This window comes from Rothia sp. P7208, assembly GCF_048512915.1.
GTDB lineage: Bacteria > Actinomycetota > Actinomycetes > Actinomycetales > Micrococcaceae > Rothia.
Genome location: NZ_JBLXXW010000001.1, coordinates 173,015 through 288,357, shown reverse-complemented (window position 1 = coordinate 288,357; position 115,343 = coordinate 173,015). Strand labels below are relative to the sequence as shown.

Here is a 115,343-nt window from a genome sequence, read left to right as displayed (position 1 = left end):
GCAGATTCTCAGGATGCTGATGAATCAGGTACTGTCGCTGGTAATGATGAGTGGGCTGTTCGCTCTGCTAGAAGTGGCGGGGTATCAGATCCTATGATGCCGGCCGACCCAACAGAACCAGTCGACCCGACACAACCAGCTGACCCGACACAACCAGCTGACCCGACACAACCGGCCGACCCGACACAACCGGCCGACCCGACACAACCAGCTGACCCGACACAACCAGCTGACCCGACACAACCGGCCGACCCGACACAACCGGCCGACCCGACACAACCGGCCGACCCGACACAACCGGCCGACCCAACAGAACCGGCCGACCCAACAGAACCGGCCGACCCAACAGAACCGGCCGACCCAACAGAACCGGCCGACCCAACAGAACCGGCCGACCCAACAGAACCGGCCGACCCGACACAACCGGCCGACCCAACAGAACCGGCCGACCCAACACAACCAGTCGACCCAACAGAACCTGGCACACCAGATGAAGGTGATAACGGAACAGACGGTGAAGCTGAGGGCTACTGGCGCCCCGAAGCAGGCGACAGTTTCTGGGATGACAACGAAGATAATGACACCCCGACACAACCAGATGACACCGTACCGCCTCCGTATTATGGTCTTATTCCCGAACCTATCAGTGAAGATACCGGAACACCTGAAGAAAACCCTCAGCCTGAAATAGGCGAAGATGAAGGTGAAGAAACCTTTGTTCCAGGATGGTACAACACTGAAGAATACAGGCAATGGAGTCGTAGCATTCCGTGGGATGACTTTGGAAGAACTGACGTTCCAACAAACGTTCAATGCGTTCTAAACTACACAGTATTCGGCGACCCAGAAGAAAACATTTATACAGATATCGTATGGATGCCTTCTGCCGTCCTAAATTCCGAATACACCTATTACGTCCTTGCTGCGTTCTATAACGTCCGTGAGATTGAATCAATCTCTTGTATCGATAACGGAACGAGCGTCGGCTCAAGAATTTAACGTCTTAATCAGATGGCGGTGTTCTCTTGCGCTTGCAGGGAACACCGCCATCTTTTGAGAAAAATCAATAAAATATTCAGGATTTCCATATATTCTTTGAAGAAAAGAAGACTACAAGGAATTGAAGAACATGCATAGTCATCACAATGGACTCAAAACCTCTGTCCTTATGGGGTCAATGGTAGGGTTCCTACTCTTTGTCGGTTATCTTCTCTCATCGATGATGAATAATAGTGCGTTTATCTGGATATTTGCACTGATGAGCGTCGGTAGTGTGATGTACACCTATTGGAACTCTGCCTCTGTCGCTATCCGCTCAATGAATGCCTACCCCGTAACCCGTGAACAAGTTCCAGGGCTTTACAAAATTGTTGAAGAGCTCTCTACACGAGCAGGTCAGCCTATGCCCGCTCTATACGTTGCCCCGACGATGACTCCTAACGCTTTTGCGACAGGACGCAACCCCCAGAACGCGGCGGTTTGCTGCACTGAAGGTATTTTGCAGCTTCTGGACGAGCGAGAAATGCGTGGTGTCCTCGGACACGAGCTAATGCACGTGTATAACCGTGACATTCTGACAAGCTCTGTCGCTGCTGCTATTGCCTCTGTTATTACGTCTATTGCTCAATATCTTGGCTTTGCCGGAATGTTTGGGGGAGGAGATCGCGAAGGTCGCGGGCAAAATATGCTCGTCGCATTATTGTTATCGTTCTTAGCTCCTATCGCTACTGGTGTGATTCAGATGTCCATTAGCCGTACCCGCGAATACGATGCCGACGAAGACGGCGCTCGACTTACTGGAGACCCTCTTGCGTTAGCTTCTGCTTTGCATAAATTAGAACATGGGGTAAGCCGATACCCTATGTCTGCCGAAAACCCTAAAGTGGTCAACACCGCGTCAATGATGATTGCTCAGCCGTTCCGAGGAGCTGATTTACAGCGACTTATGGCAACACATCCTCCGATGAAAGATCGTATTGCTCGCCTTGAAGCGCAGGCTCGTAGTATGGGGCAGCTATAAAATATTTGGTATAAAACCTCATAAAAATAGTGGTGGCACAGCAATTTTGCTGTGCCACCACTATTTTGGTGTATCAAACAAAACCATATTAAATGGTTCGAACCTTTAATCTGTTATCGGTAGTTAACGAATTGAAGGTCAACCTCCAAATCTGCACCTTTGAGCAACGCAATAACATCTTGAAGATCATCGCGTGATTTAGACGAAACTCGTAGTTCATCGCCTTGGATGGTTGCCTTAACTCCCTTAGCGCCTTCTTCGCGAATGAGCTTAGAAATCTTTTTAGCTTGGTCTTGGGCAATGCCCTCTTTAATAGAACACTCAATACGGAACTCTTTGCCAGAAGCGTATGGGGCACCGGCGTCAAGAGACTTCAAAGAAATGCCGCGTTTGACAAGTTTTGACTGGAAAACGTCGAGTACAGCTAGGGCACGTTCTTCGGAGTTTGCTTTGATGAGGATTTTTTCTCCAGAGAAGTTAATATCGGCGCCTACTCCTCGGAAATCATAACGCTGTGAGACTTCTTTTTGAGCTTGATTCAATGCGTTAGATACTTCTTGCTTGTCGACTTTAGAAACAACGTCAAACGATGATTCGCTTGCCATAAGAAATACTCCTTTAGATGTATGAAGATGCGATTCTCCTGCTCTAGATAAAAGCAACGAGAAATATTGCATCGGCTGTTATAGATAACGGTACATGTTTTGCTCTGTTTCTGCTGGTGGTATACCAAAAAAATTGTTATGAATATGTGACCTAACTGTCAGCTAGTGTTCACCTTAAACAGCGATGATAGAGCTATGACAAAAAATCGTCGTGGTGACACTCCTGCTCAATGTGATGTTTTGAATACTCACAAGGACGTGAGCTCAGATATCTCAGAGCACCATGGTGTCGACCCATCATCTGATGAATCAGTTAAGAGCCTTTCGGCTGTAGAACCTTGTTTCTATGAGTCTCTTGAGACCTTAGGAGAAACTCTCGAAAGCGAGTATCTTGTGGAACGTTTTGAGGGTGTGAAACAGAACCTTATTCGGGAGATTCGTGGGCAAATGTGCACTGAGGAACAAGCCTATGCGTATCTAGAAAACTTTGAGATGAGGTTGTTGCAAGAACAAGAGCTGATGGCTCAGACTGTCTAGCTCCACACTGGAATGTAGTAACTTTTGTCACAAAATGCTGTTTCGGTTTTTGTTTTCACCAAATATCCGGTAGTGTAGTCATGTTCGCTCATGCGAATACCAGTCATTAGAAATAATGATTCTGGCAGATTACCCGAGCGGCCAAAGGGGGCTGACTGTAAATCAGCTGGCACTGCCTACGGGGGTTCGAATCCCTCATCTGCCACAAGCTAAAACCCACCTCCTAGGAGGTGGGTTTTCTTGTATCTATAAGCCGATATCTCATCTCTTGAGATAATAAAGAGCTGTTTATGCCTCTATTTTCTGCACTACGCTCACTCAGATATTCTTTGAGAGTGAAACCGTATTGTGCTAGATAAACATCTGCAGGTAGGGTGACAACTATGGCTACTATAGAAATAAATCAAGAAAACCTCACCGAAAAAGTACAGTCAAGCGACATCATGCTTCTGGACTTTTGGGCAGAATGGTGCGGTCCTTGCCAACAATTTTCTCCCGTGTTTGAGGAAGCCTCCGAAAAACACCCCGATATTACCTTCGGAAAAATCAACACCGAAGAACAACAAGAACTAGCAGCAGCAGCGAGTATCTCGTCCATCCCCACACTCATGGCATTCCGTGAAGGTGTACTCGTCTTCTCTCAGCCTGGCGCACTTAACGCAAAACAACTTGAACAAGTTATTCAAGCCGTACGCGAACTAGATATGGAAGAAGTTCACCAACAAGTTGCCCAGCAACAAGAAGCAGAAGAAAACTCCTAAACGGAGGTACACCACCATACTCGGTGTCTAACCTAAGACACTATAGGGGTGGGTTAATCCACTGCTCTTCTAGCGGATTAACCCACCCCTAATTTTTATATCTACTACCCTCTAAAGCGCACGAAAACTTCGGCGAAAAAGTTATCCTACATTCTGTACATGTTTGCTCAAGATTCTTTACCGCATAAGAGCACGCAACACCTTGGAGAGAACAACACCCCATGACAGCCACGGCAAAGACCTCAGACTCACAATCTGCTCAAGAACAGCCTCATCAATCTTTGCTGTCATTCATATCTACGTCTCGACTCACTGCATGGACTCTTGCGTTCGCCCTTTTCGCGTTCTATAGCCTGTACTCCTATTTTCAATATGTGCACTACCACACCCCCTCATGGGACTTAGGAATCTTCTCTCAACTAGCGCAAGAATATTCGCAACTACATTTTCCACCTATCGTAGACATCAAAGGATCAGGGTTTAACCTCTGGGGAGACCACTTTCACCCCATCTTGATAATTCTTGGACCCCTCTACGCGCTCTTTCCATCTCCAGCAACACTCCTTTACGTGCAGAACGCTTTAGTAGCGTATTCTGCTTATCTCCTCTGCCGTTACGCCCAACAGGTGATTCCTCCTATCGGAGCCATCACGCTAACTATCGCCTACGGGCTAAGCTTCGGCGTGCAAAATGCGGTATCAGTACAATTCCACGAAGTGGCTTTTGCCCTGCCTTTTCTCTGTGCCTCTTTAGGGAACATCGTCCTAAGCCAAAAGACCTCAGAATCAGTAAAAAACCTCAAACGAGCCTGCTACTGGGCGATGCCGATAGCTTTCGTCAAAGAAGACCTCGGTATCACAGTTGCTACGATTGCCCTCGTTATTGCTATTCGTGCTGGAACCATAACTTCCATCCACCAAAGACTATTTCCCTCTGCATCCTCGGCACTACCGGTACCACAACGTATGCTTCATGCAACACGTACCATTAATCGTCACGATGGTTCGTTGCATGCTGTACTGCTACTGTTCTGGGGAATTATGTGGTCGCTACTTTCTGTCCTCGTCATCCTGCCCGCCTACAACAGTGGAGGAGTATTCGACTACTCAGATAAACTCAACCTCTCTGAAATACTCTCGGATCCTTTACAATCTTTCGGACTGCTGTTCTACCCCTGGCAAAAAACTCTGACTCTGGTGTTGTTACTCTTCTCTGGAGTTTTTCTATGGGTCCTTTCCCCCTTGGCGCTTATCGCGTTACCGACAATACTCTGGCGTTTTCTATCACCGCATGAATCGTATTGGGCGCCAACCTGGCATTATTCTTTGGTCCTTATGCCCATTGTGTTTATGGCCCTGCTGGACGCACTTTTGTCGATGCACCGTTTTGCACCGTTACGTTATCTCAGCGCTAAAGCTCAACACCTTTTTGCTCTATCGACTCAACGTGCTCAAGAGCTAACTCGTACAAGCTTTTTATGGTTGGCGTTTCTTATCGTTATTGTTTCTTTCCCTTACCAACCATTATGGAAAATCACCCACACCGGCTTCCTATCATCTTCGTTGAGCGTTGAAGAGTATGAAAAACAACAAGCATTAGAATCTATTCCGGCCCATAGTTCCGTAGCTTCTGATTTATCTCTTTTGACATATCTCGTGCCCGAACACCAAGTTTTCTGGATTGGAGATAAGACACATAACGCCCATCCTCAATACGTTGTCATTGACCGTGCTGGGGGAGGATGGGGAAAATCTGCCCCCAAAGATCCTGCACATTATGCACGAAAATATTTTGGTGGAAACTATCGCGAATATCAGCGGTTTGGCACAATTTATGTACTCGAGAGAGTCGGGGCATAAACTGCTTTTAGTGTCGGTTCTGTCACCCGATTCCCTAAAACTTCGTTTTATACGGTAAGGTAAACAATGTACATTACCGGTTTCCCATAAACACAGATGCGCGCGCCGACCGACTGAAAACAGGCGCTTAATCAGAAACTGGCTAACAACTATCATGTTGTCAGCCTGAGAGAAACAGCTCGCTTTTATACGCGCAAACCTTTTAAAACACTCCGTCCGTTATCTCATTATGAGTTTTCATGGAGTTCACGTTTCCGCTGGAATTATTTTCACCGCGGAGGATATAAGGTAGCGCCGAATAGTAGATGGCGCACCCAACTACGCGAGCAGGGAGTCCCGGTTACCTGCACCCTAAAAATTGGGTGCAACCGACCCCACTTTGAAGTAGGAAAAATTGACAGAAAATAACTCTGCTGTTAAAGCAGAACTAGAGTTCATCGAGCCCACACACACCACCGAAAACCTCGTTGAAGAAACTACCGAGAAAAACACCGCAGAAGACGAAGGCATCAAATTTACTGACCTCGGTCTTGACGCACGTGTCTTGGCAGCTCTAGAAAAAGTTGGCTACGAAAAGCCTTCCCCCATCCAAGAACAAACCATTCCTTTGCTCCTTGAAGGACGCGACGTTGTTGGTCTAGCACAGACCGGTACCGGTAAAACTGCGGCTTTCGCTGTCCCAGCGTTGTCCCGCCTTGCAGAACTTTCTGACATCAACGGTGTTTCTAAAGCAACCCAGGTGCTTGTTCTTGCCCCCACCCGTGAACTCGCCCTACAGGTTGCTGAATCCTTCACCTCCTACGCCACCCACATGGACGATTTCACCGTCCTCCCCATCTACGGCGGTTCTCCTTACGGCCCTCAGCTTAACGGTCTACGCCGTGGCGCACAGGTCGTTGTTGGCACACCCGGTCGCGTTATCGACCACTTGAAAAAAGGCTCACTAGATCTCTCTGACCTTCAATACCTCGTATTGGATGAAGCCGATGAAATGCTCCGCATGGGATTCGCTGAAGACGTCGAAGAAATCCTTGCCCAGACTCCTAGCTCCAAGCAAGTTGCACTATTTTCTGCAACCATGCCGAAGACCATTCGCAAAATTGCTGATCAATACCTCAACGATCCTGCCGAAATTCGCGTAAAGTCTAAAACTTCTACCGCTTCTAATATTCGCCAGCGTTTCATTCAGGTCATGCACTCGCACAAGCTTGAAGCAATGACCCGAGTTCTTGAAGTGGGCAACTATGACGGCGTCATCGTGTTCGTTCGTACCAAAAAAGAGACCGAAGAACTCGCCGAAAAACTTAAGGCTCGCGGATACCAAGCTGCTGCTATCAACGGCGACATCCCTCAACAACTCCGTGAACGCACCGTTGATTCTTTGCGTGACGGGCGTGTAGATATTCTTGTGGCAACCGACGTTGCTGCTCGTGGTCTTGACGTAGAACGTATCTCCTTGGTCGTCAACTTCGACATCCCTCACGATACTGAATCATACGTACACCGTATTGGACGTACTGGCCGTGCCGGTCGTGACGGTGAAGCAATCTTGTTCATGACTCCTCGTGAAAAATACATGTTGCGTCAGATTGAAAAGGCAACTCGTCAAAAAGTTGAGCAGATGCACATGCCATCAGTTGATGACGTGAACGAGAATCGTAAGACTCGTTTCGCTCAACAAATTACTGACACCATCGAAACTGAAGACCTCTCACTATTCCGTGAAATCATCACGAAATACGAGAATGAAAACGACGTTGACGCTCTAGAAATTGCAGCTGCTTTAGCTGTTATTGCGCAAGAAGGTCGCCCCTTCTTTGTGGAAGAAATCCCAGAGATGAAGAACCGTCGTCGTGACCGTTTCGACGACGATCGTTCTGAGCGTTCTGAGCGCCGTGAACGTCGACCCCGCGGACCAGAAGCTGGAATGGTTGACTATAAGCTTCAGGTTGGCCATAACAACCGTGTGAACCCCGGTATGATTGTTGGCGCTTTGACCAACGAAGGCGGCATCAAAGGCTCACAGATCGGTTCTATCGACATCCGTAAGAACTTCACTGTTGTAGGGTTGCCCGAAGACCTTCCTCGCGATTTCTTCGACCGTCTCAAAGACACCCAAATTAACGGTGAATACGTTAATATCTCTAAAGACCGCGGACCACGTAGTGGCGGTGGACGCTTTGGCGGAGGAAACCGTGAAGGTGGCGGATACAACCGCCGTGACCGCGGTGGCGACCGCGGCGGTTATGGTGACCGTAACCGTTCAGACCGTGGCGGATACAACCGCCGTGACCGTGATTCTGGTTCTAAGCGCTTTGGCGATGACCGTGGTTTTAGAAAAAACCGTGGTCAAGGTAAAAAATATTAAGAGTAGTGGCGCAGAACACCTCAATATAGTGTGAAAATATTTGCGCCTTTCTTGGTGAGTACGGTAATGTATTCCCTGTTGCCCCGATAGCTCAGTGGTAGAGCGCCATCTTGGTAAGATGGAGGTCCCGGGATCGATTCCCGGTCGGGGCTCTGTATGAGTCTTGACATGAGGCACATACTTGGCGGTGTAGCTCAGCTGGTTAGAGCGCACGACTCATAATCGTGAGGTCGACGGATCGAGCCCGTCCACCGCTACTTCGCCCCGATAGCTCAGTGGTAGAGCGCCATCTTGGTAAGATGGAGGTCCCGGGATCGATTCCCGGTCGGGGCTCAGCAAAAAGCTCATTCAGATAATATCTGGATGAGCTTTTTTAGTAGCTCCTACGGTGTAGCACACAATGCTCTCGTCGTAGGAGCTTTCTTTGCTATCGTTCCATACAACATTTCATTATGATGGGTTATAACCGTGCATACCTCTCACCCCGTACGAAACTTATCAACAATCTTTATCGCTGCACTGATGCTCTTTTCTATGTTCTTCGGTGCAGGAAACCTCATCTTCCCGCCAGCCCTTGGCGCCGAAGCCGGAGAAAACTTTATTCCCGCACTCATTGGTTTTCTTCTGACAGGAGTCGCTCTACCTGTACTAGGTATCCTCGCTATCGCTATCTCTGGACGCGATATACACGACCTCGCCAACCGCGGTGGCGTAATTTTCGGTGTTCTTTTCCCCGTACTGGTATATCTTTCTATCGGTGCATTCTACGCATTACCACGTACTGCAGTCGTCAGCTTTTCCACTGCCGTCGTACCAATCTTTGGTATTGACTCTTTACCTGCTGCAGCACTTTTTAGCGCACTTTTCTTTGGGATAACTTTTGCTTTGTGCTTACACACTGGAACTATCGTTGATGCTCTTGGTAAAGTGCTAACCCCGCTACTTCTACTATTGCTTGCTGTACTCGTAATCTTAGGTATTTCAACCTTTAGTGGCGACGCACCAGCTCCTACCGAAAAATACGGTGAACACCCCTTGAGCATTGGCTTTATTTCTGGGTATCTCACCATGGACTCTCTGGCGGCCTTAGCATTTGGCATTATCGTGGTATCGTCCTTGCAACATAAAGGCATCCCTCAAGGGCGGGCGCTCACCCGTGGTGTGAGTATCGCTGGCATCATTGCTGGTGTTCTTCTCGCAATCGTTTATGCTGGTCTAGCGATTATTGGTGCGCATATTCCTCAAGGGCGTTCTTTTGAAGACGGTGCACAACTTCTCTCGTATGCTGCAGAGCAGACCATGGGAAGCTGGGGTGCTAGCATATTTGGGCTCATCGTCCTTTTGGCATGTTTGACTACTGCTGTTGGTCTTTTAGGTGCAACAAGCGAATTCTTCGCTAAATTAGTACCCGCTATTTCTTACCGTGTATGGCTAGTAATTTTCTCTCTGATTGCTTTTGCCCTATCAACCTTGGGACTGAGCGCAGTACTGATGGTTGCTGCTCCGATTATTGGGGTTCTGTATCCTGCCGCTATCACTTTGATTTTCTTGACTCTTATCGAACCCTTCACCGGTAAGAATCTTTATTGGACGTTCCGTGGTGCGTTGGGCGTAGCAGTAGCTTTTGCCAGCTTATCGGCGTTGAACACCTTAGGGTGGGGTTCTGCAATAATTGCGCCGCTCATTAGCTGGTCTCCTGGTTTCTCTCAAGAGCTAGGTTGGGCTGTGCCGACTCTCATTGCCGCAGTCATTGGCTTTGTTCTTGATGCTCGTTCGCCTCGTGCCCTGAAGAAAGCTACGGTATATAACGCGTAAAACAGTAACGGTTTCACCATTTTAGCTACGTAAATATTAAGAGGTGCTTGTGATACAGCTAGTATCACAAGCACCTCTTAACATGTATGGGGGGATGGGATAGAAGTTTTACCCTTCAGAGAGGGTTTGTACCGGTTCAACACGAGATGCCTTAAACGCGGGGTATAACCCTGCTAAAACACCAACAAGCAAACCGCTGAGCAACCCGATACCTATAGTTTCTGCACCGATAATAGGTGTCCACTGGTTGATGAGGCACACAACGGCAATGATATTGACGGCTAAAACAATGCCCGCAATTGTTCCAATGACACTGACCATGATGCTTTCGGCGGCTATCTGAAGAAGAATACCGCGAGGGTCTGTACCAATAGCAAGCCGTAACCCGATTTCTTTACGGCGTTCAATGACAGCTACAAGAAAAGTATTCATAATGCCAATAGCACCAATGCTAAGCGTCACTAACGACATCGCGATAAGGAGGTTCTTCTGCTGCGTATCTACCGCATTTCGAAGGGTTTTCGGCTCAGGTGGTAAGACCGCGGTAAATTTTCCTGGGCGGTCTGGAGAAATCGTATATACGGCTTCTTGCCCTACCTGATTTGTTGCACCCGGGTCTGTCGCGAGAATAATCTTCAGTGGTTCTGTACTGATACTGCCAGCATCTTTTAACGTGAGCTTTGAACCTAATGGAACATAGATGGAAGCATAGGTTTCAGATAGTGAAGGATTCTCTGAAACGACGCCAATAATGCTGATAGGAACACCCTTAACGTAAAGATATAAACCTTCTGACCACGTGATGTTGAGCCTTTGTAATAAACCTTCCCCGACAACAGCAACCTGATCGGCTCTTTGGCTATGGCCTTGGTCGAAAAGTCGACCTGCAATAAGGTTTTGTCCTTGTGCAACAAAGACGCTGCTTGTTGCACGATATACAGAGGCGTCGACAGGCGTTGTTCCCTGAAAATAGTTCGCCTGTCCCAACACAGGGGCAGACGTCACGATAGCCCCCGATACTACTTGCTTCATTAACGCAACGTTTTTAACTCCGTGAAGATTTTTGAGGTTCTTATAGGGTGCAGATTGCTCTAACTCAAGAATTTGCTCTTGAGTCATCGGAGTTTTTGAAGTCTCCTCTAACGTGACGCGCTGAGCAAGAAACACATCGAATGCGTCCGAAAGCTGCCCCGAGATAGTTGCTGTAAGCCCCACCGTCAAAACTAATGAAGCAATACCTAAAGCTACTGCAAACATCGTAAAAAGGTTACGTCTCATGCGATGTATCGACGCGTCAAAAGCTTCTTTGATACTTGCAACAAACCACCGTGGACGGTTCATTTCTATTGCGTGCACCGGTACAACAGAAGAATCTTTGACTCGTTGAGCAGTATTGGCAGAAGGACGATAACGAGTATCCTCGACCAGCCTGCCTGATTCAACACGTAAACAGCGGTCACATTCTCGCGCAACATCGCTATCGTGTGTGACCACAATGGTCGTTTGCTCTTCGCCTGTGACCTCTCGTAGTAATGCGATAACTTCTTGGGTTCGTTCTGCGTCTAAAGAGCCTGTGGGCTCATCACATAAAAGAACCTTTGGTTCTGTCACCAGTGCTCTAGCAATGGCAACACGTTGTTTTTCGCCGCCAGAGAGGGTATTAATTTTTGCGTAAAGACGGTGCGATAACCCAAGCCGTTCAATAATGGCTTTCACTCGTTCTGCACGTTCTTGCGGTGGTACACCTTGGTATATCAGTGGTAGTTCAACATTTTTAAAGACATTTTTATGGTCAATGAGGTGAAATGCCTGAAAGACAAACGCAATTTTATGCAGTCTAAGGAGCGCTCGCTCTTTGGCGTTAAGGGCTGAGGTATCTTCTTCGTCTAGAACATAGGTTCCTTCATCGGGAGTTGATAGTAACCCGAGGATGTTCAATAGGGTGCTTTTACCAGAGCCAGAAGGCCCAAGGATGGCGATTACCTCACCATAATTGAGGGTGAGATTGAGCTGTTCAAGGACGGTGATGTGCTCTTCGCCTTGAACGAATCCTTTGGAGAGATTCTCAGCGATGACGCTATGTTCTTGAGTCGTCATAGAATCTATGCACCTACCGGTATTTTGACGTGTTCTCCGGGGGCGAGCTCGTGTCCTTGGGCAGTAATTGCGCTTTTACCTTCTGCCGAGAAAATCACCTGAATAGGGATTTCCTCTTCAGAATCCCCTTTGACGAGAGTGATTTTATCGGTTCCATTTCGGTTGAAGATTGCTGAGGTTGGTACAACGAGCTGGTCTTCTGGCGCTTCTTGTAGGACGAGCACTCCTCGAACGGTTCCTTCGTTGGTGGAGAGTTCTTCGGGGATATTGAGAACAAGCTTTTTCTTCTCTTGAGGTGCGTTGATGACTGGTGGCGCACCTTCATTGTGTGGGCGTGCTTGTTCTGGTGCGTTATCGGTATTTTGCTGTTGGGTGGGGGTGGTGAGTCGGGCTGTGTATTCGGTGTTAGAGAATGCGGGGAAAAGAATTTTCTGCCCGTCTTGTGCTTCGGGGGTGAGTTCTCCTGATGGGCCGGTGCACAGGAGTTCTTTGGTGCCAGCAGCAATACGTGCTAGTGGCTCAGTTTGAGCGTCTCCGGTGCTTCGTGGTGCGCTAATGACGGTGGATGGTTCGCTCAGGACAATAAAACCTGAGACAGGGATAGTGTCTTCGTTCTTTAGCGGTGGGTACCCAAAACCCGCGTAGAGGGCGTTGAGAGCACGGTACGTTTCGGCGGTGATAGTGGCACCTTGATTTCCCATCAAGCCGAGCTCTTGAAGGTTGTTGTTGAGTAGTTCGGCATCGGGACCAGAGTCTTCAAGATGTAGGTCTCGGTAGAGGGAGAATCCTCCAATGAGTGCAATTACAGGGGAGCCGTTGATATCTGCTAGGTGTGATCCTTGACGGAGTACCTCACCTTGGACGATATCAATATTGGTGTATTGTCCGTTGGGAGCGATATTGCGGGGCTGTAGATTTGTTGTGCCACTGTACCCAGGTGTGCAGATGACGTCAGTAACGGTGCGTAGGCGTTCTTTAGTGACTTCTGCTGTAACGGTTGATGGGGGTGGGGCAGCTGCTTCTGCTGCTTTTTGGGCGGTTGTTTTAAAGCTCATAGCAAGAATGAGCGAACCGATGGTGATAGCGCAGAGAATCACTACGAGGAGAATGACCCAAAGCTTGGATTTTTTGGTAGCCGTCATGAGATGTCTTTCTGCTCAGGGGCGCAACGTGTAGGGAAGGGACACAACACGATATGAGTTGGGGTTTCACTTGTCGTAGTGAAACCCCAACCTGAATATCTATTGTTTATGGTGTTTGCTGAATGATTTTGGGTGCGTTTTCTTCAGCAGTTTTCTTTGCTTGGGCGATATTTTCAATCAAAGCTGGTTTATCGTTGAGCAAAGTCGTGTAATAAGCGTTAGATAGTGTTGCCATTTTTTGATCGTAGCCAGTTTTTTCACGGCATTGTGCATCTTGTACGGCTGATTCAACGGATGAATCATGTTTTCTGGCTTCAAACGTATTAGGGACGTCTTGATGAAAATCTTCTTTCATGCACTGTGACCACTCTTGTTCAATTGTTTTTACTTGAGGGTCTTTCCAGATTGCTTGGCGGTACGGCTCTACGATGGCGTGCGGACCTCCCACAAAAATAACACCGGCTTCAGGTGTGCCAAAAACTTCTTGATAGCTTTGGGCAAGACAACCGTCCTTAGCGATAGCGCCACCTATGCCTTCTACGCTAACACTACCGTTCATGGGGTTTCCCATGATAAATTCTTGGGCATTAGGACTGTCTTGTTGGCTGATAGATTCTTCAATATCCCTGTCTTCAGATGTGTAGCCGTGCTGACGCGCATGTTCGAGAGAAAGCGGCGAAAAAGTTTCTTTTTGAACGTTATAGGTGGAGAGCGGAACCTCTACGATATGTGCCCCATGCTGAGCAACACACTGAATCAACGCCTTTTGCTGCGCCTTATGCATTGTTTCGGTCACAGAGAATAACTGATTAATTTTCTCCATCGCCTGCGGGTCAGGATTTTGCGCTGGTTTGATATCTGCCGGTGCGACTTGCGATGCTGAATTCTTGGCATCGTCATCGTGTGTAGAAGATGAACATGCAGAAAGAGCAATCAACGGGGCTAAGCATAAGACGGTTAGGGAGCTACTGATTTTGTTTCGATTCATGATGAAGTAAACCTTAAAAAGTGCACCTCTGTAGTGTATCTATAGAGTATGGTGTAGATACACTACAGAGGTACTATCTGCAATTCTAATTGGGTAGTAAATTCTTAGCGTCTTACGTAGTCAGCTCGGTCGTTGAAACCGGAGTTAGAAAGATTGTGTTCGTACCAGCCCGCAGGAAGATAACGGGTTTCTTCCTGTCCCCACCAACTTCTATCACCAAGGTATTCTGTAGCGTATCTATTGGCGTTAATCCAAGACGTAACTCGGTCATGCAGCCCACCAACAAGGTCGGTGTAAGTAGCGTAACCGCTAATAGTCTGCGATGCGCCGTGGAACCACTCGTGTTCATAAACACATACGTTTGATGTTGGGCAAGCATAGACTGACGCATTGGCAGCAGGAAGAGATACAAGGGACCCTGTTCCTAACGCAACGGCAACTCCAGAGGCAGCCAAGGTTTTCTTTGCTAGTGAGCTGTACGACATGGCTCATTCCTTACTGAAAATAGATAGTGATATTTGATGAACAAAATAAATGCATTTACATGACTAGAGTGTTTTGCGTTACTATTTGTTCATGACTCAAACCATACCCCTATATTTTTAAGTAAGTCAAGGAAATTCTAAGAAAAAATATTTTTAAGAAATAAAATTATCTAGATTTAAGTTGCTTGCCAGGGCGGTATTTAGTTTCTTTGTAAAGATTTTCTATTGCTGAATTACACTATAAATTAAGTGACAACTTGCTCATTGAAAATAGCCTAGAAAACACAAAATGTCTGGCAAAAATAGGTCATCTTCACCTCAAAGCTATAGACTAAGACCATGCCCAACACCCAAAAAATTAACCCCGAAATCCTCGGAAAAACATACACTAACAACACCCCCTACACCGTTGGAAAAGAACACATCCGAGAATTTGCGCACGCAACACAAGCACAATCACCCCTACACCACGACACCAAAACCGCACAAAAAGCCGGCTATCGTGACATCATTGCACCACCAACCTACGCCATCATCTTGGCACAACAAGCAGATAGCCTACTCATTCAAGACCCAGAATCAGGCATTGACTTCAGCAGAGTCGTCCACGCCGACCAACGATTCACCCACCACCAACCCATCACCGCCGGAGATAACATCATCACCTCCGTGCACGTAGAAAACCTCCGCATGATCGGCACTAGCGCAATGCTCACCACACGTGAAGAACTACACACCACCGATGGCGAACTACTGAGCACCTGCACCACCTCACTACTCATTCGAGGAGAATAACCATGAAACCAACCTTCAACACCCTCGAAAAAGGCGAGAACATCGGCAACACAAGCTTTTCTATCAGCCGAGCCGACCTCATCAAATACGCAGGAGCATCAGGAGACTACAACCCCATCCACTGGAACGAACGGTTCGCACAATCCGTAGGACTACCAGGAGTCATCGCCCACGGAATGTACACCATGGGGCTAGCCATCAACCTCGTCAGCGAATGGGCAACCGACCCCGGCGCCATCATCGACTACCAATGCCGTTTCAGCAAACCCGTCATCGTTCCCGACGCACCAGCACAACAAAACCCCCAAGAACCCACCGCAACCGTGCACGTTTCAGGAAAAATTGCGGAACTCTACCCCGACACACAACAAACACGAGTAGACCTCACCGTCACCACCACAGACGAAAACGGCAAAGAACAAAAAGTTCTCCTCAAAGCACAAGCCATCGTACAACTCTAAAAACAAACAACTTCACACTACTGGTCGAAAGGGCATCCGGTTGGTTTCAACCCCTCTGAGCAGAAAAGACATCAACACCTGGTACCGAGCTATTCTGGCAATATTCTTTGCCAGCGGACTAGCATTATCGGGGCTGCTAGCACGCCTACCCGATATCGCTCACGGGCTAGAACTCTCTGCCGGACCCATGGGACTACTCCTACTCGCCCAAACACTCGGCTCATTCCTCGCCGTCACCGTCTCAGGAGTACTCGTCTCACGCTTTGGCGCTAGACGTTGCTTAAAATTCTGTTACTCAATTTCCACCTGCGGTCTAGCAGGAGTCGGCATTGCAGTACACCACAGCAACATCCCCCTCGCCGTCATCTGCCTCAGCACCATAGGCCTAGGTAGTGCCGTCTCAAACGTCTCAGCTAATGTCCAAGGCGTCGCTGTCGAAAGAGCCTTAGGACGCTTCGTCACCTCCACCATGCACGGCTTCTTCTCTATTGGAACCGTCATTGGGGCACTGCTGAGCGCCCTCGACACTCAACTTGGGATACCATTCCTCTGGCACAGCATCTACTTCGCTTGCCTTATTGCCATCATCGTTGCATACTCCATCTCACAATGCCACAGCGAACACTACGGGGCAGAAGATACCCACACCATGCAACAAGTATCCTCCTACAAAGTACGCGACGCATGGCGCGACAAACACACCATCTTCATCGGATTATTCGTCCTCGGAATGGCGCTCGCCGAAGGTTCCGCCAACGACTGGGCAGCACTAGCACTCACTCAAGAATATGGAGCAGACGCTACCACCGGTTCCATTGGCTACGCCGTATTCGTTGGAGCAATGACCTTTGGACGGCTGAGTGGAACATGGTTCCTTAACCGTTACGGTAGAGTGCCCGTCATACGTGCCACTTGCACCTTAGCCCTATGCGGGCTGAGCATCTTCATCTTCGCCCCAAACGTCCTCATCGGATTCTTCGGGCTACTCATCTGGGGTATCGGTGTTTCGCTTGGATTCCCCACCGGCATGTCAGCCGCCTCAGACGATCCTCACAAATCAGCGGTGCGCGTCTCAGTCGTATCAACCATTGGATACGCAGCCTTCCTCGGCGGACCACCACTACTTGGACTACTCGGAGAACACTTCGGTATCCGCCAAGGACTCTCTATCGTTCTCGGCTTCATCCTCCTCTCCATGTTCCTCACCAAACACCTCAGACCACCAGAAAAAACCACACAACACCGCCCCATATACACCGAATCTTTGCCCATAATAACTTCGATACAGGTTCATTCAGAACAGAATGAACAACCGCCACGCACGCTAGACTAGAGAACGTGAATGAAATGTTGTTGAAAGAAATAACCACCGCAGAAGTTGGCGGACCCGCAAAAACCTATATTCGCGCATCCTCCGAAGCAGACATCATTAACGCGCTCAAAGATATACAGCAACGCTCAGATGCTCTTCTAATTATCGGTGGAGGCTCAAATATCCTCGTCTCAGACGAAGGCTTCAACGGAACAGTACTCCATATTGTCTCCGAAGGCATAGAAATCCTTGACGCTGATAGCAACGAAATAGCCGTCACCGTCCGTGTACAAGCTGGACACTCCTGGGACGGATTCGTAGAACACGCAGTGAACGAAGGCTGGTCTGGGGTAGAAGCGCTCTCTGGTATCCCCGGAACCGTTGGCGCAACCCCCGTACAAAACGTTGGCGCCTACGGCTCTGAAGTAGCGCACACTATCACACAGGTACGCGTATGGGATAGAAACACCAACGAAATCATCACTTTCAGCAACGAAGAACTCCACTTCTCCTACCGAGACTCACTCCTGAAACAACACATGTCTAACGGGCTCTCCCGCTATGTTGTGCTCAGCGTCGTCTTCACCCTCGAAAAACGAGCAGAATCTGCCCCCATCCGATACGCAGAACTAGCCCGACAACTCGGAGTTAATGCAGGAGACCGAGCAGAACTACAAGACGTACGAGAAAAAGTGCTGATGCTACGCGCATCAAAAGGAATGGTGCTAAACCCACAAGACCGAGATACCTATTCCACCGGCTCCTTCTTCACCAACCCCATTATCGACAACACCCAGCTCAAAAATCTTCCACAAAACGCGCCACAATACCCCGTCTACGATGTACAAGGAAACCTCATCGACGGCAAAACTAAACTCAGCGCGGCATGGTTGATAGAGCACGCCGGATTCTCCAAAGGTTTCGGGCTAGACCGCGAGCACAACGACATCTGCGGTGCTAGAGCATCACTGTCAACAAAACACACTCTGGCCATCACCAACCGCGGAAACGCGCAATGCCAAGACATCCTAGCCATTGCTCGTACCGTACGTGAGGGCGTAACCCAAAAATTTGGTGTCCATTTAGTACCAGAACCCGTCATGGTCGGCGTAACGCTAGACTAACTCACCAGCATTTATCGGAAACTCACCAGCTTTTTAGGATATAAATAGTTTTTACACTCCTAACGATGAGCGCTTGATAAAAGTGGGAAGGCCTAAAAACAATGTCTTTAGACCAAGAAATTAATGAGAGCCAAGATAGCAAAATCCACCAAAAACTAGCGAAGCTACGAAACTTTATGAGCAAACACCCGCTACTTTTGGTCATACACCGTTTCATCGTTATTACGCTAGGACTCCTCTGCATTCTCGCCGGAATCGTTATGCTCGTAACACCCGGTCCAGGATGGCTCTTCATCTTCCTCGGCATGGGGTTATGGGGCACCGAATTTGCGTGGGCACACCGCCTCAACCTCTGGGCTAAAGCAAAAGTTATTGGTATCTGGCGCCGTTTTAAAGCACGATCTGAAGAACGTCGCCAACGAAAAAACCAAATATAAAACCTACACACCATAAAAATACGCGGTATGTGACGAACTCTCTCAGAACAGTCAAATACCGCGTATTTTTATCAAGAAGCTACACCCGCCACAACAACATGAGCAAGGCGAACAAAAACCCTCTTATAGCTTTCCCGTCACAATATTGAGCATACGGCGTACCGGCTCAGCAGCACCCCACAATAATTGGTCACCTACCGTAAAAGCACTCAAATACTCTGGCCCCATCGACATCTTCCGCAAACGCCCAACCGGAATTTCCAAAGAACCAGAAGCAGCAACCGGAGTCAAATCACGCATAGAATCCTCACGAGTATTCGGAACAACCTTAGCCCACGGATTATCCTCATCAATCAAACGCTCAATCTCAGCCAACGGGATATCCTCCGTAAGTTTGAGCGTCAAAGCCTGAGAATGAGAGCGCATCGTCGCAATACGCACACACAAACCATCCATCAAAATCCGCTCATCATCGGAAAGCCCCAGAATCTTCTGCGTCTCAACTTCAGCTTTCCATTCTTCACGAGACTGCCCCTGACCCAAATCGCTATCAATCCACGGAATCAACGAACCTGCCAATGGCACACCAAATTGTTCAGTATCTAGCTGACCAGAACGCTGCTTTGCAAGAACCTGACGGTCAATATCCAAAATGGCTGCGGCAGGGTCGTCAAGATCCGCACTGACCTCAGCCGACACATCACGGAATTGCTTGAGAACCTCACGCATATGGCGGGCACCGCCACCAGAAGCTGCCTGATAAGTCATCGAACTAGCCCACTGAACAAGACCGTTCTTGAATAAACCACCAAGACCCATCAGCAAACAGGAAACAGTGCAGTTACCGCCCACAAAATCTTTAACACCCGATTCAAGGGCACGGTCAATCACATGACGGTTCACCGGATCAAGAACAATCACTGAATCATCGTTCATACGTAAAGTGGACGCTGCATCAATCCAGATACCGTCCCACCCGCGTTCGCGCAACTGGGGATGTACTCGTGAAGTATAGTCGCCACCTTGAGTGGTGAGAATGACACGATGACGCGCTAAATCCTCAATATCATACGCATCATGAAGAACACCGTTGGATTCTGCCCCTTTAAACGAAGGAGCTGGTTGACCTGCCTGAGAGGTGGAATAGAAGACGGGAGTAATACCTGAAAAATCGTCTTCTTCTTCCATACGTTTCATCAGCACAGACCCAACCATGCCACGATATCCAACAAAAGCTACTGAGTCACCGGTCGTAAAATTCATAGGGACAGTCTACCGCGCCTGAAGGAACAGAACCGAACCTACGGTTCATATATTGGTCAGAACACCCCGCATTATGAACGAATAAGACGCTCAATGACACAACGAACAGGGCTGTTCTTCTCACCGGCGCGAGGGCTAATCCACCCCTGCTCACTGACGAAAGACCGGATTGTCTCAACAGCAGCAAAAGATTGTTCATCAATGATGGGAGCGAACACGTCAGCGTCTTCTACCGCAACATCAAAGGTGGTGCGAAGAATCTGCTCAACAGCACCGGAACGTACTACCGGTAAATCGGTACGGTGAAGTGCCTGCTCAAATAATTGTGCACCGCCGATAAGCCAAATATTCTGCGCTGTATCATCGTCTTCTGAAATAGCCTGACAGGGGGCACCGACGTCAAACTTTTCTGGAGTAGCAGCACCTTCAAGAGCCTGCTCTAAAGAACCTACCCACAACGCACCATCACGCTCAACCGGCGCACTAATAGAACGAGAAATAACAATATTAAAACGGTTCGGCAGCGGACGGAACGCCTCGGGGAAAGACTCCCACGTCTTACGACCCATCACCACAGCTGACCCTGTTGTACATTGCCGGAAGAAACGCAAATCTTCGGACACATGCCACGGCATAGTGCCCTCACGTCCCATCGCTCGGTTTGCTGCCTGAGCCCAAATAGCGTGAAGAACAAAACTACTCATAACGGGTATTCCTTAGCCAGAATAACCTGACGCCTAAACGGCGATAGGCGCTTTAATGGTTGGATGCGGGTCATAACCTACAAGCTCAAAATCTTCGTACTCGTAGGTTTCTAACGTAGCATCACGAATCTCTAAAGTGGGGTAGGGACGAGCCTCTCGCGAAAGTTGCTCTCTCACCTGTTCAAAGTGGTTGGAATAAATATGGCAATCTCCACCACTCCAAATAAACTCACCAGGAACCATTCCCACTTCTTTAGCAATAATATGTGTCAAAAGTGCATAGGAGGCAATATTGAACGGTACACCAAGGAACATATCAGCAGAACGCTGATACAACTGGCAGCTTAACTCATCAACACCATCTGGATGGTGAGTAACATAAAACTGAAAGAGAGCGTGACAAGGAGGCAACGCCATCTGGTCTACTTCTGCAGGGTTCCACGCCGAAACAATATGACGGCGAGAATCCGGAAAATTCTTTAATGACTCAATAACTTGCGCAATCTGATCTACACTATGCCCGTCAGGAGTTGGCCAGCTACGCCATTGCACACCATATACGGGGCCTAAATCACCGTTTTCATCTGCCCATTCATCCCAGATGGTGACACCGCGCTCTTGTAACCAACGGACGTTAGAGTCTCCGCGCAAAAACCATAGAAGCTCTAAAACGACTGACTTAAAATGAACACGTTTTGTGGTGATGAGGGGAAAAGACTCCCTCAAATCAAAACGCATCTGCCGACCAAAAACTGAGCGGGTGCCTGTACCGGTACGGTCTGCTTTATCTTGTCCCTGCTCCATAATCTCGGCTAATAAATCTTCATAAGGGGTGGGAACAGGCTGTGCAGATGACATATCTTCACAGGATGTAGGAATGGATGAGTTAGACGCTGGAGCAGAAGAGAACATAGGAAAATCTGGTAGACAACAATAAAATTAGATACCAGTTATCTTATCCTACGTAAAATAAGAATAACCTCTCTCCTAGAAAAAGAGAGAGGTTAACAACACACCTAATATGGTGAGCTGATTAGTCGTCAAAAGAACGAATACGCTCCCACGAGACAATACGCGTAGGACGTAACTTACTGATATGAAGCACCAACAACTCACCCAACTCTAAACGTGGGTCACGAGAAGGAAAATTTTTGGCTACAGACTGAGGAACACTCTTTGCAAAAACCTCAACAACCGTCGGCAAAACAGGACGATGAGTACACAAAGCCACCGGATATTCCTTATCGAAAAGTGATTCCACAAAACGTACAACACGTTTAGGATGACGATGATGAGAATCTTCTGTCAAAGTAGATTTCTCTTTGATAGTGATACCCGTATTTTTAGTGTATGCAGCCACTGTTTGCATACAGCGTTTCCACGGTGAAGAATAAATTTTTTGAGGAGCCCAAGCCTGTAAAAGTCGGCATACCGATAATGCTTGACGTTTTCCCGTTGCCGCTAACGGGCGTTCCCCCTCGGCAGCTGTCCACGTTGAACGTGGTTTAGCTTTTGCATGACGAATCACCACAAGAGAACGAGTTGCAAGATCTTTTTGTTCCCAAAGACGAACTAACGCTTCAAGAGGTTCTTGATCTGTTTCGTTGGTTAGCATGGTAAACGCCTGTTCTGGCGTGACCCAGCGCAATTCATCTACCTCACCCATATCGGCGTGAGGCTTTGTGGCAGCAGATACTTCCGCCGCCCAATAGTAAACATGTTTTGTTTTACGTTTAACAGGGTATTCTGTGCGGGCCAGAGGCACCCCAAGAGTAACGTCTAACCCCACCTCTTCACGGACTTCACGGATAGCAGTTTCAGCAATTGTTTCGCCACTATCTTGTTTGCCTTTAGGCCACGACCAATCATCATAGCGAGGGCGGTGGATGATGAGAGTCTCTAAACGCTCATGCTTATAACGCCAGACGATACATCCTGCTGCCGTAACAGGTACTTCGTTATCGCTAACACGTGTCACCGAATAATCGTCATCACAACGATGAGCAGAATACACCGACTCTTTTGCCATAGCGGAGGGGCCTTACCTGTGTGTGAACAAAGAATGTCTTGTGGAAGAAAACCTTCCACAAGACATTCTAAAGAACCAAAGCGTACAAATGATAATCCGCTTACGACTCAAACTCTAAAAAGTTATTATTTTCCTTGTCGACGCTCTCGAGATTCCAAATAATAGGATTGAACATCTGTTAGCGGATTGCCATCCTGATCCAGATAATGACGTTTCCACGTACCTTGACTATCAAGGTGCCAGCTTGAGGTGCTATCTGAAACATAGAGGTCAAACATATCCAACAGATATTGTTGGTGGGCCTCATTCTTGATAGGGACTAACGCTTCTACACGACGATCAAGGTTGCGGTGCATCATATCTGCAGAACCGATAAAAATTTTCGGTTCTGAACCATTAGCAAAGGTAAACACACGAGAATGTTCTAAGAAACGCCCCAAAATGGAACGCACCTGAATGTTCTCTGATAAGCCCAGAACTCCAGGACGTAAAGAACAAATGCCACGGACAACAACATTGACCTTAACACCGGCTTGAGAGGCGCGATAGAGAGAGTCAATAATTGCTTCATCCACCATGGAATTACATTTAATCTGAATCTTTGCTTCTCGACCAGCAAGCTGATGTTCAATCTCACGGTTAATATGCTCAATCAGCCCAGAACGAATAGAATGTGGCGCCACAAGCAACGACGTATAACTTGTTTTGGGAGCATATCCTGAGAGCTGATTGAACAGACGTGAGACATCTTCTGTAATTTGTTCATCACAGGTGAGCAGACCCAAATCCTCATAGAACCGTGCAGTAGAGGGATGATAATTACCCGTACCGATATGGCAGTAACGACGGAGCTTGTCGCCTTCTTTACGAACAACCAGCGAAAGTTTACAGTGCGTTTTAAGCCCCACAATGCCATAAACCACATGGACACCAGCACGTTCTAGCTTACGCGCCCATTTAATATTGGCTTCTTCATCAAAACGTGCCTTGATTTCGACAAGAGCAAGTACCTGTTTACCGGCTTCAGCAGCTTCAATCAGCGCATCCACAATCGGAGAATCTCCAGAAGTGCGGTACAACGTCTGCTTAATGGCCATAACATTCGGGTCTGCAGCTGCCTGTTCCAAAAATGCTTGAACACTCGTTGCAAAAGAATCATAAGGATGGTGGAGCAGCACATCATGTGAACGTGTTGCCGCAAAAACTTTTGCAGCTTTTGAGGTTTCGTTCTCATTGAGCCATCGTGAAGTGTGAGCAACATGCTTAGGATAATGCAAGGCTGGACGATTAGCTTTAACAATGGGGCTCATACCACGCAAATCTAAAGGCGCTGGTAGCTTATACACTTCAGATTCTTCGATGCGTAGCTCAGAGATGAGCAAAGATAGCGTATAGGGGGTGATAGTGTCTTCAACCTCTAGACGTACCGGAGGGCCGAAACGACGACGGAGCAACTCTTTTTCGAGAGCTTTGAGCAGGTTTTCTGCATCATCTTCTTCAACCTCTAAATCTTCGTTACGGGTTACACGGAACGCATGCTGTTCAACAATTTCCATGCCGGGGAAGAGATAATGCAAGTTATGAGAGATAACTTCTTCAAGGGAGATAAAACGTGCTTCACGTGAAGGAGAGTTCAGCGCACGAGACCCATCTAAAGAGATCATACGATCAATTTGATCGGGAACTTTCAGACGCGCAAAGAGGGATTTGCCGCTTTGCGGACTACGTATGACGACCGCAAGATTCAACGATAGCCCCGAAATATAGGGGAAGGGGTGTGCTGGGTCTACAGCCAACGGAGTAAGAATAGGAAATACCTCAGATAAGAAGTATTGGGTGAGGCGTTTTTGCTCTTCTTTGGTGATGTCTGACCAGCGGACAAGATAAATATTCTCTTGTGCCAGTGCAGGGAGAATTTCTTGATGGAAACAACGGTGCTGACGTTCCATCAGCTGATGGGCAGAGTCTGCAATCTGTTCCATTTGCGCGTCTGCCGATAGGCCAGCGGGGGTGGGAACAGCAATACCTGTTGCAATACGTCGACGTAAGCCTGCTACGCGCACCATAAAGAATTCATCGAGGTTTGACCCAACGATGGATAAGAAGTTGAGACGCTCAAGCAAATATAAATCGGGGTCTTCTGCTAACTCTAAAACACGAGTATTAAAATCTAGCCAGCTTGTTTCTCGATCTAAGAAACGTTCTGGGCCGAAGTCTCCTTGAATATCTGGAAGCACAAGTTTCTCTACCGCCTCAATGCGGTCTCCTTGAGTTTTTGCACGTTCGATTTTGCTAATATCTGTGACGATATGCTGAGAATTCTCCTCAGCAGCTATCGGACGCTGACGCTGAACTTTTTCGGCCATGATGTTCCTTTCAACGGTAGAACAACGGGTATATGTAAGTTTTATAAAAATGAGCTCAGGTGTTTAGTGTGCTGTTATGGCATACATAATGTCGGTAGAAAGAGACTCAAAACCTATCTGACGGTAAAGATTCCACGCGGCATGGTTTTCTTCATCGACATATAAAATAATTCGGTTCAAAGACGAGCCGTCTTTGAGTCGTGCTTGTGCCAGATAGTTCATCCCCTCAAATAAGAGTGCCTTACCAAGATTTTTTCCTTGATGTTCAGGGGATATCGCAAGAACATAGACTTCGCCTTCTCGAAGCTTTTGATGTTCTTGTCCTGCCGGTATTTTGGTCCAATGAAAACCTGCAAGTTGTGGTGTCTGTTTTTGGCCATCTTCTAGGGGCTGTATGGTTTCAAGAAGTAAGAAACCCTCAGCGTTAAACCAATCGGCGTGGAGCCTTTGAGCTAAGTCTTCTGCGGTAAGTGATCCTTGCTCTGGGTGTTGTGCGAAGGCCTGAGCGTTAAGCTCTAGCCACTGCTGGTTATCAGTACCTGGAATAAACGGACGCACCGTGTACTCTGCTGAAATAGGGTTGTGTTGAACTAATTTTGATAGTTGCTGACGAGAGCTTGGTGTGAGCTCAAATTCAAGCTGGTGTAGACGTCGTACCGGCTCGAGGCCATGACGTTGCGCTAAATGCGTAGAACGTTCAATGAGCTGTTGTCCCTGTTCTGCACGAACCTGATGCGCCCACGCTACGCGAGTATAGTGCGGGTAATCTGTGTCGATACGCTCAAAGAGCTTTTGTGTGAGCACCGAACCAAGACCTTGCCCTCGATATTGTGGGTGCACACCCCCCTCTATAAGAAGTTGTGTCCCTTCAACGTTTAATGCAAGAAACACCCCTATGAGGGTCGTGCCCTCATACATGCTGACCCCCACCATGGGCGATGGCTCTTGCCCTGAGCTATGGCAGATTCTATCGACCAGAAGAAGAGACTGCTCTGAGAACGGGCACGTCCCTTCTAAGCTGAGTAAAGATTGGGCAAAATCGTGTATTGACCGTGAGAGAGCAACAGTGCAGGTGTTAAACTCTTGCACTTCGCGATAAGACATGACAACGTCACCGGATTCTTTACGTATAGATATAGAGGACAAATAACTATCCTCTTAACTCTACCGTGAGTGATGGTTTATGAAGCGAACAAGACGCCACAATGAGATGAGAAGATCCCCTAAAATCTCGTTAAACAACCAGTGAACAGGGCATAACCTACGATTCTCAACGGTTTAGGAACGTGGAGCGTTAAAACTATATCCAACATTGCGCACAGTCGAAATGAGGTGCTCATGCTCAATCCCTAATTTTGAGCGTAAACGACGGATATGCACATCTACTGTACGAGTGCCACCAAAATAATCGTATCCCCACACTTCTGATAGCAACTGACTACGAGTAAAAACTCTTCCCGTATGTTGTGCCAAGAACTTGAGCAGCTCAAACTCTTTATAGGTAAGGTTCAAAGGAGTCCCGTGCAAACGGGCAGTATACGATGCCTCATCGATAGTGACAGAACCGCTTCGTATTACGGTTGAGTCTTCGACTTCTTGCTCTATATGAGCGGTAACAAGACGCAAACGTGCTTCTAACTCTGCAGGCCCTGCAGAATCAAGAATGATATCATCGACCATCCACGTGTTAGACACTGCCGCCATACCGCCTTCGGTCAGCACCATGACAACAGGAACACTTAAACCGGCAGCCTTGAGAAGCTGAGCCGTATTGCGAGCTGTTACAAGCGCCTCTCTGGCATCAATAAACACCACATCAGTATTTTCGGTATCAATCTGCGCTACAGAGAGATTTAACGGTGCCTGTTCACATCGATGACTCAACAAATCTAAAGCTGGTAACACCTGAACAGGAGAAGGAGAGAGATCCGAAAGTAAAAGAATATGAAGCATCTTTCGTTATCTCTCCTTGATACATCGGACGGTGTTGAGTTCGTACTCTACAAAAACAATATGTAGACCATCATATAAAACTTATATTGAACTGAACACGACGTGAACCGAATATGGATACGCCTCTTAAGAAAAACACTAGGTAGAGTAGTTCCTAAGAAGACATTGCAGAAAGTTCTTGAGAAGATATCGACGCTCAGCGAGAAAATAGGCATATATGGCTAAAACACCCCACCGGGCAAACAATTACATCTACCGAAACTTCATCCCACAACTTAGAAAACACCGTAATCAGGTGATGTATTCAGGGCGCATCGGCGCTATCGGAAGAACAACATCTTCACGGTATCGTCTTGTAGCTCTCTGCGCATTTTTCTCTCTTCTATGCTTTATCGTCACTTCTTTTTTTAGCCCCACCTTGACTGCTGGATTCGGTTTTTTGGTGGTGGCTCTTATTGCGGGAGGATGGCCTGCGGCAACCGGCGTGGCTGAACTACGTCGAGTCAGAAGAATCTACTCTCACTCCGTAATTATTCTGCTCAGCGGGTTGTGTACGGTCGCTATGACTCTCACCATCCACACGCAACAACAGCGACTCTACCTCCTACCTGCTATTGCAGCGTTAGGCGTCGTTGCAAGCTTCCTGATTGAGCTTTCTCGAGGAGAAGGCGCCCGCGGCAGATTAGAGTCGGTGATAGCGTGCTCTACCGGCGTTCTAGCTTCTGTTTCCGTTGCTGGATGGGTAGGGCTGGCTAATGTGTATCAGAGCACTCATTCTCCGTTTCCGATGATGGTGGCGGGGACTGTCGTCTGCGTATTAACAGCGTTAGTTGGTGCACGTCTTGTCTCTGCTGGGCCTCAAGAAGGGCCTCGACGAGGGGCCGTAACATTGGGTGTTACGCCGGTAGCCTTTGTGGGAGTCATCAGCTATGTTATCGCGATTATGCTCACATCTATGATATGGTGAAGCCCATGAACGTTGCACTAGAAATTTTCTTTCTTTGCCTACTAGCTTTCTCGGGGGCATGCATCTTCGGAAGCATGTTTGCTGTTGTTCGAGGGCTTTTTAAAGGGCAAAAATAATATTTTCCAATCCGTCGACTCTATGAGAGGTGTTGACGCTCACTGTAGAGCGTTAACACCTCTTTTTTATCGAGTTCTTCTGTGCACCAGAAAATATAAGTTTTTTGTTGGTGTAGCTGTAGTATCGCGCAAAATTATGATGGCTTATAGACTAGAACCATGCCTATTGAAATTCCCAGTAACTTAACCCCCGAACTTGTTCCACTCTCATGGCTTCTTGGCACGTGGGAAGGTACCGGAACCCTATGGTACGACGAAGAAAACGGAACACCATTTGGTCAAATCATGACATTTACACAAGATGGTTTACCATTTGTCGAATACCGTGCAGAGTCCTTCCTCCTTGACGATGACGGAAACAAACTGCGCCCGCTCACAGTAGAGACTGGTTTCTGGCAGGTTGACAGAACCCAATGCGATGCAGATGTTGGGCCAGGACTCAAACCTGCTGACATCGTACCTGCGTACCCTGACGCCGAATCAGTTGAAAAACTACGTAACGGTGATGACGGGTTCAACATTCTTGCTGCTATTACTCACCCCGGCGGTATTAGTGAAAACTATGTAGGGCTCATTAAAGGCCCTGTTATTCGTATGCAAACCGGAAACCTCATGCGCGATGAAATCTCTAAAGAATACGCTGGTTCAGTGCGTCTTTGGGGTTTGGTCAATGGGAACCTCATGTGGGATTGGGAAATTGCTGATCAAGAGGGAAAACTCCATAAACATGCTTCAGCAGAACTACGCAAAACAGGTTCCATGAGCGGTCTGGACCTTGGCGGACATGTCTTTAACACCGAAGCTGAAACTTCCGAAGACTCTTCGAAAGATACCGAGAACTAGAAGATGTCAGAGTACCTTAGCCCTCTTCATCAGGCATACGGCGTATTTGCTGGTTCTGGCGTAGACGCACCTGTAGCGGCACATTATGGTGACCCCATCAGAGAGCAACGACGTATCAGCTTAGGTGCTGAACGCCATGTCATTGCTGATTATTCTCATCTTGGGGTAGTTACCGTTGGTGGGTCGGATCGGCATCGTTGGCTTAGTTCTCTCTCTTCACAAGAACTTTCGGGGCTGTCTGCTCACCATAGTACTGAGTTGCTATTACTTAGCCCACAAGGGCGTATTGAGTATGCCCCGTATGTTCTTGAAGACGGGGAGAAACTCTGGCTAATATGCGAACCAAAACAGAATCAGCCATTGACCGAGTACCTCAACTCCATGAAATTTATGCTCGATGTGACGGTTTCTGATGTCAGCGAAGACTATGCGGTGCTGTGTTCTTGGGATGACCCTCGTACGAATACTCAGGCGCCGGAGGCCCTCTCGAAAGCTCCGTGTTGGGAAGACCCCTGGCATAGCGTTTGTGTTGGGGGAGTCAGCTACACCGAAATAGACGCACAAGAACATCCTGCCTGTGACTACCAACGTTTCATGTCTATTATCCCTCGCGAAGAACTCCTAGATATTGCTAGTGCTTGCGAGCTTGTAGGCATGTGGGCTGCTGAAGCGTTGCGTATTGAAGCGTGGAGACCTCGATATGCAACGGAAGTCGATCATAAGAGCATTCCCCATGAGCTAGATTATCTGCGAAGTGCAGTGCATCTTTCTAAAGGCTGCTACAAAGGGCAAGAAACTGTTGCTCGGGTGCATAATTTGGGGCATCCTCCTCGTCGTCTAGTGTTTCTTGACTTAGATGGTTCTGAACATACTTTGCCAACTGTTGGCGCTGGCGTGTATTTCAATACTCGGAAAGTAGGGGTTATCACTTCTGTCGCTCAGCACTGGGAAGCGGGGCCTATTGCGCTAGCTGTTATTAAACGCTCTGTGGATCCTCAAGCTCCGTTGCGTGTTGTCGATGAGTTGGAGGGTGCTGGCGAAGTTCATTATGCAGCGGCTCAGACCGTTATCGTCTCTGCTGATGCAGGGCAAGCTGTTGGGCGCCAAGAACGTCGCCAATTCTTACGTCGTGAAGAATAATCCTTGGTGATACGACTGAGGGCTTTGGGTGTACTACTTGTGGTAGTACACCCAAAGCCCTCAGCTGTTATGAGGTGGCTTTATTCTTTAGCGCCCAAAAAGAACTTTAGCTTCATCCCAGCGTTCTTGAGGGACGCTCTTGAGCCCGTCAAGTGCTACTGAGAGGTCTACACGGTTAATGTCGGTGCCTTGAAGAGCTACCATCTTGCCCCAGTCTTTATCATGAACCATGTCGATAACTGCCATACCAAGACGGGTAGCTAGAACACGGTCAAATCCGGTAGGTGCTCCACCTCTTTGGATGTGACCAAGAATGGTGTTGCGCGTTTCAATTCCGGTAATTCGTTCGAGTTCTTGGGTGACGTATTCTCCGATACCTCCGAGACGGGGACGGCCGTCTTTTTCGAGGCCTTTATTGTGGAGGACTTCGTCGAATCCTTCGGGGATGAATCCTTCTGCAACAACAACCAAGGGGGAGCGTCCACGTTCGTAGACTTCGCTGACCCATTTTGCCACTTGTTCCATCGAAACTTTTTGTTCGGGAATGAGTACGGCGTGAGCGCCTGCAGACATGCCAGAATGTAGTGCAATCCAGCCGACGTGGCGTCCCATCACTTCTGCAACCATGCAACGGTGGTGAGATTCACCGGTGGTGCGTAGACGGTCCATTGCGTCGGTTGCGATGGATACTGCGGTGTCAAATCCGAAGGTGTAATCGGTTGCTTGGAGGTCATTATCAATTGTTTTGGGAACACCAACAACAGGTAGTCCTGCATCTGCTAGGCGTTTAGCGCCGGCTAGGGTTCCTTCGCCACCAATTGCGACGATAGCGTCGATGTGGTTGCGTTCCATCATGATTTCGATGTTTTCGGGGCCACCGTGTGGTCCGTCAAATGGGTTGGTGCGGGAGGTTCCGAGAATTGTTCCGCCTTGACGTGCTAGACCGCGTACCTTGGTACGGGGGAGATCCATATAATCTCCTTCGACAACGCCACGCCAGCCGTCACGGAATCCGACGAACTCATGTCCGTAGGTTTTGATTCCGTTAAGTACAGCGCCGCGAATGACGGCGTTGAGTCCTGGGCAGTCGCCACCGGAGGTGAGTAGACCAATTTTCATAACGTGCGTCTCCTAAAGTCCCACAACGTAAAGTTGGGTTTTTATGTTTTTTGCTTCTGCGTCACCTTGAATTTGTGTGTGTTTTACCTGAAGTAAAACCTGAAAAATCAAGAGTTTCTACGGAAACCTATCCTTCAATCTATTGTAATGAATTTGGTGTTGTGTGGGTAGTTGTGGGAGTTGTTGGTGTGTCTGAATCAGGTGACATAACTCATAAATCAACAGGGATAAGCCACTACCACCACGGAACACCTACACTGCAGTCGCTAAAAGTTTCTGAATGCGCCCTAAACCTTCGGCTAAATCGGCATCTCCTAACGCATACGATAAACGCAGATAACCGGAAGGACCAAAAGCCTCACCGGGCACAACCGCTACCTCTGCCTGATCCAAAATCACTTCTGCAAGAGTTGCTGAACTGTCAATAGTGACACCTCCGATGCTCTTGCCGAAGAGCCCGCGAACATCTGCATAAGCATAAAAAGCACCTTGAGGAGTTGGGCAGAAAACACCATCAATGGAATTGAGTCCTTCTACCATAGTTTTTCGTCTGCGATCGAAGGCTTCGTGCATAGAATGCACTGCATCAAGAGGGCCCGAGACAGCGCAAAGTGCAGCCTGTTGCGCAATATTGTTGACGTTAGAGCTCAAATGGGATTGCAAGTTTGTTGCCGCTTTAACAACGTCTGCTGGGCCATAAAGCCAACCAACACGCCAGCCAGTCATTGCATAGGTCTTTGCAACACCGTTGAGAATAATGGCATAGTCGGCTAATTCTGGAACAGCTTTGAGGATAGAAGTTGCTTGAACGCCGTCATAGGTGAGGTGCTCATAAATCTCATCTGAAATGACAAAAATATTTTTCGACAATGCCCATTCCCCAATAGCTTTTGTTTCTTCGGGGGTATATACCGAGCCGGTGGGGTTTGACGGAGAAACAAAAATGAGGGCTTTCGTGGCAGGAGTATAAGCTGCTTCGAGCATCTCTACATTTACTTTGTAGTCTTGATGCGAGTCTGCAAAAACTTCGATGGGATTTCCTCCAGCAAGACGAATAGCTTCTGGATACGTCGTCCAATAGGGGGCTGGTAAGAGGACGTCATCCCCGTCTCCGATAACGGTTGCAAAAGCCTCGTAAACTGCTTGCTTGCCGCCGTTGGTGACAACAACTTGAGAGGCCTCAATATCAACGCCTGAATCACGTCGTGTTTTTTTGACGATTGCTTCCTTGAGAGCTGGCAAGCCGGGCGTTGGGCTATACCGAAAATTCTGTGGATTTTTTAGCGCTTGAGCTGCTGCCTCAACGATGTAATCGGGGGTGGGAAAGTCTGGCTCTCCTGCAGCAAATCCAATGACTGGTCTACCCTGTGCGATAAGAGCTTTTGCTTTGGAATCAACAGCCAAAGTTGCAGAAGGTGCAATAGCTCCAATGCGAGGGGAAATACGTTGGGTAGTCATTCTCGAGACCCGCTTTCTGTACCGTAAGTCTTAGCGATACTTTGCTCAAAAAATATGCTCGTATCACCATGCTAAACAATCTCAAGGCATCATGACGAGACTCTGCCGAGATAAACTTCCGAGAAAAATAGATGTTTCACGGTGAAATAACAGTTTTCTTACTCAAAGAAGTGCTTGTTTGAACGTGAAATACGCAATAAAAAGTGTTGCTGGAATTGCCAAAGGCAAAATAATCCCTTACAGTAGTCTTTGTTGTTCGCAACCGAACAATACTGTGCTGTCTGCAAGTTATCGCTTATACGACAACACATGAACGAAAGTTCAAAGGGTGGTGGCTCAATTGGTAGAGCAGCGGTCTCCAAAACCGCAGGTTGCAGGTTCGAGTCCTGTCCGCCCTGCAATAGCTCCGTAAAGAATTCAATAAAAAGACGTTAATCTAGACGTTTTTTGAGATGGACCTAAGCAGAAAGGGGCGGGCCTGCCATGGCTGAAACTGCCACTAACGGAACCGCCGCCACTCAAGAGGACGGCGTAACAAAACGTCGCGGAATCTTCGCGCGTATCTTCCAATTTATTCGTGAAGTAATCAGTGAACTCAAAAAGGTTACGACCCCCACTCGCAAAGAGCTCGTCAATTACGTCATTATTGTTTTGGGCTTCGTTACTTTCATGATTCTTCTCATCTTCGGTCTTGATTATCTATTTGGTCAGGCTGCGTTCTGGATTTTCGGAAACGGAACAATTAAGTAAACTTTTAAGAATCTGCAACTAATAGAGCCAGATAAGTTCAAGAGAAAGTAGGAGAACCGTGTCCGAGCAGGAACTTGCACACGAAGCGCAGGAAGCTGTTGAGGTTTCTGAGCAGGCTACCGCTGATGACGCGCAGGTCGAGGTAGAAGACGCTCTAGACGTTAACACCTCAGAAGAGACCCTCGAAACATCAGAAGAAAACTCTTCTGAGGAGGAATCTGCTGTTGACTCTGAGCCAGCTGTTGACCCTCTAGAGGCTTTTAAATCTCAATTGCGCCGCCAAGAGGGCGACTGGTTCGTCGTTCATACTTATGCTGGTTTCGAGAACAAGGTTAAAGGCAACCTCGAATCTCGTGCGCAGACTTTGAACATGGAAGAGTACATCTTTGAAGTACAAGTTCCTATGGAAGAAGTCAAAGAATACAAAAACACTGTCGAAAAAATTGTTCGCCGTGTTCGTATCCCCGGTTATGTTCTTGTGCGCATGGAACTAACCGATGAATCATGGGGTCTTGTTCGCCACACCCCCGGTGTTACCGGATTCGTTGGTTCTGACGCCTACAACCCTGTTCCTCTACGCCTTAACGAAGTCATCGATATGTTGGCTCCCGTATTTGTTGAAGAACAGGCGAAGGCTGGCAATATTGAGCCTCCTCAGCCTCAAATCGAGGTCGATTACGAAGTTGGAGAAACCGTCAACGTTAAAGACGGCCCGTTCGTGGGATACCCAGCAACCATCTCTGAGATTAAGCCAGAATCTTCTTCCTTGGTTCTTCTCATTTCTGTCTTCGAGCGCGAGACTCCTGTAACGGTATCTTTCTCGCAGGTTGAGAAAGTCTAAAACCATATTGAGTTTTTGATAAAGCTCTCACGATGGGGTGTTCTGTACATGTGTATGGAACACCCCCCATCTTTTTAACAAGAGCTTTGGGCGCAAGGAATAGGCCTTATTCTTTGTGTTGAATGAGACACTATATTTTGAGGCTTTTTCTTGGTAAATATCTCATAACCCGTTAGAATTGTGGTTTGTATGCGCGCGTTTACGCTTGCGTCTACGCATATCGACGGTCGCGCCACGACTGTCACCCGCCAGCGTCACGCTCCTGTGCGTTGGTTCAACAGCTAAGAAAAGGACCTAACATTGGCTCCCAAGAAGAAGGTCGCAGGCCTCATTAAGCTGCAAATTCAGGCTGGTGCCGCTAACCCGGCTCCTCCCGTTGGCCCTGCATTGGGTCAGCACGGCGTTAACATCATGGAATTCTGCAAGGCATACAACGCTGCAACTGAATCCATGCGTGGAAACATCGTTCCTGTAGAAATTACCGTATACGAAGATCGTTCATTCACCTTCGTAACGAAGACCCCTCCAGCTTCTGGCTTGATCAAGAAAGCTGCTGGCGTTGCTAAAGGCTCCGGCGTTCCTCACACCAACAAAGTTGGTTCTATCACCGAAGCTCAGGTTCGCGAAATTGCGGAAACCAAAATGGTTGACCTCAACGCAAACGATATCGATGCAGCAGCAAAGATTATCGCGGGCACTGCACGCTCCATGGGTATTGAAGTTAAATAACTTCACCACCTAAATAACCCAAAATAATTTTTGGTTTTTGAAAGTATTTATCACCCGTAAGGGTATGTGGCAGAGTCGAGCGCGACTCAAAAAGACCACAACTGCATAAGGAGAAAAGCAGATGGCAAAGCGCAGCAAAGCGTATCAGGCAGCTGTAGCCAAAATTGAAGAGGGCAAGCTTTACACCGCCGCTGAGGCGATTGAGCTTGTTAAAGACATCTCTTCTGAAAAAGCACATTCAACCGTTGAGGTTGCAATGCGTCTTTCCGTAGATCCTCGTAAGGCAGACCAGATGGTACGCGGTACCGTCAACTTGCCAAACGGCACCGGTAAGACCGCTCGCGTTGTTGTTATCGCCGCTGGCGATAAAGCAGCAGCTGCAGAAGCAGCAGGAGCAGACTTCGTTGGTTCTGACGAACTCATCGCAAAGATTGCTGGCGGATGGACTGACTTCGACGCAGCAGTTGCTACCCCCGACATGATGGGCAAAGTTGGTCGCTTGGGTAAGATTCTTGGCCCTCGCAATCTCATGCCTAACCCTAAGACCGGCACCGTAACCATGGACGTTGCAAAGGCTGTTAACGACATCAAGGGCGGAAAGATTGATTTCCGTGTTGACCGTAACGCAAACTTGCACTTCATTATCGGTAAAGCTTCTTTCACTGCTGAACAGCTCACCCAGAACTTTGAAGCAGCTCTTGAAGAAATTCACCGTTTGAAGCCTTCCTCTGCAAAGGGTCGTTACATCTCCAAGGTAACCGTTGCTCCTACATGGGGCCCTGGTGTACAGATCGACCCTTCCGTGGTCGCTATCTAAGGACTTCATAAATATTTTCTATAACAAAGAAAGTATTCTTCGTTGGCTCGTACCGATATCGGTACGAGCCAACGTCGTTAAAACCCCACATTAAGTGATACCTATCCCATCGAGGTGTTAAAGGTTGCAAAGTATGGGGTGTATGTGGTTTGATAGAAGAACCAAAGACCGCCGGTCTGATTTTTGACGTGCTTAAAGCTCGTCGAAATGATAAGAGTTCTCTAAGAACCGCCAGCGTAGGTGAACGAATACTTTCTATAGTTTTCATGTGCTCACTGAAAGTGAGTATGTCAAAACTTTAGAGATATACCTCGTCGCTTACGCGTCGAGGTTATTTTTTTTGCCTCAAGGCATCTTAGACGCTTTACCGGTGACCAAGAATCGGAAGGAATACCATGGCGACACAGGAAAAGGTTTCTGCTGTTTCCGAGCTGAAGGCACGCTTCGAACGCTCAAACGCAGTCATCCTCACTGAGTACCGCGGTCTCACCGTTGCACAGCTCAAGCAGCTTCGTCGTGCACTCGGTGCTGAGACTGAATATGCTGTGGTGAAGAATACCCTTGCTGCTATTGCAGCTAAGGAAGCTGGAATCGACGCATTCGAAGGCCAGCTTGCAGGTCCTAGCGCAATTGCTTTCATCGACGGTGAAATCATTGACGCTGCAAAGGCACTGCGTGACTTCGCCAAAGAAAACCCCCAGCTTGTGGTCAAGAGCGGCTACTACGAAGGTGAAGCTCTCGACGCTGCTGGCGTTGACAAATTCGCAAGCCTTGAATCTCGCGAGGTTCTCCTTGCAAAGGTTGCAGGTGGCGCAAAGGGTGCTCTCGCAAAGATTGCACGCACTGTAGACGCACTACGCATCAAGCTAGAAGAGCAAGAAGGAGCAGAAGCATAATCTTCAACGATTATGTTTTAGCATCCGTTCAACTAGTTCGCTCATCTAGCGATGAGCAACCCCACAGATTTCATATGTAGACAAAAGCTCTACACCTGATCATAAGAAGGAGCCAAAATCATGGCTAAGCTTTCCATTGAAGAACTCATTGAAGCTTTCAAGGAACTCTCCCTCGTAGAGGTTTCCGAATTCGTTAAGGCATTCGAGGAAGAATTCGACGTTACCGCAGCAGCTCCTGTTGCAGTAGCTGGTGTAGCTGGCGGCGAAGCTGCAGCTGACGAAAAAGACGAATTCGACGTAGTTCTCGAATCCGCTGGCGACAAGAAGATCGCAGTTATTAAGGAAGTTCGTGCCCTTACCTCCCTCGGTTTGAAGGAAGCTAAGGACCTCGTTGATTCCGCTCCTAAGGCTGTTCTCGAAGGCGCTTCCAAGGAAGACGCTGAAAAGGCTAAGGAACAGCTCGAAGGCGCAGGCGCAACCGTTACCCTTAAGTAATCGGTTCTTGACAAGAGTCTTTGTAACACTGGGCAGTATCGCTTTGGCGGTGCTGCCCAGTGGCGTTTTAAGATACCTATCACAACACGAACTAAAGACGGCTACACTACAAGCAACTCACCCCCTTTGGTATATAGAATGTCGGTAAAGATACCTGAGGGGAAAATCGGATATGTCAGAAAAAAATCGTCATTTTACCGTCCGTGAAGCAACAGAAGCCGACTACGCAGGCGCTATCGAAGCACTGACAAACGCTTTTGAACACGACCCCGTCATGAGCCACGCCATGGGCGGAACTCATCAAGCAGATAAAATACGTGAGCTCTTCGAGTTCCAAATTCGTAACACCTACGCTTCTAAAGGCAAAATAGACATCGCCGTCGACGAAAATGACACAATCCTTGGGGCCGCACTCTGGCTCAGCCCTGAAGGGCAAAAAGGTAACCTACTGGCAGACCTGCGTGCCCTACCTCAATATGCGAAACTCTTAGGGCGTTCACTCTTTAGCGCCGTCGTAACAGAAATAAAGCTTTTACGTGCTCGACCAGCTTTCGAACACTGGTACCTATACACCATCGGCGTTCACGAATCTGCCCGCTCTTGCGGGGCAGGTAGTGCACTGCTTGACTATCGCTTAGCACGTACCGGTCAATACGGCTCTTATCTAGAAGCGTCGACTTACCGTAGCGCTTCTCTCTATCGACGTCACGGGTTTACAGAACTCGGTGCTTTCAAAGGCGGAAAACCTGCTCTCGGTATGTGGCATCCGGCTCCCGTGAGTCTCATCGACGAGAATCTTCCTTCCGTAGCACCATCTACACACTAATTTTGGTGAGAGGATAACGAGTTCTACTCCCGCTAATAGCGACATAAGGTGTCGAATACAAAAACACGACCAAAAAAGCATATATTTTTTAGGTGTGATGTGGCAGACTTTTAATAAAAGTATTGCTGTTATGCGCAGCGGGAGAGACCACCAACAACACCAAATGAGGTGGCGCCGAAGGAGCAAATCCTCCCCGGGAAACTCTCAGGCACAAAGTACCGCTGAGCCAGGCAACTCTGAAGAGGAGAAAACACTATTCTCCACCGAAGGGGCAAAACTGTGTTAATGCACCGGACACATCAACACAGACGAAAACTCTCAGGTCAGAAACAGAGCGGGGAGGTCTTAGCGCACTCTCACATTTGAGGTGCAATCAGACCAGGAGAATATCCCATGCCATTTATCGACCGTCACCTCGGGCCACGATCTGAAGACCTGCACACCATGCTGAATACCATCGGCTACGATTCGCTCTCAGCACTTATCGCAGACGTCGTACCAGCAAATATTCGTATGGAACAGGATCTCAACCTCCCTGAACCTCTCAGCGAAGAACAAGCCCACAAAAAACTCCGAGAATACGCATCCCATAACATTCTCAAAACCCAGATGATTGGTGCCGGTTACTACGACAGTGTCACCCCTGCGGTACTACGTCGAAATATCCTCGAAAACCCCGGCTGGTACACCAGCTACACCCCTTATCAGCCTGAAATATCGCAAGGGCGTCTAGAAGCATTACTAAACTTCCAAAACACGGTCATGGAACTGACCGGACTAGACATTGCCAACGCATCACTCTTGGACGAAGCAACTGCTACAGCAGAAGCAGTTGTGATGATGCACCGAGCTAACCGTAAAGTCAAAAACGGTTTCTTCGCTATCGACTCCCGCTGCCTACCCCAAACTCTTTCTGTCGTTCGAGGACGCGTAGAAGCCCTCAACATCCCCATGGTCGTAACCGACTTCTCTCAAGGACTTCCAGAAGGCGACCTTTACGGTATCGTTCTCGCATACCCCAGCCATGATGGACAAATCCGAAACGTTAAAGAACTCATCGACCAAGCCCATCAACGACAAGCGCTCGTCACTATCACCGCAGACCTACTTGCCTTGACACTGCTACAATCACCCGGCGAACTGGGTGCAGATATTTGTGTCGGTAACACGCAACGCTTCGGCCTACCATTCTTTTTTGGTGGACCTCACGCAGCCTTCATGGCAACACGTAAAGGCATGGAACGAACTTTACCGGGGCGTCTGGTCGGAGTATCACAAGACACCGCCGGAAAACCCGCCTATCGTCTTGCGCTACAAACTCGTGAACAGCACATCCGCCGTGAAAAAGCAACCAGCAACATTTGTACTGCACAGGCTCTACTCGCCATTGTCGCTGGAGCCTACGCTCTCTATCACGGGCCAGAGGGACTCCGCGAGATTGCTCGTCGTCTGCACCGCAACGCATCACGTATCGCTGACTCTCTACGCTCCACTGGACTCACACTTGTTCACGAAGATTTCTTTGATACCGTCGCCTTTGACGCACCATCACGTGCTGACGAACTCGTTGCTGCTGCGCTTGAAGCCGGCATCAACATTCGTAAAATCAACAGTGACCGTATCAGCATCTCCGTCGGTGAATCTCATGATGAAGACACTCTACGGAGCCTTGTGGAAGCACTCGGCGGAACTCTCGTAGAAGAGAGCGCAGAAGAACAATACCCCATGCCTGCTGAACTGCTACGCGATGAAGACTACATGCAGCATCCGGTGTTCCATAGTTACCGTTCAGAAACTGCCATGATGCGTTACCTGCGCAAGCTCTCCGATAAAGACCTTGCTCTCGACCGTACCATGATTCCTCTTGGCTCTTGCACGATGAAACTCAACTCTGCCGCCGAGATGGAGCCTATCTCTTGGCCAGAATTTGCTGGTATCCACCCGCTCGTGCCCATCGAACAAGCTCAAGGCTGGTTAGAGCTCATCGAGGAGCTCTCTGCATGGCTCGTCGAAATTACCGGATACGATGCTCTGTCCATGCAACCAAACTCTGGTGCATCTGGAGAATATGCAGGGCTACGCGCTATTCGTTCTTACCACCAAACGCGTGGAGAAGAACAACGCAACGTCGTCCTGATCCCGTTATCTGCTCATGGCACTAATGCTGCTTCTGCCGCTCTGGCTGGACTTTCTGTTGCTGGTGTAGCTACGGCAGAAGATGGCTCTATCGATGTGGCGGACCTCCGCGCCAAAATTGAAAAATACGGTGACACTATCGCCGCAATGATGATTACCTACCCGTCAACTCATGGTGTATTTGAAGAACAAGTTGTTGAAGTCTGCCAGCTTGTTCACGAAGCCGGCGGACAAGTATACGTGGACGGTGCAAACCTTAACGCGCAGATGGGCCTATCCCAACCCGGCCGATTCGGGGGAGATGTATCACATCTGAACCTTCACAAAACTTTCGCTATTCCTCACGGCGGAGGAGGCCCTGGCGTCGGCCCTATCGGTGTGAGAGAACACCTCGCACCCTACTTGCCGACTAACGCCTACCACAACGATAAAGAGTCTTCGCCCTTACCGATTTCTCAAGCGATGTACGGTTCTGCGGGGGTACTGCCCATCTCGTGGATGTATATTGCTATGAGTGGTGCTCAAGGGCTTCGTTCTAGCTCCGAAACTGCCATTGTTAATGCGAACTACATTGCTAAAAAGCTGGGCGACAAATATCCGGTACTCTATACCGGCGATCATGGCCTAGTGGCACATGAATGCATTCTCGACGTGCGTGAGCTAACCGCGGCTAGTGGCGTCACTGCCGAAGACATCTGTAAACGTCTCATGGATTACGGATTCCATGCACCGACTTTGGCGTTCCCTGTTCCTGGAACTTTGATGGTTGAGCCAACAGAATCTGAGGATCTTCAAGAGCTCGACCGTTTCATTGAAGCAATGAGCTGTATTTATGATGAGATTCAGCATGTCATCAGCGGAAAAGTGAGTGTTGAAGAATCACTTTTGCGCAATGCTCCACATACCGTTGAGGTTGTCACGGCAGATATCTGGGATAGGGCCTACTCTCGTTCGGAGGCTGCGTATCCTGTGCCTTCTTTGCACCATCAAAAATACTTCCCTTCGGTAGGACGTATCGATGGTGCCGGTGGCGACCGTAACCTTATTTGCCAGTGCCCGCCGATGGAAGCCTTTGAGATGGAATCATCTGCTTCTGAATGACACTAGCGGGGCGAATCGGCTCAAAAATATCGATGAGGTGGGGCAGATAACGGTGTTTGCCCCACCCCTGAACCATATCTGTTAAGAAAGATGTATCAAACATGACCAAGAAAACACCACTACACGAAGAACACCTCGCATTAGGCGCTACCTTTACCGATTTTGGTGGCTGGGATATGCCCGTAAAATACACTAATGATGTCCAAGAACATCACGCTGTACGCCAGTATGCAGGCCTATTCGATCTTTCACATATGGGTGAATTCCGTGTGAGCGGGCCAGACGCTGCAACATTTTTAGATTATGCTCTGGTCTCGAACATGAGCATTCTCAAAGTTGGTAAAGCCAAATATTCGATTCTGGTCAACGAAGACGGCGGCATTATCGATGACCTCATCACTTACCGGCTAGCTGAGGATGAGTTTCTTGTTGTTCCTAATGCCTCGAATGTAGAGGTAGATTATCAGACGTTACTCGAACGTACTGCAGGGTTTGAGGTGGAACTAGTCAACGAATCTGAAGATACCGCTTTGGTTGCGGTGCAAGGGCCACAAGCTGAAGAGATTATTCTGGCCATGGAGCCAAGCGACCCTCAATCGGTACGTGAACTGAAATATTATGCTGCAACACCGTTGAGCTTATCCGGAATTTCTGTGCTGTTAGCTCGCACCGGATATACCGGAGAAGACGGCTTTGAAATTTATGTGCCAGCAGACCAAGCTAGCGCATTATGGTCGGCTGCTATGAGCGCCGGCAAATCTTTCGAGATGATTCCTGCTGGTTTAGCAGCGCGCGACTCGTTGCGTCTAGAAGCTGGTATGCCTTTATACGGTCATGAACTAGGCCTAGACATCACTCCTTATGAGTCTGGTCTAGGACGTTTAGTCGATATCGCATTAGAGAAAAAGAGCAGCGACTTTGTAGGCCGTCAGGCGTTGAGTATGCTATCTCAAACACCGCCTCAACGTTCTCTCGTGGGGCTTAAAGCGCAGCAAAAACGTCCTGCACGCGCTGACTCTCAACTGATGGATGGCGAGAAGAACATCGGATATGTTACCTCAGGTATTCCCTCACCAACATTGGGGTATCCGATTGCGATGGCATTAGTGGAGAGCTCCTACGCACATGAAGGAACCACTGTAGAGGTTGATATTCGCGGTAAACGAGCACCATTTGATGTGGTTGCTGTTCCATTTTATCGCCGATAATATGTGGGTTCACCTTCATAACCGGATAAAAGTTTCTTGGTAGAGACTCTTATCTTGTAGAACTGTAGAAGCTTGATCTGCGTATTCCCACTCCATCCTGCGTGATGGAACGTTCATCAAGCTTTTACAGTTTCCTCTTATTATCCCCCGTAAGAGGTTGATGTTTTAGCGCGTTGAACGCTGCTAAAAGTGCGTAGAAAAAGGAAATCTCACAGGATGAACATTAGCGATGAACAGATACAAGCTGAATCATTAAACTACGATATTTCTGTTTTTGAATTATTTTCTATTGGTATCGGGCCTTCCTCTTCCCACACGGTAGGGCCGATGAGAGCAGCAAACCGTTTTATCTCAGAGCTCATTGATACGGGAAAATTTCAGAGCGTTTCGCGTATACACGTGGATCTTTATGGTTCGTTAGCCGCAACTGGTGCCGGTCACGGTACGATGAGTGCCGTTCTCAAAGGTTGTGCAGGTTTTGTTCCAGAGACTATTAACATTGCTCAAGCCGAACGGATGATGGCAGATAACCAACGTGATGGTATTTTGCCGTTAGCAGGTTTTCCCTCTCGTTCTTATCACGATGGTGCTCCTCAGCCCCACGAGCCGTTATGTTATGGTCCGGTTGTGAAATATCGTGAATCTGATATGACGCTACGTCCGTTGACTGTTTTAGCGAGACATACAAACGGCGTTAAAATTGCAGCTTATGATACTTCCGGTCTTCTCCTTGAACGTACCTATTTTTCTATTGGTGGAGGGTTCATCGTTGAAGAAAACGAAACCCTCGATGATTCTTCTGGGCTCGAGAATGCGCCTTATCCTTTCGGTTCTGGTGAAGAGCTGGTGCGTTTGGCAAATAAGGCAGGGCTATCTATCGCTCAGCTGAAGATGTGTAATGAGCTTTCGGCTCGTTCTGAAGATGAGATTCGTCAGGGCATTTTAGCCATTCATCGAGTGATGAAAGAATGTATTGGTTCTTCACTGTCTCGTATGGGGTATTTGCCAGGAGAGTTAAAGGTTCGTTGCCGTGCCGCAGCTTGGCATCGTGATTTATTGGCGGAAGACCCTCAAAAGAGCCCTGAGTTTGCTATTGACTGGGTGAACTTGATGGCTTTGGCTGTTAACGAAGAGAATGCTTTTGGTGGCAGGGTGGTGACAGCTCCAACGAATGGAGCTTCGGGTATTATTCCTGCTGTTTTGCACTATGCGTTGAACTATCTTCCGGGTGTTCGTACATGCGGTGTCGCTAAACGCGAACAACTCATTGTTGACTTCTTCTTATGTGCTTCTGCTATCGGCGCTTTATATAAGAAACGAGCTTCAATTTCTGGTGCTGAGGTGGGGTGCCAGGGAGAAGTCGGTACGGCATCTTCAATGGCTGCTGCGGGGTTGGCTCAGGTGATGGGCGGTAGCAATGAACAGATTGAGAACGCTGCAGAGATTGCCATGGAACATAATCTCGGTCTGACGTGTGACCCTGTAGGTGGTTTGGTGCAGATACCGTGTATTGAGCGTAATGCGATGGCTGCTGCTAAAGCGATTAATGCTGCTCGTATGGCGCTTCGTGGCGATGGTGAGCATCGAGTGTCTTTGGATCAAGTCATTGAAACAATGCGTCAAACTGGTGAGGATATGAGTCATCGGTATAAAGAGACATCTATGGGTGGCCTAGCCGTGAACGTTGTGGAATGTTAGGTACACCATCAAAAAGAAAAGTTGCATATTTTCCGTGATGGTTGTATGGACTTTAGTTTTTTCTTGCTGTATTGTGAATACTTACGCTATCCATAACCTTTCTGCCTTCATATAGCGGTGGGCATGGGTGAAACAGAGCAAAAACAAGTATTTCGTTCCTAAAAGTTCCCAACACCCGAAGTCTCATGCGCCTCGTGCGTTGCGGTTCTTTTCCACGGTTTTACTATGTTTTCTGGGACAGCGAATATGAAACAGACAGGTCTGTGGAAGGATCCAACTTGGTCGCCTCGAGCACCTCTAATAACGAAGCCGCTAACGGCGCAGTGAACCGTTTAGGTACACCAAGCCGAATTTCATTTGCAAAGATTTCTGAGCCGCTGCAGGTTCCTGATTTGCTTGCCCTGCAAACCAACAGCTTTGACGCCCTCATCGGTAACGAACGCTGGGCGCAACGCGTAGCAGAAGCAGCAGAAACAGGAGACACCTCAGTACAACCCGTTTCGGGGCTTGCTGAAATCTTTGACGAAATTTCTCCGATTGAAGATTTCCAAGGAACGATGTCCCTATCGTTCTCCGAACCTGAATTTGCTGAACCAAAGTACACCATGGAGCAGTGCAAAGATCGCGATGCGACCTACTCTGCGCCGTTGTACGTTAAAGCAGAATTCATGAACAACAACACCGGCGAGATTAAACAGCAGACCGTGTTCATGGGTGATTTCCCGCTCATGACCGACTCTGGTACGTTCGTCATCAACGGCACCGAACGTGTCGTTGTATCTCAGCTGGTTCGCTCTCCTGGCGCATACTTTGAGAAGTCCGTAGACCGTACTTCTGATAAAGATATCTACACAGCAAAAATCATTCCCTCCCGCGGTGCATGGTTTGAGCTAGAAATTGATAAGCGTGACCAGGTTGGCGTACGTCTTGACCGCAAACGTAAACAGTCCGTTACGGTGCTCCTTAAAGCTCTAGGCTGGAGCGAAGCAAAAATTCTTGAAGAATTTGGTGAATTTGACGCCATTCGCGCAACCCTAGAAAAAGACACCGTGCAGACTCGCGACGAAGCTCTACTCGATATCTACCGTAAACTTCGTCCCGGCGAACCTCCAACGGTTGACGCTGCCCAGAACCTTCTGGACAACATGTACTTCACACCTAAACGTTATGACCTTGCAAAGGTTGGTCGTTACAAGGTAAATCGCAAACTTGGTGTTGAAACTCCTCTTACTGACCCATCAGCTATGGTGCTCAGCCAAGACGACATTGCAGCGATGATTCGCTACCTCGTCACTTTGCATGCTGGCGGTAAGACCATCTCTGGCGTACGTGACGGAAAGCCCGTAGAAATCCGTGTTGATACCGACGACATCGACCACTTTGGTAACCGTCGTATCCGCGCTGTTGGAGAATTGATTGAAAACCAGATTCGTACTGGTCTTTCTCGTATGGAACGAGTTGTTCGTGAACGCATGACAACTCAGGACGTTGAAGCAATCACTCCTCAGACACTTATCAACATCCGTCCCGTGGTGGCTTCCATTAAAGAGTTCTTCGGTACTTCTCAGCTGTCACAGTTCATGGACCAGAACAACCCTCTAGCCGGTTTGACCCATAAACGTCGTCTTTCTGCGCTAGGCCCTGGCGGTCTTTCACGTGACCGTGCAGGTATGGAAGTTCGAGACGTTCACCCCTCACACTACGGACGTATGTGCCCCATCGAAACCCCTGAAGGCCCCAACATTGGTCTGATTGGTTCTTTGGCAACATATGGACGTATCAACCCCTTCGGGTTCATCGAAACCCCTTACCGTCGAGTCGTCAACGGTCAGGTCACCAATGAGGTTGAATACCTTACTGCAGATGACGAAAAAGGCACTACTATTGCTCAGGCAAATGCGCCTTTGACCGAAGACCTACACTTTGCTGAAGCTACCGTCCTGTGCCGTGCTGGCGATGGCTCCGGTGAAGCTGTGCTGGTAGACGCAACAGACGTTGAATACATGGACGTTTCACCACGCCAGATGGTTTCTGTTGCAACCGCATTGATTCCTTACCTCGAACACGACGACGCAAACCGTGCGTTGATGGGTGCAAACATGCAGCGTCAGGCTGTTCCGTTGCTCGTCTCCGAAGCGCCCGTCGTTGGTACCGGTATGGAACGCTATGCAGCAATCGACTCTGGAGATTCTGTTCTAGCGCGTAAAGCCGGTGTCGTATCTGAGGTCTCTGCAGACCTCGTCATCGTTCGCAACGACGATGGTACAACCTCCTCATATCCCATTTCTAAGTTCAAGCGTTCAAACCCCGGTAACTGTTATAACCACCGTGTTATTGTTCGTGCCGGAGACCGCGTTGAAGCTCAGGGACTTATCGCTGACGGTCCTTCAACCGACAACGGCGAATTGGCATTGGGTAAGAACCTCCTCGTGGCATACATGTCTTGGGAAGGCTTCAACTTTGAGGACGGTATCATCCTGTCCCAGCGCATGATTTCTGATGACGTGCTGACATCAATTCACATCGAAGAACACGAAATTGACGCACGCGACACCAAGCTCGGTGCAGAAGAAATTACTCGAGACATCCCCAACGTCTCTGAAGAAGTTCTCTCTGCTCTCGACGAGCGCGGTATCATCCATATCGGTGCTGAAGTTGAATCCGGCGATATTCTCGTTGGTAAAGTGACCCCTAAGGGCGAAACTGAACTAACCCCCGAAGAGCGACTTCTTCGTGCAATCTTCGGCGAGAAATCTCGTGAAGTTCGTGACACCTCTTTGAAGGTTCCTCACGGCGAGTCAGGTACCGTTATCGCTGTTCGTACCTTTGACCGAGACAGCAACACCGATGACGACGACGCACTACCTTCAGGTGTTAACCAGCTGGTACGCGTTTACGTGGCTCAAAAGCGCAAGATTACTGTTGGCGATAAGCTTGCAGGTCGTCACGGTAACAAGGGTGTTATTACAAAGATTCTTCCCGTTGAAGATATGCCCTTCATGGAAGACGGTACCCCTATCGACGTCATCTTGAACCCCTTGGGCGTTCCTGGTCGTATGAACATCGGTCAGGTTCTTGAGGTTCACACCGGTTGGTTGGCGAAACAAGGTTGGAAGATCGAAGGCAACCCATCATGGTTGAAGAACCTTCCGAACTTCCCGAAGGAAAGTGGCCCCACTAAGGTCTCCACCCCCGTATTCGATGGTGCAGACGAAGTTGAGCTCTTTGACTTGTTGGATCACTCCAACCCGAACCGTGACGGTGAACGTCTGATCAACCGTAGCGGTAAAGCAAACCTCTATGATGGTCGTTCTGGTGAACGCTTCCCCGAACCCGTTTCGGTGGGTTACCAGTACATCTTGAAACTTCACCACCTAGTGGATGACAAGATTCACGCACGTTCGACTGGTCCGTACTCCATGATTACTCAGCAGCCGCTCGGTGGTAAAGCACAGTTCGGTGGTCAGCGTTTTGGTGAGATGGAAGTGTGGGCGCTTGAAGCATACGGCGCCGCATACACCCTTCAGGAAATCTTGACCATCAAGTCTGACGATGTTCACGGTCGTGTGAAGGTCTATGAGGCAATCGTCAAGGGCGAGAACATTCCAGAACCTGGTGTTCCTGAATCCTTCAAGGTGCTCATCAAAGAAATGCAGTCCCTCTGCCTGAACGTTGAAGTCCTTTCAACTGACGGTAAGACCATTGAAATGCGCGATGCTGAAGACGAAGGCTTCCGTGCAGCAGATGATCTAGGTATCGACCTATCTCACGCAGAGCCTAACTCTGTGGAAGAGGTCTAGCCCTTTCACGAGGTAGATATACCTGTTCATCATTTCTACGAAAATTAGTCTTCACAACTACTGAAAAGAGATAAGGACCAAATGTCCAACGAATCTTCACTCGGTTTGATGCGTATTGGCCTGGCCACCGCTGATGATATCCGCAGCTGGTCTTATGGTGAGGTCAAGAAGCCCGAAACCATTAACTACCGAACCCTAAAGCCCGAAAAAGAGGGTCTTTTCGACGAGCGTATTTTCGGTCCTACCAGGGACTGGGAATGCTACTGTGGCAAATACAAGCGCGTACGCTTTAAGGGAATTATCTGTGAACGCTGTGGCGTTGAGGTAACCCGCGCTAAAGTTCGCCGTGAACGTATGGGGCACATTCAGCTTGCTGCTCCTGTGACTCACATCTGGTACTTCAAGGGTGTTCCTTCACGCCTTGGTTACCTGCTTGATCTTGCTCCTAAAGATCTTGAAAAGATTATCTATTTTGCCGCGTACATGATTACCTCTGTGGATGAGGAAGGACGTCACGACGACCTTCCAAACCTTGAGGCAGCTTTCGAACGTGACAAGAAAGCTTTGGAAGCTCAACGTGATGCAGATATTAATCTCATTGCTCGTGAGACGGAAGAAGAACTTGCACGCATTGAAGCTGAAGGCGGAAAAGCAGCAGAGAAGCGTAAACTCCGTGACCAAGCAGAACGTCAGATGGCATCTGTTCGTAAAAATGCTGATCGCGAAATCGAGTTTGAGCAAAAAGTTTGGGATCGTTTCAAGTCTTTGAAGGTTGCTGACCTTGAAGGCGATGAAGCTCTCTACCGTGCCATGGTTGATAAGTACGGCATGTACTTTGAAGGTTCCATGGGTGCTGAGGCTATTCGTTCCCGCCTAGAATCTTTCGACCTTGAAGCAGAAGCTGAAGCTCTCAAAGAGATTATTCAGACTGGTAAGGGTCAGCGTAAGACTCGTGCGCTGAAGCGTCTGAAGGTTGTTAACTCCTTCTTGAGCACCACAAACTCACCTTTGGGTATGGTTCTTGAAGTTGTTCCTGTGATTCCTCCAGAATTGCGTCCGATGGTGCAGCTTGACGGTGGACGTTTTGCAACCTCTGACCTCAACGACCTCTACCGTCGTGTGATTAACCGTAACAACCGTCTCAAGCGTCTACTTGAGTTGGGCGCACCCGAAATTATCGTTAATAACGAAAAGCGCATGCTTCAAGAAGCAGTTGATTCGCTCTTCGATAACGGTCGTCGTGGTCGCCCGGTTACTGGTCCTGGTAACCGTCCTCTGAAGTCCCTTTCTGACATGCTTAAGGGTAAGCAGGGTCGTTTCCGCCAGAACCTCTTGGGTAAGCGTGTTGATTACTCTGGTCGTTCTGTTATTGTCGGTGGCCCCCAGCTTTCAATGCATCAGTGTGGTCTTCCAAAGCAGATGGCGTTGGAGCTGTTCAAGCCTTTCGTGATGAAGCGTCTGGTAGACCTCAACCATGCGCAGAACATCAAGTCTGCTAAGCGTATGGTTGAGCGTTCTCGTTCTCAGGTCTGGGACGTTCTTGAAGAAGTTATTGCTGAGCATCCTGTGCTTTTGAACCGTGCACCTACCCTGCACCGTTTGGGTATTCAGGCGTTCGAACCTCAGCTTGTTGAAGGTAAAGCTATTCAGCTTCACCCTCTTGTATGCTCCGCGTTCAACGCTGACTTCGACGGCGACCAGATGGCAGTTCACCTGCCACTATCTCCTGAGGCTCAGGCTGAAGCACGTATTTTGATGCTTTCATCCAATAACATTTTGAAGCCTTCAGACGGTCGTCCAGTAGCCGTTCCTGACCAGGATATGGTGATTGGTCTATTCCATTTGACCACACCTCAAGAAGACGCAACCGGCGAAGGTCGTATCTTCTCTTCCTTGGCAGAAGCTATTATGGCGATGGACTTGGGTCAGATTGCTATCAACGCTAAGGTCAAAATCCACTTTGACTCTTTCATTGCTCCAGAAGGTTTTGAAACTCCTGAAGGCTTTGAACAAGGTGGAAGCATTCTTCTTGAATGCACCGTCGGTCAAGTAATCTTTAACCAGACTCTTCCTGCTGATTACCCTTGGTATGGGGAAGTCGCAGATAAGAAGCAGCTTGGTTCTTTGATTAATGACCTTGCCGAGAAATACCCGATGAACGTGGTAGCTCAGACTCTTGATCAGCTCAAGAACACTGGTTTCTACTATGCTTCTCGCTCTGGCGTGACCGTTGCTATCTCTGATATCGCGGCGCCTAAAGATAAACCTGCCATTATGGAAGGCTACGAGCAGAAAGCTGAAAAGATTCAGCAGGACTTCGATCTGGGTCTTATCGGCGATAACGAGCGTCGTACCGAGCTGATTAAGATCTGGACTCAGGCAACAGATGAAGTTGCTCAAGTCATGAAACAGAACCTTGCAAACCTGAACACCACCATTAACCGTATGGTGACTTCTGGTGCTCGTGGTAACTGGATGCAGGTTCGTCAGATTGCGGGTATCCGTGGTCTCGTGTCGAACCCAAAGGGTGAGATTATGCCTCGCCCGATTAAGTCTTCATATCGTGAAGGCCTGTCCGTTTTGGAATACTTCATCGCGACTCACGGTGCTCGTAAGGGCCTTGCTGATACTGCGTTGCGTACTGCAAACTCTGGTTACTTGACTCGTCGTTTGGTGGACGTTTCTCAGGACGTTATCGTTCGTGAAGATGACTGTGGTACACGCCAAGGTCTAGACCTACCACTTGTTACCCCTGCAGGGGACGAATTGCACCCACAGGTCGAGACTGCTATCCACGGACGTTCTTTGGCAGTAGATGTCAAAGATGCTTCGGGAGAGATTCTTGCTGCTGCTGGTACTGACGTATCTGATATTGTCATCAACAAGCTTTTCAAGGCTGGCGTTGAACAAGTTAAGGTTCGTTCTGTATTGACCTGCCACTCTGCTGTTGGTGTCTGTGCCTTGTGCTACGGCCGTTCTATGGCTTCTGGTAACTTGGTAGATATCGGTGAAGCTGTTGGTATTATTGCGGCACAGTCTATTGGTGAACCTGGTACTCAGCTCACCATGCGTACCTTCCACACCGGTGGTGTCGCAACCGCAGACGATATTACTCAGGGTCTACCTCGTATTCAGGAGCTCTTTGAAGCACGTACTCCTAAGGGCGTTGCACCTATTTCTGAGGTCAGCGGTCGTGTCTCTATGGAAGATACTGATAAAGCTTTGAAGGTTGTGATTACTCCTGATAACGGTGACGAACCTGTAGCTTATCCCGTTCTTCGTCGTTCCCGTCTGCTCGTAACTGAGGGTGAACACGTCGAGATTGGTGATCAGCTGGTTGCAGGTGCCGTTGATCCTAAGGAAGTACTACGTATTCGTGGTCCTCGTCATGCTCGTAAGCATCTTGTCGATGAGGTTCAGGACGTATACCGTTCTCAGGGTGTAGGTATTCACGATAAGCACGTTGAGGTGATTGTTCGCCAGATGCTTCGTCGTGTGACCGTTATTGACTCTGGTGAAACTGATCTTCTCCCCGGTGAGCTCGTAGAGAACCTTGCCTTCCAAGCTGCGAACCGTAAGGCCGTAGCTGAGGGTAAGCGTCCTGCTTCTGCTCGTCCTGAGATGATGGGTATTACGAAGGCGTCCTTGGCGACTGAGTCGTGGCTTTCTGCTGCGTCCTTCCAGGAGACGACTCGAGTTCTTACTCAGGCTGCTATGGAACGTAAAGAAGATCCATTGGTCGGTCTTAAAGAGAACGTCATCATTGGTAAGCTCATTCCTGCTGGTACAGGTTTGGCTCGCTACAACGATATTGAAGTTGAGCCTACTGACGAAGCACGTGAACAGCTTTTCCAGGTCTCTGCAAGCGGATTCAACGATTTCAGCTATGCAGCTGAGAACGAGGGTTCTATTTCTGCAGAGTTCCAGGCTATTCCTTTGGATGATTACGACTTCGGTAAATAATCCTTTCAAAGGGGGCTTGTTAGCCTGATACAGCCGGAGGGGTTTCTTCTTTCATTAGTGAGAGAAGAAACCCCTCCGGTTTTTAATGCTCTTCGAGAGATAAATCATAAGTAGGGTGTTTATAGGTTTGATATGCACTGATAGCTGGTTCTCGTGTATCACGTATTAATTTTTTGAAGATTGCTCAGGGTATTTTCCTAAGGGATGCTCTAAACTATTGCTTGCTACCTCTAGGTGTAGGTCAGCATTCATCACTCACATCGCTAACGTTAATTTTCTTTTAGGGGTTATTGTGTTATCTTCGCATGCCGTTTCACGGCTTCGTCGTACGGGTTCGCTGGTTGTAGGTGCGGCTTTAGCTTGTGCATCCTTATCTGTTCTAGAGCCTGCTCAGGCTCATCCTAATTATTGGTATTCTTCGTCTTCGCATTCTCAGAATGTTTCTTCTAGCCCGTATCTTGTGGGTGCTGGTATCGGAGATGTCACCGGTGAACCAGCTGAGGTTGGTTTCATGGGGTATGGAGATGGGAAACAGCTTGGGTCTGGCGTAATGAGCCGTTCCTACGCGCGTGCGTTTGAAATTCAAGATAGGAATACTGGAGAACGTAACCTCATTGTTGTGTTGGATCAGTTGTCTGCTTTTCAGAGTGTCCGTGATGAGGTGATCCGTCGTGTGCAACAGCAGTATGGCAATGCGTATGGAGAATCAAATATTATGATTACCGCTAGCCATACTCACTCTACCCCTGGCGGTATTACCAAATATAGTCTGTACAACGTCACGACAAGCGGATGGCACGAAGATACTTTTAATGCGACTATCGAGGGCATCATGGATGCTATTGATGCTGCTCACCGAGATTTAGCGCCGGGGCAGCTTACTGTGTCTCATTCGCAGCTGACCGGTGTTGGCGCTAATCGTTCTGCTGTTGCTTTTGAACGTGACCCTCAAGAGCTTAAGAACAAGTTGGTGAATGGAGTAGACCCGACAACAGTAACTTTGCGTCTAGAACGTAGTGGCAAAACACGTGCGGTCATTAACTGGTTTGCTGTGCACGCTACCTCATTACCTACAACCAATACACTGATTTCTTCTGACAATAAAGGGTATGCTGAGTGGCTTTTAGAACACCAAGATCATGGTGTAGACCATTACTCTGGTGCAGGCGATGGATTTATCGCTGCTTTTGCTAATAGTAACGCTGGTGATGTTACTCCGAATACTTGGCTTGAGCCAGGTAAAGGCCCTACGGATATTCCTTTTGAGAATATGAAGATTCAAGGAACAAAACAGGCCGATGCCGTTCGTGATCAGCTTCGTAGTCAAGGGCAACCTGTTGGTCAGGGACTTAGCTCAGCGGTGAAGTATTTTGACTTTAGTAATATGACGGTGGACGCTCAATATACCGGAACGGGGCAGGCGGAGCGTACGTGTCGTGCTTCTTTGGGGGAGTCCTTTGGCTCTGGCTCTGAAGAAGATGGTGGCGGAGGTCTCCCCATTTTTGGTGAAGGCGTTGGCGCTAACAAGTTCTTTTACACAATGAGTCGCGCTGTTTATGCTGTTTCTCCAGATTTGAAGTCTTGTCAGTATCCTAAAGATCACCTTCTTGCGGTGGGCGTGGTAGGAGCTGTTCAGGAGAAGCTTCCTGTCCAGGTGATGCGTTTTGGCGACTACTATATCTTAGGCTTGCCAGGTGAATATACGGGTGCTGTTGGCGTGCAGTATCGTCAGGACATGGCAAAACTCTTTGGCGTTGATGAGTCTCATATTATTTTGCAAGGTTACACCAATGCTTATAACCATTATGTGACAACTCCCGATGAATATGATCTGCAACAGTATGAGGGTGGAGCAACAATTTTTGGTCGTTACGAGGCGCCAGCTTTCCGTCAGAGTTTGCATGAGGTAGGTTCTGCTTTGCAGCGTGGAGTATCCTTAGACTTGGGGGATAAGCCTCAGACTCCTTATGCTGCAAAGAGCTCTAAAGGCAAGGTTCTTTATGATACCCCTGGTGCTGGAAAATACTATGGTCAGCAAATACGCGCGCCTCGTAATACTTGGCGTGGCGGCACTGTTTCGGCAGATTTTGTTGGCGCACACCCCAATAACAGTGTTCGTAAGCAGGGGAGCTATCTTGAGATACAACGATGGAACGGGCATGATTGGGAATACGTTACAAACGATAATGATCCGAACACTCGTTTTGAGTGGAAACGCCAGTGGGCTGCTCAGTCACGCGTGACGATTAGTTGGGAGGTTCCATCAACGGCTCCTTCTGGACACTATCGGATTGTGTATTACGGTCATTCGAAGAATGGTTGGGGGCAGATTTCACCCTTTACGGGAACTAGCTCTGAATTTAGAGTGTATTAATCTTTCGATAAATGATTGATGCAGGGGAGTGCCACTGCTTTTGTGCAGTGGCACTCTTCGTTTTAAGTTAATCGAGGGTTAAGTGAGATAAATCTCTGAGGTTTGAGATAAACAATAGGGAATTAAGCTGAATCTAGGTAGATTAAGGGCTCTAGAGCCGATATAGTTTGATACGAAGTACTTAGCCTCAGTGCCTCTAATGCTCCTTTGAAGCATTTATATCGGCGCATTCCAGCGTTGAACGGCAGAGCTAATGTGGGCTTCGAATTAATGGCAGTATGGATACAGTCCTTTGGTGTTGATTTAAGTTTTTTTAATCTGATACCTAAATGCCATTTTTACGCATGCCCAGATAAAATTTTGTTGCACGCGCTGAACTAAGTTACCGTTATTGCGTATCGCAGGATACCCAATACATCTGCTTCAATAACTCATGCATCATGCAGAACTCTGCACTGAGGTGAAAAGACGAAAGGGTTGTGAAAGACCAACCCGATAATCAGGAGATATTGTGCCTACAATTCAGCAGCTGGTCCGTAAGGGCCGGACTCCCAAGGTCGTAAAGACCAAGGCGCCCGCACTGAAGGGCAACCCTATGAAGCGTGGCGTGTGCACTCGTGTGTACACCACCACCCCGAAGAAGCCTAACTCTGCACTCCGTAAGGTAGCTCGTGTGAAGCTCAACGGTGGCGTTGAAGTTACCGCTTACATTCCCGGTGAAGGTCACAACCTTCAGGAACACTCCATCGTGCTTGTTCGCGGTGGTCGTGTGAAGGACCTCCCCGGTGTTCGTTACAAGATCGTTCGTGGTGCTCTGGATACTCAGGGTGTTAAGGGTCGCGGCCAGGCTCGCTCCCGCTACGGCGCTAAGAAGGAGAAGAAGTAATGCCTCGTAAGGGTCCCGCTCCAAAGCGTCCCCTCGTAAACGATCCTGTTTACGGTTCCCCGCTGGTTACCCAGCTTATTAACAAAGTTCTTCAGGACGGCAAAAAGTCTGTTGCAGAGCGTATCGTTTACGGTGCGCTCGAAGGCGTAGGTCAGAAGACCGGCGCAGACCCCGTAGCAACCTTGAAAAAGGCTATGGACAACGTCAAGCCCTCCTTGGAAGTTCGCTCCCGCCGTGTTGGTGGCGCAACCTACCAGGTTCCTGTTGAGGTTCGCTCCGGACGCGCAACTGCTCTTGCTCTTCGCTGGTTGGTTGGCTTCTCCAAGCTACGCCGCGAAAAGACTATGACTGAGCGTCTAATGAATGAGATCTTGGACGCATCCAACGGTCTCGGTGCCGCTGTGAAGCGTCGCGAAGACACTCACAAGATGGCCGAATCCAACAAGGCCTTCGCACACTACCGCTGGTAATTCTTTGAAATGCCTGTCGAGAATACTTCGTGTATTCCGGCAGGCTTTCGGAGTATCTCATAAGAGGAGACTCAAGTGGCACTAGACGTGCTTACAGACCTCAAGAAGGTCCGCAACATTGGTATTATGGCGCATATTGACGCCGGTAAGACCACCACAACCGAACGTATCTTGTTCTACACCGGTATTAACCACAAAATTGGTGAAACCCACGATGGTGCATCCACCATGGACTGGATGGCTCAGGAACAAGAGCGCGGTATTACCATTACTTCCGCAGCTACTACCTGCTTCTGGAAGAACAATCAGGTAAACATCATCGATACCCCCGGCCACGTTGACTTCACCGTTGAGGTTGAGCGTTCATTGCGCGTCCTCGACGGCGCAGTTGCAGTGTTCGACGGTAAAGAGGGTGTTGAGCCTCAGTCTGAAACCGTTTGGCGTCAGGCTGACAAATACGAAGTTCCCCGTATCTGCTTCGTGAACAAGATGGATAAGCTCGGCGCTGACTTCTACTTCACCGTAGATACCATCATCAAGCGTTTGGGTGCTCGTCCTTTGGTTCTTCAGCTACCTATCGGCGCTGAGAACGACTTCCTCGGTGTTATCGACCTCCTCACCATGAAGGCATATGTCTGGCCTGGTGACGCTAAGGGCGATGTGACCATGGGCGCTTCTTACGAAACTCAGGAAATTCCTGCAGACTTGCAAGAAAAGGCTGAGCAGTACCGTGCAGAGCTCATCGAAGCTGTTGCAGAGTCCAGCGAAGAACTGATGGAAAAGTACCTTGAAGAAGGCGAACTTTCCCTTGAAGAACTCAAAGCTGGTATCCGTCAGCTCACCGTGAATAACGAAGCATACCCTGTTCTTTGTGGTTCTGCATTCAAGAACCGTGGCGTTCAGCCTATGCTTGACGCTGTCATTGATTACTTGCCTTCACCGCTTGACGTGCCTGCTGTTCGCGGTCACAAGCTCAACGATGAAGAAGTTGAAATGACTCGTGAAGCATCTTCTTCTGAGCCTTTCTCTGCATTGGCGTTCAAGGTTGCAGCACACCCGTTCTACGGTCAGCTCACCTATATTCGTGTGTACTCCGGTACTGCGTCTCAGGGTGAACAGGTTCTTAACTCCACTAAGGGCCGTAAAGAGCGTATTGGTAAGCTCTTCCAGATGCACTCCAACAAGGAAAACCCTGTTGAGCAGATTCAGGCAGGACACATTTACGCTGCTATCGGTTTGAAGGACACCACCACTGGTGACACCCTTTGCGATGCTGCTAACCCCATCGTTCTTGAATCAATGAGCTTCCCTGATCCTGTGATCTTTGTTGCTATTGAGCCAAAGACTAAGGGCGACCAGGAGAAACTCTCCACCGCTATTCAGAAGCTTTCAGCAGAAGACCCCACCTTCAGCGTTAATCTCAACGATGAAACCGGTCAGACTGAAATCGGCGGTATGGGCGAATTGCACCTCGACATCTTGGTTGACCGCATGAAGCGTGAATTCAAGGTTGAGGCAAACATCGGTAAGCCTCAGGTTGCTTACCGCGAAACCATCAAGAAAGCTGTGGAGAAGGTCGACTACACCCACAAGAAGCAGACTGGTGGTTCTGGTCAGTTCGCTAAGGTTCAGGTTTCCTTCGAACCTATTCCTCTTGACGCTGAAGAGCTTTACGAGTTTGATAACGTCGTCACCGGTGGTCGTGTTCCTCGCGAATACATTCCATCTGTTGACGCTGGTATCCAGGACGCTATGCAGCTTGGTATCCTTGCTGGTTACCCTGTTGTTGGTGTTAAAGCAACCCTCATCGACGGTGCATACCACGATGTTGACTCCTCTGAAATGGCCTTCAAGATTGCCGGTTCTATGGTGTTCAAGGAAGGCGCTAAGCGCGCTAACCCTGTTCTTCTTGAACCGCTTATGGCAGTTGAAGTTCGTACCCCAGAGGAATACATGGGCGATGTTATCGGCGACTTGAACTCTCGCCGTGGACAGATTCAGTCCATGGAAGATGCAGCTGGCGTTAAACTCGTCAATGCATTGGTTCCGCTATCCGAAATGTTTGGTTACATCGGCGACCTACGTTCCAAGACTCAGGGACGCGCTGTATTCTCTATGGCATTCGATAGCTATTCTGAGGTTCCGAAGGCTGTTGCCGACGAAATCATTCAGAAGAGCCGCGGCGAATAATTTTTGCCTCAGTTCCGGCTCTTTAAACTATTGAGTCGAAAAATTCACTAAAAATACCCCTGAAAACAGCTTCTGGGTTTCATCTGACCGGTGTAATCCGCTAATGTAGACGCTAGACCGTTTCTTAACGGATTGCGCCGGTGAGATATCCGAGTGCATGTTTTCAAAATCGTTCTAGGAGGAACACCCTTGGCTAAGGCTAAGTTCGAGCGCTCCAAGCCTCACGTAAACGTTGGTACCATTGGTCACGTTGACCACGGTAAGACCACTCTTACCGCTGCTATCTCCAAGGTTCTTGCAGACAAGTACCCGGACATTAACGAGCAGCGCGACTTCGGTATGATCGACTCCGCTCCTGAAGAGCGTCAGCGCGGTATTACCATTAACATTGCTCACATCGAGTACCAGACCGAGAAGCGTCACTACGCACACGTTGACGCTCCCGGCCACGCTGACTATGTCAAGAACATGATTACCGGTGCTGCTCAGATGGACGGCGCAATCCTCGTGGTTGCTGCTACCGATGGTCCTATGGCTCAGACCCGCGAGCACGTTCTTCTTGCTCGCCAGGTTGGCGTACCTACCCTTCTTGTTGCATTGAACAAGTCCGACATGGTTGAAGACGAAGAGCTTCTTGACCTCGTCGAAATGGAAGTTCGCGATTTGCTTTCTTCCCAGGAATTCGACGGCGACGACGCTCCTGTTATCCGCGTTTCTGCTCTCAAGGCTCTTGAAGGCGACGCTGAATGGGTTGCGAAGATCGAAGAACTCATGGATGCAGTTGACAACTACATTCCGGACCCCGTTCGTGAAACCGACAAGCCCTTCCTCATGCCTATTGAGGACGTCTTCACCATTACCGGTCGCGGTACCGTTGTAACCGGTCGTGCAGAGCGTGGTACCCTCAACATCAACTCTGAGGTTGAGATCGTTGGTATCCGTCCCATCCAGAAGACCACCGTTACCGGTATCGAGATGTTCCACAAGCAGCTCGACGAAGCATGGGCAGGCGAGAACTGTGGTCTACTTCTTCGCGGTCTCAAGCGCGACGACGTAGAGCGTGGTCAGGTTGTTGTAGCTCCCGGCTCCATCACCCCTCACACTCAGTTCGAGGCAAACGTCTACATCCTTTCCAAGGATGAGGGTGGACGTCACAACCCGTTCTACTCCAACTACCGTCCTCAGTTCTACTTCCGTACCACTGACGTAACCGGCGTTATCACTCTTCCTGAGGGTACCGAAATGGTTATGCCTGGCGACAACACCGAGATGACCGTTGAGCTCATCCAGGAAATCGCGATGGAAGAAGGCCTTGGCTTCGCTATCCGTGAAGGTGGACGTACCGTTGGTTCCGGTCGTGTTACCAAGATTCTCAAGTAATAATCTTTGAGCGTCAATCAGAAGTTTTAGAACTTCAACTTTGAGCTGTCGATGATGGCTCGGCAGGGCCCCTCAGTAGTTTTACTGAGGGGCCCTGTTTTATGCCTCTTTATTCTGCTCATAGAACTTGCATGTGAAACTCGGCACTTTTAGGTATTGGGGTTGCTTATGCTTTTATTCTCTGCGAGAATAGTAAACGTTGTTCAAGCGCTTATCTGTCGTTTCTTTGCAAAATATGCCTTAATGGGGTGATTCTTTTGTGGAGGAACAAACGAAGATAAGACCAAATATGACCCGGTTCCGAAGGCTTAGGCCGTTGTATGTCCTCATTTAGGCGACACGCCCGAGTTCGGGGGTCGGTGCTTGGTCGAGTTGAGGAACCCTAACACCCTTTAGGATTCAGCTCGATTCAGGCGGCACGAAAGAAAAATATTTTTCTTTACCTCAAGTGCCAGAAAAAGGGGCGACCGCCCCGTTACAGGGAAGTACTTCAAGAAAGAGAGTCCGACAGATGGCGGGACAGAAAATCCGCATCCGTCTGAAGTCTTACGACCACGAGGTCATTGATTCTTCAGCACGGAAAATCGTTGAGACAGTTACGCGTGCAGGCGCGACGGTAGTAGGTCCAGTACCACTTCCGACCGAAAAGAACGTTTACTGCGTTATTCGTTCGCCTCACAAGTATAAGGACAGCCGCGAGCATTTCGAAATGCGCACGCACAAGCGTCTGATCGACGTTGTTGATCCGACCCCTAAGGCTGTTGATGCCCTCATGCGTCTTGACCTTCCGGCAGACGTGAACATCGAAATCAAGCTGTAGAGGATCGCATCTAATCATGACTAACACATTCGAGCGCCAGGTGAAAGGCTTGCTGGGTATCAAACTCGGCATGACTCAGATCTGGGACGAAAACGGCAAATTTGTGCCCGTTACCGTAGTTAAGGCTGACTCCAACGTTGTCACCCAGTTACGTAATCAAGAAACTGATGGCTACCAGGCTATTCAGATTGGTTTCGGTGCAATTGATTCTCGTAAAGTTACCAAGCCTCTAGCTGGTCACTTTGAGAAAGCAGGCGTAACCCCTCGCCGCCACCTAGTTGAAATCCGCACTTCTGATGCTGCAGAGTACTCCCTAGGTCAAGAACTGACCGTGGACCTCTTCGCAGAAGGTCAGAAAGTCGATGTCGTTGGCAAGACCAAAGGCAAGGGCTTCGCAGGTGTTATGAAGCGTCACGGCTTCAAGGGTGTTGGCGCGTCTCACGGTCAGCACAAGAACCACCGTAAGCCCGGTTCTATCGGTGGTGCATCATACCCCGCACGCGTGTTCAAAGGTATGCGCATGGCTGGCCGTATGGGCGCAGCACGCCACACCACTTTGAACCTGACTATCCAGGGTGTAGACGTCGAAAACAACGTACTTTTGATTAAGGGTGCAATCCCTGGTCCTAAGGGCGGCGTTGTTTTGGTTCGCACCGCTGTGAAGGGAGCCTAATTACAATGGCTGTCAAAACTGTCAAGGTAGACCTACCGGCAGACCTCTTCGACGCACAGGCATCTGTTCCTTTGCTTCACCAGGTCGTTGTAGCTCAGCTTGCTGCAGCACGCCAAGGTACTCACAAAACTAAGAACCGCGGCGAAGTTTCCGGCGCAGGTCGTAAACCTTTCAAACAAAAAGGTACCGGCCGAGCACGTCAGGGCTCCATCCGTGCACCGCATATGACCGGTGGTGGTGTCGTACACGGCCCAACCCCTCGCAACTATGCGCAGCGTACCCCCAAGAAAATGATTGCAGCTGCTTTGCGCGGTGCTCTCTCCGATCGCGCTCGTCACGACCGCGTACACGTTGTAGAGAACCTCGTTGAAGGCACCAAGCCTTCAACTCAGGCAATCAAGGCATCTCTTGCAAGCATCACCAGCCGTAAGAACGTTCTTTTGGTGATTGACCGCAAAGAAGATCTTGTAGCACTGTCAGCACGTAACCTTCAGAACACTCACGTCCTCTATGCAGACCAGCTGAACACCTACGATGTTCTCATCTCTGATGACGTAGTTTTCACCAAGGATGCGTTCGACATTTTCGTCGCAGTTGCTTCTAAGGCTAAGAAGGAGGCCGCTAAATAATGAGCGTCTCTACTTTCAAAGATCCTCGCGACGTGATTATCGCTCCCGTCGTGTCGGAAAAAAGCTACGGCCAGCTCGATGAAGGTAAATACACCTTCGTTGTTGCTCCTAGCTCCAACAAACTGGAAATCAAGCAGGCTATCGAAGAAATCTTCGGTGTCAAGGTTGCTTCCGTAAACACCGCTAACCGTCAAGGCAAGCGCAAGCGCACTCGCTTTGGCTGGGGTACTCGTAAGAACACCAAGCGTGCGATTGTAACCCTCAAAGAAGGCTCAATCGACCTCTTCGGCGGTCCGCAGGCATAGTCCTGCGGAGACCACTTTAGCGAAGGAAAGAAATACTAAATGGGTATTCGTAAACACAAGCCGACGACACCTGGTCGCCGTGGCTCGAGCGTTTCCGATTTCTCCGAAATCACCCGCTCAACCCCGGAAAAATCCCTGGTTCGTCCGCTTCCTAAAAAAGGCGGCCGTAACAACACCGGTCGTATCACCACTCGCCACAAGGGCGGTGGACACAAGCGTCAGTACCGTTTGATCGACTTCCGTCGTCACGACAAAGATGGTGTTAACGCACGCGTTGCACACATCGAATACGATCCAAACCGTACCGCACGCATCGCATTGCTTCACTATGTTGATGGTACAAAGCGTTACATCGTTGCTCCTAACCGTTTGCAGCAGGGCGACATCGTTGAATCCGGTCCGTCTGCGGACATCAAGCCCGGTAACAACTTGCCACTACGCAACATTCCTGTGGGTACCGTTATTCACGCTGTTGAACTTCGCCCCGGCGGCGGAGCAAAGATGGGTCGCTCTGCTGGCGCTTCCATCCAGCTCGTTGCTAAAGAAGGTCGCTACGCTCAGTTGCGTCTTCCTTCCGGCGAAATTCGCAACGTAGACGTTCGCTGCCGTGCAACTGTTGGTTCTGTCGGCAACGCTGAACAGTCCAACATCAACTGGGGTAAAGCAGGCCGCAACCGTTGGAAGGGCATCCGCCCAACCGTTCGTGGTGTTGTTATGAACCCCGTTGATCACCCACATGGTGGTGGTGAAGGTAAAACCTCAGGTGGTCGTCACCCGGTTAACCCGAACGGTAAACCCGAAGGTCGTACCCGTCGACCTAACAAGGAAAGCGACAAGCTCATTGTTCGTCGCCGTCGTACTGGCAAGAAGCGCTAAGGAGCCTGACACATGCCTCGTAGTTTGAAGAAGGGCCCTTTCGTTGATCAGCACCTTTATGTAAAGGTTGCAGCTCAGAACGAGAAGGGCACCAAGAATATTATTAAGACTTGGTCCCGCCGCTCGATGATTATTCCCGACATGCTCGGACATACCATCGCAGTGCACGACGGACGCAAGCACGTACCCGTGTTCATCACTGAGTCAATGGTCGGACACAAACTCGGCGAGTTTGCACCGACCCGCACTTTCCGTGGCCACGTGAAGGACGACCGTAAGGGTAAGCGTCGCTAATATCGGATATCCGATATTAGATACGTTTTCCTTTCGGCAATAGACGAAAGAAAGATAGGCAATGGAATCTAAGGCATCAGCGCGCTATGTACGCGTCACGCCTATGAAGGCACGCCGAGTCGTCAACCTGATCCGTGGTAAGCAAGCGGAAGAGGCTCTGGCAATTCTGAAGTTCGCTCCTCAGGGCGCTTCAGAACCGGTTTACAAGATTGTTGCATCTGCTATGGCAAATGCTCGTTCCAAAGCAACTGCTGCGGGACTTCCTTTCAAGGAAGAAGAGCTTTTCATCAGCGAAGCATTTGTTGACGAAGGTCCTACGATGAAGCGGTTCCAGCCGCGAGCACAGGGCCGTGCATTCCGCATCAACAAGCGCACCAGCCACATCACCGTGGTTGTAGCAACCCCGGAGAAGGAGGAGGACCGATAAATGGGTCAGAAAATTAACCCCAACGGTTTCCGACTTGGCATCACCACCGGACACGTCTCCAAGTGGTTCGCAGACTCCAACAAGGAAGGCGAACGCTACAAGGACTTCGTCCGTGAAGACGTCAAAATTCGCGAGCTCCTCGCTAAAGATTTGGAGCGCGCAGGTATCGCAAAGGTAGAAATCGAGCGCACCCGTGATCGTGTTCGTGTGGACATCCACACTGCACGTCCAGGTATCTTGATTGGTCGCCGTGGTGCAGAAGCTGACCGTATTCGCGGTGAGCTTGAGAAACTAACGAACAAGCAGATTCAGCTCAACATCCTTGAGGTTGCTCAGCCTGAACTTTCTGCTCAGCTTGTTTCTCAGAGCATCGCAGAACAGCTCACCTCTCGCGTGGCATTCCGCCGTGCAATGAAGAAAGCAATTCAGTCCGCACAGCGTGCAGGCGCAAAGGGTATCCGTATCCAGTGCTCCGGCCGTCTTGGCGGTGCTGAAATGTCCCGTTCCGAGTTCTACCGTGAAGGTCGCGTGCCATTGCACACCCTTCGTGCGAACATCGACTACGGTTTCTTCGAAGCAAAGACCACCTTCGGCCGTATCGGCGTGAAGGTTTGGATCTACAAGGGCGATCTTACCGACAAGGAACTTGCTGCTCAGCAGGCTTCCGCACAGCGTGGCCGTGGCGACCGTCGTGGTAACGACCGTCGTCGTGGTGGCAACCGCGGACCTCGTCGCGAACGTCGCAACGACAACGCTTCGGTGAACACCGAAGCCAAGACTGCAGAAAACGGTGAGGCATAAATGCTTATTCCCCGTCGAGTAAAATATCGTAAGCAGCACCATCCCAAGCGTACTGGTATGGCCAAAGGCGGTACCGAAGTTACTTTTGGTGAGTGGGGTATTCAGGCACTAACTCCTGCATACGTAACCAACCGTCAGATTGAAGCTGCACGTATCGCAATGACTCGTCACATCAAGCGTGGCGGTAAAGTATGGATTAACATCTATCCTGACCGTCCCTTGACCAAGAAACCTGCTGAAACCCGTATGGGTTCCGGTAAAGGTTCACCCGAGTGGTGGGTCGCAAACGTAAAACCCGGTCGAGTCATGTTTGAACTCTCCGGTGTGTCCGAAGAAGTGGCTCGCGAAGCTATGCGCCTCGCAATCCACAAGCTCCCGATGAAGGCACGTGTCGTGCGTCGTGAAGGTGGTGAGTAAGCGAAATGGCAGTTGGATCAAAAGATCTCAGCATCGACAAGCTCGTTGAGCTCTCAGATGAGGCTCTCGTAGAAGAGCTACGCAAGTCGAAGGAGGAACTGTTCAACCTCCGTTTCCAGGCAGCCACCGGTCAGCTTGAAAATCCCGGTCGTATCCGTTCCGTAAAACGCGATATTGCACGTATTTACACCGTGTTGCGTGAGCGTGAACTCGGTATTCGTCCCGCAACCGAAGGTGAAGCCAAGTGAGTGAAGTAATGAACGAAGAGCGCGGCTACCGCAAGACTCGCCGCGGCTACGTAGTGTCCGACAAAATGGACAAGACCGTAGTTGTAGAAGTCCAGGATCGTGTAAAGCACGCGCTATATGGCAAAGTTATGAGCCGTAACTCAAAGATCAAGGCACACGACGAGCAGAACTCTGCTGGTATTGGTGACCTCGTTCTTTTGGCAGAGACTCGTCCGCTCTCCGCTACCAAGCGTTGGCGTGTTGTCGAGATTATCGAAAAAGCTAAATAGTCTTTTCAGATAGTTCTCTGCGAACATACGAAAGAGTCCTCTCTTCCGGGAAACCGGAAGAGAGGACTCTTTCGTTTAAGCACCTGCAAAAAGCTCTACACCACATTGAGCTGAGATATATCTGAACGTATATATAAGGAACGCTGAGGAGAATAGCCCGCACCCGCAGAATTACCCAATAAGGCCAGAAAAATATTACGAAATAGGTTAAAAACCTTTGTGTCTTAGCCTTATTTAAAGATAAGGTTAGGCTTTGTTTATATATTGGTTATGGTCAACTATGGGGCGGAACAATGACTTCAATTAACCGGCGTTTTTTCTTAGGAACAGCAGGAGTCTCAGCACTATTGTTGAGCGCCTGCGGATCTTCCTCTAAAGAAGACCCCACCACAACCCACAACTCCTCAGAAACACGCACTGTCACCGATGTTGAAGGGCTCGAAGTTGAGGTCCCTATCAACCCACAACGCATCATCACCCTTTCAGAACCTACATTAGACGCAACCTTAGCGCTTGGACTAAAACCTATCGGAACCGTCGCCGGCCGCGGACAATCCACCGTCCCTCATTACCTCTACGAAAAAGCCTCCGACATTGAGCTACTAGGTTCAGTCTCCGAACTCAACTACGAGGCCATCGGCAAAACATCACCCGACCTCATCCTTGCCGACGGAACCAGCATCAACAACAGACCAGACATTCTCGAGATTCTGCGACAAATCGCACCGGTAGTCTTCTGCGGTTATGCCGGAGGCCCATGGAAAACTAACTTTGAAAATGTCTGCAACGCTGTCAACAAAGTTCCCGAAGGAAAGAAATATATCGAAGACTACGATACTTACGTAGCGCAGACTGCCGCAGAGCTTAAAGACCGTTACGTTGATAAAACTTTCTCTATCGTCCGATGGCAGGGGAGCGGGCCCTCCCTCATCCTCAAAGAACTTCCGGCAGGACAAGCCCTAGAATCTTTAGGGCTCAAACGCCCTCACGACCAAGACATGCTAGGACGCGGGCACTCAGAACCAGTCTCCCTAGAGAACATGGCACGCATCGATGCTGACTACATGTTCCTTGGAACTCTCGGTGGAGCTAGTCAAGAGAACCCACACTCAGACTCCACCGCAGACCTTGAAGGCGCACAAGAAGCCCTCAAAAGAGCAGAACAAACCTCAGGCTTTACCGATTTACGAGCTTACCGAGAAAACCACATCATTCTGGTTGACGGATCACAATGGACATCTACTGGAGGCCCGCTACTGATGCGAGGCATCGTCGAAGACGTCAAAAAATCTCTCTTATAAAACTCCCACAACACCATCCTCTAGCAACAATTTTCAAACCCACTACCTTGATGGACGTACCCCATGCAAACTAACTCTTCATTGACTAAGGTCACTCGTTATACAGCAGTAGCCGCCTTGGCCGCTGCGTTAGTTGGCGCTCCCGCGATTGCCCCAACATACTCCCTCTCCGGAAATACCGCTATCGCCCAAGAAACACCAGCAACAAAAACACTCTCCGTGAGCTCCACTGCAGACGCTGAGGGCAAAATTACCGTTATTGGTCGTGGATTCACCTCAGCGGCAGAAGGCCGCGGTGCTGTTGTCGCCCTAAAATTCGATGCTGGAGGTGTCACTAATCTTGAATCTATTGAACACCCCCTCACCGGCAAAAAAATCCCTAACAAAACAGTTAACTTTGTCGTAGTAGCTCAAGAAGATGGAAGCTTTGAAACTAAAGTTCCTCTCCCATCACCCTCAAATAGCACAGTAAAAGAAGCCGACTGGGCAGAAGGAACTACACATAATCTCACCGCACTCGTCGGCTCTCTCGGACCGCAAGACGTCCCAGGCAACGCGATGGTAGATTTCACTGTTGCTTATGCGCCTCAAGACACCGAAGACCAGTCCTCATGGACACACCTTCAGGTCGGGGACGCTCAACTTAATATTCGCCCCTATACAACTGGCGAAAAAATGCGCATCACAGGAACAGGCTGGCTTAAAGAAAATGGAACTGAAGGGTCCGTCGTCGTTCTAAAACTGGAGTCCAGCAGCGACGGAACTTTCTACGAACGCCCCGATAACTCTGCACAAGCACAATACTTAGGATCCTTAGGGTTATTTGACCTCGGTAATGACCACACCGCATGGATGCTAGTAATGCCAGATGCACAACAGGTCAACGAAGAAAAAGGTATCTCTCTTGTCAAACCAGACGGCTCTTTCGACATTACCTTTGACGTACCTGAAGCCTTAAAAAATGGTTCTACCGGTCAATACCTCGCCGTTCAAGCGCTCTCAGGTCGTTTTGCCCCTGGCGATACTCGTCGTTCAGCAAAATCTCAACCAATTCCTGTCAACGGTGTAGCTGCACAACCACCCCAAAAAGAAGAACCTACCGAAAAATGTGTTTCTTCCGAAACTAAGCCAAGCGCACATTTTGAAAAGGACACTGTCGCACCAGGAGGAACATTACACCTCCTAGGAAAAGGATGGTGTAACGAAAATGGTGCAGGAGCAGCACGACTAGCTATCAAAATTGACGATGCCGCTATCTCACGTCTAGATACCTCCGTACATTCCAACAAAACTATTTGGACTATCGTGGATGCAAACCCCACAACCGGAGAAATTGACGCGCACATTCAACTTCCGCAAGCAGACGGTTCAGATAGCTCACCGGCACTTACTGAAGGCGCACACTCATTGCGTCTACTGTCAGGCTCTCTTAAAGCAGGAGACATCCATGTTTCCTACGGTGGTCCTGGCGTCCTTGACTTCATTGTCGGTGCATATTCACCAACGACCATGCCAGATGTGCTCTCTGATAGTGAGCTAACCGCTCAAACGCAGAACGAGGTTACCGTCAAAGAATCTCAAAGGAAAGTGACCGTTCATGTTCCTCATGCACAACCACGACAGTGGGTGCACATTACCCCCTATATTGACGGTTCTTCTCGCGCAACATGGTCTAGTGGATGGGTTCAACTAGACGACAACCGAACCATGGAATACACCTTAGAAGAAGGTCTACCTGCCGGACACTACAAAATGGTGGTTCAAGACGGCGAACAAGCTACCTTTGGTCAGCTTCTTGGCTGGGCAGAACTGGAGCACACCACAAACGAGCAAAAGAATTCTGTTCAAACGCCTGCCACAGAACAACCACACACGCCGATGAACCCAGAACATCATGATTCTGCTACTGGCGGCGAGAACACTAAAAATGGTACTGTGCCAGCTACCGAAGGTTCTTCCACCCAGCATAATACTGGTGTCACAACGTCCTCTTTATCTCGAGCTACGTACAATAACGCATCAGCGCCTGTTTATTCTCCCGTACCAAATTCCTACGAAACAATTGCTGTGGCACCACCGAAGAAAGTGACGCGTATTGTTCGCGCCGCTTCACTGGCACAAGCTGCACAAGCAGAAAAAACTGCACAAGCGCAAAAAAATCAGCGGGAAGAGGCTCACAAGAAGACCATGGCAGCTCCCTCACCCACGAAAAAAGCATCTGCTTCGGCCTCACCAGCTCCTCACTCGTCACCTGCTATCGCCTCAACTGAAGCCACTGGGGTAGAAAAATCCTTCTGGGATAACACGGCTTCTGTCAATAATTTGCTCCTAATTGGTGCTGGCATTGTGCTTCTTGGCGCAGTCGCTATTCCTCGTAAAAAGCCCTTACGCTAACTCCGCATAATACTGTGAAAGTAGATGGCATCTAATGATGAAACTTTTCTCCCCATTAAAAACATTCTTCCTAGCACTGCTAAGCGTTCTCGCCCTCATGACGGGTATGAGTGTGGCGTATGCTCTTCCTCCCGGTGGAGCATCACCAAACACACCGGGAACAAGCTCTACCGTATCTCCTACAACAGTACGAGCTGGCGACACCGTATCTTTTACCGTGAGCGGATTCCCCGCACATGAGCAAGTACGTGTAAAAGTTGATGACGGCGCGGCTTGCCCTCGTGACGCCGCTCAAGGTGCGTGTGTTGTTCATCAGCAAAAGAGCGACGGAAACGGAAATGTTCGTGGTTCCTTCTTACTTCCTCGTGACCTCGAAGAAGGAGAACACACCTTACGCTTCTTGGCAACCGAAGTAATTCGTAATGCCTCAGGAGAACAGCAAGGAACCAAAGGATACTCTAATCAGTCTCCTGTCTTCACCGTTGTTGGGGTGAATGAAAACTCTGCAGGAGGCACCGTCATCAGCTTGACTCCTGACCAAGTAAACCAGCGTGATCACCAGAACAACAGCTCTGGAGATCACTCCACACAGAACCAGAATGACCAGAATACTCAACAGAAAAACTCTGGTAACAATACTTCTGATTCATCCAATAACGGAAGTTCCGAGCACCATTCTGACGAGAAGAACTCTTCTGGAGAACATTCTGGCCATCAGCACAATAATGCCTCCTCTGATAGCAACGAAAATGTTGAAGAAGAAATTGTCTACACCGACGCAGACGGAAACGTTATTTCTCGCGAAGAATATGACAAACTCATGGCTGCTTCTGAAAACAAGGACAAGAAACCTGCATCATCTAGTCCTTCTGCTAGTTCATCTGCTTCTTCTTCAGCAAAGCCCTCAGCATCTTCGGCAACACCTTCTGCAACTACTGATGCGGTAGCACAAGAGAACTCTTCTAAAGTAACTGAAGAATCTGGAAATAGTGTCCCTTGGATTGGTATTGGAGCATTCCTTGCAGCGTTGATTGCTGCTGGAGTTATTGTCTTCAAACGTCGTAACGAAGCATAAAATATCTCTTGCTGAAAGGGTGGCCGGTGAGTTCTCCTGCCCAGACCGTACGGTATACGCAACGTATCCGTTGGATCATACTATTCGTAGTATTAAGCTGTATCGGAATAGTGCTCTCTATTCTCTTCGGCTCGCATTCACTCACCTTGCACGACATCTGGTCAGCCTTGACCGGCCACTCTTCTGGCATTGAAGAAAAAATTATTTGGGAACAGCGTATCCCTCGCACTCTTCTAGCAATTCTTTGTGGCGCAGCTTTAGCGGTCTCTGGGTCACTCATGCAATCTCTCACCCGTAACCCCCTTGCCGAGCCTGGCCTATTGGGAATCAACGCTGGTGCGTCGGTAACCGTTGTATTATCGGTGATTTTTTGGGGAGTGCTCAGCATCGGTCACTACCTCATTGCCTCTTTCATCGGTGCTAGCATCGCAGCTGTAGCTGTGTATTTTCTAGGCCAAGGGACGAGCCGTTCTATTGTGCGTTTAGCTTTAGCCGGTGTTGCTATCTCTGCTGCATTAAGCGCCTTAAACCAAGCACTTATTCTTAGCAATCAAGACGCATTTAACGAGTTTCGTTTCTGGGTAGCCGGATCTTTAGAAGCTAGAGATATGTCTATTGTGTATGCTGTTGCCCCCGTTATTGGGGTAGGCCTCATACTTGCCTTCGTCGTTACTCCCGCCATACATGCTCTATCACTTGGAGAAGAAGCCGCTATAGCATTGGGTGTTCATGTGAGAAGAACACAGTTTTTATCGCTTCTGGCGGTAACCTTACTGGCTGGATCTGCAACAGCCGCTATCGGGCCGATTTCTTTTGTCGGTTTAGCCGTTCCCTTTATCGTTCGTTATGTGTTAGGTAATGACGTCCGATGGGTGACTAGCGGTTCAGCTCTTGTTGGCCCACTCTGGCTCTTACTAGCAGATGTTATTGCACGCATCATTATTGCTCCTCAAGAAACCCAAGTAGGAATTATCGCCACACTCGTGGGCGCCCCACTATTTATTGTGTTGATGTCACGCAGGAAGGTCGATGCACTATGAAAAATGTGTCAAAACCCTTGCGAATTCACGACAACCTTGCTGGTCAAAAAGTTCTCAGTGTTTCTGCTGGTGTAGTTTCTTGGCAAATAACCTGTCGCGTATTGGTCTACTGTCTAACACTGTCATTACTGATCATTGCCATGAGCTTTTGGGCCATGCTTCAAGGAGATTATCATCTGAGCCCGTTACAAGTTCTTCAAGCTTTTTACGGTGAAGGTAACAGGCTCGGCATATATTTTGTGACTGAAATACGTGCTCCACGTATTATCGCTGCCCTCATCGTCGGCGCTGCACTAGGAATTTCTGGAGCAATCTTTCAAGGCATATCAGGAAATTCTCTCGGCTCTCCAGACATCATCGGTTTCACCAACGGGGCAGCTACGGGTGCCCTTATCACCATTATCCTAGGTAACGCCACACCACTAGAAATTGCGGTGGGCGCTGTTCTAGGAGGTTTTGGAACATCACTGGCTGTCTGGTTCTTAACACGCCATACGGGTTTAAGAGGGTTCCGCCTCGTGCTTATCGGTTTGGGCCTTGGGGCAACTCTTTCGGCGGTGAATTCTTTGCTGGTGGTACGAGCCTCTCTCACTCAAGCTCAAACTGCAGCATCATGGCTTGCCGGATCATTGAACACTATGAACTGGAATAAAATCATTTTTCTTGCAGTGTTCTTTACCGTACTCGTACCATTCTTGCTCCTACTTGCTCGCCCTTTAGATATTTTGAACTACGGTGATAACGTGGCATCCGGATTAGGGGTGAACGTTTCTACCATTCGAGTTCTTGCCCTTTTCGTTGGAGTGATTCTCGTATCCTTAGCTACCTCTGTGACCGGTCCGCTAGCTTTTGTGGCTCTAAGTGCACCGCATATTGCACAAAAAATTGCTAAGAAGCGAACGCTCTTCGCGGCAGGACTGACCGGTTCTACTCTAGTTCTTGGCTCTGACCTTATCGGACAATACGCCTTCAATATGACGCTACAAGTAGGCGTTGTGACAGGAGCTCTTGGCGGACTCTACCTCATCTACCTCATTGCAACGGAACGGAAGAAATAAGAATCTATGGAACAGCACGTAGCATCACGTCTTGAAGCCCATGATGTATCCGTCGGTTACGGTGAACATCGCGTCATTGAGGGGGTAGACTTCAAGGTTTTAGAAGGTGAACTTACCGTTATTCTCGGCCCTAACGCCTGTGGAAAGTCCACGCTCCTCAAAACTCTTGCGCGGGTTATTCCTCACCAAAAAGGTGAAGTATATCTTGACGGACAAAAGATGTCGGGTCTGAAATCAAAGAACATTGCACAGATTCTTGCCATGCTTCCTCAAACACCTCAAGCACCTTCTGGGGTGAGTGTTTTTGACGTCGTTTCTCGAGGACGATACCCCCACCAGAGTCTGCTCAGCTCATGGAGTGAAGAAGACGAACAAATCGTCATTGATGCGATGAAAGCTGCAAATGTTTTTGAACTTGCTGATCGCCCTATCGAAGCACTTTCAGGAGGACAACGACAACGCGTCTGGATTGCGATGACTTTAGCTCAGCAAACACCGCTCATCCTACTCGACGAACCAACCACATACTTAGATATTACTCATCAAATCGAGGTTCTTAACCTTACCCAACGCCTGCACCGGAGCGGACGAACTATCGCTGTTGTCCTACATGATTTAAACCTCGCCTTCCGCTATGCAACGCATGTTGTACTCATGAAAGACGGAGCAATTATTGCTCAAGGGCAACCACAAAAGATTGTTACTTCAGAGCTCATCCGCAAAGTCTTTGACCTAGATTGCATGATTATGCAAGACCCCTACACCGGTACACCCATGGTTGTTCCTGCCGCAGAACAAGAAAACCACGTATAGAAGCAAAAATACCCGTGAAGAATATCTCGAAGACTACCCAAAACAATGCCGCAGATACATCAGAGCAAGCCTTAGCAAGCGCTCGCCGAACGCCCCCTAAAATTGCGCGCCCAACACCTCTAGCGCAAGTTTCTTCTGCTGTTATCGATACGATACATAAGAATCTTCACCACGCAAAAATAACAACTGATGAAGCAGCAGAGAGCCTTTTAGCTATTGCTCAGCAGGGGAGTCCTCTCATAGAATCAGCTTCGTCTGACGATGAGCGTATCGTGACCTTCCTCTACCATGATCGGCAAGCTGAACAGGTGCTGATTTTTGTGAATCGTCTAACGGATGAGAAAAATATTGACGATTCTTTAATGAAACCTATCGGAAAGACCGGTTGGTTTAGTAAAAGCTTCTTGATGAAGACCAACTGGCGGGCATCCTATTGTTATATTCCCGCTTATGCAGGTCAGACTCCGGCTTGGGTTACACAAGGACAGCAGGTTCGTTTACGCGCAGCCTTAGACTCTGGTTATGCTGATATATACAATCAGCACCGGTGTCTCAACCGTGCAGGTAAAGAACTAAGCGTCGTATCTTTATCTGAAGCCCCCGAACAACGGTATTTACCGGAGATGGAACAGCTCCGTTCTTTAGCTAAACCCAAGTGGGTGCAGGCTCCCGAAGACCGCCAGATACTCGTACACTCTTTACCTCACGCGACAAAAGATTCGCCGATAGCTCTTGTCTTCGACGGTGAGGTATGGCTGTCGATGGGTCTTCAACTGATGCTTGAAAGTGCTTTTGCTGAAGGCGCATTAGACCCTATGCACGTAGTGTTTGTGCATTCGGGAGGTAGAGAACGGCGTTGGGCTGAGTTAGACGGTACAGCACCTATGGGACAGTATCTGATATCGTCTTTGATTCCGTGGCTTGAAGAACAATATGGTATCGGTATATCTCGTGGCTCTTTGATGGTGATGGGACAGTCTTTGGGAGGGCTTTCTTCCTTGTTACTTGCCCTAGATTATCCTCAAGAAGTTGGTGCTGTGATTTCCCAGTCTGCTTCTTTATGGCAACCAGTTGTTGCTGATTCCTTGCAACGTATTCTGGCTGAAAACAACCAAGAACGTTTATCTCACGTGTATTTTGAGATTCAGGTAGGAGCCCAAGAATGGGTTTTAGAGCCTCCTCACCATGTTTTTGTTCGTCAGCTTCAAAAAACTCCAGCTACCGTGAACTTCACTATTTTTAACGGTGGACATGACTACGCGTGTTGGCGTGGAGACCTCATTCCGGCAATAATTCGAGCTCAAAAATATATGGCGCGAAGGAAAGACCATCATGACTCATAATATTTTTCGTTCTGCTTTAATTCCTCCTCCAGCTATACCAGAGCAGTACGCTCAACGTTATCGAGAAGAAGGCCTATGGATTGATCAGACACTCCCCGAATTTTTCGTGGAGCAATGCCAGCGTCATGCTGAATCTCTTTCTGTAGTTGGGCACTCACATACTTTATGGGAAGAGAAAACTCCTCCGACTATTCGATGGACCTATGCCGAACTTTCTCAGCACGGGTGGGATATTGCCTCTCGTTTGCGTGCTGGAGGCGTTCGTCCCGGAGATAGGGTGCTTTTACAATTACCGAATATCGCTGAATATATGAGTGCGTTGCTCGGTATCTTTTACGCGGGGGCTTTACCCGTCTTTTGTATGCCTTCACATCGGGAGCGAGAGCTATCTCATTTTGCTCGTAAGACTGATGCTGCAGCGCATATCTTTTCTTCTCGTGTACCTGGAATGGACCTATCAGCAGTCTATTCTTCTTACTCTCAGATACTTCGTGATGAGGGGAGAATTCCCCCACTTGGATATGATGTTTGTCATCCGTGGGAGCTTGAAGAGCAAGAACATCTGCAAGAGTTAACAACTGTGATGAACACTTCTGCGCAGAGGAAGAGCGAACAAGTTGCGTTCTTACAACTGTCTGGAGGAACCACTGGTGTTTCTAAACTGATTCCGCGCACTCATGCTGATTATTTATATTCGGTACGAGAATCTGCAAAGATTTGTCAGCTACGAAGTGATAGTACTTTTTTGGTGGTGCTTCCTGCTTCACATAATTTTACGATGAGTTCTGCGGGAATCCTTGGGGCAATGTATGTTGGCGCAACCATCGTCTTTGCTGCAGATCCGAGCCCGCAGACTGCGTTTTCTCTTATTGCTCAAGAGAATGTTAAAGTTGCGGCTTTAGTCCCTCCGTTAGTGCAAGCGTGGATTGCTTCTGCACAACGACGTACCCCCGATTTGAGTTCTTTAGAGCTTCTTCAAGTGGGTGGAGCCAAGCTATCACGGTCTGTTGCTCAAAATATTAAACCTGTGCTGGGGGCAACCTTACAACAAGTCTTCGGTATGGCTGAAGGCCTTGTTAACTACACGCGTGCAGAGGATAGCGATGAACTACGATATAACACTCAAGGCAAGCCCATCAGCGCCTTTGATGAAATACTAATCGTGGATGACCACGATAACCCTGTTTCGGTGGGGGTCTCTGGGCATTTACTGACTCGAGGACCTTATACGATTCGTGGTTATTATGATGAGCCTGCCATTAACGAGAAAAGTTTCACTGAAGATGGGTTTTACCGTTCTGGGGATATTGTGAAATTACATCCCGATGGAAGCCTAGAAGTGACAGGACGTGCCAAAGACCAAATTAACCGTAACGGCGAAAAAATTGCGGTTGATGAGATCGAAGATTTGGCGTTATCTCACCCTAAAATCTATGACGCTATTGCGTTAGGAATCCCGGATAAGACTGTTGGCGAACGCGTCTGTTTGGTAGTTGTTCCTTATCCCGGAGAACATTTTGAGGCGAATGCACGTGAAGAGCTTCAACACTTTTTCACAGAGCAGGGACTTGCCTCATATAAGATTCCTGAACGTGTAGAGGTGATGCGCTCTTTACCGACAACAAAAGTTGGAAAAATTTCTCGAAAAGATGTGCGAGCTCAGCTACTCGAAACATTGTCATACTCATAAAAAATCTTTGAAAGGAATATCTCATGACTTCTGAGAACACGTTACGTTCTATTCTTCAGAAATACCTTCACGATGCTGACTCTCTAGCACGTGCTTTTGATGAACCCCAAACAGATTTATTTACTTTAGGGTTGGATTCGATGGGTGCTTTTGCTCTCTTAGATGATCTTGCTCAAGCTGGTATTCATGTGGAATTTACCGAATTGGTTGCAGACCCCACAACAGCCTTTTTAAGTTCCCGTTAATTTCTATATTTTTCTATAGCTTTCTCAGCAGTCAGCTGAACGCTCACCATAAAAATTAGGATTTAGAGAAAAGACACCTCAACGATGGATTGTGTATCTTCCTCCCCACAAGACCAGTGGCTACCGCTGATTTCTTCTGCTCGTGGTATTTTCTTTGCCCAAGAACTAGATCCCGAAAACCCCTGCTATAACACTGCCGAGGTTCTAGAATGCCCAGAAGAGATGGATATACAGTTGCTACGTCAAGGATTGCAACAGGTGTATCAAGAAAATGAAAGTTTTCGTGTACAGCTAAGAGTCTTTGACGGGAAACCTCAACAACGTCTTATATCTCTTGACGATTTTGTTGAGATCAACCCACTATTTCCTATCGTTGAGCTCTCTCAAGAATCTGGTCAAGACCTAGACGAGGAATACGTTCACGGGCATTCATCCTTGCCGGCTCCGGTTGCTCGCTGGGCTCTTCAGCTGATGCGTTTGCCTCTAGATCTCGCGGCTGGGCAGACTGTTCGTAGCCAAGGAATCTTATGGCAGGGACGTTTATGGTTGGTTCATATCTTTCATCATAGTGTTGCTGATGGTTTTGCTGTTTTTAACGCTTTAAGCCGTGTATTGAGCATTTATCGTACGTTGAGGCAAGGGCAACCGATACCTACGATAAGACGAGGTTCTTTAAAATCTCTCCTTGATGCTGATGAACAGGCACATAGTATCCAGCAGTTGCAATATAACTTCTGGGCATCAAATCCTCCGTGGAATACCCAAGAACCATACGACGAGAATGCTCAAGCGTTGCAAGGAGTCCTTTGCCAGCCTGATACTACGATTGCCGGTTATCGTGAGTCTGCTTCACCGTATCCGTGGAGGGCACGTGCTGAGTTGGAACAATGCACCGAAAAACTCTTGCTGGAGGTGAGCCAGAAATGTCGTGTTGCGTGGCCTACTGTGGTCATTGCTGGTATTGGGGCATACCTAACACGAGTGAGCTATAACCAGCATGTGTCGGTGGGCGTTCCTCAAATGAACCGGATGCTTCCTGACCAGCAACAACCATTAGCTGCTGCGTGTGCACAAATAGGCTGTACCGCAGTCAACGTGTTACCAGTGCTTGTCTCTGCCGGCTTATCGGGGACAGAACAAATACGTCAGGTTCAGCAGCAACAGCAACGCAACCAGCGTTATGCGTTCGTTCGTCAAGAAGAACTTGAACGTTTAGCTCAACGTCATCAGGGGCGTCTTTTTGGTGCGCAAATTAATGTTGTTCCTTTTGATGCGTCTTTTCGGGTTCCAGAAGGAAGTGTTATCTTACATAACCTCAACGCCGGACCTGTTGATGATATGACGTTCTGTTTTCGCGGTATGCCTGGACGGGGGCAAGGTATCAGCTGCGAAATTGATGCTAACTCTGCTCTTTATAGCGTAGATGAGGTTCAACAACACCTTAGGCGCCTTATGTCTTGGCTCAAAGAATGGGCTCAGGCTATTGTTGCTGAAGATGATGAAAAAATATTGAGCGTATGCACCGCAGAAGAACTTCTTGAACTGGAAAAGTTTAATAGCACGAATCATGCCATAAAGTACTGCAGCCTTTTAGAGCGTTTTCAACATCAGGTGAGAAAAACACCGGAGGCTATTGCGGTACGAGCAAGTGGGGCAATACATTGTGATGAACCGGAAGCTTTAAACTGTGATAAAGAGCTGACCTATGCGGAGCTAGATACTCAGGCACGGCTTTTTGCGTGTGCGCTCAAAGCCCATGGGGTTTTAGCCGGTGATGCTGTAGGGCTTCGTTTTCACCGTGGTATTGAACAGTATATTGCGGTATATGGTTTGCTCTATGCTGGTGCTGTATACGTACCTCTTTTACCGGAGCTACCAGCAGAACGCGTCAGCTCTATGGGGCAAGATGCTAACATCCGTTTAATCATCCAGGGGCCTCATACACCCTCTTGGGATAGTTCCTTGACACCACCAATCCCTGATGTCCACTGGGATTGTTTGGTGGAGATAGCTTCGGAACAAAATATATTGTCTGAGCGCTATCCTGGTGAATACTTATCTTTGGAAGATACTGCCTATATTTTGTTCACGTCTGGGTCTACAGGGCGTCCTAAAGGTGCTGCTATTTCTCATCGTGCGATTGATAACCGTCTTCGTTGGCAACAACATCAGATTCCGCTTTTTTACGGTGATGTGGTGCTACACAAGACCCCTATTTCTTTTGATGTTCATGTGTGGGAGCTGTACTGGCCGTTACAAGAAGGTGCCACCGTGCTGATTGCTGCTCCGGAAGGGCATAAAGACCCCGTATACCTTGCACGGGTTATCTGTGAACAAGACGTTACCTGCGTTCATTTTGTGCCAGCTATGCTGACTCTTTTCCTTAACTCGCCGGCTGCTTCACGTGTTCTTCAAACGTATGATTCTAAAAAACTACGGTATGTAGTATGCAGTGGTGAAGCCCTGTTAACAGAACATGTGGTGGGCACTTATCAACTATTAGGTGTTTATCCTCTTAACCTTTATGGCCCTACCGAAGCTGCCGTGGATGTGACCTATTTTGATACGGCAGAAGAACCTCAACGTCAACCTATTCCTATCGGCAAGCCGGTGTGGAACACTCATTGCTATATCGTTGATCCTACGGGCGCTATCGTACCTGCCGGTGTGACCGGCGAACTTGTACTTGCCGGAGTTCAACTCTCTCAAGGGTATTGCGGTAACGATGAAGCCAACAAACGTAGCTTTTTGACGATGCCTTCTACCGGTGAACGTTGCTATCGGACGGGAGACATTGCACAGTGGAATAAAGATGGGACGATTACCTATCGCGGTCGTAACGACGCTCAAGTCAAAATTGGTGGGCAACGTCTTGAACTAGGTGAGGTAGAGAGTGTTTTAAACGCTTCTGCTGCGGTTCGTTCGGGTATTGCTCGTATTGAATATCGTGGATCTGAACCTGTATTAGCTGCAATTTATGAGATGTCTGAACCCTATGATGAAAACCTCGTTGAGGATTCTATTGCTCAAGTTCGCCATGATTGTGCTGAACATCTTGCACCTTATATGGTTCCTACTCTTTGGGCGGTGCTTCCTGAATTGCCGGTTAGCGCCAGTGGAAAAATTGATAGAAAATCTCTCATAAATGTTGATTATGGTTTGTCTCGAACAATTTCAGATGCCCCCGAATCTTTCCAAGAAGAGCAACTCTGTGATTTGTTTGCAGAAGTCCTTGGGGTAGAACAATACGGACCTCAAGAGAATTTCCTTCTTGCTGGGGGTAATTCTCTGAAAGCTTTAGAGCTGGTTGCTGTATTAGAGCGTCGTTTGGGTATGAGCTGTACGTTAGGAATGATTTTTGCTGCTCCTACGCCACGAGAGCTTTCAGCTGCTATAGGCCATGATGAACGTCGAGAGTTCTCTCACGTGTTGATACTCAGGGAAGGCGCTCGCGAGCAAATACCGTGGGTCTTTTTAGCGCCTGCTGGCGGGTTAGGGTGGAGCTATTCTTCGTATGTGGCGCATTTACCAGAAGATGCTTCAGTTGTTCTTTTGCAGACTCCACATTATGAGGACCCCGAATATCCTGAGCCTCAGAGCATCGAAGAATTAGCCCTATATTATGTTGGTTTGCTTGAGAGCTTGGAGCTATCGACGTTTTATCTAGTGGGCTGGTCTGTTGGCGGAACTGTTTCAGTGGATGTTGCATCTTTGGCAAGCGCTCGTGGGATGAAGGTTAAACAGTGTGTGATTCTTGATGGTTATCCTGCCCAACAATGGGATTCTGTGGATGAACCGAGTAAAGAGGACACCTACCGTGCGTTATTACGTATGGGAGGTGTTGATACGGAAGAGTCTCCGTTGTCTTTGGGGCGGGCTGTTGAGCTTTTGAAAGGCTCTGGCTCTGCGCTAGGGCATTTGGGGGAGCGAGACCTTCAGACATGTATTCGTACGATGGGGTATCACACTCGGTTGATGCGTTCTTCTACTCAACGTGTGTTTGAGGGCGATACCGTTGTGATTGCTGTTGCTCATGATGATCAGCCTTTCTTGGATGCTTCTGCGTGGGTGAAGCAGGCTCCTCGTGTGCGAGTTCATCATATTAAGGGTATTCATCCGTCGTTGGTTCAACCGTCTCGGGTTCAAGAGATTCTGACCTTATGCAGGAGTGATTTTTCTTAACTATCTGTCAGGTTTTTGTTCATAAAACGTCATGTATTTATTGCTGAATATTGAGGATATTCTCAGGTTGTGTAGTGAGAGTGCTTTTCATGAAAAGTTGTCAGCGATGCCATCGAGGGTGAGAGGTGAAGTTCGTGAAATTTGTTGAGTTTACGGGCTTTTGAAGCAATGGTCAATTAGGAATGAAAAATATAACCTATTTATTAAATTAGCTTGCACTCAACAGGTAAATAGGACATCCTTAATTACGGTTCTTCATGAACCCCGTAGAGGGATTTTATTCAGAAGGACAAACCGATTACACTTTCAGGTTTTTACACCTAGTCCTCCGATGGGAATATTATGAATCTCAACAAGCGCAATCGCTTCACTACTTCTGCTTTAGTTGGTATGAGCGCGCTCTCTTTGCTTGGATCTTCTTTTGTTGTTCCAGCTCAGGCGCATGAGCCGGCACGCTCCATCAGTGTTGATGCACAACAGACCCAGGGTATTCCTGGTCAGTATCAGGCCGCATACTCCAAGACTCATAACAAGATGTGGGTTACTGGTTCGTTCCTTCGTACCAACACCGTATCTACTATTGCTCGAGTTAATCCTGAGACCATGAAAATTGAAGCAGTGGCAGAGCTTCCTGCTGCTCGCTCCGGCACCGGAGTTAAAGCTGGTTTCTCATACATGGGTGCTTTTGGTATTGCCGTAGATGACGTTAACAACACCGTATGGGTTACTAATACTCGTACCGATTCAATCTCTGTCTATGATCAGGACACGATGGAACTCCTCTGGACGAACTATGACGTTCTTGCCAGCGAGCCAGACATCGAACACCCACGTTCTGTCATTATTGACAACAAGCACAACAAGGCATACATCACCGGACGTTACAACGTTTGGTCTGTAGACCTTACAAGCCATGAGATTAAGAACCTCGCTATCAAACCTGAAAGCGATGTCCGTGTTCTCACCATGAACCCCACTATCGACGAGAACGCTGGTTTGTTGTACGTTCCAGAGCGTTCTAGCGGAACTGTTCAGCTGATTAACTTGGATACCTTCACTCTTGCTGGTGAATTTACTGTCCACGCTGATGATCCTGATGCAGATGTTTACCCCTCTGGTGTTGCTATCGATCATTCCTTGCGTGAAATCTACATTTCTTCTCAGGGTAAAGATGGTAAGAACTCTGGCGTTACCGTCTATGACCTTGATAGCCACGCTTTCAAGAAGAGCATTCCCTTCGGTACTCGTGCATTGGGTATTGTCAACGATGAAGAGCGTGACCTCGTATACGTCGCAGACTTCGGTCAAGGCTCTGTAGGCGTTATTGACGCAGCTGCAGGAAAACTTGTTGCTGATGTCAACACCGGTGAAGAGAAGACAAACGACCTCGCTCTTGCAAACGACGGTTCTGTTTTCGCTGTCGATAAAGGAACTTACGCTGAAGGTGTTAATGTTCCGTTCGCACTTGATTTTGCGACAGGTAAGCCTGCTCCTGGCAACAAGACTATGATTCTAGGTGAAGACATCAGCATTGATGCTAACTCCTTCACTCGTTTCACTGTTGACGTCAAAACCGATGACGCAGCTGATGCTTCTCATGCAGAGAAAGACACCGTCACCAACTCTGATGGTGCTACTGTAACCGGAGTTAAGACCGCAGAAAACGGTAAGGATCTTGTCTTTAGTGGTACCGGTTGGACCACTAAAGATGGTGTAGGTTCTGTACTTGCTGCGAAGTTTGACATGGGTGGAGTAAGCGTTCTTGAACCTGTAACCAACCCTGTCAACGGAAAAGCTATTCCAAATAAGACTGTCTACGGTGTCGTTCAAGCTGGCACTGACGGTTCTTGGACTGCAACCTTGCCGTTCCCTACCCCCGAGAACTCCACTGCTACTGCTGACGAGTGGGCTGCTGGAACTGAACATTCTGTAACCTTCTTGAGTGGTTCTCTGGCTCAGAACGATAACGGTCGTTCAGTGACCTTTGATTTCACCGTTGGTGCTCCAGCTGCTGCAATGGATTCCGAAGCTAAAGTTGTTGAGCCCACTAAGGTTGATTTCCAGGGATACCCTGAGCTAACCAAGACTACCGATAAAGACTTCACTGTTGTTTCCTTCAAGGACAACAATGACAGCGTCATCTTCCACAACGAAATTCAGTGGGTTGGCGAGCACGGTGTTGCTAAGGGATGGTCTGATGGAACTTACCGTCCTTTCGAAAACATTGATCGTGGTGCAATGGCTGCGTACATGTACCGTCTAGCTGGTTCACCTCGCTACCATGCTCCTGAAGAATCTCCTTTCAAGGACGTTCCTACCGATCACGTGTTCTATAAGGAAATTGCATGGTTGCACCAGGCCGGTATCACCACCGGTTGGGCTGATGGTACTTACCGCCCCTCTGAGCCTATCAAGCGTGACGCTATGGCAGCATTCTTCTACCGTGCGGCTGGTTCTCCTGAATTCACTGAGCCTGCTCACTCCTTCAAAGATGTTTCTAATGCAGACATCTTCCACAAGGAAATCGCATGGATGAAAGAAAACGGCATCAGCAAGGGCTGGGAAGATAACACCTACCGTCCTTATGAAAACAACAAGCGTGACGCTATGGCAGCGTTCGTTTACCGTTTTGCTCAGAACGCTACTTTTGAAGCTAGCGCAAAAAAGTAAGTAGTGTTTCGTTGAGAAACTAGGAGTCTTGTTGTAGCTAAGACTCTTATCCTGAAGGAGTAGGGCGCTCAAAAAATATTTTGAGTGCCCTACTTCTTTTTAAGGTTTATTCTAAGTGTCGTTAATTACAGGAATATCTTCTGGTTAAGGGCTGTCTTAGGTGAGAAAAACTGTGCTAGAGTATTCGTTTGTATGGGTTTTTATACCCAGACGTTTAACCACGGATTTTTTCGTGCCAAAGCATAATGCCGCTTTACTAGCGGGGTTCGCCCGCTTTACTAGCGGGTCCAAATGTTCCTGGCATGGATTAATCCCAGGCGTATCCGCCAACCCGCATCGCAACGATGAGGGACCGGTGCGTCAAACATCCCGTAAAAATGTTCCGCAAGGCTAGTCCACAACATACCGTGCGGCTGGAACCGGCGAGACGACAGGAGAAATATGATTCAGCAGGAGTCACGACTGAAGGTCGCTGACAACACCGGTGCGAAGGAAATCCTGACCATCCGTGTTCTCGGTGGTTCTTCCCGTCGTTACGCAGGCATTGGCGACATCATCGTCGCAACCGTTAAGGACGCAATCCCTGGCGGTACCGTTAAGAAGGGCGACGTTGTTAAAGCAGTTGTCGTCCGTACCAAGAAGGAAACCCGTCGCCCAGACGGCTCCTACATTAAATTCGATGAGAACTCCGCAGTCATCATCAAGAATACTGATGGCGACCCCCGTGGTACCCGTATCTTCGGGCCAGTTGGGCGTGAGTTGCGCGATAAGAAGTTCATGAAAATTATCTCGCTTGCTCCGGAGGTGCTCTAACTCATGGCTAAGATCAAGTCCGGTGACCTCGTACAGGTCATCTCAGGTGCAGATCGCGGTAAGCAGGGTAAAGTTCTGCGCGTCTTCCCGAAGACCAACCGTGTGCTCGTTGAGGGCGTAAAAATCGTCACCAAGCACAACAAGGCAAACCCGATGACCGGTGCAGCCGGTGGAATCGAAAAGGTCGAGGCACCGATTCACGTATCTAACGTAGCAATCGTTGATCCCGAGACCAAAAAGCCGACTCGCGTTGGTTTCCGCCTCGAGACAGAAGAGCGTAATGGCAAAACTCGTACCGTTCGCGTACGTTACGCCAAGAGCTCAGGTAAGGACATCTAATGACCGAAACCAAGATTACCCCTCGCTTCAAGACTAAGTTCAACGAAGAGGTTACCCCAGCTCTGCAGGAGCAGTTCAACTACTCCAACGTGATGCAGGCTCCCAAGGTTCTTAAGGTTGTTGTAAACATGGGTGTTGGCGAAGCTGCTCGCGACGCAAAACTCATGGACGGCGCTATTCGCGACCTCACCGCAATTACCGGTCAGAAACCTCTCGTAACCCGCGCGAAGAAATCCATCGCACAGTTCAAACTGCGTGAAGGTCAGCCTATCGGCGCTCACGTCACTCTACGTGGCGACCGTATGTGGGAATTCCTCGATCGTTTGATTACTCTCGCACTGCCTCGTATCCGCGACTTCCGCGGTCTATCCGATCAGCAGTTCGACGGTAATGGTAACTACACTTTCGGTTTGACCGAACAGTCCATGTTCCACGAAATTGATCAGGACACCATCGATCGCGTCCGCGGTATGGATATCACCATTGTGACCTCCGCAAAAACTGACGACGAAGGCCGCGCATTGCTTAAAGCGCTTGGCTTCCCTTTTAAGACCAAGTAACGACTACGTTGTAGGTCCCTCCTAAAACTACAAACTTGTAGGGGAGAGGAAACCATAACGAGGAAGGGCAAGAGCCCACCATGACTATGACAGATCCTGTCGCAGATATGCTGACCCGTTTGCGTAACGCAAACTCGGCATACCACGACACCGTATCTATGCCTTACTCCAAGCTCAAAGGCCGCATTGCGGAAATTCTTAAAGCTGAAGGCTACATCGCTGAATTTCAGGTAGAAGATGCAAAGGTCGGTAAGACCCTTACTCTTAACCTCAAATTTGGCCCCTCGCGTGAACGTTCCATCGTAGGCGTTCGCCGTATTTCCAAGCCGGGTTTGCGTGTATACGCAAAATCCACCAACCTTCCTCAGGTTCACGGTGGACTCGGTATCGCAATCCTGTCCACCTCTTCAGGTCTGCTTACTGACAAGCAGGCAGCGAAGAAGGGTGTTGGCGGCGAAGTCGTCGCTTACATCTGGTAGTCGGTAAGAAGAGAAAGGAAGAAGAATGTCACGTATTGGACGTCTCCCCATCTCGGTTCCTGCCGGCGTTGAGGTAAAGATTGATGGCAACTTGGTTACCGTAAAGGGCTCTAAGGGCGAATTGTCCCGCGAGATCTCTGCACCTATCACTGTTGCTTTGGAAGACGGTGTAATCACTGTTTCCCGTCCGAATGACGAGCGCACTTCTCGCGCTCTCCATGGTCTTTCCCGCACCCTCATCAATAACATGATTGTCGGTGTAACTGAAGGCTATGCAAAGAAGCTCGAAATCGTTGGTACCGGTTACCGCGTAATGGCAAAGGGCTCCGACCTAGAATTCGCTTTGGGATACTCCCACCCGATTTCTGTGAAAGCTCCTGAAGGAATTACTTTCACCGTTGAGGGCGCGAACAAGCTGACCGTTTCTGGTATTAACAAGCAACAGGTTGGTCAGGTCGCCGCTAACATCCGCGGTCTCCGTAAGCCTGATCCTTACAAAGGCAAAGGTGTTCGCTACGAAGGCGAGCAAATCCGCCGCAAGGTCGGAAAGGCTGGTAAGTAATAATGGCTATCAAGTCAAAGGCAGCTGCGCGCAAGCGTCGTCACGTACGCGTTCGCAAGTACGTATCTGGCACCGCTGTACGTCCTCGTCTGAGCGTCACCCGTTCCACCCGTCACATGTTCGTGCAAATCATTGACGATGTTAAGGGTCACACTCTTGCATCAGCTTCCACCATGGAAACTGAATTGCGTAACGCTGAAATGGATAAAACTGCAAAAGCTAAGCGCGTTGGCGAACTCGTTGCCGAACGTGCGAAAGCAGCTGGCATCGAAGCCGTTGTCTTCGACCGCGGTGGTAACAAATACCACGGTCGTGTAGCAGCAGTGGCTGAAGGCGCACGCGAAGGAGGTCTGGCACTCTAATGAGCGAACAGACAGTAAATGAAAAGGAAACTCAGGTGACTGAAACAACCGCTGAAGCAGTTGAAACCACCGAGAACTCCTCTGCACGTGAAGAGCGCCGCGGCAACCGTGGCGAGCGTCGTGGCAACCGTGGTGAACGCCGCGGAAACCGTGGTCGTGAAGAGGAACGCGAGAAATACATCGAGCGTCTCGTAACCCTTAACCGTGTTTCTAAGGTCGTCAAGGGTGGTCGTCGCTTTAGCTTCACCGCTTTGATGGTCGTCGGTGACGGTAACGGCATGGTCGGTATCGGTTACGGTAAGGCTAAAGAAGTTCCTGCAGCGATTATTAAAGCCGTTGAGGAAGCAAAGAAGAATTTCTTCCGCATTCCTCGCGTTGATGGTCGCACCATCCCTCACCGTGTTCAAGGTGAGGCAGCAGCTGGCGTTGTTATGCTTCGCCCTGCAACAGCAGGTACCGGTATCATTGCTGGTGGTCCTGTACGCCTCGTTCTTGAAGCAGCTGGCGTTCACGATGTGCTTTCCAAGTCTTTGGGCTCCTCAAACCAGATTAACATTGTTCACGCAACTGTCGCAGCGCTCAAGCAGCTTGAAGAGCCTGCAGCTGTTGCTGCACGCCGTGGTCTTGCTCAGGATGAAGTTATTCCTAACTTCTTGCTCAAGTCCAAGTCTGATAAGGCAGGTGCGTAATGGCCGGTAAGCGAATTCAGCCCAGCGACGCTAAACTTGAGATTACTCAGATTAAGTCTTACGTCGGACAGAAGCAGAACATGCGCGATACCCTTCGTTCCCTAGGTCTTAAGCGCCCAGGCAACAAAGTTGTTCGCACTGCAGACCCCGTCACCTGCGGCATGGTTAACACCGTTGCTCACTTGGTGAAGGTTCAGGAGGTCAAATAAAGATGGCACAAGACGCTATTAAAATTCACGATCTGCGCCCCGCACCGGGTGCTCACAAAGCAAAGACCCGCGTAGGCCGCGGTGAAGGCTCAAAGGGTAAAACTGCAGGTCGTGGTACCAAAGGTACTAAGGCACGTTACCAGGTTCGTCCTGGCTTTGAAGGTGGACAGCTTCCATTGCATATGCGCCTTCCAAAGCTTCGTGGCTTCAAGAACCCTTTCCGCACCGAATACCAGGTTGTTAACTTGGATCGTCTTGCGGAACTCTTCCCCGAGGGTGGCGACGTTACCGTTGACGCACTCGTAGCTAAGGGAGCAGTTCGTAAAAACGAATTGGTTAAGGTTCTCGGCGACGGCGAACTTAACGTTAAAATCAACATCACCGTTGATAAAGCTTCCAAGTCTGCTATCGAAAAGATTGAAGCAGCTGGCGGCACCGTTACTGTTAAGTAATATAGCTTAGCTCAAAACACGAACGGCCTCGCATGATGTAGCACGCGCTACAGCATGCGAGGCCGTTCGCTCTTTAAAGTTATTCTTCGCCACATTTTCGCTGATATTAGGGCAAGTTAAGTCTTGAGATTATGTCGTTCACCCTCTAAACAAGCTAGACTAAATGAGACTGTGTACAGCATCGTGCCATGATGAGTTTAAAGCTCAGAATAAAACGGTGCATTGACCCAACTTATATTTACAGGAGGACATGTGCTTAGTGCGTTCGGTCGGGCTTTTAAAACCCGCGATTTGCGGCGTAAGCTGCTGTTCACCCTGGGCATTATCGTAGTGTACCGTTTTGGTGTTTTCATTCCAGCACCAGGTATCTCTTACGGCAACGTTCAGCAATGTCTAGCGCTCGGTAATACTACCGGAGGCGTTTATGATGTGGTGAACCTCTTTAGCGGTGGCGCATTGCTGCAGCTGTCAATTTTTGCTCTTGGCGTGATGCCTTATATTACTGCTTCTATTATTGTGCAGTTGTTGAGGGTCGTTATTCCACGCTTTGAACAACTCCATCAAGAAGGGCCACAGGGACAAACCAAACTGACCCAGTACACCCGTTATCTGACAATTGGTCTTGCCCTATTGAACGCAACCACAATTGTTACTTTGGCTCGTACTGGAACTTTGCTAGGGGAGTGTCCACTTCCTATTATTCCTGATGAGAGCCTGGCGCATATCCTTCTGATTATCATCGTTCTTACCGCAGGAACAGGCGTTATCATGTGGCTAGGTGAGCAAATCACCGAAAAAGGCGTCGGTAATGGCATGTCCTTGCTGATTTTCACCTCTATTGCAGCGCAATTTCCGACTTCCTTGGGTAGCATCGCTAAATCTCAAGGGTGGGGGGTCTTTGCCGCCATCTGTGCTATAGGATTCGTCGTCATTATCGCCGTTGTTTTCGTTGAACAATCACAGCGCCGTATCCCCGTCCAATATGCAAAGCGCATGGTTGGTCGTCGGACGGTACAAACTCGTTCAACGTATATCCCCTTGAAAGTGAATATGGCCGGCGTTATCCCGCTGATTTTCGCTTCGTCTATGCTTCTTGTTCCTGGTTTGATTGCGAATTTCAACACTCCTCGTGACGGTACTGCTCCTCCAGAATGGGTCAACTGGATTAACACCTATCTTGTTCGAGGAGATCACCCTCTTTACATGATTCTCTACTTCTTCATGATTCTAGGCTTCGCATATTTCTATGTTTCTATCACCTTCAACACCGAAGAAGTTGCCGGAAATATGAAGAAATACGGTGGCTTTATCCCTGGAGTTCGTGCAGGACGAGACACCCAAGAATATCTTTCATATGTTCTAAACCGTATTACTTTGCCAGGTGCCTTGTACTTGGCAACTATCGCGATGATTCCGCTTACTGCGTTGGTACTGTTTAACGCAAACCAGAACTTCCCATTTGGCGGTACCTCATTGCTCATTGTTATTGGCGTTGGTTTGGATACCGTGAAACAGATTGACGCTCAGCTACAACAACACAATTACAAAGGATTGCTACGATGAATCGTTTGCTCATCATTGGACCTCCCGGTGCAGGTAAAGGAACCCAAGCTGCTCGCATTGCAGAAAAGCTCAATATTCCTGCTATCTCAACCGGTGACATCTTCCGTAAAAACATTAAGGAAGAAACTCCTCTTGGAAAAGAAGCAAAAAGCTATATCGACGCTGGAAACCTCGTACCAGACTCCGTCACCAACAACATGGTGCGTGCTCGTCTAGCTGAAGAAGATGCTCGAGATGGTTTCCTTCTCGACGGATACCCTCGCAATACTGCTCAGGTGACTGAACTCGATGAGATTCTCAAAGAACTTGGGCAAGAAATTGACCAGGTACTTTTGCTCATTGCTGATAACGATGAACTCGTAGAACGTCTTCTTGGGCGCGCTGCTGAACAAGGACGCACCGACGATACGGAAGAAGTCATTCGTCACCGTCTTAAGGTATATGAGGAACAGACTGCACCCTTGCTTTCTGTCTACCGTGAGCGTTCCTTGATTCAAGAAGTAGATGGTCTTGGCGAAATTGACGACGTAACGACTCGTATTCTTGAGGCCTTGAAGAAATAACATTCTGATACGTTGTTGTGCCCCCGACATGTTCCGGGGGCACAACAGCTTAAAAGAATCATAAGTACCTGTGTTGTGTGCTGACACAGTGTTGAGGAAAGGATGTTCTGATGGGACGCATTGAATATAAAACAGACCAACAACTTCGTTGGATGGCTCAAGCTGGAGTGGTTACCTCTCGTGCACTAGATGCTGCTGTTCAGGCTGCAAAAGCTGGAGTAAGTACTGCTGAACTTGACGTCGTTTTTCGGAATGTGTTGAAAGAACATAACGCTACGTCAAACTTTTTAGGGTATTACGATTACCCTGCAACTATTTGTACTTCAGTCAACGATGAGGTTGTTCACGGTATCCCAGGAGATAGGGTCTTAGCTTCTGGTGACATGATTTCTATTGACGGCGGCGCTATCGTCGTTGATCCGTACGGTAAAAAATGGAATGGTGATTCTGCTCGAACTTCTCTAATCGGAGAAGTTAGCCAAGAACGTCGGGAACTATCTGAAGTAACTCGTGCCGCAATGTGGCACGGTATCGCTGCGATGGCAACAGCACGCAAAGTGGGAGAAATCGGTTTAGCCATCGAAAATTTTGTTCGTTCAGAGACAGGCGACAAATACGGAATTATTGAAGACTTTGTTGGACATGGTATCGGAACCCAAATGCATATGGCTCCCGAAGTACTGAACTATGCTGCACGAGATCTAGGCCCCCGCTTGAAGAAGGGGATGGCGTTGGCTATTGAACCGATGCTTGTCACCGGTGGAATTGATACTCGAACTCTTGCTGATGAGTGGACCATTGTTACCGCTGATGGCGGCGATGCTTGTCAATGGGAGCACAGCGTAGCTCTTCACTCTGAAGGCATTTGGGTTTTGACTGCAGAAGACGGCGGTGCTGAAGAACTTTCCAAACTTGGTGTTACCGTCAAACCTATCCCCGCTTAGCTTGCTTGAGAGAAGAACGCATCACACATTGAATCTCATCTGCCATATACGGTGAGATATGAAGAAAGATATTATGAGTACAACTCACACAAAAACTCCGGTGGAGATTTCAAATGTCCGCCCTGCTCCTGGAACCATTGCTTTACGTGCCCCACGTCGTGAGCAACCTCCTCGTCATATTGCTGATTTTGATATGAAAGGCCGTCGCGCTTTTTTAGAGGAACTTGGTTATCAACCATTTCGTGCAGCACAATTGTCAAAACATTATTTTGAACGTTTGGTGAGCGATCCTGCTTTGATGACGGATTTACCTGCTGCTAATCGTGAAAAAATGGTTTTGGAAGCAATGCCGCAGCTTCTAACTCCGGTACGCACTCTTGAAGCTGATCAGGGTAATACGCTTAAAGTGGTTCATCGTCTTTTCGACGGGGCGATGGTCGAATCTGTCATTATGCGATACGAGAATCGTGTGACGATGTGTATTTCTTCGCAGGCTGGTTGCGGTATGAACTGTCCATTCTGTGCTACGGGGCAGCAAGGGTTAACTCGCAATCTTTCAACTGCAGAAATTGTTGAGCAGGTGGTTGCTGGTGCTCGTTACCTCAAAGAGATGAAAGGCCTTGAACAAGCTGGTGATGGTGCTGAGGATACTCGCCCCTTACGAGTGTCGAATATCGTGTTTATGGGTATGGGCGAAGCTCTTGCAAACTATAAACGTACGATGGGTGCGGTGCATCGTTTAATCGATCCTTCTCCAGAAGGTCTTGGTATTTCTGCTCGCGGTATTACGATGTCTACCGTGGGGCTTGTGCCAGGTATGCGTAAATTTGAGATGGAGAAGCTTCCGATTACTCTTGCATTATCTTTGCACGCTCCTGATGATGAACTACGCGATGAGCTGATTCCTATTAACACTCATTGGAAGGTTGATGAGGCGTTGGACGCCGCGTACAGCTATTATCGGACTACCGGGCGCCGAATCTCTATTGAGTATGCGTTAATTCGAGATATTAATGATCAAGGATGGCGTGCTGATTTATTGGGGAAGAAGCTCGCCCAGCGAGGACGTGGCTGGGTTCATGTGAATCCTATTCCGCTGAATCCGACTCCGGGCTCAAAGTGGACGGCCTCTCGTAAAGGTGTGGAGCAGAATTTTGTGGAGCGTTTACGTGCTCATGGTATTCCAACGACGATTCGTGATACTCGCGGGTCGGATATTGACGGAGCATGCGGACAGCTAGCTGCTCAGGAATAATTTGTGCCATGCAATATACTCAATGAGTGCAATATCACGTGAAGATTGCTCAAATGGGTTAACTTTTGAGCAGATATCCCGTACACTGGATTGTTGGTTGTCTCTACCGTTCCTCGTGTTCTGTGTGGAGATAAATCACAAGATAAGTTCAATGTCTGATGTGGATTCATCAGACACCGACGTTAGCGGAGGATATGGCCAAGAAAGACGGCGTCATTGAGATTGAAGGTTCTGTGGTCGAAGCTCTACCCAACGCGATGTTTCGTGTTGAGTTGGACAACGGACACAAAGTACTAGCTCACATCTCAGGCAAGATGCGTCAGCACTACATTCGAATCCTGCCTGAGGATCGAGTTATTGTGGAATTGTCCCCTTACGACCTCTCACGCGGTCGTATTGTCTACCGCTATAAATAAACAGCATAGTAAACGTCGCTTCGTGCGGCGTTTAACGTGCGTTAAATAGGGGATAACGTTCTCTACGCATGTAGGGAAACCTCTTATTCCGCCCAACTGTAACTGCAAATAATTGCAATCAACGCAAAGGAATGCGATGAAGGTCAAGCCGAGCGTTAAGCCGATCTGCGATAAGTGCAAAGTGATTCGCCGTAATGGCAAAGTCATGGTGATCTGCGAAAATCCGCGCCACAAGCAGCGTCAGGGCTAATCACTTAATAGCTCTGAGGAATGCTCATCCGTTTCAAAACGGGTTCATGAAATAGGCACCGCTTCTGAAAACTGAAGATATCGGTTTTTAGAATACCTCCGGACACAGAGGCCGGGGACTGGAGATAACTTCCAGGCAGTGATGCCATAGACCTCTGATATCAATAAGGAGAACAGCCAATATGGCACGTCTCGCTGGAGTCGATCTTCCCCGCGAAAAGCGCGTGGAAGTAGCTCTTACATACATTTACGGCGTGGGTAAAACCCGTGCACACGAAACACTCGAGGCTACTGGAATTAGCCCTGACGTGCGCGTTAAGGACCTGAGCGACGCTCAGCTCGTTTCGCTTCGTGACTTCATCGAAGGTAACTACAAGGTTGAAGGTGACCTCCGCCGTGAGGTTGCTGCAGATATTCGCCGCAAGGTTGAGATTGGTAGCTACCAGGGTCTGCGTCACCGCCGCGGTCTGCCCGTACATGGTCAGCGCACCAAAACTAACGCTCGTACCCGTAAGGGTCCTAAGCGTACCGTTGCTGGTAAGAAGAAGTAATAACACGTTGTTTCAGTCCATCACATCTTGTTGGACCAACGTATTCACCAAACCTTTGTAGGAGAATCAAAAATGCCTCCCAAGACTCGTGCAGCGGCACGCAAAACTAGCCGCCGCAAGGTAAGCAAGAATATTGTTGCCGGTCAGGCACATATTAAATCCACTTTTAACAACACCATTGTTTCTATTACTGATCCCTCTGGTGCAGTCATTTCATGGTCGTCTGCTGGCGAAATGGGATTCAAGGGCTCACGTAAGTCCACCCCATACGCAGCTCAGATGGCTGCTGAAACTGCTGCAAAGCGAGCTCAAGAGCATGGCGTTCGTAAGGTAGACGTTTTCGTTAAGGGTCCAGGATCCGGTCGCGAAACTGCAATTCGTTCACTTCAGGCAACTGGTCTTGAAGTTGGTTCGATTCAGGACGTTACCCCTGTCGCTCACAACGGCTGCCGTCCGCCGAAGCGTCGTCGCGTCTAATTTTTAGAAGATGCGGTTCTCCCGAGTTCTAGTGCTCGGGCGGTCGGTTTCTCATCCTAAAAGATATAGACCGATCACCGGACAGACTGCTTCGTCTGCTTCCTTATTCCCTGTTTTCCCCAACCTGTGAGCTCATATAGCGGATGCTCACTGAAAGGAAACATCGTGCTCATTGCACAGCGCCCCACTCTGAGTGAAGAGGTCGTAGCGGAAAATCGCTCACGCTTCACCATCGAACCCCTTGAACCGGGTTTCGGATACACCCTTGGTAACTCCCTTCGCCGGACGTTGCTTTCATCAATTCCAGGTGCAGCTGTAACCAGCATCCGCATCGATGGTGTTTTGCATGAATTCAGCACCGTGCCTGGTGTTACCGAAGATGTCACCGAGATTATCCTCAACATCAAAAAGCTTTCAATCTCTTCTGAGAATGACGAGCCTGTCGTCGCTTATTTGCGTAAGCAAGGTGAAGGCGAACTCACTGCAGGCGATATTGAGGTTCCAGCCGGCGTGGAAATTCACAACCCACAGTTGCACATTGCAACCTTAAACTCCAGCGCAAACTTTGATGCTGAGCTCATTATTGAACGTGGCCGTGGCTATGTTTCTGCAGCTCAGAACAAAACCGGTGATGGCGAAATCGGTCGTATTCCGGTCGATTCCATCTACTCTCCTGTGTTGAAGGTTACTTTCCGCGTTAACGCAACTCGTGTTGAGCAGCGTACCGACTTCGACTCCCTAATTTTGGACGTCGAAACCAAGGAAGCTATCGTTCCTCGTGATGCTGTGGCATCGGCAGGTAGCACTTTGGTAGAGCTCTTCGGCCTAGCCCGCGAACTTAATACTGCTGCAGAAGGTATTGAGGTTGGTCCGTCTCCTGCAGACGAATCAATGGCAGCTGATCTTGCTCTTCCGATTGAAGATTTGGAAATGTCTGTTCGTTCATATAACTGCCTCAAGCGTGAGGGCATCCACACCGTGGGTGAACTTGTTGCTCGCAGTGAAGCTGACCTTATGGACATTCGTAACTTCGGTGCAAAGTCTATCGATGAAGTCAAGGCGAAGCTCACTGAGCTTGGTCTTGCGTTGAAAGACTCACCTCCCGGTTTCGAGCTCGCTTCACGTTTGCACGACGACGACGCTTACGGCGATTTCTAATCCCGGTTCGGATACCCTCACTACGGTGAGACGAACCTCAGGTCACAAACTTGGTTCCACACTCTTCGCAAAGGAGCGATGGAACAGTAATTCCATGGAGAAATAATTATGCCTACTCCCACTAAGGGTCCTCGCCTCGGCGGAAGCCCTACACACGAGCGCCTCATGCTCAACAACCTGTCTCAGCAGCTTTTTGAGCATAAGCGCATTACCACCACTGTTACTAAAGCAAAGCGTATGCGTCCTGTTGCAGAACGTTTGATTACTTTCGCGAAGAAAGGCGATTTGGCTGCACGCCGTCGTGTTCTACGTTCCCTCAGCGACAAATCCGTGGTTCACGAACTATTCACCGTAATCGCTCCTGCTATGGCAGAGCGTCCTGGTGGATACACTCGTATCACCAAAATCGGTAACCGTAAGGGCGACAACGCTCCTATGGCTGTTATCGAATTGGTAATGGAGCCCGTAGCCGCTGCTTCTGCTGTAGCCGAAGCAACCACCGTTGCAAAGAACTCTGCTGCTGTTGCTGAAGAAGCACCTGCACCGGCTGAGACCGAAACTGCTGCACCTGAAGCGGCAACAGATAACGGCGCTCTTCCTGCTGGCGCACATGCTCCTTTGGAAAACGGCGAAGCTCCTGAAGGCTTTGAAGTTAAAGGAAACGCTGATTCCATGAAGTATCACGTTCCTGGCTCACGCTGGTACACCAGCACTAAGGCTGAAATCTGGTTCGATTCCCCTGAGTCCGCTAAAGCTGCAGGTTACGCACCTGCAGGTGGCGAAGCAGCTCAGAAGGTTTCTGAATAATTCACCTCAAATAGCTTTTAGCTAAACTCTGCCGTCCGTAGCTAGACTATGGACGGCAGAGTTTTTCTATGTGCAGGAGAATCATGACATACGTGGATATTGCAGAAGATAACTACCAGCGTGTTCGTATCGATTTAGCATATGATGGCACTCCCTTCGCAGGCTGGGCAAAGCAGCCTGGGCTTGTGACGGTTGAGGGCTGTCTTGAGCAAGCTCTTGAGATGATTATTCGCACTCCTGTTCGTCTGGTTGTCGGCGGTAGGACAGATGCTGGCGTTCACGCTACGCATCAGGTTGTTCATTGTGATATTGAGCGTAATCGCTGGGAGAGTCTTCCTGGGCGGAGCCAAAGCTTGCCGGCTGAGGCGTTGAATCGTCGTCTTAGGGGAGTGCTGGGAAGGGTACTCACTGAGGCTGAAAAAGAGCTGGGACTGCCTGCTCGTTTTAACGGTTTTTTGCACGGAAGTATCCGCATTCTTGCGGTTTCTGCTATCTGCCACACGTTTGATGCTCGTTTTTCTGCTACTGGGCGCTCTTATCGTTACCTAATTGACGATGGGAGTAGTTGTTTTGGGGATTCTGCTTTGTATCGTCGTTTAGCGTGGCAGGTAGATACTCCGTTGGACGTTGCCTTGATGAATGAATCGTGTGAGAGGTTATTGGGGCTTCATGATTTTTTGTCATTTTGTAAGCCTCGTGAGGGGGCAACAACTATTCGGCAACTACGTGAGTTGAGCTTTCATCGCACAGAACAAGGCCTGATTCGTGCTGATATTAGAGCTGATGCTTTTTGTCATCATATGGTTCGTTCGTTGATTGCTGCAGCAGTTTTGGTCGGTTCTGGTGCTCACGATGGTGAGTGGCTAGGGGATAGAGTCAAAAACCCGTTGCGAGACTCTCAGATACGTCTTGCGCCACCATGGGGGCTGGCCTTATCTGAGATTACCTATCCTGAAGAAGCAGCTTTTGAAACGCAAGCTCGTCAGGCTAGAGCTCGTCGAGAGCTTTGATGTGATGGGGAACTCGAAATTAAAAGAGATTCCTGTGGATTAACTGGCTGTGCTCATGTATAGTCTTATATATTGTGCGTGTTCTGTCCTGGTTGAAATACCTTCAGAAATAGCTCAGTTGCAGAGCAAGTATTTGTGAAGCGTACAGGATATAAGAACAGCAGATGCGTTTGGTCCTCACCCAAACCCTGTTGACCGCATATAAGTAATTAGGCGCGATACCCAACTAAGCGCCAACTGTTCAAACGAGACAAAGGCGAAATTTTGCGCACTTACACTCCGAAACCCGGTGAAGTAGAACGCCAGTGGCACGTCATTGACGCTACTGACGTAATCCTGGGTCGTCTTGCCAGCCAGACCGCAACACTGCTGCGCGGAAAGCACAAGCCGACTTTTGCTCCTCACGTTGATACTGGCGATTCTGTCATCATCGTTAACGCAAGCAAAGTTGCACTAACCGGTGCAAAACTAGAACAAAAGCGTGCTTACCGTCACTCCGGTTACCCGGGTGGACTGAAGTCAGTTTCTTACGCAGAACTTTTGGAATCAAATCCAGTTCGTGCTGTAGAGAAAGCTGTTAAAGGCATGCTTCCTAAAAATAAGCTTGCAGCACAGCAGCTGAAAAATCTTAAGGTTTATGCAGGTGCAGAGCACCCGCATGCTGCACAGCAGCCTAAGACCTTCGAAATCACTCAGGTCGCCCAGTAATTCGGGCCAACGAAAGAACATTAGGAGAAATCGTGGCTCAGAATGAAGAGCAGATCGTAGTAGAAGAAGAGCTAACCAGCTACACTTCTGAATCTTCCGCTCCCGTAGCAGAAGAGGCAAAAGCATCCCGCCCAGCGCTTACCGTTGCAGGTGCAGCAGTTGGTCGCCGTAAGGCAGCAGTTGCTCGTGTTCGCGTTGTACCTGGCACCGGCCAGTGGACCATTAACGGTCGCGCACTCGAGAACTACTTCCCTAACAAATTGCACCAGCAAGAGGTTAACGAACCTTTCAAGATTCTTGAACTTGAAGGCGCATACGACGTCATCGCACGTATCCACGGTGGTGGACCTTCCGGTCAGGCAGGTGCTTTGCGTCTAGGTATCTCACGTGCATTGAACGAAATCGATGTTGAGAACAACCGTCCTACCTTGAAGAAGGCTGGCTTCCTTACCCGTGACGCACGCGTTATCGAACGTAAGAAGGCAGGTCTTAAGAAGGCACGTAAAGCTTCACAGTTCTCCAAGCGTTAATCTTCGCAACGAGAGCATTCGAGCTCTACACTGTTCAAAGGCAGGATCTCCCAAAGAGGAGATCCTGCCTTTGGCGTATTCAAAGCATATATTTTCTGGTATCGGAATTGTTCTTCACCATTGATTTCATTTTATGAGCAAAAATCCTTTGCCTCAAGATAGCAGAGTAGGATGGAAAGGGTGTGCTGGTTCATCCAACACACCCGCTAATTAGGGTGTATATGCCAGTAACACTGTGTCTCAGTTCTAAAGCTCTTTAGAATATGAATGGAACCAAAAGAAACTCAACGGAGAGGGCAGCTATGGTAGCTACCAATGGAAACAACGAGAACACCGAAGCTAAGGTTGAAAAACCTTCAGTTTCAGGAAGCGATACTCACCAGAAAGAAGCTATTAAAGCTGCTTTGAAAAAAGAGGTACGTCGCGTTTCTGTCGTTGAAGACTATTCAGCTGAGCTAGATGAAATTGCTTCATTGACGAAGAAACTTTCAGGTCAAAGTAGTGACTCTGATGCATGGAAAAAGGGTTACCCTTACGATAAAAAACTTTCACGTAAAGAATACGAACGTGAGAAGAGAGCCCTGCAAATTGAGCTTTTGAAATTACAATTGTGGGTTAAAGAAACCGGACAAAAAATCCTCATCATCTTTGAAGGCCGAGATGCTGCCGGTAAAGGTGGATCCATTAAGCGTTTTACCGAACATCTTAACCCTCGCGGGTCACGGGTTGTGGCGCTAGAGAAACCCACCGAAATAGAACAAACCCAATGGTATTTCCAACGCTATATTGCCCACCTTCCTGCCGGTGGAGAAATCGTGATGATGGACCGCTCCTGGTACAACCGTGCAGGAGTTGAGCGTGTTATGGGCTACTGTAGCTCGCAGCAGTACTACGAATTTATGCGTGAAGTACCAGATTTAGAGCGTATGCTTGTGAATTCTGGTATTAAACTCATCAAATTCTGGTTCTCAGTGACTCGTGCAGAACAGCTAGCTCGCTTCAACTCTCGTCGTACCGATCCGGTTCGTCAGTGGAAACTCTCACCTACAGATTTAGCCTCTTTGGACAAATGGGATGCCTACACTGAAGCAAAAGAAGCAATGTTCTTCTATACAGACACCGGTGATGCTCCATGGACCGTTATTAAATCTAATGATAAAAAACGTGCCCGACTTGAGGCAATGCGTCATGTCTTGAGCCAATTTGATTACCCCAATAAAGATAAAGATGTTGTTGGTAACGTTGATTCTTTGATTATTGGTCCTGCCTCTGCAGTCTTTGATGATGAAGACCCTGAAAATCCAGAAGGATTTCCAATTCTCAAAGACGAGGATAATTAGACTAAAAGGCGTAGAATAGCCAGTGATGTCGAAAAGATTATTTGGAACCGACGGTGTACGCGGTCTAGCGAATGAGCTCATTACGCCAAGTATGGCTCTAGAGCTCGCGCAGGCTGCCTCCATCGTATTAGGGTTCAATACGGTAGAAAAAGGTACCCGACCCAAGGCACTTATCGCCCATGATTCCCGCATTAGCGGTGAGTTCATCGGATCTGCGATGATGGCTGGTTTTGCTGCCTCTGGTGTTGATGTGTGGGATGCTGGTTTAGTTCCCACGCCAGCAGCAGCATATTTGGTTGGGGCTACAGGTTCAGACTTTGGTGTGATGATTTCAGCTTCACATAATCCTGCTGAAGATAATGGGATTAAATTCCTTGCTCGAGGCGGCAAGAAGCTCGATGATGCCATCGAAGATGAGATTGAAGCGCTATACCGCTCCAAAGAGTTTAGGTACCCCACCGGTGGGGAAGTGGGGCGTATTCGTCCTCTCACCGACGGTGAAGACCGGTACGTGACGCACTTGCTTTCGACCATTCCTGGCCATCAACGCCTCAACGGTCTGAAAGTTGTCCTCGACTGCGCAAACGGTGCAGCCTCAGGTGTTTCGCCAGATGCTTTCCGCATATTAGGTGCTGATATCGAGGTTGTTGCTGCCGCTCCTGACGGAACTAACATCAACAATGGTGTTGGTTCTACTCACCCAGAAAAGCTTCAGGAGATGGTCGTTAAACATGGAGCGGATCTTGGTGTTGCCCATGATGGTGACGCTGATCGTTGCATCGCAGTAGACGAACAAGGCAACCTTGTTGACGGCGATAAAATCATGTCAATCATTGCGGTAGCGATGAATGAGGCTGGAAAGCTTAAAGATAGCACCCTCGTTGCAACAGTGATGAGTTCTTTGGGACTTGAACTATATCTCCGAGAACAAGGTATCAAATTGGAGCGTACTTCTGTAGGCGACCGATATGTTCTTGAAGCGATGAACGCTCAAGGATACAACCTTGGCGGCGAACAATCTGGGCATGTCATTATGAGTGATTATGCAACTACCGGTGACGGCGTACTCACCGGTCTGCAACTTGCCGCAGAAATTGTTCGTACAGGCCTTCCGCTCTCAGAACTGGCTAGCCGCATGAAGGCAACTCCTCAATGCCTGATTAATGTTCCGGGAGTCGACCGTGATGGTGTTGCAACCTGTGAGAAGCTTCAACAAGCTATTGCAGAGGTTGAAGCGGAGCTCGGTGAAACTGGCCGTGTCTTGCTCCGCGCATCGGGAACGGAACCTTTGGTTCGTGTCATGGTAGAAGCCTCGGAGCAAGAGACTGCTGATCGTTTAGCAGCCTATTTAGCTGATATCGTCAAACGAGAACTGGGTTTGTAAGTGGCAAGGGGATTCTTCTCTAACACATCATAGATAAGAATCCCCTATATGCATTAGAACCTCAGACGGTTCTGATGCACAAAAGGAAAAAGGGAAAAAGTTACTCCCCATATCTCGTACAAGATATGGGGAGTAACTTTTAAGTATTTTATTGTGTTAGTTCAATAAAGGTTACTTGGAAAGAGCGTCGCGGATTTCCTTGAGAAGAACGATCTGAGGATCAACTTCTTCTGCTTCTTCTTCACCAGCTGCAATTTTAGCTGCGCGACGTTCGTTCATCTTGTTGATGGGGGTAACGATTGCGAAGTAAACAGCTGCTGCGATGAGGAGGAAGTTCACGACTGCGGTGAGGAATACACCAATCTTGATTTCGCCGAATACGAGGAAATCGTCGAAGCTGGGGGAGCCAACAAGCATTGCGATTGCAGGCATGATGACAGATTCAACTAGTGCGGTGATAACTGCGGTGAAGGCGGTGCCGATGATAAGACCTACTGCGAGGTCGACGACATTGCCACGGGTAATAAAATCTTTAAATCCATTAAGCATGTATATAAGAGTATCTTTGTCCTGAACTAATTTGAACGTTTAGAAAAGATATTTTCTCTTGAAAATGGTGTATTTCATCACATGGTGTGACATGGGATATTGACCTATCCTACTTTTTGAAAAAAATATTAGTTTTGTTCATTTAGAGGTATGTAGGAGCCGGACCAAAACCCCAAAATGTTTCTAAACAATCAGCGTGAGATTGATAGTATCGTTGAGCCTCAGCAGCCCCGATATATCGAAAATGCCATGACTCATAGAAATAGCCAGTAAGCTCATGCTTCCAATACGGAAAACGCAGAATAAAGCCAAAACGGTGAGCTTGACGAGCAAACCATTGAGCTTCGGGAGTTTGAGAAAAACACACTGCAAGATTGCAGCCTCCTGAGGCTGAACCAATATCAAGAGCCAAACCTGTTTGATGTTCTGAATACCCAGGACGAGCAGAGGCAGTATCAGCTTGTTCCTTACCGTATGTGTTGACCCAATGCTTGTAGGTGTTAACTTGGTCTTCATATGATCGGTAGCCACTCAACGCTGTAGGGGATAGCCCCTGCCGTGTTGCCTCGAGAAACAGCGCCTGAGCGTGTTCAGCAGCTTCTGCACGTAGTAGTACTGGCCCAAAAGATACCAAATCCTGTGGATGATAGTGAATCGGTTCAAGCGGGTGGTGCTTGTTCACGAGAACAGATAAAGAATCGGACTGAAAATGATCGTCTGAAGACTCTGCCTTCAACGAAGGCTCCTCCACCTGTGGCGACTCTACCGGGTCTGAACCTACCGTGGGTTTTTGCCTCAATTGACCCCGTTGAGATGATTCTTTATGCTCTTGAGCCTGTTCAATATGAGAGGTACATGAGCATAAAGGAAGAGCTGCCGCAGCCGATAAAAACCATCGACGGTCAAAAGAACGAGAGCCTGTCATCAACATTAATTCTTTCTCAAGAGCACACGAGAAATACTATGATCTGCTCCTTTAGAAAGAATCAGCTTTGCACGTGCTCTTGTCGGACGAACATTTTCTAAGAGGTTAGGTTCATTAATGCTCCTCCAAATTGATGTTGCAATTTTTATTGCTTCATCATCTGAAAGGTCTGCATAACGATTAAAATATGAATCTGGATTTTGAAAAGCATGATCACGCAACGATAAAAAACGATCAATATACCAGCGTTCAATGTCGCTTGTTCGAGCATCAACATAAATAGAAAAATCAAAGAAATCGCTCAATGACAATGCTGCTTGGCTTTGACCTCGTAATTTAGGTGGAGCCAAGACGTTAAGCCCCTCCACGATTAAAACGTCAGGCGAGGTTACCTCAATTTTTTCATCAGGAATGATGTCGTAGAATAGATGTGAATACTTTGGTGCACTCACTTGAGGAACACCAGACTTTACATCAGCAATAAAACGCAAAAGTGTCCGACGGTCATAAGACTCTGGAAAACCTTTACGCGCCATAATTCCACGGCGTTCAAGTTCAGCATTGGGATAGAGGAATCCATCTGTTGTAATAAGCTGAACATCTGGTGTAGAAGGCCAACGGCTAAGCAATGCTTGAAGTAGGCGTGCGGTGGTTGACTTACCAGCTGCTACAGAACCTGCAACCCCGATAATAAAAGGAACACGACGCTGTGATAACCCAAGAAAATCATTGGTCATACGATTAATAGATGCGGTGGAATTGGCATACAGATTCAATAAGCGAGACAACGGAAGATACACATTACGCACTTCTTCGACATCAAGAGTTTCTCCCAACCCGCGTAATTGTTCAATTTCAGATTCGCTAAGTGGAACCTCAATTTCTGAGGAAAGACGCGACCACGTGGCACGATCTAATTCTATAAACGGTGAGTGTCGCGATAATAAAGGGGCTGAGCTCATTGAACATATTTTAGTTCTCTTCACCTAGAAAAACTCCAATATAAGGGCTTTAGCAAGAACGTGTCAGAAGATAAAAGAACAATGAGTGTCCAACACTGCGCGTGGCACACACCTAAAATTTTCACGGTTCTCAGGTAGTATTAGCTGTATGTGTGGAATTGTAGGATATGTTGGTCTGGGTTCTACCCCAGACGGTAAAAAATTTGATCACAACTCATATGATGTTGTCCTTGAAGGGCTCCGTCGTCAAGAATACCGCGGATACGACTCCGCCGGTATTGCTGTCATCGGCGATGCAGGCATCGAGTTCCGTAAAAAAGCAGGAAAACTAGTTAACCTCATCCAAGAGGTCGAAGAAAACCCCATTGCAGATTCTCATATCGGCATTGGACACACTCGTTGGGCAACCCACGGCGGACCCACTGACTCTAACGCTCACCCTCATGTCGTTGATAACAACCGTTTAGCCATCGTTCACAACGGCATTATCGAAAACTTCGCAGAACTTCGTGGAGAACTCAGCGCTAAAGGCGTTCAGTTCCTATCTGAAACAGACACCGAAATCGCAGCAAACCTCATTGCCGATATCTATAACAACCTCGAAGAAAAAGATCTCACCGAAGCTATTCGCCAAGCCTCTAATAGGCTTGAAGGTGCCTTCACCATTCTTGCTATCCACGCGGACTTCCCTAACCGCGTAGTAGCGACTCGTCGTAACTCACCATTGGTCATTGGACTCGGCGAAAACGAAAACTTCCTCGGCTCTGACGTATCTGGTTTTATCGACTACACCAAGCGTGCCGTCGAAATGGGACAGGATCAAATCGTAACCATCACGGGAAATGATTACTCCATTATCGACTTCGAAGGAAACCCCGCAGAAGGTAAACCTTTCGATATTGAGTGGGATGCTGCCGCAGCAGAAAAAGGCGGATACGAATCCTTCATGGAAAAAGAAATCCATGAACAGCCAGCTGCTGTACGAGACACCCTTATGGGGCGTTTTGACGAAAACGGAAACCTTACTCTCGACGAACTAAAGATTGATGACAGTATCCTTCGCTCTATCGATAAAATTATCGTTGTAGCATGCGGTACCGCTGCATACGCTGGACAGGTGGCACGTTACGCAATCGAACACTGGTGCCGTATCCCCACAGAAGTTGAACTAGCACACGAGTTCCGTTACCGTGACCCCATCGTTAATGAGAAAACCCTTGTTGTTTCTCTCTCACAATCAGGGGAAACGATGGATACTCTGATGGCAGTACGACACGCACAAGAACAAGGCGCAAAAGTTGTCTCTATCTGCAACACCACCGGCTCAACCTTGCCACGTGAATCTGACGCGGCACTATATACCCACGCTGGACCAGAAATTGCTGTAGCTTCAACGAAAGCGTTCTTGTCACAAATTGCAGCAGCCTACCTACTAGGTCTTTACCTTGCTCAGCTTCGTGGCAATATGTACAAAGATGAGATTCAGCAGGTCTTGAGCGAGTTGCAAGCGATGCCCGAGAAAATTCAAGAACTTCTCACTAAAGAACAACAAATCAAAGACCTTGGTATCTCCATGAAAGATGCTAAGTCTGTGTTGTTCCTCGGCCGTCACGTCGGGTTCCCCGTGGCACTTGAAGGCGCTCTTAAACTCAAAGAGATTGCTTACATCCATGCAGAAGGCTTCGCAGCCGGCGAGCTGAAACACGGACCTATTGCTCTTGTCGAAGAAGGACAACCTATTTTCGTTGTTGTTCCTTCACCTCGTGGACGAGACTCTCTGCACTCTAAAGTTGTCTCTAACATCCAAGAAGTACGAGCACGCGGCGCAGTAACCTTGGTGATTGCAGAGGAAGGCGATGACGCAGTTCTCCCATACTCTGACCATGTCATCACCTACCCTCAGTGCCCAGCTCTCCTTCAGCCTCTACTGGCAACTGTGCCACTGCAAATCTTTGCATGTGCACTTGCCGGAGCTAAAGGCTTAGACGTTGACCAGCCACGTAACTTGGCAAAATCTGTGACAGTGGAATAGAATCGCAAACCATCAACGGGACAAAATCCTTGTAGTACCGTTGAGGTGAATTCTTCAGGGGGGGGGTGGAGAACCATGAATAATGGTTCTCCACCCCCTGACTTATTAGGGTGAAGTATGGGGGAGTAGTAGATGATTATTGGGACAGGCATTGACGTTGTCAATATCGACCGATTCGAAAAAATAATCCATAAAACACCGGCATTACGCCAGCGACTCTTCAGCGAAGAAGAACAGCAAAAACCGATACGCTCACTGGCAGCACGTTTTGCTGTTAAAGAAGCTGTTGCAAAAGCTCTAGGGGCACCATCAGGGTTGTCATGGAAAGACTGCTCTATCGTAAATAACGTTAGCGGAGAGCCTCAACTGCTTCTGTCGGGGACGGTCAAATCCTATGCCGAAAAATTATCTATCAACCACTGGCATATAACGCTAAGCCACGATGAACCAATAGCCACTGCTATGGTGATAGCAGAACATCTTAGCGCCGAAGAACTAAAACTTCTCAGAACCATAGAACATCTTAAAAAGAGTAACTAGCGCCGAGTAACTTCAAAAGATCTCAAGGATGGACGGTCGATATGGATTATTTAACAGGCATAGACGAATACTACAAAACATATTCTCGTGAAAACCTCCAAAGCGATATACTTCTGCCCACCCCCTCTGACCATAAATACACTCGTGGAGTTTTAGGTATTGTCGCAGGCAGCTCAGAATATCCTGGTGCTGGATTGCTGACCACAAAAGCTGCGGTATACAGCGGGGTGGGTATGGTGCGCTTCCTTGGGGCTGAAGCCCTCAACGTCCTTATACATATACACGTTCCAGAAGCTGTATGTACTACAGACCGTGAGAAGATGCCTACCCCTGACGCGTGGTGTGTAGGTTCTGGCGCCACAGGAGAAGAACGACAAGAACTTCTCGAACGAATCATTGCTGAACCGATTCCAGCAGTATTAGATGCTCAAGCGTTACCCTATTTTGCTCAAGCTATTGCCCTGAACGGTACATCTCAGGCTCCTCGTATTGTGACTCCTCACGCTGGCGAACTGCATCAAATGCTTACTTGGATTGCTTCGCTTAACCCAACCTTGTGGAATCAGTACAACTCACAAGAAGTCCCACCACAACAAGAGATTCTCAAAAACCCCGGATACTGGGCTAGGTACACTGCTCAGCTAACGGGTGCAACGGTACTTCTCAAAGGGCATACTAGCTATATCGCTAACTCCGAATATGAGCATGGTTATGCTCTTCAAGCGCCCCATAGTTGGCTAGCCACAGCAGGAAGTGGAGACACCCTAAGCGGAATTATCGGTTCGTTTCTTGCCACACACCAGGCTCATGCCAGAGAACAAGAATTATCGTTGTCAGCTGTAGATTTTTTGCGTGTTACCGCAAGCGCTGTAGCAATTCATCATCAGGCAGCGCAGAAGGTTCATAGTAGCAAATACGGGGGTCCAACACCACCTAGCCTAGTGACAGAATATATAGCGCAGGCTATTTCAGAGACATTCCTGTGATACCTCTGTGATGGTAATAAAAATTGGTGGGTTTCCAGCTCTGGAAACCCACCAATTTTTTAAAGATATTAAGAATGCTAATAGGCGCCTTTTTTCGCAAAGACTGCACGTACGGTGCGGAAGAGAATAATAAAGTCACCAATAATCGACCAATTCTCAACATAGTATAGGTCTAGGCGAATAGATTCTTCCCATGAGAGGTCAGATCGTCCAGAAACCTGCCATAGACCAGTAATACCTGGTTTGACTAGTAGACGGCGATATGCTTCTTCCTCATACTGATTGACCTCAGTTTCCAATGGAGGACGAGGCCCCACCAAGGACATGTCACCAACAAGCACATTCCATAGTTGAGGTAATTCGTCGATGGAATATTTCCGGATGAACTTTCCAACTTTGGTCACACGAGGATCGTCCGCCATCTTGAAGAGGACACCATTTCCTTGATTCTGACCTTCTAGCTCTTTTTTGAGTTCCTCAGCGTTGGTCACCATAGAACGGAACTTTGCCATCTTGAACGTCTCACCACGGTATCCTACTCGCTCTTGGAAGAAAAATATTGGTCCTCCATCTAGCTTGATAATGATACCGACAACAATCAGTAAAGGAGCCAAAATAATAAGGCCTAACGCAGAACACACAATGTCAATAGTGCGTTTAACAAGGGCAGAGAAACCCTCCATACGAGGGGTTGATACGTGAATCAGAGGAACGCCGTTAAGCGGCTGGGTATGGATACGCGGTCCAGCGATATCAGTCATGGCTGGGGCCAGAATAAGCTTAATATGAGAAGCCGCAAGATCCCACCCCAAAGTTCTCAACTGCTTTGGGGTGAGCCTATGCCCTGAAGATACTGCAACGGCTTGAATATTATTCTCCACGCATACTCTAAGAATTTCTTGGGAGTCCGTGCTATAACCAAGAATTGGAGCTTCAACATCGGAGATGACTTTTCCTTCGGAATATCCAGGTAGATAAAAAGCAACCGGATTTAAACCTGAAAGTTGAGCTTCTGTCAAAATATCGTAAAGATGTTTACCAGACTCGGTATCCGAAATCACCAAAACACGGGTGAGAGCACGTCCGCGTCGACGCCAATGAACGAGGTAGCGACGTAGACTCCATCGAGCAGCTAATAGTAGTCCGACCCCTAGAGGATAGGCTATAAAAATATAGGTGCGGGCAAAATCTACCTTCGTCATGTACGAAAAAATAGCTAAGCCGCAGAAGAAATAGGTAGTAGCTTTGAAAACTAGACGATACTCATCGGTTCCTTGTCCTAGATACCGGATATTGCGAGAATTAGAGATATCAAGTGTGATAAACCATAAAATGGCAAGAACAAAACCCGTAGCAGTATAATTCCACGACGCATCAAAACGACCGAGCACTTCAGCGTTATTGAAACCAAAACTCACAATATGTGAAAAAATGATGGTGAACGTAATCACCAGAGCATCGCAGAGATATAAGGCCGCAACAACTTTAGGTTGCCAGGTTTTAAGACCGCGGTTTTCTGACCAACGTTGTTTAATGATGGTATTGCTAGCCACCTGAAGATTCCCCCGAATATTTCCCTAACATAAAGACCTAAGAGACACCCCTAAAAATTTGTATCTCCTAGTAAAACATCAGTATGTGAATAATACGCTATCTGACGTTATTGCGCTTCCCCCATGATAATCCTATAGGTGCAGTAAACAGGCATATCACATCAAGAAGAAGGATAAATGTGGACAAAATTTCCTTAAAGAATGAATCTCATTAAGGTAAATAGACACAAACATGATGAACTGACGCTTAGATAAGCCCCGCTTCTGTGAGAATAAACTCTATAACAGGGGTATATAAATGTGGAGTAACATTGTCATCCATTGGAACAACCTCCAAAATATGACCTTGTTCAGCAGAAACGAAAAGCCCCGGATCATTACAATCAGCAATACCAATAGTGTCAATACCAGCAGAAGCCGCAAAACCTGCTAAACCGTGATCTGCAATGACCAGATCAGGCACAACACTACGCTCAGATAATTGAGACAACGCAAGAGACATAGGCCCAGGAAAATGCGTATGCTGAAGCCCCCCATACTGCTCAAAAACAACGACATCAAAAATCTGGCGAAGATCCCCATCTAAAAACCGTTCACCCTCGCGAATACTCAGAACCTGCGCCCCACGAGAACGAGCCGCATATGCCATCTGCGCATAAATCGGAAACAGCCCAGCTGGGTGCCCCGTCGCGAAAAGAAGCGACTTCTTCTCACGGACCGCAGCACCAAAAATACGAGCATAACGGCGCAACGCCTCAACACACAAACGAGCGCTAATAGTATCTTGACCTGTACGATACTGCGGGTCATCTACGATGCCCACTCGACGAGTCATCACCTCAAAAACATCGTCATACGTCCAAGAGCGAGTCCATTTCACACCAAACCCTAAATGTTCATTACCGTCAATAAACCCCTGAACATGGCTGAGATTATTCTCTCGAGGAGTCGCAACCTCACCCGTAATTTTAGAGGCATCTAAATACGCCATAAACTCATCATCAGACATCGTAAAACGTTGAACACCAACACCCTGAGGATACATATTGCGCTCCTTCGACAAAACAGAAACTTTTCTACGCCAAACTCATAAGAGTTCTATACAAGCTAAGCATATCTTCTGCACTATGCTCCCATGTTTTCACCCTCGCACGTTGAACACCATTGTGCCCCAATAAACGCCTACGTTGTGGCGAACGAACCATCCGCTCTAAAGCAAACGCCCACGCCTCAGGAGTGCGCGAAGCAACCAACACTCCACTAACGCCATCTGCAACAGCGCTTCTGAGACCATCAACATCACTTGCTAAAACCGCAGCACCACAGGCTTGAGCCTCTAACGCCACCAAACCGAAAGTCTCAGAAGAGGAAGGAACCGCTACAATATCCGCCTGACGGAAAAACTCCGCCAACTTTTCTGGAGGAAATGAAGGATAAAAATCAATACACTCATCCACACCTAGCTCTTGGGCACGAGAGACAAGCTGTCGATGATACTCAGAGCTACCCTGCCCGATAAAAGCACACCTTATAGATATATCAGGAGGTAAAAGAGCAAGCGCCTCCACCAAAATATGCACACCCTTTAACGGTTGAGGACGTCCTGCAAAGACCAGAAAACATTGAGAAGAAGAACCCTCATGAGCACGGCGAGATGGTACTACGTCATGAAAAACATGAGTATCAACACCCGGAGGGATGACGACAACCTTCTCTTTCTGCACCCCATACCAACGCACCATCTGCTGAGCTTCATCAACAGTGTTAACCACCAAAGATGTAACTTCTCGACATATCTTCTGCTCACCCTCGTACCGCGCCTGAGGTTCACGATCTTCACCCTGCCCAGAACGAGCATCCTTAGCGGCGGCGGTTGTGTGCATGGTGTGTACCCACGGCACAGAATAATCCTTCCATGTAATCTCTCGCAAAGAAAGAACACACATACCTGAGAGCCAATAATGAGAATGCACCACATCAGGTTTTTTTACCGCTGAACGAGATACAGCCATTGCAAAATCATCGACGATTAATGGAAGCTGTTCTTTTGCTGCGCCTACAGCAGAATCCACACGAACGTTATGTATAAGTGTCCGAGGTAAAAATTCAGATACCTGCACTGACTCTGAAGGAGAAGAAGAAGTATCTAACGTAAAAACCTCCACCGACAAGTTCGGATACAGCTTCAACAACGCCTGAAGAGAACGAAGAATATACACATTCATTCCACCAGCATCCGCGGTGCCAGGCTGATCTAACGGAGAAGTATGCATCGACATAATATGAAGATGCATCCTAGAAGAGTTAGAAAAACTAAGCTGAGAAAAAAACTTTGTAGTATCGTGCTGCACCTTTTTACTGTATTGCACAATAAACACAGACGCACCTATTTATCCTTAAGATACGTCACGAATAGGATGCACTACACCACCAACAGAGGAACATGAGATACTAAAAACCACAAACCTCAGGAGTCCAACCATGCAACAAACACCCTCAAAATATCACCCAGATGAAAACGACCTCGAACGTCTAGCCATCATCAATACCCACGCTATCGGACACAACGTTCAAACCATCCGAAAAAATATTGGAAACCGAACACTAATCGCCATTATCAAAGCAGACGCCTACGGACACGGCGCAGTCCCCGTAGCAAAAACAGTGTTAGAAGCTGGCGCTGACATCCTTGGAGTGGTACACGTTAGCGAAGCTCTCAAACTCCGAGAAGCTGGGATTGAAGCGCCCCTGATTGCATGGCTCCACACACCCCGCACACCTTTCAAAGCTGCCATAGCACATAACGTCCAACTAGGCAGCTCTGGGTGGGACCTCGAGTACATCGCACAAGCTGCAGAACAACTGAATAAAACTGCTCACGTCCACCTCAAAATAGATACCGGCTTAGGGCGTAACGGATGCACCCCCGACCAGTGGGAAACATTCTTCGTCCGCGCCAAAAAATATCAAGACCAGGGTCTTATCAACGTCTGCGGCATCTTCTCACACCTCGCCGTAGCAGATGAACCTCAACGTATCACCGAAACACAACAACAACTAACAAACTTCTCTGCCGCCATACAACAAGCCCAAACACTAGGACTACACCCCAAATACATCCACTTGGCCAATACACCCGGAACCTTATGCGCAGGAGAAGGACTCTACGAACAAGAACTACTCGGTAACACCGTGCGAGTCGGTCTTGGACTTTACGGGCTGAGTCCTATTGACGGTAAAACCTCACAAGAACTGGGTTTGCAACCAGCAATGACACTGCAAACATACATTAGTGCAGTCAAAGAAGTCCCCGCCGGACAAGGAGTCTCTTACGGGCTCAACTACCGCACCTCACAACCGACAACATTGGCACTCATCCCCATGGGATACGCAGATGGTATTCCTCGTATCGCACAGAACGCACCAGTGCGTATCTACCGAGAAGGCTATCCAGCACAAAACCATACTGTCGTTGGAAGAATTGCCATGGACCAGATGGTGATAGATCTTGGCCAAGCCGGATTATCAGAGGATAAGCACGGATACTTAGGCGCTCGCGTTGTCATCTTCGGAGATGGTGAAAACCCTCCTGTAGAAGCTTGGGCTGACGCTGCTCAGACTATCAACTATGAGATTGTCACTCGTATTTCTGCTCGAGTTCCACGAGTCTACCGTCCCTAAAAAAACACAGAACAAAGAATATGATGAACCAGACCGTAACTTTCGAACTGTCTTCTATAGAAGACACCCAAAAGATTGCAGAAGCCTTAGCACCACTACTACAACCAGCAGACCTCATCTTACTCAACGGCGAATTAGGAGCCGGAAAAACGACTTTTACACGTTGCCTTGGGCAGGGGCTCGGCGTACGTGACGGAATCATTTCTCCGACCTTTGTCCTTTCTCGAGTGCATCCTAACCTTCCTGACGGTATTCGCCCAGGTGGGCCTGACCTCGTCCACGTAGATGCTTACCGTCTGAGCAGTGCCGAAGAAATTGATGACCTTGACCTCGAATATTCTCTAGAACGCTCGGTGACGGTTGTTGAGTGGGGAGAACATAAAGTCGAACACCTCAGTGATTCTCGCCTAGAAATAGACATCATTCGGGCAACCGGAGGAGACGGAGAAATCCCGTTCCAACAGACCTCTAGCGACGATGACGCCGATGAACACAGCTCAGAGCCACGTACTATGATGATTCGTGGATACGGGCCTCGGTGGGACAGCACGAACTGGAACGCTATAATGCAAGCACTCTCGGCTGTCTTGAACGCTCAACAATAATCTTTGCCAAGGAAACCGCTAGACTAGATAACGTGTTTGTACTTGCTTTAGATTCATCCGCTACCGCATCTGTCGCCCTCGGCCAATGGACTGCCGATGGGGTCAAGCTCTTAGCCCAGCGTAAAACCTCAGATACTCGTTCACATGCTGAAGTCATGGCTCCATATGTGCACCAAACCTTAGAACAAGCTCACGTCAAAGCTGAAAACCTTGATGCTGTGCTCGTCGGCAGAGGACCGGGACCTTTTACGGGGTTACGTGCTGGAATCATGACAGCTCGAGCACTCAGCTTCGCTCACCATATTCGGTGCTACGGTCTCATGAGCCTGTACGCTATCGCAGAATCAGCATATGAACATGCCCAAAAACACCAATATCATCGCTTTTTCGTCGCTACTGATGCCCGACGTAGAGAAGTCTATTCAGCAGAATTTGAACTGACCGCTTGCGGGTATCAGCTATGCGGTGAACCAACGGTGGGGTCTGCTCAAAACCTTAAAAATCTGCCAGTCTACGGTGCTGGTGCCGGACTATACTCTAACCTTCTTAACGCTGTTCCTGAGTTTACTCAATCTCAGCCCGACGCTATTGACTTACTACAAGCTGCATGGCGTCTGGGAGAACAGCGTCTAGAAACAGAAACGAGTGCACTCTATTTACGTGAATCTGATGCAAAAGTTCCTCAGTCTATGGTGGCGTTAGGAACCGCCTAATGAACCAGACGAGAACTGCCTCAGATGGCTCAGCTGTGGTACTAAGAGAATTAGAACTTGTTGATATCGAACAAATACATCGGTTAGAGTGCGAACTCTTCCCCGTAGATGCTTGGCCGATAGAAATGTTCTTAGCAGAAGTACAACATCCGACTCGTTACTACATCGTGTTAGAACAAGACCACAAAATTATTGGGTATGCCGGAGTTATGACCGTAGCTGATACTGCTGACATCCAGACCTTAGCTATTTGTCCGTCCAAAAGACGTTGCGGTTACGGCACCTGGCTTTTAGAAACCTTGCATGAACAAGCCTGCGCTCGGGGGGCACAACGTGTCATGTTAGAAGTACGAGCCGACAATCCTGCTGCTCAAAACTTATATGTAGCTCAAGGGTATTTACCCGTACACCGTCGCGAACGATACTATAACGATGGCGTAGACGCTCTGATAATGATGAAAGACCTTGAAGCCGTCGAACCTCTCCAAGAAGAAAAGCACCATGACCAATAGCATAGAACCTCTTGTACTAGGAATTGAATCATCCTGTGACGAAACAGGAATCGGTATTGTACGAGGAACAACTCTCCTGAGCAATACGGTTTCTTCATCCATGGAAGAACATGTCCGCTTCGGGGGAGTCATTCCAGAAATTGCCTCTCGCGCCCACCTCGAAGCAATGATTCCAGCAATACAGCAAGCTCTTGACGAAGCTCAAGTAGGTTTAGACGAAATAGACGCTATTGCTGTTACTGCAGGGCCAGGTCTTGCTGGGGCCCTTATCGTGGGGGTCTGTGCCGCTAAAGCGTTAGCTGCTGCTACCGGTAAACCCCTATACGGTATTAACCACCTCGTCGCTCACGTTGGTGTCGGACTGCTTGACCAACCAACCGGCACACTCCAGCTCGAACAGCTCTGTGAACGCGGTCTTGGAGCGCTCCTTGTCTCTGGCGGGCACACCGAAATTCTTGCTGTACACAACATCACCTCGAATGTTCGTCTTCTCGGCGCTACCCTCGATGACGCGGCCGGGGAAGCCTACGATAAAGTAGCCAGACTTTTAGGTCTTAACTATCCTGGCGGTCCCGCTATTGACCAAGCTAGTCGTTCTGGCAACCCTCAGGCTTTCCGATTCCCACGTGGACTTTCTGCTCGAAAATTTATGGGGACAGCCGAGGCGCCTGGACCCCACCGTTACGATTTTTCTTTCTCCGGTCTCAAAACAGCCGTTGCGCGAGTTATTGAAGGATATCAAGCACGCGAAGAAAGCGTCCCTGTTGCCGACATTGCTGCTTCTTTCCAAGAATCAGTAGTAGACGTCATCACCCACAAAGCCTTATTAGCATGTACTGAACAAGGGCTAGAAACATTGCTCTTAGGCGGTGGAGTTGCTGCAAACTCACGGCTACGAGAACTTCTTGCTCAACGTTGCGCCGAACATTCGGTAGAACTAATCGTTCCTGAACTGTCTTTATGCACTGATAACGGGGCGATGGTAGCGGCATTAGGAGCACGTCTCGTTGCGGAGGGGATAAAACCTTCTCCTCTAGAGTTCGAGACAGACTCCTCCTTACCTGTGCAGATCATTTCAGTGTAAGAATCTATGCTTGAATGCCACCCGATGCAGAATCCCGTACTCGTTGAGCTACTAAATCTTTGACTACTGCACGTAAATTACCCCCTGAAGACTGAGCAACATGACGTTGTCTGGCACTATTTCCTCCAGAACTTATAATCGTCTCAAGATGCTTTAGTTCTTCAGTGCACCTTAAATCGTGTGCAATAGGGCAGAGCCTATCGATGAGCTCTCGTAGGTCTTCTTGTATATGGCGTTCATCATTGCGATTATTTTGAATAATAATAGCGTCCAAACCATAGCGTGCCGCACGCCATTTATTCTCTTGAACATGCCAAGGCTTGAGGGCTTCTAATCTTTCTCCCTTATCAAGCTTTCGTGAGAAAGATTCAACAAGACATTGGGTTAACGCTGCGATAGCAGCAATATCTTTGAGCGAAGACAACCCATCGCAAATACGCATCTCCACGGTGCCATAATGTGGTACTGGGCGAATATCCCAACGGTTTTCGCTCGGATCATCGATGACCCCTGTATGGAGCATATCTTGTAGGTAATCTTCATAATCTTCCCAACTATCGAAGTGGAAAGGGAGTCCTGCTGTTGGAAGCTGCTGAAACATTAAAGCTCTTTGGCTGACATAACCAGTATCTACTCCTTCCCAAAAAGGGGAAGAAGCTGATAAGGCAAGTAGATGAGGGTAATAGGTGGTGAGCCCATCGATAATAGGTAATGCTTTGTCTCGAGAATTGACGCCAACATGTACATGAACACCATAAATAACCATCTGTCGCCCCCAATATTGGGTACGGTCTAGCATCTTGAGATAGCGTTCTTTGGAAGCTACTGGCTGGTCAAGACTACGTGAGAATGGGTGTGTTCCGGCAGAGAAGAACTCTATCCCTAAC

General features: G+C 48.4%; 107 protein-coding genes, 5 tRNA genes and 2 riboswitches (2 of these 114 running past the window's edge). Of the genes, 91 read left to right on the top strand and 21 right to left on the bottom strand.

The annotated features are described in order from the left end of the window. Both ACN084_RS01335 and htpX read left to right on the top strand, forming a co-directional pair. A protein-coding gene (locus ACN084_RS01335) for a sigma-70 family RNA polymerase sigma factor (RefSeq protein WP_419105649.1) crosses the window boundary here: on the top strand, window positions 1–999 show its final stretch. The gene continues 1,656 nt to the left of window position 1, outside the view; the window shows 999 of its 2,655 coding nt (coding positions 1,657–2,655); the start codon falls outside the window, past its left edge; the stop codon is at window positions 997–999. Between the two features lie 130 nt (window positions 1,000–1,129). Further along, window positions 1,130–2,020: a zinc metalloprotease HtpX gene (gene htpX / locus ACN084_RS01330; RefSeq protein WP_419100925.1), complete on the top strand. Its 891-nt coding sequence runs from the start codon at window positions 1,130–1,132 to the stop codon at window positions 2,018–2,020. 113 nt (window positions 2,021–2,133) lie between these two features. Here htpX and ACN084_RS01325 read toward each other — a convergent pair whose 3' ends face one another. Beyond that, window positions 2,134–2,625 carry a YajQ family cyclic di-GMP-binding protein gene (locus ACN084_RS01325; RefSeq protein ID WP_419105648.1) on the bottom strand — a complete coding sequence of 164 codons (492 nt, stop codon included), beginning with the start codon at window positions 2,623–2,625 and terminating at the stop codon, window positions 2,134–2,136. A 195-nt stretch (window positions 2,626–2,820) separates the two neighbouring features. On the opposite strand from ACN084_RS01325, the gene ACN084_RS01320 reads away from it, so the two are divergent. The 9 genes from ACN084_RS01320 to brnQ all read left to right on the top strand — a co-directional run bounded on the left by ACN084_RS01320 (window position 2,821) and on the right by brnQ (window position 9,965). Next, window positions 2,821–3,162, top strand: coding sequence for a hypothetical protein (locus ACN084_RS01320; RefSeq protein WP_419105647.1), 342 nt, complete (start codon window positions 2,821–2,823; stop codon window positions 3,160–3,162). Window positions 3,163–3,285: 123 nt separating this feature from the next. Next, window positions 3,286–3,367 (top strand) — tRNA-Tyr (locus ACN084_RS01315). Between the two features lie 178 nt (window positions 3,368–3,545). Next, window positions 3,546–3,923, top strand: coding sequence for a thioredoxin (gene trxA, locus ACN084_RS01310; RefSeq protein ID WP_419100922.1), 378 nt, complete (start codon window positions 3,546–3,548; stop codon window positions 3,921–3,923). Between the two features lie 221 nt (window positions 3,924–4,144). Continuing rightward, window positions 4,145–5,782, top strand: coding sequence for a DUF2079 domain-containing protein (locus tag ACN084_RS01305; protein WP_419105646.1), 1,638 nt, complete (start codon window positions 4,145–4,147; stop codon window positions 5,780–5,782). 436 nt (window positions 5,783–6,218) lie between these two features. Continuing rightward, window positions 6,219–8,150 (top strand): DEAD/DEAH box helicase, encoded by a 1,932-nt coding sequence (locus tag ACN084_RS01300; RefSeq protein ID WP_419105868.1) that lies wholly within the window; start codon window positions 6,219–6,221, stop codon window positions 8,148–8,150. Window positions 8,151–8,230: 80 nt separating this feature from the next. Continuing rightward, a tRNA-Thr gene (locus ACN084_RS01295) sits at window positions 8,231–8,302 on the top strand. A 31-nt stretch (window positions 8,303–8,333) separates the two neighbouring features. Beyond that, a tRNA-Met gene (locus ACN084_RS01290) sits at window positions 8,334–8,407 on the top strand. Between the two features lie 4 nt (window positions 8,408–8,411). Next, window positions 8,412–8,483: transfer RNA gene (locus tag ACN084_RS01285), tRNA-Thr, on the top strand. Window positions 8,484–8,618: 135 nt separating this feature from the next. Next, entirely contained in the window at window positions 8,619–9,965 is a 1,347-nt protein-coding gene (gene brnQ / locus ACN084_RS01280) for a branched-chain amino acid transport system II carrier protein (protein WP_419105645.1), read from the top strand. Window positions 9,966–10,073: 108 nt separating this feature from the next. On the opposite strand, the gene ACN084_RS01275 is transcribed toward brnQ, so the two are convergent. The 4 genes from ACN084_RS01275 to ACN084_RS01260 all read right to left on the bottom strand — a co-directional run bounded on the left by ACN084_RS01275 (window position 10,074) and on the right by ACN084_RS01260 (window position 14,677). Continuing rightward, window positions 10,074–12,062, bottom strand: a complete 1,989-nt coding sequence (locus ACN084_RS01275; RefSeq protein WP_419105644.1) for an ATP-binding cassette domain-containing protein — start codon at window positions 12,060–12,062, stop codon at window positions 10,074–10,076. 5 nt (window positions 12,063–12,067) lie between these two features. Then, a complete protein-coding gene (locus ACN084_RS01270) occupies window positions 12,068–13,204 on the bottom strand; it encodes a secretion protein HlyD (protein WP_419105643.1) in 1,137 nt (378 codons plus the stop codon). Window positions 13,205–13,310: 106 nt separating this feature from the next. Beyond that, window positions 13,311–14,192 carry a hypothetical protein gene (locus ACN084_RS01265; RefSeq protein WP_419105642.1) on the bottom strand — a complete coding sequence of 294 codons (882 nt, stop codon included), beginning with the start codon at window positions 14,190–14,192 and terminating at the stop codon, window positions 13,311–13,313. 104 nt (window positions 14,193–14,296) lie between these two features. Continuing rightward, window positions 14,297–14,677 carry a peptidase inhibitor family I36 protein gene (locus ACN084_RS01260; RefSeq protein WP_419105641.1) on the bottom strand — a complete coding sequence of 127 codons (381 nt, stop codon included), beginning with the start codon at window positions 14,675–14,677 and terminating at the stop codon, window positions 14,297–14,299. Between the two features lie 339 nt (window positions 14,678–15,016). Here ACN084_RS01260 and ACN084_RS01255 point away from each other — a divergent pair, with 339 nt between their 5' ends. The 5 genes from ACN084_RS01255 (at window position 15,017) to ACN084_RS01235 (ending at window position 18,806) form a co-directional block, all read left to right on the top strand. Then, window positions 15,017–15,472: an FAS1-like dehydratase domain-containing protein gene (locus tag ACN084_RS01255; protein WP_419100915.1), complete on the top strand. Its 456-nt coding sequence runs from the start codon at window positions 15,017–15,019 to the stop codon at window positions 15,470–15,472. Window positions 15,473–15,474: 2 nt separating this feature from the next. Continuing rightward, window positions 15,475–15,933 (top strand): MaoC family dehydratase, encoded by a 459-nt coding sequence (locus tag ACN084_RS01250; RefSeq protein ID WP_419100914.1) that lies wholly within the window; start codon window positions 15,475–15,477, stop codon window positions 15,931–15,933. Between the two features lie 40 nt (window positions 15,934–15,973). After that, complete coding sequence (locus ACN084_RS01245; protein WP_419105640.1) at window positions 15,974–17,266, top strand: MFS transporter; 1,293 nt, start codon at window positions 15,974–15,976, stop codon at window positions 17,264–17,266. 5 nt (window positions 17,267–17,271) lie between these two features. Continuing rightward, entirely contained in the window at window positions 17,272–18,369 is a 1,098-nt protein-coding gene (locus ACN084_RS01240) for a UDP-N-acetylmuramate dehydrogenase (RefSeq protein WP_419105639.1), read from the top strand. A 101-nt stretch (window positions 18,370–18,470) separates the two neighbouring features. After that, window positions 18,471–18,806: a TIGR02611 family protein gene (locus tag ACN084_RS01235; protein WP_419105638.1), complete on the top strand. Its 336-nt coding sequence runs from the start codon at window positions 18,471–18,473 to the stop codon at window positions 18,804–18,806. Between the two features lie 123 nt (window positions 18,807–18,929). On the opposite strand, the gene asd is transcribed toward ACN084_RS01235, so the two are convergent. From asd to ACN084_RS01200, 7 genes are all read right to left on the bottom strand, one after another. After that, complete coding sequence (gene asd, locus ACN084_RS01230) at window positions 18,930–20,069, bottom strand: aspartate-semialdehyde dehydrogenase (protein ID WP_419100910.1); 1,140 nt, start codon at window positions 20,067–20,069, stop codon at window positions 18,930–18,932. Between the two features lie 71 nt (window positions 20,070–20,140). Continuing rightward, on the bottom strand, window positions 20,141–20,773 hold the full coding sequence (locus ACN084_RS01225; protein ID WP_419105637.1) for a dihydrofolate reductase: 633 nt from the start codon (window positions 20,771–20,773) through the stop codon (window positions 20,141–20,143). A gap of 33 nt (window positions 20,774–20,806) precedes the next feature. Further along, complete coding sequence (locus ACN084_RS01220) at window positions 20,807–21,631, bottom strand: thymidylate synthase (RefSeq protein ID WP_419100908.1); 825 nt, start codon at window positions 21,629–21,631, stop codon at window positions 20,807–20,809. 175 nt (window positions 21,632–21,806) lie between these two features. After that, window positions 21,807–22,802, bottom strand: a complete 996-nt coding sequence (locus tag ACN084_RS01215; protein WP_419105636.1) for an NUDIX hydrolase — start codon at window positions 22,800–22,802, stop codon at window positions 21,807–21,809. A 125-nt stretch (window positions 22,803–22,927) separates the two neighbouring features. Continuing rightward, window positions 22,928–25,168, bottom strand: coding sequence for an RNA degradosome polyphosphate kinase (locus ACN084_RS01210; RefSeq protein WP_419100906.1), 2,241 nt, complete (start codon window positions 25,166–25,168; stop codon window positions 22,928–22,930). A 63-nt stretch (window positions 25,169–25,231) separates the two neighbouring features. Further along, window positions 25,232–26,314 (bottom strand): mycothiol synthase, encoded by a 1,083-nt coding sequence (gene mshD / locus ACN084_RS01205; protein WP_419105635.1) that lies wholly within the window; start codon window positions 26,312–26,314, stop codon window positions 25,232–25,234. Window positions 26,315–26,446: 132 nt separating this feature from the next. Further along, on the bottom strand, window positions 26,447–27,121 hold the full coding sequence (locus ACN084_RS01200; protein WP_419100904.1) for a winged helix-turn-helix transcriptional regulator: 675 nt from the start codon (window positions 27,119–27,121) through the stop codon (window positions 26,447–26,449). 217 nt (window positions 27,122–27,338) lie between these two features. On the opposite strand from ACN084_RS01200, the gene ACN084_RS01195 reads away from it, so the two are divergent. The 3 genes from ACN084_RS01195 to ACN084_RS01185 all read left to right on the top strand — a co-directional run bounded on the left by ACN084_RS01195 (window position 27,339) and on the right by ACN084_RS01185 (window position 30,187). Further along, the gene (locus ACN084_RS01195) at window positions 27,339–28,088 is read left to right on the top strand and encodes a hypothetical protein (protein ID WP_419105634.1); all 750 of its coding nucleotides are present in this window, start codon (window positions 27,339–27,341) and stop codon (window positions 28,086–28,088) included. A 275-nt stretch (window positions 28,089–28,363) separates the two neighbouring features. Continuing rightward, window positions 28,364–29,047 (top strand): FABP family protein, encoded by a 684-nt coding sequence (locus ACN084_RS01190; RefSeq protein WP_419100902.1) that lies wholly within the window; start codon window positions 28,364–28,366, stop codon window positions 29,045–29,047. Window positions 29,048–29,050: 3 nt separating this feature from the next. Further along, on the top strand, window positions 29,051–30,187 hold the full coding sequence (locus ACN084_RS01185; RefSeq protein WP_419105633.1) for a YgfZ/GcvT domain-containing protein: 1,137 nt from the start codon (window positions 29,051–29,053) through the stop codon (window positions 30,185–30,187). 87 nt (window positions 30,188–30,274) lie between these two features. Here ACN084_RS01185 and ACN084_RS01180 read toward each other — a convergent pair whose 3' ends face one another. Next, on the bottom strand, window positions 30,275–31,306 hold the full coding sequence (locus tag ACN084_RS01180; protein WP_419100900.1) for a 6-phosphofructokinase: 1,032 nt from the start codon (window positions 31,304–31,306) through the stop codon (window positions 30,275–30,277). A gap of 252 nt (window positions 31,307–31,558) precedes the next feature. After that, complete coding sequence (locus ACN084_RS01175; protein ID WP_419105632.1) at window positions 31,559–32,764, bottom strand: pyridoxal phosphate-dependent aminotransferase; 1,206 nt, start codon at window positions 32,762–32,764, stop codon at window positions 31,559–31,561. A gap of 325 nt (window positions 32,765–33,089) precedes the next feature. Here ACN084_RS01175 and ACN084_RS01170 point away from each other — a divergent pair. The 64 genes from ACN084_RS01170 (at window position 33,090) to glmM (ending at window position 100,314) form a co-directional block, all read left to right on the top strand. Further along, window positions 33,090–33,162 (top strand) — tRNA-Trp (locus tag ACN084_RS01170). Window positions 33,163–33,247: 85 nt separating this feature from the next. After that, entirely contained in the window at window positions 33,248–33,514 is a 267-nt protein-coding gene (secE, locus tag ACN084_RS01165) for a preprotein translocase subunit SecE (RefSeq protein WP_419100898.1), read from the top strand. A gap of 58 nt (window positions 33,515–33,572) precedes the next feature. Beyond that, window positions 33,573–34,355 carry a transcription termination/antitermination protein NusG gene (nusG, locus tag ACN084_RS01160; RefSeq protein WP_419100897.1) on the top strand — a complete coding sequence of 261 codons (783 nt, stop codon included), beginning with the start codon at window positions 33,573–33,575 and terminating at the stop codon, window positions 34,353–34,355. 300 nt (window positions 34,356–34,655) lie between these two features. Next, window positions 34,656–35,084 carry a 50S ribosomal protein L11 gene (gene rplK, locus ACN084_RS01155; RefSeq protein ID WP_419100896.1) on the top strand — a complete coding sequence of 143 codons (429 nt, stop codon included), beginning with the start codon at window positions 34,656–34,658 and terminating at the stop codon, window positions 35,082–35,084. A gap of 121 nt (window positions 35,085–35,205) precedes the next feature. Next, complete coding sequence (gene rplA / locus ACN084_RS01150; RefSeq protein WP_419100895.1) at window positions 35,206–35,901, top strand: 50S ribosomal protein L1; 696 nt, start codon at window positions 35,206–35,208, stop codon at window positions 35,899–35,901. Between the two features lie 395 nt (window positions 35,902–36,296). Beyond that, on the top strand, window positions 36,297–36,797 hold the full coding sequence (gene rplJ / locus ACN084_RS01145; RefSeq protein WP_419100894.1) for a 50S ribosomal protein L10: 501 nt from the start codon (window positions 36,297–36,299) through the stop codon (window positions 36,795–36,797). 120 nt (window positions 36,798–36,917) lie between these two features. Continuing rightward, complete coding sequence (rplL, locus tag ACN084_RS01140) at window positions 36,918–37,292, top strand: 50S ribosomal protein L7/L12 (RefSeq protein ID WP_419100893.1); 375 nt, start codon at window positions 36,918–36,920, stop codon at window positions 37,290–37,292. A gap of 172 nt (window positions 37,293–37,464) precedes the next feature. Then, complete coding sequence (locus tag ACN084_RS01135) at window positions 37,465–38,118, top strand: N-acetyltransferase family protein (protein ID WP_419100892.1); 654 nt, start codon at window positions 37,465–37,467, stop codon at window positions 38,116–38,118. A gap of 128 nt (window positions 38,119–38,246) precedes the next feature. Beyond that, window positions 38,247–38,349, top strand: a riboswitch (glycine riboswitch). Continuing rightward, window positions 38,350–38,461, top strand: a riboswitch (glycine riboswitch). Window positions 38,462–38,511: 50 nt separating this feature from the next. Continuing rightward, window positions 38,512–41,355, top strand: coding sequence for an aminomethyl-transferring glycine dehydrogenase (gene gcvP / locus ACN084_RS01130; RefSeq protein WP_419105631.1), 2,844 nt, complete (start codon window positions 38,512–38,514; stop codon window positions 41,353–41,355). Window positions 41,356–41,456: 101 nt separating this feature from the next. Then, window positions 41,457–42,563: a glycine cleavage system aminomethyltransferase GcvT gene (gene gcvT, locus ACN084_RS01125; RefSeq protein WP_419105630.1), complete on the top strand. Its 1,107-nt coding sequence runs from the start codon at window positions 41,457–41,459 to the stop codon at window positions 42,561–42,563. A 216-nt stretch (window positions 42,564–42,779) separates the two neighbouring features. Beyond that, window positions 42,780–44,261, top strand: coding sequence for an L-serine ammonia-lyase (locus ACN084_RS01120; RefSeq protein ID WP_419105629.1), 1,482 nt, complete (start codon window positions 42,780–42,782; stop codon window positions 44,259–44,261). Window positions 44,262–44,539: 278 nt separating this feature from the next. Continuing rightward, the gene (rpoB, locus tag ACN084_RS01115) at window positions 44,540–48,061 is read left to right on the top strand and encodes a DNA-directed RNA polymerase subunit beta (protein WP_419100888.1); all 3,522 of its coding nucleotides are present in this window, start codon (window positions 44,540–44,542) and stop codon (window positions 48,059–48,061) included. Between the two features lie 81 nt (window positions 48,062–48,142). Continuing rightward, window positions 48,143–52,024, top strand: a complete 3,882-nt coding sequence (locus tag ACN084_RS01110; protein WP_419105628.1) for a DNA-directed RNA polymerase subunit beta' — start codon at window positions 48,143–48,145, stop codon at window positions 52,022–52,024. Between the two features lie 292 nt (window positions 52,025–52,316). Next, a complete protein-coding gene (locus ACN084_RS01105; RefSeq protein ID WP_419100886.1) occupies window positions 52,317–54,398 on the top strand; it encodes a neutral/alkaline non-lysosomal ceramidase N-terminal domain-containing protein in 2,082 nt (693 codons plus the stop codon). Between the two features lie 511 nt (window positions 54,399–54,909). After that, window positions 54,910–55,284 carry a 30S ribosomal protein S12 gene (gene rpsL / locus ACN084_RS01100; RefSeq protein ID WP_005504939.1) on the top strand — a complete coding sequence of 125 codons (375 nt, stop codon included), beginning with the start codon at window positions 54,910–54,912 and terminating at the stop codon, window positions 55,282–55,284. Next, window positions 55,284–55,754, top strand: coding sequence for a 30S ribosomal protein S7 (gene rpsG, locus ACN084_RS01095; RefSeq protein ID WP_419100885.1), 471 nt, complete (start codon window positions 55,284–55,286; stop codon window positions 55,752–55,754). Before rpsL ends, rpsG begins: the two co-directional genes overlap by 1 nt. A gap of 75 nt (window positions 55,755–55,829) precedes the next feature. Further along, entirely contained in the window at window positions 55,830–57,944 is a 2,115-nt protein-coding gene (gene fusA, locus ACN084_RS01090; protein ID WP_419100884.1) for an elongation factor G, read from the top strand. Window positions 57,945–58,133: 189 nt separating this feature from the next. Further along, complete coding sequence (gene tuf, locus ACN084_RS01085) at window positions 58,134–59,324, top strand: elongation factor Tu (RefSeq protein ID WP_419100883.1); 1,191 nt, start codon at window positions 58,134–58,136, stop codon at window positions 59,322–59,324. 511 nt (window positions 59,325–59,835) lie between these two features. Further along, a complete protein-coding gene (rpsJ, locus tag ACN084_RS01080) occupies window positions 59,836–60,144 on the top strand; it encodes a 30S ribosomal protein S10 (protein ID WP_068169589.1) in 309 nt (102 codons plus the stop codon). 16 nt (window positions 60,145–60,160) lie between these two features. Beyond that, a complete protein-coding gene (gene rplC, locus ACN084_RS01075; RefSeq protein ID WP_419105627.1) occupies window positions 60,161–60,817 on the top strand; it encodes a 50S ribosomal protein L3 in 657 nt (218 codons plus the stop codon). Between the two features lie 5 nt (window positions 60,818–60,822). Beyond that, window positions 60,823–61,446, top strand: a complete 624-nt coding sequence (gene rplD, locus ACN084_RS01070; protein ID WP_419100881.1) for a 50S ribosomal protein L4 — start codon at window positions 60,823–60,825, stop codon at window positions 61,444–61,446. Next, window positions 61,446–61,751, top strand: coding sequence for a 50S ribosomal protein L23 (gene rplW, locus ACN084_RS01065; protein WP_419100880.1), 306 nt, complete (start codon window positions 61,446–61,448; stop codon window positions 61,749–61,751). Before rplD ends, rplW begins: the two co-directional genes overlap by 1 nt. Before the next feature lie 39 nt (window positions 61,752–61,790). Continuing rightward, window positions 61,791–62,627: a 50S ribosomal protein L2 gene (gene rplB / locus ACN084_RS01060; RefSeq protein WP_419100879.1), complete on the top strand. Its 837-nt coding sequence runs from the start codon at window positions 61,791–61,793 to the stop codon at window positions 62,625–62,627. A 12-nt stretch (window positions 62,628–62,639) separates the two neighbouring features. Continuing rightward, the gene (gene rpsS, locus ACN084_RS01055) at window positions 62,640–62,921 is read left to right on the top strand and encodes a 30S ribosomal protein S19 (protein WP_419100878.1); all 282 of its coding nucleotides are present in this window, start codon (window positions 62,640–62,642) and stop codon (window positions 62,919–62,921) included. A 61-nt stretch (window positions 62,922–62,982) separates the two neighbouring features. After that, entirely contained in the window at window positions 62,983–63,348 is a 366-nt protein-coding gene (gene rplV, locus ACN084_RS01050; RefSeq protein ID WP_419100877.1) for a 50S ribosomal protein L22, read from the top strand. Further along, window positions 63,349–64,149 carry a 30S ribosomal protein S3 gene (gene rpsC / locus ACN084_RS01045; protein ID WP_419102936.1) on the top strand — a complete coding sequence of 267 codons (801 nt, stop codon included), beginning with the start codon at window positions 63,349–63,351 and terminating at the stop codon, window positions 64,147–64,149. It begins immediately after the preceding gene. Then, window positions 64,150–64,566 carry a 50S ribosomal protein L16 gene (gene rplP / locus ACN084_RS01040; protein ID WP_204877182.1) on the top strand — a complete coding sequence of 139 codons (417 nt, stop codon included), beginning with the start codon at window positions 64,150–64,152 and terminating at the stop codon, window positions 64,564–64,566. Between the two features lie 5 nt (window positions 64,567–64,571). Then, window positions 64,572–64,814 (top strand): 50S ribosomal protein L29, encoded by a 243-nt coding sequence (gene rpmC / locus ACN084_RS01035; RefSeq protein ID WP_419100875.1) that lies wholly within the window; start codon window positions 64,572–64,574, stop codon window positions 64,812–64,814. After that, window positions 64,811–65,083, top strand: a complete 273-nt coding sequence (gene rpsQ, locus ACN084_RS01030; protein WP_419100874.1) for a 30S ribosomal protein S17 — start codon at window positions 64,811–64,813, stop codon at window positions 65,081–65,083. Before rpmC ends, rpsQ begins: the two co-directional genes overlap by 4 nt. 293 nt (window positions 65,084–65,376) lie before the next feature. Next, window positions 65,377–66,384 (top strand): ABC transporter substrate-binding protein, encoded by a 1,008-nt coding sequence (locus ACN084_RS01025; RefSeq protein ID WP_419105626.1) that lies wholly within the window; start codon window positions 65,377–65,379, stop codon window positions 66,382–66,384. A gap of 63 nt (window positions 66,385–66,447) precedes the next feature. After that, entirely contained in the window at window positions 66,448–68,778 is a 2,331-nt protein-coding gene (locus tag ACN084_RS01020; protein WP_419105625.1) for a hypothetical protein, read from the top strand. A 34-nt stretch (window positions 68,779–68,812) separates the two neighbouring features. Further along, window positions 68,813–69,853 carry a plasmid partitioning protein gene (locus tag ACN084_RS01015; RefSeq protein WP_419100871.1) on the top strand — a complete coding sequence of 347 codons (1,041 nt, stop codon included), beginning with the start codon at window positions 68,813–68,815 and terminating at the stop codon, window positions 69,851–69,853. A 26-nt stretch (window positions 69,854–69,879) separates the two neighbouring features. After that, on the top strand, window positions 69,880–70,893 hold the full coding sequence (locus tag ACN084_RS01010; RefSeq protein WP_419100870.1) for a FecCD family ABC transporter permease: 1,014 nt from the start codon (window positions 69,880–69,882) through the stop codon (window positions 70,891–70,893). After that, complete coding sequence (locus tag ACN084_RS01005; protein ID WP_419105624.1) at window positions 70,890–71,951, top strand: FecCD family ABC transporter permease; 1,062 nt, start codon at window positions 70,890–70,892, stop codon at window positions 71,949–71,951. Before ACN084_RS01010 ends, ACN084_RS01005 begins: the two co-directional genes overlap by 4 nt. 6 nt (window positions 71,952–71,957) lie before the next feature. After that, window positions 71,958–72,764 carry an ABC transporter ATP-binding protein gene (locus ACN084_RS01000; RefSeq protein ID WP_419105623.1) on the top strand — a complete coding sequence of 269 codons (807 nt, stop codon included), beginning with the start codon at window positions 71,958–71,960 and terminating at the stop codon, window positions 72,762–72,764. 14 nt (window positions 72,765–72,778) lie between these two features. Then, a complete protein-coding gene (locus tag ACN084_RS00995) occupies window positions 72,779–74,107 on the top strand; it encodes an alpha/beta hydrolase-fold protein (protein WP_419100867.1) in 1,329 nt (442 codons plus the stop codon). Next, on the top strand, window positions 74,097–75,797 hold the full coding sequence (locus ACN084_RS00990) for a (2,3-dihydroxybenzoyl)adenylate synthase (RefSeq protein WP_419105622.1): 1,701 nt from the start codon (window positions 74,097–74,099) through the stop codon (window positions 75,795–75,797). Before ACN084_RS00995 ends, ACN084_RS00990 begins: the two co-directional genes overlap by 11 nt. 23 nt (window positions 75,798–75,820) lie before the next feature. Then, window positions 75,821–76,042 (top strand): phosphopantetheine-binding protein, encoded by a 222-nt coding sequence (locus tag ACN084_RS00985; RefSeq protein ID WP_419100865.1) that lies wholly within the window; start codon window positions 75,821–75,823, stop codon window positions 76,040–76,042. Window positions 76,043–76,126: 84 nt separating this feature from the next. Beyond that, window positions 76,127–80,224 carry an amino acid adenylation domain-containing protein gene (locus tag ACN084_RS00980; protein ID WP_419105621.1) on the top strand — a complete coding sequence of 1,366 codons (4,098 nt, stop codon included), beginning with the start codon at window positions 76,127–76,129 and terminating at the stop codon, window positions 80,222–80,224. Window positions 80,225–80,566: 342 nt separating this feature from the next. Continuing rightward, entirely contained in the window at window positions 80,567–82,894 is a 2,328-nt protein-coding gene (locus ACN084_RS00975) for an S-layer homology domain-containing protein (RefSeq protein ID WP_419105620.1), read from the top strand. Window positions 82,895–83,335: 441 nt separating this feature from the next. Continuing rightward, complete coding sequence (gene rplN / locus ACN084_RS00970) at window positions 83,336–83,707, top strand: 50S ribosomal protein L14 (RefSeq protein WP_419100862.1); 372 nt, start codon at window positions 83,336–83,338, stop codon at window positions 83,705–83,707. Between the two features lie 3 nt (window positions 83,708–83,710). Next, a complete protein-coding gene (gene rplX / locus ACN084_RS00965; RefSeq protein WP_419100861.1) occupies window positions 83,711–84,046 on the top strand; it encodes a 50S ribosomal protein L24 in 336 nt (111 codons plus the stop codon). Beyond that, window positions 84,046–84,606 carry a 50S ribosomal protein L5 gene (gene rplE / locus ACN084_RS00960; RefSeq protein ID WP_419100860.1) on the top strand — a complete coding sequence of 187 codons (561 nt, stop codon included), beginning with the start codon at window positions 84,046–84,048 and terminating at the stop codon, window positions 84,604–84,606. The genes rplX and rplE overlap by 1 nt, the downstream gene beginning before the upstream one ends. Window positions 84,607–84,686: 80 nt before the next feature. Beyond that, window positions 84,687–85,085: a 30S ribosomal protein S8 gene (rpsH, locus tag ACN084_RS00955; protein WP_419100859.1), complete on the top strand. Its 399-nt coding sequence runs from the start codon at window positions 84,687–84,689 to the stop codon at window positions 85,083–85,085. Between the two features lie 25 nt (window positions 85,086–85,110). Continuing rightward, entirely contained in the window at window positions 85,111–85,647 is a 537-nt protein-coding gene (gene rplF / locus ACN084_RS00950) for a 50S ribosomal protein L6 (RefSeq protein ID WP_419100858.1), read from the top strand. Window positions 85,648–85,649: 2 nt separating this feature from the next. Continuing rightward, window positions 85,650–86,009: a 50S ribosomal protein L18 gene (rplR, locus tag ACN084_RS00945; RefSeq protein WP_419100857.1), complete on the top strand. Its 360-nt coding sequence runs from the start codon at window positions 85,650–85,652 to the stop codon at window positions 86,007–86,009. Further along, window positions 86,009–86,698 (top strand): 30S ribosomal protein S5, encoded by a 690-nt coding sequence (rpsE, locus tag ACN084_RS00940; RefSeq protein ID WP_419100856.1) that lies wholly within the window; start codon window positions 86,009–86,011, stop codon window positions 86,696–86,698. The genes rplR and rpsE overlap by 1 nt, the downstream gene beginning before the upstream one ends. After that, window positions 86,698–86,907 carry a 50S ribosomal protein L30 gene (rpmD, locus tag ACN084_RS00935; protein ID WP_419100855.1) on the top strand — a complete coding sequence of 70 codons (210 nt, stop codon included), beginning with the start codon at window positions 86,698–86,700 and terminating at the stop codon, window positions 86,905–86,907. The genes rpsE and rpmD overlap by 1 nt, the downstream gene beginning before the upstream one ends. Before the next feature lie 2 nt (window positions 86,908–86,909). Further along, window positions 86,910–87,359, top strand: coding sequence for a 50S ribosomal protein L15 (gene rplO, locus ACN084_RS00930; RefSeq protein ID WP_419100854.1), 450 nt, complete (start codon window positions 86,910–86,912; stop codon window positions 87,357–87,359). A 252-nt stretch (window positions 87,360–87,611) separates the two neighbouring features. Continuing rightward, window positions 87,612–88,922, top strand: coding sequence for a preprotein translocase subunit SecY (secY, locus tag ACN084_RS00925; RefSeq protein ID WP_419105619.1), 1,311 nt, complete (start codon window positions 87,612–87,614; stop codon window positions 88,920–88,922). Then, window positions 88,919–89,485 (top strand): adenylate kinase, encoded by a 567-nt coding sequence (locus ACN084_RS00920; protein ID WP_419100852.1) that lies wholly within the window; start codon window positions 88,919–88,921, stop codon window positions 89,483–89,485. Before secY ends, ACN084_RS00920 begins: the two co-directional genes overlap by 4 nt. Before the next feature lie 110 nt (window positions 89,486–89,595). Next, window positions 89,596–90,429 (top strand): type I methionyl aminopeptidase, encoded by an 834-nt coding sequence (gene map, locus ACN084_RS00915; RefSeq protein WP_419105618.1) that lies wholly within the window; start codon window positions 89,596–89,598, stop codon window positions 90,427–90,429. Between the two features lie 73 nt (window positions 90,430–90,502). Beyond that, the gene (gene rlmN, locus ACN084_RS00910; RefSeq protein WP_419105617.1) at window positions 90,503–91,684 is read left to right on the top strand and encodes a 23S rRNA (adenine(2503)-C(2))-methyltransferase RlmN; all 1,182 of its coding nucleotides are present in this window, start codon (window positions 90,503–90,505) and stop codon (window positions 91,682–91,684) included. A gap of 194 nt (window positions 91,685–91,878) precedes the next feature. Beyond that, window positions 91,879–92,100, top strand: coding sequence for a translation initiation factor IF-1 (infA, locus tag ACN084_RS00905; protein ID WP_419100849.1), 222 nt, complete (start codon window positions 91,879–91,881; stop codon window positions 92,098–92,100). A gap of 136 nt (window positions 92,101–92,236) precedes the next feature. Then, window positions 92,237–92,350, top strand: coding sequence for a 50S ribosomal protein L36 (gene rpmJ, locus ACN084_RS00900; protein ID WP_419100848.1), 114 nt, complete (start codon window positions 92,237–92,239; stop codon window positions 92,348–92,350). A 181-nt stretch (window positions 92,351–92,531) separates the two neighbouring features. Next, complete coding sequence (gene rpsM, locus ACN084_RS00895; RefSeq protein WP_419100847.1) at window positions 92,532–92,900, top strand: 30S ribosomal protein S13; 369 nt, start codon at window positions 92,532–92,534, stop codon at window positions 92,898–92,900. Between the two features lie 72 nt (window positions 92,901–92,972). Next, complete coding sequence (gene rpsK, locus ACN084_RS00890; protein WP_419100846.1) at window positions 92,973–93,377, top strand: 30S ribosomal protein S11; 405 nt, start codon at window positions 92,973–92,975, stop codon at window positions 93,375–93,377. Between the two features lie 165 nt (window positions 93,378–93,542). Then, window positions 93,543–94,535, top strand: a complete 993-nt coding sequence (locus ACN084_RS00885) for a DNA-directed RNA polymerase subunit alpha (protein ID WP_419100845.1) — start codon at window positions 93,543–93,545, stop codon at window positions 94,533–94,535. Window positions 94,536–94,643: 108 nt separating this feature from the next. Next, window positions 94,644–95,342 carry a 50S ribosomal protein L17 gene (gene rplQ, locus ACN084_RS00880; RefSeq protein WP_419105616.1) on the top strand — a complete coding sequence of 233 codons (699 nt, stop codon included), beginning with the start codon at window positions 94,644–94,646 and terminating at the stop codon, window positions 95,340–95,342. Window positions 95,343–95,425: 83 nt separating this feature from the next. Beyond that, entirely contained in the window at window positions 95,426–96,352 is a 927-nt protein-coding gene (gene truA, locus ACN084_RS00875; RefSeq protein WP_419105615.1) for a tRNA pseudouridine(38-40) synthase TruA, read from the top strand. 264 nt (window positions 96,353–96,616) lie between these two features. Beyond that, entirely contained in the window at window positions 96,617–97,060 is a 444-nt protein-coding gene (rplM, locus tag ACN084_RS00870) for a 50S ribosomal protein L13 (protein ID WP_419102915.1), read from the top strand. A gap of 32 nt (window positions 97,061–97,092) precedes the next feature. Then, complete coding sequence (rpsI, locus tag ACN084_RS00865) at window positions 97,093–97,590, top strand: 30S ribosomal protein S9 (protein ID WP_419100841.1); 498 nt, start codon at window positions 97,093–97,095, stop codon at window positions 97,588–97,590. Between the two features lie 302 nt (window positions 97,591–97,892). After that, on the top strand, window positions 97,893–98,930 hold the full coding sequence (gene ppk2, locus ACN084_RS00860; protein ID WP_419105614.1) for a polyphosphate kinase 2: 1,038 nt from the start codon (window positions 97,893–97,895) through the stop codon (window positions 98,928–98,930). A 25-nt stretch (window positions 98,931–98,955) separates the two neighbouring features. Beyond that, complete coding sequence (gene glmM, locus ACN084_RS00855) at window positions 98,956–100,314, top strand: phosphoglucosamine mutase (RefSeq protein WP_419105613.1); 1,359 nt, start codon at window positions 98,956–98,958, stop codon at window positions 100,312–100,314. A gap of 171 nt (window positions 100,315–100,485) precedes the next feature. Here the strand turns inward: glmM and mscL are convergent, their stop codons facing one another. The 3 genes from mscL to coaA form a co-directional block, all read right to left on the bottom strand. Then, the gene (gene mscL / locus ACN084_RS00850; RefSeq protein WP_419100838.1) at window positions 100,486–100,863 is read right to left on the bottom strand and encodes a large conductance mechanosensitive channel protein MscL; all 378 of its coding nucleotides are present in this window, start codon (window positions 100,861–100,863) and stop codon (window positions 100,486–100,488) included. 142 nt (window positions 100,864–101,005) lie between these two features. After that, on the bottom strand, window positions 101,006–101,788 hold the full coding sequence (locus ACN084_RS00845; RefSeq protein WP_419105612.1) for a M15 family metallopeptidase: 783 nt from the start codon (window positions 101,786–101,788) through the stop codon (window positions 101,006–101,008). Window positions 101,789–101,793: 5 nt separating this feature from the next. Further along, window positions 101,794–102,750 (bottom strand): type I pantothenate kinase, encoded by a 957-nt coding sequence (gene coaA, locus ACN084_RS00840; RefSeq protein ID WP_419105611.1) that lies wholly within the window; start codon window positions 102,748–102,750, stop codon window positions 101,794–101,796. Window positions 102,751–102,898: 148 nt separating this feature from the next. Between coaA and glmS the strand changes: the two genes are divergently transcribed. From glmS to ACN084_RS00825, 3 genes are all read left to right on the top strand, one after another. Next, window positions 102,899–104,782, top strand: coding sequence for a glutamine--fructose-6-phosphate transaminase (isomerizing) (glmS, locus tag ACN084_RS00835; protein WP_419105610.1), 1,884 nt, complete (start codon window positions 102,899–102,901; stop codon window positions 104,780–104,782). Window positions 104,783–104,914: 132 nt separating this feature from the next. Beyond that, window positions 104,915–105,322: a holo-ACP synthase gene (locus ACN084_RS00830; RefSeq protein WP_419105609.1), complete on the top strand. Its 408-nt coding sequence runs from the start codon at window positions 104,915–104,917 to the stop codon at window positions 105,320–105,322. A 41-nt stretch (window positions 105,323–105,363) separates the two neighbouring features. Next, a complete protein-coding gene (locus tag ACN084_RS00825; RefSeq protein ID WP_419105608.1) occupies window positions 105,364–106,308 on the top strand; it encodes an ADP-dependent NAD(P)H-hydrate dehydratase in 945 nt (314 codons plus the stop codon). A 77-nt stretch (window positions 106,309–106,385) separates the two neighbouring features. On the opposite strand, the gene ACN084_RS00820 is transcribed toward ACN084_RS00825, so the two are convergent. The 3 genes from ACN084_RS00820 to ACN084_RS00810 form a co-directional block, all read right to left on the bottom strand. Beyond that, on the bottom strand, window positions 106,386–107,861 hold the full coding sequence (locus ACN084_RS00820) for a sugar transferase (protein WP_419105607.1): 1,476 nt from the start codon (window positions 107,859–107,861) through the stop codon (window positions 106,386–106,388). A 247-nt stretch (window positions 107,862–108,108) separates the two neighbouring features. Then, on the bottom strand, window positions 108,109–108,906 hold the full coding sequence (locus ACN084_RS00815) for a phosphatase (protein ID WP_419105606.1): 798 nt from the start codon (window positions 108,904–108,906) through the stop codon (window positions 108,109–108,111). Window positions 108,907–108,937: 31 nt separating this feature from the next. After that, window positions 108,938–110,140, bottom strand: a complete 1,203-nt coding sequence (locus tag ACN084_RS00810) for a glycosyltransferase (RefSeq protein ID WP_419105605.1) — start codon at window positions 110,138–110,140, stop codon at window positions 108,938–108,940. Between the two features lie 202 nt (window positions 110,141–110,342). On the opposite strand from ACN084_RS00810, the gene alr reads away from it, so the two are divergent. The 5 genes from alr to tsaD are packed head-to-tail and all read left to right on the top strand — an operon-like array spanning window position 110,343 to window position 114,456. Further along, entirely contained in the window at window positions 110,343–111,542 is a 1,200-nt protein-coding gene (gene alr / locus ACN084_RS00805; RefSeq protein ID WP_419105604.1) for an alanine racemase, read from the top strand. A 20-nt stretch (window positions 111,543–111,562) separates the two neighbouring features. Next, window positions 111,563–112,147, top strand: a complete 585-nt coding sequence (tsaE, locus tag ACN084_RS00800) for a tRNA (adenosine(37)-N6)-threonylcarbamoyltransferase complex ATPase subunit type 1 TsaE (protein ID WP_419100828.1) — start codon at window positions 111,563–111,565, stop codon at window positions 112,145–112,147. Between the two features lie 32 nt (window positions 112,148–112,179). Continuing rightward, window positions 112,180–112,860: a tRNA (adenosine(37)-N6)-threonylcarbamoyltransferase complex dimerization subunit type 1 TsaB gene (gene tsaB / locus ACN084_RS00795; protein ID WP_419100827.1), complete on the top strand. Its 681-nt coding sequence runs from the start codon at window positions 112,180–112,182 to the stop codon at window positions 112,858–112,860. After that, window positions 112,860–113,372, top strand: coding sequence for a ribosomal protein S18-alanine N-acetyltransferase (gene rimI, locus ACN084_RS00790; protein ID WP_419100826.1), 513 nt, complete (start codon window positions 112,860–112,862; stop codon window positions 113,370–113,372). The genes tsaB and rimI overlap by 1 nt, the downstream gene beginning before the upstream one ends. Beyond that, entirely contained in the window at window positions 113,362–114,456 is a 1,095-nt protein-coding gene (tsaD, locus tag ACN084_RS00785) for a tRNA (adenosine(37)-N6)-threonylcarbamoyltransferase complex transferase subunit TsaD (RefSeq protein WP_419105603.1), read from the top strand. The genes rimI and tsaD overlap by 11 nt, the downstream gene beginning before the upstream one ends. Before the next feature lie 4 nt (window positions 114,457–114,460). On the opposite strand, the gene ACN084_RS00780 is transcribed toward tsaD, so the two are convergent. Next, on the bottom strand, window positions 114,461–115,343 hold the 3' portion of the coding sequence (locus ACN084_RS00780; protein WP_419105602.1) for a glutamate--cysteine ligase. Its footprint extends 281 nt past the window's final position; only the last 883 of its 1,164 coding nucleotides appear in the window; its start codon lies beyond the right edge, outside the window; it ends in the stop codon at window positions 114,461–114,463.

Bases quoted from the DNA above. Each gene is read 5' to 3' on its own strand.
- htpX (WP_419100925.1), top strand. From the start codon at position 1,130: ATGCATAGTCATCACAATGGACTCAAAACCTCTGTCCTTATGGGGTCA.
- ACN084_RS01325 (WP_419105648.1), bottom strand. From the start codon at position 2,625: ATGGCAAGCGAATCATCGTTTGACGTTGTTTCTAAAGTCGACAAGCAA.
- ACN084_RS01320 (WP_419105647.1), top strand. From the start codon at position 2,821: ATGACAAAAAATCGTCGTGGTGACACTCCTGCTCAATGTGATGTTTTG.
- trxA (WP_419100922.1), top strand. From the start codon at position 3,546: ATGGCTACTATAGAAATAAATCAAGAAAACCTCACCGAAAAAGTACAG.
- ACN084_RS01305 (WP_419105646.1), top strand. From the start codon at position 4,145: ATGACAGCCACGGCAAAGACCTCAGACTCACAATCTGCTCAAGAACAG.
- ACN084_RS01275 (WP_419105644.1), bottom strand. From the start codon at position 12,062: ATGACGACTCAAGAACATAGCGTCATCGCTGAGAATCTCTCCAAAGGA.
- ACN084_RS01270 (WP_419105643.1), bottom strand. From the start codon at position 13,204: ATGACGGCTACCAAAAAATCCAAGCTTTGGGTCATTCTCCTCGTAGTG.
- ACN084_RS01265 (WP_419105642.1), bottom strand. From the start codon at position 14,192: ATGAATCGAAACAAAATCAGTAGCTCCCTAACCGTCTTATGCTTAGCC.
- ACN084_RS01260 (WP_419105641.1), bottom strand. From the start codon at position 14,677: ATGTCGTACAGCTCACTAGCAAAGAAAACCTTGGCTGCCTCTGGAGTT.
- ACN084_RS01255 (WP_419100915.1), top strand. From the start codon at position 15,017: ATGCCCAACACCCAAAAAATTAACCCCGAAATCCTCGGAAAAACATAC.
- ACN084_RS01250 (WP_419100914.1), top strand. From the start codon at position 15,475: ATGAAACCAACCTTCAACACCCTCGAAAAAGGCGAGAACATCGGCAAC.
- ACN084_RS01235 (WP_419105638.1), top strand. From the start codon at position 18,471: ATGTCTTTAGACCAAGAAATTAATGAGAGCCAAGATAGCAAAATCCAC.
- asd (WP_419100910.1), bottom strand. From the start codon at position 20,069: ATGAATTTTACGACCGGTGACTCAGTAGCTTTTGTTGGATATCGTGGC.
- ACN084_RS01225 (WP_419105637.1), bottom strand. From the start codon at position 20,773: ATGAGTAGTTTTGTTCTTCACGCTATTTGGGCTCAGGCAGCAAACCGA.
- ACN084_RS01220 (WP_419100908.1), bottom strand. From the start codon at position 21,631: ATGTCATCTGCACAGCCTGTTCCCACCCCTTATGAAGATTTATTAGCC.
- ACN084_RS01215 (WP_419105636.1), bottom strand. From the start codon at position 22,802: ATGGCAAAAGAGTCGGTGTATTCTGCTCATCGTTGTGATGACGATTAT.
- ACN084_RS01210 (WP_419100906.1), bottom strand. From the start codon at position 25,168: ATGGCCGAAAAAGTTCAGCGTCAGCGTCCGATAGCTGCTGAGGAGAAT.
- ACN084_RS01200 (WP_419100904.1), bottom strand. From the start codon at position 27,121: ATGCTTCATATTCTTTTACTTTCGGATCTCTCTCCTTCTCCTGTTCAG.
- ACN084_RS01195 (WP_419105634.1), top strand. From the start codon at position 27,339: ATGGCTAAAACACCCCACCGGGCAAACAATTACATCTACCGAAACTTC.
- ACN084_RS01190 (WP_419100902.1), top strand. From the start codon at position 28,364: ATGCCTATTGAAATTCCCAGTAACTTAACCCCCGAACTTGTTCCACTC.
- ACN084_RS01185 (WP_419105633.1), top strand. From the start codon at position 29,051: ATGTCAGAGTACCTTAGCCCTCTTCATCAGGCATACGGCGTATTTGCT.
- ACN084_RS01180 (WP_419100900.1), bottom strand. From the start codon at position 31,306: ATGAAAATTGGTCTACTCACCTCCGGTGGCGACTGCCCAGGACTCAAC.
- ACN084_RS01175 (WP_419105632.1), bottom strand. From the start codon at position 32,764: ATGACTACCCAACGTATTTCCCCTCGCATTGGAGCTATTGCACCTTCT.
- secE (WP_419100898.1), top strand. From the start codon at position 33,248: ATGGCTGAAACTGCCACTAACGGAACCGCCGCCACTCAAGAGGACGGC.
- rplA (WP_419100895.1), top strand. From the start codon at position 35,206: ATGGCAAAGCGCAGCAAAGCGTATCAGGCAGCTGTAGCCAAAATTGAA.
- rplJ (WP_419100894.1), top strand. From the start codon at position 36,297: ATGGCGACACAGGAAAAGGTTTCTGCTGTTTCCGAGCTGAAGGCACGC.
- rplL (WP_419100893.1), top strand. From the start codon at position 36,918: ATGGCTAAGCTTTCCATTGAAGAACTCATTGAAGCTTTCAAGGAACTC.
- ACN084_RS01135 (WP_419100892.1), top strand. From the start codon at position 37,465: ATGTCAGAAAAAAATCGTCATTTTACCGTCCGTGAAGCAACAGAAGCC.
- gcvP (WP_419105631.1), top strand. From the start codon at position 38,512: ATGCCATTTATCGACCGTCACCTCGGGCCACGATCTGAAGACCTGCAC.
- gcvT (WP_419105630.1), top strand. From the start codon at position 41,457: ATGACCAAGAAAACACCACTACACGAAGAACACCTCGCATTAGGCGCT.
- ACN084_RS01120 (WP_419105629.1), top strand. From the start codon at position 42,780: ATGAACATTAGCGATGAACAGATACAAGCTGAATCATTAAACTACGAT.
- ACN084_RS01110 (WP_419105628.1), top strand. From the start codon at position 48,143: ATGTCCAACGAATCTTCACTCGGTTTGATGCGTATTGGCCTGGCCACC.
- rpsG (WP_419100885.1), top strand. From the start codon at position 55,284: ATGCCTCGTAAGGGTCCCGCTCCAAAGCGTCCCCTCGTAAACGATCCT.
- rpsJ (WP_068169589.1), top strand. From the start codon at position 59,836: ATGGCGGGACAGAAAATCCGCATCCGTCTGAAGTCTTACGACCACGAG.
- rplC (WP_419105627.1), top strand. From the start codon at position 60,161: ATGACTAACACATTCGAGCGCCAGGTGAAAGGCTTGCTGGGTATCAAA.
- rplD (WP_419100881.1), top strand. From the start codon at position 60,823: ATGGCTGTCAAAACTGTCAAGGTAGACCTACCGGCAGACCTCTTCGAC.
- rplW (WP_419100880.1), top strand. From the start codon at position 61,446: ATGAGCGTCTCTACTTTCAAAGATCCTCGCGACGTGATTATCGCTCCC.
- rplB (WP_419100879.1), top strand. From the start codon at position 61,791: ATGGGTATTCGTAAACACAAGCCGACGACACCTGGTCGCCGTGGCTCG.
- rpsS (WP_419100878.1), top strand. From the start codon at position 62,640: ATGCCTCGTAGTTTGAAGAAGGGCCCTTTCGTTGATCAGCACCTTTAT.
- rplV (WP_419100877.1), top strand. From the start codon at position 62,983: ATGGAATCTAAGGCATCAGCGCGCTATGTACGCGTCACGCCTATGAAG.
- rpsC (WP_419102936.1), top strand. From the start codon at position 63,349: ATGGGTCAGAAAATTAACCCCAACGGTTTCCGACTTGGCATCACCACC.
- rplP (WP_204877182.1), top strand. From the start codon at position 64,150: ATGCTTATTCCCCGTCGAGTAAAATATCGTAAGCAGCACCATCCCAAG.
- rpmC (WP_419100875.1), top strand. From the start codon at position 64,572: ATGGCAGTTGGATCAAAAGATCTCAGCATCGACAAGCTCGTTGAGCTC.
- ACN084_RS01025 (WP_419105626.1), top strand. From the start codon at position 65,377: ATGACTTCAATTAACCGGCGTTTTTTCTTAGGAACAGCAGGAGTCTCA.
- ACN084_RS01020 (WP_419105625.1), top strand. From the start codon at position 66,448: ATGCAAACTAACTCTTCATTGACTAAGGTCACTCGTTATACAGCAGTA.
- ACN084_RS01015 (WP_419100871.1), top strand. From the start codon at position 68,813: ATGATGAAACTTTTCTCCCCATTAAAAACATTCTTCCTAGCACTGCTA.
- ACN084_RS01005 (WP_419105624.1), top strand. From the start codon at position 70,890: ATGAAAAATGTGTCAAAACCCTTGCGAATTCACGACAACCTTGCTGGT.
- ACN084_RS01000 (WP_419105623.1), top strand. From the start codon at position 71,958: ATGGAACAGCACGTAGCATCACGTCTTGAAGCCCATGATGTATCCGTC.
- ACN084_RS00990 (WP_419105622.1), top strand. From the start codon at position 74,097: ATGACTCATAATATTTTTCGTTCTGCTTTAATTCCTCCTCCAGCTATA.
- ACN084_RS00985 (WP_419100865.1), top strand. From the start codon at position 75,821: ATGACTTCTGAGAACACGTTACGTTCTATTCTTCAGAAATACCTTCAC.
- ACN084_RS00980 (WP_419105621.1), top strand. From the start codon at position 76,127: ATGGATTGTGTATCTTCCTCCCCACAAGACCAGTGGCTACCGCTGATT.
- ACN084_RS00975 (WP_419105620.1), top strand. From the start codon at position 80,567: ATGAATCTCAACAAGCGCAATCGCTTCACTACTTCTGCTTTAGTTGGT.
- rplN (WP_419100862.1), top strand. From the start codon at position 83,336: ATGATTCAGCAGGAGTCACGACTGAAGGTCGCTGACAACACCGGTGCG.
- rplX (WP_419100861.1), top strand. From the start codon at position 83,711: ATGGCTAAGATCAAGTCCGGTGACCTCGTACAGGTCATCTCAGGTGCA.
- rplE (WP_419100860.1), top strand. From the start codon at position 84,046: ATGACCGAAACCAAGATTACCCCTCGCTTCAAGACTAAGTTCAACGAA.
- rpsH (WP_419100859.1), top strand. From the start codon at position 84,687: ATGACTATGACAGATCCTGTCGCAGATATGCTGACCCGTTTGCGTAAC.
- rplF (WP_419100858.1), top strand. From the start codon at position 85,111: ATGTCACGTATTGGACGTCTCCCCATCTCGGTTCCTGCCGGCGTTGAG.
- rplR (WP_419100857.1), top strand. From the start codon at position 85,650: ATGGCTATCAAGTCAAAGGCAGCTGCGCGCAAGCGTCGTCACGTACGC.
- rpsE (WP_419100856.1), top strand. From the start codon at position 86,009: ATGAGCGAACAGACAGTAAATGAAAAGGAAACTCAGGTGACTGAAACA.
- rpmD (WP_419100855.1), top strand. From the start codon at position 86,698: ATGGCCGGTAAGCGAATTCAGCCCAGCGACGCTAAACTTGAGATTACT.
- rplO (WP_419100854.1), top strand. From the start codon at position 86,910: ATGGCACAAGACGCTATTAAAATTCACGATCTGCGCCCCGCACCGGGT.
- ACN084_RS00920 (WP_419100852.1), top strand. From the start codon at position 88,919: ATGAATCGTTTGCTCATCATTGGACCTCCCGGTGCAGGTAAAGGAACC.
- map (WP_419105618.1), top strand. From the start codon at position 89,596: ATGGGACGCATTGAATATAAAACAGACCAACAACTTCGTTGGATGGCT.
- rlmN (WP_419105617.1), top strand. From the start codon at position 90,503: ATGAGTACAACTCACACAAAAACTCCGGTGGAGATTTCAAATGTCCGC.
- infA (WP_419100849.1), top strand. From the start codon at position 91,879: ATGGCCAAGAAAGACGGCGTCATTGAGATTGAAGGTTCTGTGGTCGAA.
- rpmJ (WP_419100848.1), top strand. From the start codon at position 92,237: ATGAAGGTCAAGCCGAGCGTTAAGCCGATCTGCGATAAGTGCAAAGTG.
- rpsM (WP_419100847.1), top strand. From the start codon at position 92,532: ATGGCACGTCTCGCTGGAGTCGATCTTCCCCGCGAAAAGCGCGTGGAA.
- rpsK (WP_419100846.1), top strand. From the start codon at position 92,973: ATGCCTCCCAAGACTCGTGCAGCGGCACGCAAAACTAGCCGCCGCAAG.
- rplQ (WP_419105616.1), top strand. From the start codon at position 94,644: ATGCCTACTCCCACTAAGGGTCCTCGCCTCGGCGGAAGCCCTACACAC.
- truA (WP_419105615.1), top strand. From the start codon at position 95,426: ATGACATACGTGGATATTGCAGAAGATAACTACCAGCGTGTTCGTATC.
- ppk2 (WP_419105614.1), top strand. From the start codon at position 97,893: ATGGTAGCTACCAATGGAAACAACGAGAACACCGAAGCTAAGGTTGAA.
- glmM (WP_419105613.1), top strand. From the start codon at position 98,956: ATGTCGAAAAGATTATTTGGAACCGACGGTGTACGCGGTCTAGCGAAT.
- mscL (WP_419100838.1), bottom strand. From the start codon at position 100,863: ATGCTTAATGGATTTAAAGATTTTATTACCCGTGGCAATGTCGTCGAC.
- ACN084_RS00845 (WP_419105612.1), bottom strand. From the start codon at position 101,788: ATGACAGGCTCTCGTTCTTTTGACCGTCGATGGTTTTTATCGGCTGCG.
- coaA (WP_419105611.1), bottom strand. From the start codon at position 102,750: ATGAGCTCAGCCCCTTTATTATCGCGACACTCACCGTTTATAGAATTA.
- glmS (WP_419105610.1), top strand. From the start codon at position 102,899: ATGTGTGGAATTGTAGGATATGTTGGTCTGGGTTCTACCCCAGACGGT.
- ACN084_RS00830 (WP_419105609.1), top strand. From the start codon at position 104,915: ATGATTATTGGGACAGGCATTGACGTTGTCAATATCGACCGATTCGAA.
- ACN084_RS00825 (WP_419105608.1), top strand. From the start codon at position 105,364: ATGGATTATTTAACAGGCATAGACGAATACTACAAAACATATTCTCGT.
- ACN084_RS00815 (WP_419105606.1), bottom strand. From the start codon at position 108,906: ATGTATCCTCAGGGTGTTGGTGTTCAACGTTTTACGATGTCTGATGAT.
- ACN084_RS00810 (WP_419105605.1), bottom strand. From the start codon at position 110,140: ATGTCGATGCATACTTCTCCGTTAGATCAGCCTGGCACCGCGGATGCT.
- alr (WP_419105604.1), top strand. From the start codon at position 110,343: ATGCAACAAACACCCTCAAAATATCACCCAGATGAAAACGACCTCGAA.
- tsaE (WP_419100828.1), top strand. From the start codon at position 111,563: ATGATGAACCAGACCGTAACTTTCGAACTGTCTTCTATAGAAGACACC.
- rimI (WP_419100826.1), top strand. From the start codon at position 112,860: ATGAACCAGACGAGAACTGCCTCAGATGGCTCAGCTGTGGTACTAAGA.
- tsaD (WP_419105603.1), top strand. From the start codon at position 113,362: ATGACCAATAGCATAGAACCTCTTGTACTAGGAATTGAATCATCCTGT.